Source organism: Pseudomonas chlororaphis subsp. chlororaphis (assembly GCF_003945765.1).
In the GTDB taxonomy this organism is placed as follows: Bacteria; Pseudomonadota; Gammaproteobacteria; order Pseudomonadales; family Pseudomonadaceae; genus Aquipseudomonas; species Aquipseudomonas chlororaphis.
Map to the genome: position 1 here is coordinate 6,149,271 of NZ_CP027712.1, position 115,343 is coordinate 6,264,613.

The window sequence follows — 115,343 nt, forward strand, 5'->3', positions numbered from 1 at the left end:
CGATTCCCCGAGGAACATGGCTTCGCCAGCCCATTGGATGCGTGCCTTCATCGCCAAGACTCCACTGCTAAAAAAGGGTCGCCAGCTTAGCACAGGGGCCCGGGATGGCAGCGCTTTGCCTGTTCAGGTGCCACACTCAGTTCTGATAGGAAAATTCTTAATTACCCAAAGGAAGCGTCTGTTAAGCTGGCGCCAAATCACTGGCGCATTGCCAGCTATCGGCGATCCAGCTTGACCGCCCCATAAAAAATCAAATCACACCGTGCTGTCTTTTCGGGATACAACCATGGTTGCTCTTGCCCCTACACCCAAGATCAAGAACCTCGACAAGCTGTTGATGCATTGCCAGCGCCGCCGCTATCAGGCCAAGAGCAACATCATCTGCGCCGGCGATCAGTCGGACACGCTGTTCTTCATCGTCAAAGGCTCGGTCACCATCCTGATCGAAGATGACGACGGTCGGGAAATGATCATCGCCTACCTCAATGCCGGGGACTTTTTCGGCGAGCTGGGCCTGTTCGAACAAGCCGGGCATGAGCAGCAACGCAGCGCCTGGGTACGGGCCAAGGTCGAATGTGAAGTCGCGGAGATCAGCTATGCAAAATTCCGTGAGCTGTCTCAACAGGACCCGGACATTCTGTACGTGCTCAGCGGCCAGATCGCCCAACGCCTGCGCAACACCACCCGCAAAGTCGGCGACCTGGCGTTCTTCGATGTCACCGGGCGAGTGGCCCGCTGCCTGCTCGAACTGTGCAAGCAGCCAGATGCCATGACCCATCCGGACGGCATGCAGATCAAGGTGACTCGCCAAGAAATCGGGCGGATCGTCGGCTGCTCAAGGGAGATGGTCGGCCGGGTGCTCAAGGACCTCGAAGAACGCAACCTGGTCCATGTCAAAGGCAAGACCATGGTGGTGTTCGGCACCCGTTAGAGCGGCAGGAACTGCGCCAACGTCTGCCGGTACAGGGCATCCAGGCGCTCGATGGCATTCGGCGCGGCGAATGCCTCATGCAAGGCGATATGGCTTTCGGCGCGGCAACGCTGCTCCAGGCCACAGGCCTGGTTGAAACGATTGACCGCCGCCACCATGGTTTCCCGCTCGTCATCCAGCAACAGCGCGCCATGCACCAACCCAACCGGACGCGTCCCACCCTTGCTCTGGCGCCAACGCTGGGCGGTGCCGACCATCTTGCGCCCGTTGAGATTGACGTTGAACCGGCCATCGCAGAAAGCGCCCTCGACTTCACCCAGGGAGGGCTCGCCTCCCAGCTCGGAAAGCAGGTCGCAGATCGGCTGGCACAAACGGCGATAGCCGGTTTCGATCCGATTCTGATCACCCTCGCTGCGAGGCGGCGCATAAACCAGCGCGATATTGACCGTCGCCGCCGATTGCGGCACCGGCTCCCCACCGGTTTCTCGCAGCAACACCGGCCAGCCACTAGCGGCCAGCGCGTCGCAGGCCTGATCGAACCCCGGCAAACGGCTCAAGCGTCGCGGCATCACCAGCGCTCTGTCGCTCGGCTGCCAGAACAACAGGCCGTACTCCTGGTCGCCGCTGCATACCTGGGCGAGCAGATCCTGTTCGGCCTGCAGGCCGGCTTCGACGGTCAGGGAAAGGGGCTGGGTCATGGCAGTCAAGGTCCTTTGCGATAGGTATAAAAAAGCCGGCGGCGCCGGCTTCTTCATCAACTCAGGTTCAGTCCAGGGTCGAGCCGCTCACCGGCACGCCACGTTCCGGGAAGAACAGGCGTTGCAGTTCCAGACCTGGGCTCTCGGCCCGCATAAAGGCCTCGCCCACCAGGAAGGAGTAAACGTCGCTGATTTCCATCAGCTCGACATCGGCCCGGTTGAGGATACCGCTCTCGGTGATCACCAGACGATCGCGCGGAATCTGCGGCAACAGATCGAGGGTGGTCTCCAGATTGACCTCGAAGGTGTGCAGGTTACGGTTGTTGATGCCCACTAGCGGCGTGTCGAGGGTTTTCAGGGCACGCTCCAGCTCATCGCCATCATGCACTTCGACCAGCACATCGAGACCCACGCCTTTGGCCACGGCAGCCAGTTCAGCCATCCTGGCATCATCCAGCGCGGCCACGATCAGCAGCACGCAGTCGGCCCCCAATGCGCGGGCTTCGACGATCTGGTACGGATCGATCATGAAGTCCTTGCGAATCACCGGCAACGAACAGGCGGCACGCGCCTGTTGCAGATAGGCATCGGCGCCCTGGAAATAATCGATATCGGTGAGTACCGACAGGCAGGTCGCGCCGCCCTTCTCATAGCTCTTGGCGATCTCTGCCGGCACGAAATGCTCGCGGATCACGCCTTTGCTCGGCGAGGCTTTCTTGATTTCGGCGATCACCGCCGGCTGCTTGAGCTTGGCCTGGTCGAGCAGCGCCTTGGCAAAGCCGCGCGGCGCATCCGCGACACGGGCCTGGCCTTCAAGTTCGGCCAGGCTTACTCGTGCGCTACGCTCAGCCACTTCCTCGACCTTGCGGGCGAGGATTTTTTCCAGAACCGTCGGCACACTCATCCTTCATTCTCCTGCTTGAATACCGCGGTAAAGGCACCCAACTCCTCAAGCTTCTCGCGAGCCAGCCCGGTGTGCAAAGCGTCATGGGCCAGGGCCACGCCCTCTTTCAGGCTGCTGGCATGGTCCGCCGCATAGAGCGCGGCACCGGCATTGAGCACGATCATCTCCGCCGCTTTCTGCCCGTGCTCGGTCTTGCGCCGCCCCAGGGCATCGCGAATCAGCTCGAGCGATGCCGCCGGGCTTTCGACCACCAGGCCGAACAGGCTCTGGCTCTTCATGCCGAGGTCTTCGGGTTGCACCCAATACTCAGTGATCTGGTCGTCCTTCAGCTCAGCGACGAAGGTCGGCGCGGCGAGGCTGAACTCATCCAGGCCATCCTGAGAGTGCACCACCAGCACGTGCTTGCTGCCCAGGCGTTGCAAAACCTCGGCCAACGGCCGGCACAACGCCTGAGTGAACACACCCACCACCTGATGTTTAACGCCGGCCGGATTCGTAAGCGGGCCAAGCATGTTGAACAGGGTGCGCAGGCCGAGATCGCGACGCGGGCCAGCGGCGTACTTCATGGCACCGTGATGGGACTGGGCGAACATGAAACCGATACCGACGTTGTCGATACAGCGGGCGACCTGTACCGGCGTCAGGTTCAGGTAGATACCGGCGGATTCGAGCAGGTCGGCACTGCCGCTTTTCCCGGACACCGCGCGGTTGCCGTGCTTGGCCACCGTGCAACCGGCTGCGGCGACTACAAAGGAAGAAGCTGTGGACACGTTGAAAATGTTCGCACCATCACCGCCGGTGCCGACCACATCGACCACACCGTCGAGGGTTTTCAGCTCGACCTTGTCCGCCAGCTCGCGCATGACCGAAACAGCGCCGACGATTTCGTCGATGCTTTCGCTTTTCATACGCATGGCCATCATGAAGGCGCCAATCTGTGCATCGGTGCACTGGCCGGTCATGATTTCACGCATGACCTGACGCATTTCATCGGTGCTCAGATCGAGATGGCCGACGATACGGCTCAGGGCAGTCTTGATATCCATGGAAAGTCCTTAGCGCGTGCCGCCGCTCTGTTTGAGGAAGTTGGCGAACAGCTCGTGGCCCTGCTCGGTGAGAATAGACTCGGGGTGAAACTGCACACCCTCGATGTTCAGCGTCTTGTGGCGCAGCCCCATGATCTCGTCGACGGAGCCGTCTTCCAGTTGGGTCCAGGCAGTCAGCTCGAGGCAGTCCGGCAACGTATCGTGCTTGACCACCAGGGAATGGTAACGGGTCACGGTCAACGGATGGTTCAGACCGGCGAATACGCCCTTGTCCTGGTGAAATACCGGGCTAGTCTTACCGTGCATCACCTGCCGCGCGCGCACCACGTCGCCGCCAAAGGCCTGGCCAATGGACTGGTGGCCCAGGCAGACACCCAGGATCGGCAGCTTGCCGGCGAAATGCTTGATCGTTTCGATGGACACACCGGCTTCGGTCGGCGTGCAAGGACCGGGCGACACGACGATCCGCTCAGGGTTGAGCGCTTCGATTTCAGCCACGGTCAGTTCGTCGTTGCGCACCACCTTGACCTCGGCACCCAGCTCGCCAAGGTATTGCACAACGTTATAGGTAAAGGAGTCGTAGTTATCGATCATCAGCAACATGGGGATTACAACCTCTTGAATTCACTGACTTTTAATACAGCCTTCAGTGGATTGCCCGCTGGCAGGCCCGCCGGAGGTTGCAATCACTCAACCAGCACAAGCGGAGTCGAACAGGGGTAAAGAAGGCAAAACGGTACAGGTCCGGCCGGGCCGGCAGAGAAAAGTTAGGCGCGCCAACGCCAACGGGCGTGTGCCTTAACAACTCGCATCAAGAGTTTGCTGACGATCAACACGGGGAAGGTCTCATTCATACGTTCAGGCACAGTAACTTAGCTGAGCAGAGGGTGCAATATGGCGGGGCCCGCGCCCGGACAAACAAGCGATATGGCTTATCGCCATAGCTGAAACGCAAAAGTTTTTGGTACTGTCGTTTCGTTCTCTACAACAATAAATAAAACGGACTTGCTCATGATCAAAAAGACGTTGTTCGTACCACTCGCCGGCAGTCTTTTGTCCCTGGCCTGCGCTCAAGCGATCGCAGCCCCCTCCCCCTATTCCAGCTTTATCGTGTTCGGCGACAGCCTCAGCGATGCCGGGCAATTCGCCGATCCCGGCGGTCCCGCGGGCGCGACCCAGCGCTTTACCAACCGTACCGGCCCGGTCTACCTGGATGGTAGCGGGGAAGTCCGCTCCGCCAACTCGACGCAATTGCTGGGGGCCAAACTGGGCTTCTCGGACAACCAGCTCGCCGCGTCGACCTCGGCCACCCGCGCCAGCGAAGGCCTGCCTGACGGCAACAACTGGGCGGTTGGCGGTTATCGCACCGACCAGATTCTCGATTCGATTACCACCACCTCGACCGCCGGCAGCCGTAGCCGCCCCGGCTATCTGGTAGCCAACGATTTCCGCGCCGACCCGAATGCCCTCTATTACCTGTCGGGCGGCGGCAACGACTTCCTCCAGGGCCGCGTCACCAGCCTTGACCAGGCCAACGCCGCGGCCGGCCGCCTGGTCGATAGCGTGCAGACCCTGCAGCAGGCCGGCGCCCGCTACATCATGGTCTGGCTGTTGCCGGATATCGGCCTGACCCCGGCAATCAACGGCAGCCCGTTGCAAGGGTTCACTTCCCAGCTCAGCGCCCAATTCAATACCGAACTGGTCCGACAGCTGCAGACGGTCGATGCCGAAGTCATTCCCCTCAATATTCCCGTGCTGTTGAAGGAAAGCTTCGCCAACCCGGCACAGTTCGGCCTGGCCACCGACCAGAACCTCACCGCCACCTGCTTCAGTGGCAATGGCTGCACGGAAAACGCCCGCTATGGCATTCACAGCGCCACGCCGGACCCGAGCAAGCTGATCTACAACGACTCGGTCCACCCCACCGAAGCCGGCCAACGGCTGATCGCCGATTACGCTTACTCCTTGCTGGCGGCGCCCTGGGAAATAACCCTGCTCCCGGAAATGGCCCAGGGCACCCTGCGCGCGCATCAAGATGAGCTGCGTAATCAATGGCAGGCCGACTGGGAAAACTGGCAGGGCGTGGGTCAATGGCGGGCGATTGTCGCCGCGGGCGGCCAGCACCAGGACTTCGACAGCCAGCGCAGCGGCGCCAGTGCCGACGGCAACGGCTTCAACCTGAACATCGGCGGCAGCTACCGGCTCGACGAGGCCTGGCGAGTCGGCGTGCTGGCCGGCGCCTATCGGCAGAAGCTCGAAGCGGGCAGCAACGACTCGGACTACAAGCTCAACACCTACCTGGGCACCGCCTTCGTCCAGTACCAGCAAAACCGCTGGTGGGCCGACGCGGCAGCCACCGCCGGGCACCTGGACTACGACAACCTCAAGCGCAAATTCGACCTGGGGCCCAATGAGCGCGGGGAAAAAGGCGACACCAGCGGCGATGTCCTGGCCTTCAGCGCTCGCCTGGGCTACGACATCGCGCAGCAGGCCAGCAGCCCGTGGCACCTGTCGCCGTTCATCAGCGCCGACTACGCGCGGGTCAAGGTCGACGGCTACTCCGAGGACGGCAACGACTCCACCGCGCTGACCTTCGATGACCAGAAACGCACGTCGCGGCGCCTGGGCGTCGGTCTGCAGGGCAAGTACCAGATCACCCGGCAAACCCAGGTGTTCGGCGAAATCGCCCACGAAAAGGAATACGAGGACGATACCCAGAAGCTGACCATGGCCCTCAACAGTCTGCCGGATAACCGCTACACCCTGGAAGGCTATACCCCGCAGACCAACCTCAACCGCCTGAACCTCGGGGTCAGCCACAAGCTCACCCAGGACCTGGCCTTGCGCGCCAGCTACAACATCCGCAAGGACGATGACTTCACCCAGCAAGGCATCAACGTCGGGGTCAGCCTCGACTTCTAAACCGCAGGCCATAAAAAACGCTGCCCCCGTGAGGAGGCAGCGTTTTTTTATGGCTCGTTGTCCGACTCAGCTATCGGGCGCCTGCTCAGCCAAGGCCACCGCGCGGAACATCGCGCGACGCTTGTTCAGGGTTTCTTCCCATTCCAGCGCCGGCACCGAGTCGGCGACGATACCGCCACCGGCCTGCACATGCAGCTCGCCGTCCTTGATCACCGCCGTACGAATGGCGATGGCGGTGTCCATGTTGCCGTTCCAGGCGAAATAACCCACCGCCCCGCCATACACACCACGCTTGACCGGCTCCAGCTCGTCGATGATTTCCATCGCGCGGATCTTCGGCGCGCCGGACAAGGTGCCCGCTGGCAGAATCGCCCGCAGCGCGTCCATCGCGGTCAGTCCAGCCTTCAACTGGCCAGTGACGTTGGAAACGATGTGCATCACGTTGGAATAACGCTCGATCACCATCTTCTCGGTGAGCTTCACCGAACCGATCTCGGAGACCCGCCCGGTGTCGTTGCGCCCCAGGTCGATCAGCATCAGGTGTTCGGCGATTTCCTTGTCATCGGACAACAGGTCCTTCTCCAGCGCCAGATCCGCCTCTTCGCTGGCGCCGCGTGGACGGGTGCCGGCGATCGGGCGAACGGTGATCAGGTTGTCTTCGACCCGCACCAGCACTTCCGGCGAACTGCCGACCACATGGAAATCGCCGAAGTTGAAGAAGTACATGTAAGGCGTCGGATTGAAGCAACGCAGGGCGCGATACAGATCGATCGGCGCCGCCTTGAAATCGATGGACATGCGCTGCGACGGCACCACCTGCATGCAGTCGCCCGCCAGGATGTACTCCTTGATGGTATCGACGGCACGCTCGTAGTCACCCTGGGTGAAGCTGGAGCGGAACACCGGGTCGGCCGCCTGCTGCTTGCTGAAGTCCAGGCCAGGACGCGGGGTGATGGGCTGGCGCAGCTTCTCCAGCAACGCTTGCAGGCGTGCCTGGCCTTGCTCGAAGGCATCGTCCCGGGACGGGTCGGCGAGGACGATGGCGTGCATCTTGCCGGCGAGGTTATCGAACACCACCACGGCGTCGGAGACCATCAGCAGAATATCCGGCACACCGATCGGATCCGGGTTCGGACATTTGCCCAGGCGCTTCTCCACATAACGCACACAGTCGTAACCGAAGTAGCCGACCAGGCCACCGTTGAAACGCGGCAAGCCAGCGATGGTCGGCACCTGATAGCGCGCCTTGAACTCTTCGACGAACGCCAGCGGATCGGCCACGTCATGGCTTTCGGTCTCGACGCCATCGACGGTGATGCTGACATGATGGTCATGCACCCGCAGCACGGTGCGGCAGGGCAAGCCGATGATCGAATAACGGCCCCACTTCTCGCCGCCCTGCACCGACTCCAGCAGGTAGGAGTTGGGCTGGTCGGCCAGTTTCAGGTAGATCGACAGCGGCGTGTCGAAGTCGGCCAGGGTTTCGCAGGCAAGCGGGATGCGGTTGTAGCCGGCAGCGGCCAAACGCAGGAATTCTTCGCGGATCATGAGGTGCCTCGTGGCTTGAGGTTCTAACAGTCAGGTATGCAAACGCGCCGGAAGACCGGCCAGGAACAAGTCAGGCGCGCCAACGCCAACGGGCCAGAGCCTTGATGACTTTCATCCAGAGTTTGCGAGTGACCACCACGATGGCGTTTCCAGGAGGGGATTGAACAGCGTCGGGCAACGTTATCTCAGCGGCCGGATCCAGGCAACCGGGAATTAGCTGGCGCAGATCGTCGATCACCAGGGCCGGCATTTCCTCGGCAATCGGCCGTCCGTGGTTGTAGCCATAGCTCAATGCCACGCACTTCACACCCGCGGCTTTCGCCGCCTGCACGTCGCTGCGCGAGTCGCCGACGAACAGCGATTGCGAGGCCGGGATACTGGCCATTTTCATGACGAAGAACAGCGCTGCCGGGTCGGGTTTCTTCTGCGGCAGGGTATCGCCACCGATGATCCAGCGGAAATAACGGCCGATCTTCATCTGATCCAGCAAGGGCGCGACGAAACGCTCCGGCTTGTTGGTGATCAGCGCCATTTCCACACCCTGCTTGTGCAGCCATTTGAGGGTGTCGCGCACGCCTGGGTAGACCACGGTCAGTTCGTGGCCATCCTCATAGGCATTGTTGAACAGCTCCAGCCCGCGCTCAGCCTCGACATCGTCGACGCCCTGCGCCGCGATGTCGTTGGCCAGGGCCCGGCGCACCAGCATCTGCACGCCGTTGCCGACCCACTCGCGCACCGCCTCGATACCGGCGGGCGGGCGCCCCAGTTTGAGCAGCATGTCGTCCACGGCCGCCGCGAGGTCGGGAACCGAATCGACCAGGGTGCCATCCAGGTCGAACATCACCAGCCGCGGCAGACGCCCCGGGAACAGCTGCTCGAAACCGCTCATGGACGGGCCAGCGCCAGTTCGGCGCGCATCTTCTCGATCACGTCCCGGTAGTTCGGCGCATTGAAGATCGCCGAGCCCGCGACGAAGGTATCGGCGCCCGCGGCAGCGATTTCACGGATGTTGTGCACATTCACCCCGCCGTCGATTTCCAGGCGGATATCGCGACCGGAAGCGTCGATCAGGGCACGGGCCTCACGCAGCTTGTCGAGGGTACCCGGAATGAACTTCTGGCCGCCGAAACCCGGGTTGACGCTCATCAGCAGGACCATGTCGACCTTGTCCATGACGTACTTGAGCACGTCCAGCGGGGTGGCCGGATTGAACACCAGGCCAGCCTTGCAGCCGCCTTCGCGGATCATCTGCAGGGAACGGTCGACGTGCAGCGTGGCTTCCGGATGGAAGGTGATGTAAGTCGCACCGGCCTCGATGAAGTCGCCGATGATGCGATCTACCGGGCTCACCATCAGGTGGGCGTCGATCGGCGCGGTGATGCCGTACTTACGCAGGGCAGCGCAGACCATCGGACCGATGGTCAGGTTGGGCACGTAATGGTTGTCCATGACATCGAAGTGCACGATATCGGCGCCAGCGGCGAGAACATTGTCCACTTCCTCGCCCAGGCGGGCGAAATCGGCGGAGAGGATCGACGGAGCAATTGCGAAGGGCTGCATGACGCACCTTTTTGAGCAGAATCACGGTGGCGCGCATTGTATACCTCATGCTTTGGCGCGCGCACCGTGACCGCGATGATCAGTAAGCCGCGCGATAGATCTTCTCTATATCGCCCGGGCTCAGTTTGCGCGGGTTGTTGCGCATCAGGCGCTCGATCCCCGCGGCCTCCACCGCCATGGACGGAATGGCCTCCTCCGGCACCCCGAAGCTGCGCAGCCCCGAGGGAATCTCCACCGCGGCGCAGAGCTGGGTCATGGCCTCGACCGCCTTGTCGGCCGCCTCGGCCACGCTCAGATGAGCGGTCTTCACCCCCATGGCCTCGGCGATATCCTGCATGCGCTCGACACAGGCCATCTTGTTCCAGGTCATGACGTACGGCAGCAGCAAGGCATTGCTGACGCCATGGGCGATGTTGAAGCGCCCGCCCAGTGGATAAGCCAGCGCGTGCACCGCGCCGACCCCGGCGTTGCCGAAGGCCATGCCGGCCATCAGGCTGGCGGTGGCCATGTCTTCGCGGGCCTGCAAGTGGGCAGGATTGGCGTACGCCTTGGGCAGCGCCTGGGCGATCAGCTTGATGGCGCCAATGGCCAGGGAGTCGGTGATGGGCGAGGCGTTGAGCGACAGGTAGGACTCGATGGCATGCACCAGGGCATCGACACCGCTGGCGGCAGTCACACTGCGCGGGCAGGTCAGGGTCATCTGCGGGCTGACCAGCGCCACATCCGGCAACAGGTAATCGCTGACAATGCCCTTTTTCAGCTGCGCGACCTTGTCCGAGAGAATCGCCACATTGGTGACTTCGGAGCCAGTGCCGGCCGTGGTGGGAATGGCAATCAGCGGCGGCCCCTTGCGCGGTACCTGGTCGATCCCGAACAGGTCTTCCAGCGCCCCGTGATAACCGGCGTAGGCCGCGACGCTTTTGGCGATATCGATGGCGCTGCCGCCGCCCAGGCCGATCAGCCCGTCGTGCCCGCCCTCGCGGTAAACCTGCATGCAATCTTCGACGATGGCAATTTCCGGGTCGGGCAGCACCCGGTCGAAAATCTCGTAATCCCGCCCCCCCAGTTGTGCCAGTGCCAGCTCCACGGTACCGGACTTGACCAGCGCGGCATCAGTGACGATCAGCGGGTTATCGATATCCAGGCGGCTCAGTTCGGTGGACAGTTGCTCGATGGCGGCAGAACCGGTGAGCAGTTTGTGGGCGATTTTGAAAGAGGAAAGACTCATGTGCGCGGCCTCTTATATAAGGGAGAAGCTGGCACAAGAGTAGCTGGGGATTCGGGGTTGTCTGCCATTCAGCCAATGAATGGCGTAACGGATCGCTCCCACGGCCGGTACGGGAGCGATCTGTCCGTGGCGATCAGACCGGTGCTGTACGCAGTTTTTCGCTGCGGCCACGCAGCCATTCCAGGGTCAGCAGCAGGATCACCGAGAAGGCGATCAGCAGTGTCGCCGCGGCGGCGATGGTCGGGCTGAGGTTTTCGCGGATACCGCTGAACATCTGCCGGGGCAAGGTGGCTTGCTCGGGACCGGCGAGGAACAGCGTGACCACCACTTCATCGAACGAGGTGGCAAAGGCGAACAGCGCGCCGCTGATCACCCCCGGCGCGATCAACGGCAGGGTCACCCGGCGGAACGCTGTCAGCGGCGAAGCGCCAAGGCTGGCCGCGGCCCGCACCAGGTTCTGGTTGAAGCCCTGCAAGGTGGCCGAGACCGTGATGATCACGAACGGCACGCCTAGTACAGCGTGGACGATGATCAGCGAGAAGAAGCTGTTGCCCATGCCCAGGGGCGCGAAGAACAGGTAGCTGGCCACGCCGATGATCACCACCGGCACCACCATCGGCGAAATCACCAGCGCCATCACCAGCGCCTTGCCGGGGAAGTCGCCGCGGGTCAGGCCGATCGCCGCCAGCGTGCCGAAAACCATCGCCAGCACCGTGGCCGCCGGGGCGACGATGATGCTGTTCTTCAGGGCGCGCATCCATTCCGCCGAGCCGAAGAAGTCGTGATACCACTGCAGCGAGAAGCCTTGCAGCGGGTACACCAGGAAGCTGCCCGAGTTGAACGACAGCGGAATGATCACCAGCACCGGCAGGATCAGGAACAACAGGATCACGCCGCAGAGAATCCGCAAGCTGTAGAACCAGACCCGCTCGACGGGCGACATGTAAGGGCTCAGCATTTCGATTCTCTCCTTAGCTCAGGCGCAGGCGACTGGCGCCCACCAGCCAGCTGTAAATCAGATACAGCACGATGGTCGCCAACAGCAGCAGGCCGCCCAGCGCGGTCGCCATGCCCCAGTTGATGCTGGTGTTGGTGTAGAAGGCGACGAAGTAGCTGACCATCTGGTCGTTCGGGCTGCCCAGCAACGCCGGGGTGATGTAGTAGCCGATGGCGAGGATGAACACCAGCAGGCAACCGGCGCCGACGCCGGCATAGGTCTGCGGGAAATACACCCGCCAGAAGCTGGCGAACGGGTGGCAGCCGAGGGAAATCGCCGCACGCATATAGGTCGGCGAGATGCCTTTCATCACGCTGTAGATCGGCAGGATCATGAACGGCAGCAAGATGTGCACCATGGAGATGTAGACCCCGGTGCGGTTGAACACCAGTTCCAGCGGCTTGTCGATCACGCCCATGGCCATCAGCGCGCTGTTGATCAGGCCGCCCGATTGCAGCAGCACGATCCACGCCGCCACACGCACCAGGATCGAAGTCCAGAACGGCAGCAGCACCAGAATCATCAGCAGGTTGCTCTGGCGCGCCGGCAGGTTGGCCAGCAGGTAAGCCAGGGGATAGGCCAGCACCAGGCAGATACCGGTAATCACCAGGCCCATCCAGAAAGTCCGGGCGAAGATATCCAGGTAGATGGCCTGGTCAGGGGTCGCCGGGGCGATCTCCCCCAGGTCGTCGATCCGATGGTCGACGGCGGCCAACAGGTAGAACGGCGTCAGGTTGCTGGTGTTGCGGCGTACCGCCTGCCAGTAGGCCGGGTCGCCCCAACGCTCGTCGATGGCCTCCAGCGCTTCTTTATAGGAAGCCGGTTCCTCCTTGAACGGCAGGGCCCGGGCGGTTTTGGTCAGCAGGCTGCGATAGCCGGCCAACTCCATGTTCAGTCGCTTGGACAGATCGCCCAGGGTTTGCTGCTTGCGCGCTTCGGCCAAATCCTCGCTCAGCGCCTTGTACACCGGCTCGGCCGGCAGGCCGCGTCCGTCCCAACCGGCCACGGCGACCACAGTGCGCGGCATGCCTTCGACCACTTCCGGGTTACCGACGCTCTTGTACAGCAGCGCGGCGATAGGCACGAGAAACACCAGCAGCAGGAACAGCACCAGCGGCGCGATCAACGCTTGCGCTTTCCAGCGGTTGACCCGCTCGGCACGCGCCAGGCGCTGCTTGAGGCTGGGGCTGGTGACCTCGTTCAGGGGAACGCTAATGGCCATGACGAACTCCGCAAATCTTTAAACGGTAACGGCGTCACCCGCGGGTGACGCCGCCCATGCATGACGCCTTACTTGGCCGCCCACGAGTTGAAACGCTGTTCCAGTTGCTCACCGTTGTCAGCCCAGAAGCTGACGTCGATCTGCACCTGGTTGGCGATGTTTTCCGGGGTGGTCGGCATGTCTTTCAGGATGTCCTTGGCCAGCAGCGGAACCGCCTGGGTATTGGCCGGACCGTAGGCGATGTTTTCCGAGTAGGTCTTCTGCTGCTGCGGCTGCACCGAGAAGGCGATGAATTTCTTCGCCGCTTCGGCTCGGGTCTTGTCCAGGCCTTTCGGAATGGCCCAGGCATCGAAGTCGTAGATACCGCCGTTCCACACGACTTTCAGGTTGCTTTCCTTCTGTACCGCGGCGATCCGGCCGTTGTAGGCCGAGCTCATGACCACGTCACCGGAAGCCAGGTACTGCGGCGGCTGGGCGCCGGCTTCCCACCACTGGATGCTCGGCTTGAGTTCATCGAGCTTCTTGAAGGCACGATCCTGGCCGTCCTTGCCGGCCAGCACCTTGTACACATCCTTGGGCGCGACGCCGTCGGCCATCAGGGCGAATTCCAGGGTGTACTTGGCGCCCTTGCGCAGGCCGCGCTTGCCCGGGAATTTCTTGGTGTCCCAGAAATCCGCCCAGCTGGTCGGCGCGGTCTTCAGCTTGTCGGCGTTATAGGCCAGGACGGTCGACCAGACGAAGAAACCCACGCCACAAGGCTGGATCGCGCCCTTGACGTAGTCCTCGGGCTTGCCGAACAGCTCGGGGTCGAGCTGCTCGAACATGTCTTCGTCACAACCGCGGGACAGTTCCGGCGACTCGACTTCCACCAGGTCCCAGGACACGCTCTTGGTGTCGACCATGGCTTTGACCTTGGCCATCTCACCGTTGTATTCGCCAGCGACGATCTTGCCGTTGCCCGCGGCTTCCCACGGGGCATAGAAGGCCTTGACCTGGGCCGCCTTGTTCGCCCCGCCAAAGGACACCACGGTCAGGTCCGGGCCCGCCGCCATCGCGTGCGATGCGCCCATCAGGCCCAATGTCAAAGCGGTGAATTTCAGGGATCTCAACATTTATTGTTCTCTCCACGTGCAGGGTTGGTGAAGCAAGGGGGCGATCAATGCGCCTCTAGAAGTGGGTCGAGCGCGCGAACGTGCTCGACCTGCCAGCCAAGCGGAACCACATCGCCCACCGCCAGCTCCGGATCGAGCTCGGCAATCGGCTGTTTCACGAAGAAGTCGGTCTTGCCACAGACTTCCAGGCGAACCCGGACGTGGTCGCCCAGATAGATGAATTCCGCCACCCTCCCTGAGAAGCGGTTGACACAGCTTTCGCTGGAGCCGTTGAGGCTCACGCGCTCCGGACGAATCGACAGGGTCACCGGCTCGCCGGTCTTGCCGACGTTGACCGCCAGCGCCTCGACCTTCTCGCCGCGCCCCAGCTCGACCACGCAGCGGTCACCGCTGTGGCTGTGCAGGCGGCCGTTGAGGCGGTTGTTCTCGCCGATGAAGTTGGCGACGAAGGTGTTCTTCGGCTCTTCGTAAAGGGTCCGAGGCGGGGCGATCTGCTGGATTTCGCCCTGGTGGAACACCGCGACCCGGTCGGACATGGTCAGGGCTTCGCCCTGGTCGTGGGTCACGTAGACCACGGTCACGCCGAGACGTTGGTGCAGGTGCTTGATTTCCATCTGCATGTGTTCGCGCAGCTGTTTATCCAGCGCGCCGAGGGGTTCGTCCATCAGCACCAGCTGCGGCTCGAACACCAGCGCCCGGGCCAGGGCCACCCGCTGCTGCTGGCCACCGGACAGTTGCGCCGGATAACGCTGGGCGAAGGACTCGAGCTGGACCATGCTCAGCACGCGTTTGACCCGCTCGCTGATATCGGTCTTGCTCAGGCCGCGCACCGACAGCGGGAACGCCAGGTTCTCGGCCACGGTCATGTGCGGGAACAACGCATAGTTCTGGAACACCATGCCGATATCGCGCTTGTGCGGCGGCACGTTGTTGATCGACCGCCCGGCCAGCTGGATCTCCCCGGCGGTCGGGGTCTCAAAGCCGGCCAGCATCATCAGGCTGGTGGTCTTGCCGGAGCCGGATGGCCCGAGCAGGGTAAGGAACTCGCCTTTGCGAATGTCCAGGTTGAGGTCTTTGACGATCAGGTTTTCGCCGTCGTAGCTCTTTTGCACACCACGGAAACTGACCAGTACATCACTCGTCCCAGCGCTTGAATCGACCTCGCTCATACCCACACCTTTTGTTTTTTGACGGCTGTGGACTAAGCCTAGTGGAGGCCACAAGCCGCGCAAATCGGGGGGTATGAGAGATTGGCCTCAGCCGGATGGAAGGTTCCGTGTAGGAATCCCCCTACAAGGATGGCGCGATTGGACAAGTCCCGGCACAAGCCCGGCGAGGATCATGGCCATAAGCCGGTTTTCGTGTCGCAAATGGGTACGTGTAGCCGCTGCCGCAGGCTGCGGCTACAGATCCATTCAGAGCAGCTTGTGCTCCATCGCGTACTTCACCAACTCGGCCAGGGAGGTGATGTTGAGCTTCTGCATCAGACGCGCCTTGTGGGTACTGATGGTCTTGCTGCTCAAGGCCAGCTGTTGGGCGATATCGTTGACGTTGGCACCCTGGGCCAGCCGTTCGAACACGGAAAACTCGCGCTCCGACAGCAGGGAATGCAAGGGCCGGGTGTCCGTCAGGCCGACTTCGAAGACCATCCGGTCGGCCAGCTCCGGGTCGATATAACGCCCGCCCGCCGCCACCTTGCGGATCGCCGTCAGCAGCAGCGCCGGGTCGCTGTCCTTGGTGGCATAACCGGCCGCTCCCACCTTCAGCGCCCGGGCCGCCATCTGCGCTTCGTCGTGCATCGACAGCACCAGGATCGCCGGCGGATTGTTCAGCGCGCGGATCCGCGGGATCGCCTCCAGGCCGTTGACGCCAGGCATGGAAATATCCAACAGCACCACCTCGCAAGGCACATGGCGCAGGGTTTCCAATAGCTGCTCGCCATTGCTCGCCTCCCCCACCACCGTCAGGTCCTTGGCCAGACCAATCAACTGCTTGATGCCTTCGCGAACGATGGTGTGGTCTTCGGCTACCAGTACACGGATCACAGCTCGTACCTCTTCTTATTGGTAATGATCTCTGCAGCAGTGAGTCTGCTCGCGCCTACAGGTCCAGCGGCACAGTCACGCTCAGGGTGGTGCCCTCGCCCAGCTGACTGTCCAGGGTCAGGCTACCGCCCATGATCAGCACCCGCTCGCGCATGCCCACCAGGCCGAAGGACGTCGGCCGCCCGGTCTCGACCACAAAACCCTGGCCATCGTCGCTGATGGTCATGCACAGCTGGTCGTGTTCGAGACTCAGCGTCAGTTCGACAGTATGCGCCTGTGCATGGCGCATCACGTTGGTCAGCGCCTCCTGAAGGATGCGGAACAGACCGATGGCCTTGGCGTCGCTGAGCACCGGCAGATTGTCGGGCACCTGCACCAGGCAAGGAATCTGCGTGCGCGCCTCGAAACGCCGCGCCTGCCACTCGATGGCCGAGGCGATGCCGGCATCGAGAATCGGCGGGCGCAAGGCCGTGGCCACATCGCGCACCAACTGGAACAACTGGGCGATCAGGCGCTTCATGCTGTTCAGGCGTTCGTGCAGCCCCGGATCGAGCTGCGCGTAGGCCAGCTCGCACATCGAGGTCTCCAGCTTGAGCACCGTGAGCATCTGCCCCAACTCGTCGTGCACTTCCCGGGCGATGCGGGCCTTTTCCTCTTCGCGCACGCTTTCCAGGTGCGCCGACAGCTCACGCAGTTGTTCGCGCGAACTGGCCAGCTCCAGTTCGATGCGCTTGCTTTCGCTGATGTCCCAGACGATGCCGTCCCAGACATAGGCGCCGTCCTCAAGCTGGCGGGTGATGGCCTTGATTTCCGCCCAGCGCTGTTCGCCCTGGCGGGTCAGGATCCGCCCCTGCCAGGACCAGTCGCTGTCGGTGTCCAGGGCATGGTCCTGGGTCTGGTGATAGCTGGCCCGATCCTCTGGGTGCACCAGGCTGCGCAGCCCTATGTCGCGGTGGCTGAGGGTCGCCGGGGAATAACCCACCAGGCTCTCGCTGCCTTCGCTGATGTAGGCGAAATCGATCTGCCCGGTCACCGGTGCCCGTTCCAGGCGGAACACCAGCCCCGGCACATTGGCGGCGATCCCCTGCAATCGCGCCTCGCTTTCCTGCAGGGCGGCCAGGGCGCGACGACGCTCAGTGACGTCTGTAAGGTAAACCACCAGGTACTCGCCATCGCGAAAACGCAGAAAGCTCAGCGACACATCGGCCGGCAGGATGCTGCCGTCGGCGCGGACACACTGGGTCTCGAAGCTGGGCGGCGCGTCCTCGCTGGCCCGGGCGCGCTTCCACAGGCCAAGCCAGCGGTCCATGTGCAGGTTGGGTTCGAAATCGCTCAACGGCCTGTCGACCACCGCCCCCGGCGCATAGCCCAGCATGCTTTCGGCCGCGCGGTTGGCGTAGCGCACATGGCTGTCCCAGTTGACCCACAGAATGCCCACCGTGCTCTGGTCGATGGAAAACTGGGTCAGGCGCAAGGCTTCTTCACTGGCCTCGCGCCGGGCCAGGTCCTCGCGGGTGGTCAACAGCCGCTGTTCGAGCGTCTGTTGCTGGCGGCGCTGCCAGATAACGATGGCCATGCTCGCCAACAGCAGCACGGCCAACAGCAGGCTGAGGTTCTGCCAGAAACCGCGGGACTCGCTCAGCCGCGGATATTTGGGCTGCAGCCAGCGATTGTGCAGCTGCTCCAGGTCCTTGGCGGCGATACCGTGCAAGGCGCGTTGCACGATGTCCGCCAGCTCGGGCCAATCGCGCCGGGTCGCCACCCGCAACAGTTGCGGCAGGCCGATATCACCCACCACCGCCAGGCCGGCGAACTCCGGCTCCGCCGACAAACGACTGAGCTGTGCTTCATCGATCACCGCATAACGCGCCTGCTGGCTGAGCAGCAATTGCAGGGCCTGGCGCTCCAGGGGCACACCCTGCAGATTGAGGTTGGAATAGGTCGCCCGCAGGTAGTCCGCCACCGCACTGGGCATGCGCACCGCCACGCGGGTCTGGCTGTCGAGCTTTTCCAGCTCCACCGCGCCGGCGCCCTTCTGCTCGCCGACCACCAGTTGCGGCACGCGCATATAGGGGTCGGAAAACTGCCAGAGCCGCAGGCCGGCCGGGGTCTGGCTCAGGCCCGGGGCCATATCCACTTCACCGGTACGCACTGCCGCCTCCAGTTGCGCCTGATCGGCAAAGTTGCGCCAGCTCAGCTCGACCTTCATCGCCTGGGCCAGCCACTGCATCAGTTCGATATTGGCGCCGGACAAGCGTTGCAGCCGTCGGTCGTACTGGGCATAGGGAGCCTGGAGCACCACGCCGACCCGTAATTCCCGGTGCTGCTCCAGCCACTGCTGTTGTGCGGGGCTCCACTGCGCCTGGGCGATATGTGGCGCAGGCACCGCCCGGGCCATCAAGGGAAGGCATATACAGCCGATAACCAACAGGCAGCGAAAACGCATCATCTGAAGTCTCACACACTGACAAATACTGACCAACCCATTAGGCTGCCGGGATTACTTCTGGCCTGGAATAACCGATGTCCCTTGTCCACCGCACGGCACTGCCCGCATTGTGCCTGTCGCTGATCCTGCCTTGTGCCTTTTCGGTCGAGGCCGCCGATCCGCAAGCCGCCCCGGCAGAACAGCCTGCCGCGGAAAAGCCGGCCGAACGCCAGCCGCTCCTTGAGCGTAGCCAGGAAGATGCAGCGGCCCTCGAACGGGTCCTGCCATCCAGCGAACAACAGTCACTGCAAGCCGGCAGCGAGAGCTTTCTGGCCCTGTGGAAACCCGCCAACACCAGCGACCCCAAAGGCGCGGTGATTATCATCCCTGGCGCTGGCGAAACCGCTGACTGGCCTCAGGCAATCGGCCCTTTGCGCAACAGATTGCCGGATGCCGACTGGAGCAGCCTGAGCCTGACCTTGCCCGACCTGCAGAGCGATGCGGCGCAACCGCGCATCGTCGAGGCCGAACCTGCGCCCGCGACCGCCGACACTAGCAGCAAAGATGCCGCCACGGCAGCGCCCAAACCGATCGAACAGGCCGCCGGTGGCGAAGCCGAGATCGCCGATCGCGCGGTGGTGGAGAGTAGCGAAGAACAGGCCAAGGCCGACGCCGAGCGGATTTTTGCCCGTATCGACGCCGCGGTGACCTACGCCCAGCAGCAGAACGCCCGCAGCATTGTGTTGCTGGGTCATGGCAGCGGCGCCTACTGGGCCACGCGCTACCTGAGCGAAAAACAACCGCCGGAGATTCAAAAGCTGGTGCTGGTGGCTGCCCAGACCCCGTCCATCGGCAAACCCGGACTGGCGGAACTGACGCCGACCCTGAAGCTGGCGACCGCCGATTTTTTCTACAAGGACAACGCGCAGGCTCGCAAGAACGCCCTGGAACGCCTGCAGGCGAGCAAGCGCCTGAAGAACGCCAACTTCACCCAGGTCTCGCTCAACGCCCTGCCGGGCAACAGCACGGCTGAAAACGAGCAGCTGTTCAGACGCGTACGCGGCTGGCTGAGCCCGCAACCCGCGCAAGACTGAATCCCGCCGCGTCCGGTCCCGCTCCTGTTTTGGGCAAGGTGCGGGGCCGGGCGTGGGGCAGTTCCCTCTAGCGAATCTCTCTAACGAGCCTCTCTAACGAAAGTCCCGACGCTCGCGGATCAGTGCGTAAGCGCTGTGCAGTTCGCGAGTTTTCTCCGTGGCTTCACGCACCTGCAAGGGGCTTGCGCCGCTGCCGGCAATCTTGTCCGGGTGATGGCGACTGAGCAGGCGCCGGTAGGCGCGCTTGATCTGCGACGGCTCGCTGGTCGCCGAGACACCGAGCAGGCGCAACGCGTCCTGATAGGTGCCACTGCTGTTGGCCAACGGCTTTTTGCTCGGCTCGTAGTCCGCCGCCAACGCCTGCACCTGCTGCACAGTCCAGCCCAGCCACTTGCCCCAAAGCTGGATCAGCTCGCGCTCGGAGGGGCTGGCCCGGCCATCGGCCCAGACCATCCGCCAGCAAGCGCGCAACACACCCTCGGCAGCATGAGGCTGCGTCGCCAGGCGTCGCAGGTAGCCCCGTAGCCGATCGTTACCCGACTTGCCCCGATTGAACGCGGCAATGGCGCGGCGCTGTGCAGCTTCGCTCATGTCCAGCGAACGCATTTCCAAACGCGCCTGCTGGATATGCCCATCGACCACCCGGCCATCGCTTTTCGCCAGCCGCCCCAAGAGCACGAACAGCAGTTCATCGTTACGCAGCGCCGGTCGACCGCCCAGCCGCTCACGCACCTGGGCCCAGCTATGCAACTGCAAACGCCGGTCCAGCGCCTGTCCCAGCAACGCTCCCAGCATGGCCCCCGGGATACTGGCTATGGCAAAGCCAGCCCCGGCTCCGATCAGAGTCCCTGGCCACAACATATCAACGACTCGCTTCTAACAAGGTTTCGACTTCCGCCAGACGCTCATGGGTGCCGACATCGACCCAGTGTCCCTGCAAACGCTCGCCACTGACCTGTCCATCGGCCATGGCCTTGCGCAACAGGGGCGCCAGCTTGAACGCGCCCGGTGTGCAGCCTTGGAACAGGTCCGGGTGCAACACCGCGATGCCGCTGTAGGTCAGGGTCTGCGCGCCCGGCTCGGCGTCCCGCACCCGGGCATCGCTGAGGATGAAATCCCCGGCGGTATGGTGAGCCGGGTTATCCACCAGCACCAGGTGCGCCAACGCATCCAGCGGACGGTTCAACGAGCGGAAATCGTAATCGGTCCAGACATCGCCATTGACCACCACAAAGGGCTCGTCGCCCAGCAAGGGCAAGGCGCGGAAAATACCGCCGCCGGTTTCCAGCGGCTCGCCCTCCGGCGAATAGCGGATGCTCAGGCCGAAGCGCGAGCCATCGCCCAGATGATCTTCGATCTGCTGCCCCAGCCAGGCATGGTTGATGACGACTTCGGTAAAGCCCGCCCGGGCCAGTGCTCGCAGGTGGTACTCGATCAGCGGCACACCGGCGGCGCGGATCAATGGCTTGGGCGTGGTCAGGGTCAAGGGGCGCATCCGTTCGCCCTTGCCCGCAGCCAGAATCATTGCCTTCATACACAGGCTCCGACCGGTTGACGCAGGCTGGCCAACAGTTCACCCAACTCCGCCAGCTCTGGCCGACGAGCCAGGACGGCCTCTATATAAGCGAAGAAACGCGGCACGTCGCCCAGGTAACGGGGCTTGCCGTCGCGGTGGCAGATCCGCGCGAAGATCCCGATCACCTTGAGATGGCGTTGCACGCCCATCAGGTCGCTGGCGCGCAGGAAATCCTCGAAATCGGGTTGTACCGCGATCCCGAGCCGGGACGCTTGCTGCCAGTAGTCCTCCAGCCAACCACGCACCCGCGCTTCGGGCCAGCTGAGAAAAGCATCCTTGAACAGACAGGTGACGTCATAGGTCACCGGGCCGTAGACCGCGTCCTGGAAATCCAGCACGCCCGGATTGGGCTCGCTGAGCATCAGGTTGCGCGGCATATAGTCACGATGCACCAGCACCTTGGGCTGGGCCAGGGCGCTTTCGATCAACAGCTCACTGACCCGCTGCCATTGGCCGCGCTGGCGCTCATTCAGCTCGACGCCCAGCTCGCGCCCCACGTACCACTCGGGGAACAGTTCCAGTTCACGGCGCAGCAAAGCGACGTCATAACTGGGCAACGGCGCATCCATCGGCAACTGCTGGAAAGCCAGCAAGGTTTGCAGCGCATCCTTGAACAGAGTGTCGGCATTTTCGCCGTCGATCACGTCCAGATAGGTTTTGTTGCCCAGGTCATTGAGCAAAAGAAAGCCGCGCGGCAAATCTTCTGCATAAATTTTCGGCACATTGGTTGCGGATTTTGCCAACAGATGGGCGATATCCACGAAGGGTTTGCAGTTTTCCTGGGGCGGCGGAGCATCCATCACAACAAAGCTGCGGCCTTCGCCTTCCCAGCGAAAATAACGCCGGAAACTCGCGTCGCTACTGGCCGCGGTCAATGTAGCCGGGGGCACGGGGCCCCATCCGTTGGAGGTATAAACAATCGACAACTGCTCATCGAGCCAAACTTTCAGGTGTTGCAAGCGTACATCTTGGTCAGGCATTGCAAGGGTCTCCGACGGCGCTAGCCGTCAAGCGGGTCATGCTTTATTATCCAGCATCTTTTTCAGACCATCGAGAGGCGTGCGGCCCACACCGCGGGCAGATGGCACGCAGGAAGCCCGGACTAATAAGATGGCATTGAAATCCCCCGCGTTTCGTAAAAAATTTCCGTTGTTGGTTACTGGCAGTCTGCTGGCCCTGCAACCCCTAGCCACTTCGTTCGTGGTCGCCGCAGAACAGTATGACTGCTCAGTCTCTGCTTCGGGTGGCTGGGACTGCGCGCCGAAAACCAGCGCCGCTCAACTGCCTCCGCGCCCCGTGCATGACGCGAGTGCGGTCAGCTCGAGCACCGCGGCGTCGGCCGAAGGCGGCGAAACCAGCGAAGACACCGGCGCCAAGCCGATGCTGGTTACCGAGTCCAAGGGCCGCGGCCTGAAGTCCCGCAGCGAAGACTACAGTCACCTCGACTGGGTTCCGCGCGAGAAGCTCACCGCCGCCCAGCTGGCCGAGACCGGTCCTTACTGTGCTGGTGCTTATATCGAACCGATTCGTCCTGGCATGAATGACAAGACGAATAAAAGTGACGCCCCGACCTTTATCGGCGCCAAGGCTTCGCGTTACCAGCAGGAGCAGCAGATCGCGACCCTGGCCGGTGATGTGGTCATGCGCCAGGGCAGCATGCAGGTCGAGGCCGACGAGGCCAACCTGTACCAGGCCGAGAACCGCGGTGAGCTGAGCGGCAACGTCCGCTTGCGCGACAACGGCGCCCTGCTGGTCGGCGATCACGCCGACGTGCAGCTGGATACCGGCGAAGCCAAGGTCGACAACGCCGAATACGTGATGCACAAATCGCGCATCCGCGGTAACGCGCTGTACGCCAAGCGTGCCGAGAACGCGATCATCCGCCTCAAGGATGGTACCTACACCACGTGCGAACCGAGCAGCAACGCCTGGCAGCTCAAGGGCAACAACATCACCCTGAATCCGGCGACCGGCTTCGGCACAGCGACCAACGTGACATTGCGCGTCAAGGACATTCCGGTCCTGTACACGCCATACATCTATTTCCCGATCGACGACCGTCGCCAGTCCGGCTTCCTGCCGCCGACCATCGGCAGCGGCAGCGATACCGGCTTCATGCTGGTCACCCCGTACTACTTCAACCTGGCACCGAACTACGACGCCACGTTGTACCCGCGCTACATGAGCAAGCGTGGCCTGTTGATGGAAGGCGAATTCCGTTACCTGACCAAGTCCAGCGAAGGTCAGTTCGGCGCGGCGTACCTCAACGACGAAAACGATGACCGCAAACTGCAGTCGGACTACGAAAAAACCCGCTACATGTACAACTGGCAGCACAAGGGCGGGCTCGATTCGCGCCTGATGACCGAGGTCGACTACACCAAGATCAGCGATCCGTACTACTTCCAGGATCTGCAGACTGACCAGATCGGCGTGGAAAGCCGTGACTACATTAACCAGCAGGGTGCTGTGACCTACCGCGGCGATACCTACACCGCGCGCCTCAATGCCCAGGCTTATGAGCTGGCCACGGTTTCCAACATCACGCCTTACAACCGTCTGCCGCAAATCACCTTGAATGGCTTCTTGCCGCAGCATCCGGGCGGGTTGGACTTCAAGTACGAAACCGAGATTGTTCGCTTTGATCGCGACCTGCAGAACGGTACGTTCTTTGATGAGAATGGTGTCGGTGCACCGCGACTCGACCGCAACATTCAAGGTCTGGCACGTGCCAATGGTAATCGCCTGAACCTTGCACCGTCTGTGAGCCTTCCGCTTAACTGGACCTATGGCTTCCTGAAGCCGTCTCTCAAGTATCAATACACCCAGTACGATCTGGATCTGGACAGTATCGGCAAGAGCCAGGTTGCTGCACAGACCGCGGAACAGAATCGCCTGAACGGTACTTACAGCAGCAATCAGAACCGTGGTGTGCCTATCGCCAGTATCGACAGCGGCCTGTACTTCGACCGCAACACCCAATGGTTCGGCAAGAACTATCGTCAGACCCTGGAACCACGCCTGTACTATCTCTATGTACCGGAGAAAGACCAGAGCGACATCCCGGTATTCGATACCAGCGAGTCTACGTTCAACTACTCGTCGCTGTTCCGTGATAATCGTTTCACCGGCTCCGACCGTGTAGGCGACGAGAACAAATTGTCCCTCGGCGTCACCAACCGCTGGATCGAAGAGAACGGCTTTGAACGTCAACGCATCAGCATCGGTCAGGCCTTGTACTTCAAGGACCGCGAAGTCCAGTTGCCAGGTATCGATGCGAAAACCCGCGACGACGCGCACTCCAATGTTTCGCCTTATGCACTGGAATACGAGTACCGCTGGAACCGCGACTGGCGTACCACTGCCGACTACAACTGGGATCCGGACAGCCACAGCCCACGCTCCGGTAGCGCGATGTTCCACTACCAGCCGGAAGACAACCCGAACAAGGTCATCAACGCCGGTTATCGTTATCGCAACGACCTGGTTCGTTACGACCAGTCTACGGGTAAATGGTCGGTGGGTGGCGGTGACTACGGCACTCCAGGACAACCTGGCTATGTGAAGGACTACTACAAGATCAAGCAGCATGACTTCTCGGTGATCTGGCCGATCGTGCCGCAATGGAACCTGATCAGCCGCTGGCAGTACGACTACAACCGCAACCGTACCCTCGATGCCTTCGGTGGTTTCGAATACGACAACTGCTGCTGGAAACTGCGTCTGATCAACCGTTACTGGGTCAAGTATGACGAAACCAGTCAAGACGCCCCGCAGAACGAGAAAGGCGACCATGGCATCTTCCTTCAAATCGTCCTGAAAGGACTCGGCGGCCTGACCGGCGCCAAGGTAGAGAGCTTCCTCGACAAAGGCATTCAAGGTTACCGTGAACGTGAAGACCAAGCTTTCTGATTGTCTGCGCCCGCTGATGCTGGGCGCGCTGTTCCTGGGTACCGCGGCGAGCGCCGCGGTACAACCCATCGACAAAGTGGTGGCCATCGTCGATAACGACGTGGTCATGCAGAGCCAGCTGGACCAACGGGTTCACGAAGTTCAGCAAACCATCGCCAAGCGCGGCGGCGGCATGCCACCCGCCGAGGTCCTGAACCAGCAGGTACTGGAACGCCTGATCGTCGAAAACCTGCAACTGCAGATCGGCGAGCGCTCCGGCATCCGCATTACCGATGAAGAGCTGAACCAGGCCGTCGGCACCATCGCCCAACGCAACAACATGACGCCCGATCAGTTCCGCGCCGCCCTGGCTCGTGATGGCCTGTCCTATCAGGACGCCCGTGAGCAGATTCGCCGCGAGATGATCATCAGCCGTGTGCGTCAGCGCCGTGTCGCCGAACGCATTCAGGTCTCCGAGCAGGAAGTGAAGAACTTCCTCGCCTCCGACCTGGGCAAGATGCAACTGTCCGAAGAGTTGCACCTGGCCAATATCCTGATTCCAACCCCGGAAAGCGCCAACTCCGAAGCGATTCAGAGCGCCGCGCGCCAGGCCATGGAAATCTACCAGCAGCTCAAACAAGGCGCCGACTTCGCTCAGCTGGCCATCGCCCGTTCCGGCAGCGACAACGCCCTGGAAGGTGGTGACATGGGCTGGCGTAAAGCCGCTCAACTGCCCCCTCCGTTCGACCGCGAACTGAGCTCCATGGCAGTGGGCGATATCACCCAGCCAGCTCGTACTCCAGGCGGCTTCATCATCCTGAAGCTGTTGGAAAAACGCGGCGGCGGCAATCAGATACGTGACGAAGTGCATGTCCGTCATATCCTGATCAAGCCAAGTGAAATTCGCAGCGAAGAAGAAACCAAGCGCCTGGCCCAGAAGCTCTACGAGCGCATCGAAGCCGGCGAAGACTTTGCCGAACTGGCGAAAAGCTACTCGGAAGATCCAGGTTCCGCCCTCAACGGTGGCGACCTCAGCTGGATCGACCCGAACGCCCTGGTTCCCGAGTTCCGCGACGTGATGGCCAAGACCCCGCAAGGTCAGCTGTCCAAGCCGTTCCAGAGCCCATATGGCTGGCACGTACTGGAAGTCCTTGGCCGCCGCGCCACCGACAGCACCAGCCAGGCCCGCGAACAGCAAGCGATGACCGTACTGCGCAACCGCAAATACGACGAAGAGCTGCAAACCTGGCTGCGCCAGATTCGCGACGAAGCCTACGTCGAGATCAAACTTCCTGGCGCCGACCAGGCGGCACAGTGAAACCCAAGCGTTTCGCGCTCACCCCCGGCGAGCCAGCCGGCATAGGTCCCGACCTGTGCCTGTTGCTCGCTTCGCAACAACAGCCATACCCCCTGATCGCCATCACCAGCCGCGACCTGCTTACCGAGCGGGCCGCGCAGCTGGGTGTGGCCGTCAGCCTGATTGCGGTCGATCCCGACAATTGGCCAAACCAGCCGGCCGCCGCCGGTAGCCTCTACGTCTGGGACACCCCGCTGGCGGCCAAGGTCGTTACTGGTCAGCTGGACAAGGCCAACGCCGCGTTCGTTCTGGAAACCCTGACTCGGGCCGGCCAAGGCTGCCTGGACGGGCATTTCGACGGCATGATTACCGCCCCGGTGCACAAGGGTGTGATCAACGAATCCGGCATCGCCTTTTCCGGCCATACCGAGTTTCTCGCCGACCTGACACACACCGAACAAGTGGTGATGATGCTGGCCACCCATGGCCTGCGCGTGGCACTGGTGACCACTCACCTGCCCCTGCGGGACATCGCCGATACCATTACCCCGGAGCGCCTGGAGCGGGTTACGCGCATTCTGCATGCGGACCTGCGCAACAAATTTGGCATCGCCCAGCCACGCATCCTGGTCTGCGGGCTCAACCCGCATGCCGGCGAAGGCGGACATCTGGGCCATGAAGAAATCGATATCATCGAACCCACCCTGGAGCGTCTGCGCAACGAAGGCATGGACCTGCGCGGCCCCCTGCCCGCCGACACTCTGTTTACCCCCAAATATCTGGAGCACTGCGACGCAGTGCTGGCGATGTACCATGACCAGGGGCTGCCCGTGCTGAAATACAAAGGCTTCGGCGCCGCGGTCAACGTGACGCTGGGCTTGCCGATCATCCGCACCTCGGTCGACCACGGCACCGCCCTGGATCTGGCCGGCAGCGGCAAGATCGATACCGGCAGCCTGAAAGTCGCCCTGGAAACCGCCTACCAGATGGCCGAGACCCGTTTATGACCGAGCAATACCAACACCGGGCGCGCAAGCGCTTCGGCCAGAACTTCCTGCATGACGCCGGCGTGATCGACCGCATCCTGCGCTCCATCAATGCCAAGTCCGGCGACCGCATGCTGGAAATCGGCCCGGGCCAGGGCGCCCTGACCGAGGGCCTGCTCAACAGCGGTGCCCAGCTGGATGTAGTCGAGCTGGACAAGGACCTAGTGCCGATCCTCAACCAGCAGTTTGCTGGCCGGGACAATTTCAGCCTGCACCAGGGCGATGCCCTGAAGTTCGACTTCAACAGCCTGAATGCCGCGCCCGGCAGCCTGCGGGTGGTTGGCAACCTGCCCTACAACATCTCCACCCCGCTGATCTTTCACCTGCTGCAGAACGCCGGACTGATCCGCGACATGCACTTCATGCTGCAGAAAGAAGTGGTCGAGCGCCTCGCTGCGGGCCCTGGCGGTGGTGACTGGGGGCGTCTGTCGATCATGGTCCAGTACCACTGCCGCGTGGAGCATCTGTTCAACGTCGGTCCTGGCGCGTTCAATCCGCCACCGAAAGTCGACTCGGCGATCGTCCGCCTGGTGCCACACACCGTGCTGCCGCATCCGGCCAAGGATCATCGCCTGTTGGAGCGCATCGTCCGCGAAGCCTTCAACCAGCGTCGCAAGACCCTGCGCAATACCCTCAAGGCCCTGCTTTCCAGCGCCGAGATCGAAGCCGCCGGCGTCGATGGCAGCCTGCGTCCGGAGCAACTGGACCTGGCAGCCTTCGTTCGCCTGGCTGACAAGCTCAGTGAACAAGCCGCGGACACCGCCAGCGCCAGCTGACACGCCACCAGCGTTATCGGGTAAGACGCCAGGCTCCATGTCTGGTTTACTACCCGATACTTGGCCTAGACTGACCTCCATCAGCTTTGTCCCGCGTCCCGCTTCGTTTTAAGGCCCCTTGCATGTCCGATCCCCGTTATCAGATCGACGTCAGCGTCGTCACCCGCTTTCTCGCAGAACAGTCGCAACCCGAGCAGAACCGCTTTGCCTTCGCCTACACCATCACCGTACAAAACAATGGCCTGCTGCCCGCCAAATTGCTCTCGCGGCACTGGGTGATCACCGATGGCGACGGGCACGTCGAGGAAGTTCGCGGTGCCGGCGTCGTCGGCCAGCAACCGCTGATCGCCGTGGGCAAAAGCCACACTTACAGCAGCGGCACGGTCATGACCACACGCGTCGGCAATATGCAGGGCAGCTATCAGATGCTCGCTGAAGACGGCAAACACTTCGACGCCATCATCGCCCCCTTCCGCCTGGCCGTGCCCGGAGCCCTGCACTGATGACGACTTACGCCGTCGGTGACCTGCAAGGCTGCCTGGGACCTTTGCAGTGCCTGCTTGAAAAGGTCGCTTTCGACCCGACCAAGGATCGCCTGTGGCTGGTCGGCGATCTGGTCAACCGCGGCCCACAGTCGCTGGAAACCCTGCGCTTTCTTTATGCCATGCGCGACTCCCTGGTGTGCGTGCTGGGCAATCACGACCTGCACCTGCTGGCCGTCTGGCGCAATATCGAGCGCCTGAAGAAAGCCGACACCCTGCGCGAGATCCTCAACGCGCCGGATTGCGAGGAGTTGCTCCAGTGGCTGCGCCAGCAAAAGCTGATGCACTATGACGAACAGCGCAACGTCGCCCTGGTGCACGCGGGGATACCGCCACAGTGGTCGCTGAAAAAAGCCCTCAAGTGCGCCACCGAAGTCGAAGAGGCGCTGCGGGACGACAACCGCTTCGAGCCCTATCTGGACGGTATGTACGGCAACGACCCGACAAAATGGGACAGCGAACTCAAAGGCGTGACCCGCCTGCGGGTGATCACCAACTATTTCACCCGCATGCGTTTCTGCACCAGCGATGGCAAGCTCGACCTCAAGGGTAAGGAAGGGCCGGACACCGCCCCACCGGGGTACGCCCCATGGTTCGAGCACAAGGAACGCAAGACCCGGGACGTGAAAATCATCTTCGGTCACTGGGCCGCCCTCGAAGGCAACTGCAACCAGCCCGGCGTCGTCGCCCTGGACACTGGCTGCGTCTGGGGCGGCGCCCTGACCTTGCTGAACGTCGACACCGGCCAACGCCTCGAGTGCGAGTGCGACGCCCACGGCCACATCAAGCCCCAGGCCAATCAACCTTCCCCTGAACCCACGCCAATCACCGCCAAGCGCTAGACGGCGCTTGCCACCAGGCCCAGGAGCCCGCCATGAGCGAATTCAAACGTATCCCCCCAGAACAGGCCCAGGCACTGCGCGAGCAAGGCGCCGTGGTGGTCGATATCCGCGACCCGCAGACCTTTGCCCTGAACCACATCAGCGGCTCCCTGCACCTGGATAACCACTCCATCTCCGACTTCATCCGCAACGCCGATCTCGACGCCCCACTGGTGGTCGTCTGCTATCACGGCAACTCCAGCCAAAGCGCGGCGGCCTACCTGATCAGCCAGGGCTTCTCCGACGTCTACAGCCTGGACGGTGGCTTCGAACTGTGGCGAACCACCTACCCTGCGGAAATTGCCCAAGGCAACGCCGAATAATTTTTTCTGTGCTCCAGCCCGCGTCATTCGCGGGCTGGCGCCGCGACCGACGAACGGTCACTTGAACAAATTACGTATTCCACCTTTATCTCCCCGATTCCGAACTATCCTTAGCCTCAGGCCATCCAATCAGGGGAGAGCCGGTACACCGGCGTGCGGGTCATCGGTACTAGCTTTCAAGGTCGATAGCTTTGAAAGTGTTCTGGGGGGTAAACATCAGCCGGATTCCCGGCTGCATGCCAGCACTTGACTGACTGATCCGGCGTCGGCTCCACGTATCGAGCGAGGTGACGTCATGAGTATTTTTAGCCACTTCCAACAACGCTTCGAATCCACACGCCAGGAAGAGTTCTCGCTACAGGAGTACCTGGAGCTCTGCAAAAAGGACCGTAGCGCCTACGCATCGGCCGCTGAACGCCTGCTTCTGGCTATCGGCGAACCGGAGCTGCTGGACACGTCGACCAATTCGAGACTGTCACGGATCTTCTCCAACAAAGTGATCCGTCGCTATCCGGCCTTTGAAGACTTCCATGGAATGGAAGAATGCATCGACCAGATCGTCTCCTACTTCCGCCATGCCGCTCAGGGCCTGGAAGAGAAGAAACAGATCCTCTACCTCCTCGGCCCCGTCGGTGGCGGTAAATCATCCCTGGCCGAGAAACTCAAACAACTGATCGAGAAGGTGCCCTTCTACGCCATCAAGGGCTCTCCGGTATTCGAGTCGCCTCTTGGGTTGTTCAACGCCACGGAAGATGGCGCGATCCTCGAAGAAGACTTCGGTATCCCACGGCGCTACCTGAACACCATCATGTCGCCCTGGGCCACCAAGCGCCTGTCCGAGTTCGGTGGCGACATCAGCCAGTTCCGGGTGGTCAAGCTCTATCCTTCGATCCTCAATCAGATCGCCGTCGCCAAGACTGAACCTGGAGACGAGAACAACCAGGACATTTCCGCACTGGTGGGCAAGGTCGATATTCGCAAGCTGGAAGAATTCCCGCAGAACGACGCCGACGCCTATAGCTATTCGGGCGCACTGTGCCGGGCCAACCAGGGCCTGATGGAGTTCGTCGAAATGTTCAAGGCACCGATCAAGGTGCTGCACCCATTGCTGACGGCCACCCAGGAAGGCAACTACAACAGTACCGAGGGTCTGGGCGCGATCCCCTTCACCGGCATCCTGCTGGCTCACTCCAACGAATCGGAATGGCACACCTTCCGTAACAACAAGAACAACGAAGCCTTCATCGACCGGATCTATATCGTCAAAGTCCCGTACTGCCTGCGGGTCAGCGACGAAGTCAAAATCTACGACAAGCTGCTGTTCAACAGCTCCCTGTCCAAGGCGCATTGCGCTCCCGACACCCTGAAAATGCTCGCTCAGTTCACCGTGCTCTCGCGCCTCAAAGAGCCGGAGAACTCGAACATCTACTCGAAAATGCGCGTCTACGACGGCGAGAACCTCAAGGACACCGATCCGAAAGCCAAGTCGATCCAGGAATACCGCGACGCCGCCGGCGTGGATGAAGGCATGAACGGTCTGTCGACCCGCTTCGCCTTCAAGATCCTGTCGAAAGTCTTCAACTTCGATCCCCACGAGATCGCGGCCAACCCAGTGCACCTGCTCTACGTGCTCGAACAACAGATCGAACAGGAGCAATTCCAGGCGGAAACCCGCGAACGCTATCTGCGCTTCCTGAAGGAATACCTGGCTCCGCGATACATCGAGTTCATCGGCAAGGAAATCCAGACGGCGTACCTGGAGTCCTACAGTGAATACGGCCAGAACATCTTCGACCGCTATGTGCTGTATGCGGACTTCTGGATTCAGGATCAGGAATACCGCGATCCGGAAACCGGCGAGATCCTCAATCGGGTCGCGCTCAACGAAGAGCTGGAGAAAATCGAGAAACCGGCCGGCATCAGCAATCCAAAGGACTTCCGCAACGAAATCGTCAATTTCGTATTGCGGGCCCGAGCCAACAACAACGGCAAGAACCCGACCTGGCTCAGCTACGAAAAACTGCGGGTGGTCATCGAGAAGAAAATGTTCTCCAACACCGAGGACCTGCTCCCGGTCATCAGCTTCAATGCCAAGGCCAGCAAAGAGGATCAACAGAAACACAACGACTTTGTTACCCGAATGGTCGAGCGCGGCTACACCGACAAACAGGTACGACTGCTGTCCGAGTGGTATCTGCGGGTCAGAAAATCGCAGTAACCCGCCGGTTGCACCGGTTGTCGTTAGCCAGGAGCCTGTCTTAGCGATTTCTGCTACACAGGCTTCAGGAAGCGCGTTTGAACGTTCGCAGCGAGGCTCGGGCAGAGGACCGGCGGCAAGACACCTTGCCGCCCCCTCCCCCCGCCCGGGCCGCTTGCGAGCTTCAAGACCGCTTCTAAGGAGCAGTCATGAGTTATGTGATCGACCGACGTCTCAATGGCAAGAACAAGAGCACGGTAAACCGTCAGCGGTTTCTGCGGCGTTATCGTGACCACATCAAGAAGGCCGTCGAAGAAGCGGTCAGCCGCCGTTCCATCACTGACATGGAGCATGGCGAACAAATCAGCATTCCAGGCCGGGATATCGATGAACCGGTGCTCCATCATGGGCGCGGCGGCAAACAGACCGTGGTGCACCCGGGAAACAAGGAGTTCACGGCCGGCGAGCACATCGCACGCCCTCAAGGCGGTGGTGGCGGAGGTGGCCGGGGCAAGGCCGGCAATTCCGGCGAAGGCATGGACGAGTTCGTTTTCCAGATTACCCAGGAAGAATTCCTCGAGTTCATGTTCGAAGACCTGGAGTTGCCGAACCTGGTCAAACGCAACCTGAGCGGGACCGACACCTTCAAGACCGTCCGGGCCGGGATCAGCAACGAAGGCAATCCCTCGCGCATCAACATCATTCGGACCCTGCGCTCGGCCCATGCCCGGCGCATTGCCCTGTCCGGCAGCAGCCGGGCAAAACTACGCGAAGTCAAAGAGGAACTTGAACGCCTGAAACGCGAAGAACCCGACAACTTCGGCGATATTCAGGAAATGGAAGCGGAAATCGAGCGTCTCAGCGCCCGTATCCATCGGGTGCCATTCCTCGACACCTTCGACCTCAAGTACAATCTGCTGGTCAAACAGCCCAACCCCAGCTCCAAGGCCGTGATGTTTTGCCTGATGGACGTTTCCGGCTCCATGACCCAGGCCACCAAGGATATCGCCAAGCGCTTCTTCATCCTTTTGTACCTGTTTCTCAAGCGTAACTACGACAAGATCGACGTAGTGTTCATCCGCCACCACACCAGTGCGCGTGAAGTGGATGAGGAGGAGTTCTTCTACTCCCGGGAAACCGGCGGCACCATCGTCTCCAGCGCCTTGAAGCTGATGCAGGAGATCATGGCCGAGCGTTATCCGAGCAACGAGTGGAACATCTATGCCGCCCAGGCTTCCGACGGCGATAACTGGAACGACGACTCGCCGATCTGCCGTGACATCCTGATCAACCAGATCATGCCCTTCGTGCAGTACTACACTTACGTGGAGATTACCCCGCGCGAACATCAGGCCCTGTGGTTCGAATACGAGCGCATCGCCGAAGCCTTTTCCGATACTTTCGCCCAGCAGCAACTGGTCTCGGCCGGAGATATCTATCCGGTCTTCCGTGAACTCTTCCAGCGCAGGTTAGTGACATGACCGCCAGAGAGCAGAAACGCCAGCCTATTTCCACCGGTTCGGAATGGACGTTCGAGCTGATCCAGGCCTACGACCGCGAAATCAGCCGTATCGCGGCGCGTTACGCCCTGGATACCTATCCCAACCAGATCGAAGTGATCACCGCCGAGCAGATGATGGACGCGTACGCCTCTGTCGGCATGCCCCTGGGTTATCACCACTGGTCCTATGGCAAGCACTTCCTTAGCACCGAAAAGTCCTACAGCCGCGGCCAGATGGGGCTGGCCTACGAGATCGTGATCAACTCGGACCCATGCATTGCCTACCTGATGGAAGAAAACACCATCTGCATGCAGGCACTGGTGGTGGCCCATGCCTGCTATGGCCATAACAGCTTCTTCAAGGGCAACTATCTGTTCCGCACCTGGACGGATGCCAGTTCGATCATCGATTACCTGGTGTTCGCCAAGCAGTACATCATGCAGTGCGAAGAGCGCCACGGCATCGATGCCGTGGAGGACCTGCTGGACTCCTGCCATGCCCTGATGAACTACGGGGTGGACCGCTACAAACGTCCTTATCCGATTTCCGCGGAAGAAGAACGACGCCGGCAAAAGGACCGGGAAGAACACCTGCAGAAACAGATCAACGACCTGTGGCGCACCATTCCCAAAGGCACGGACAAGTTCAGCGACAAGGACAACGCGCGCTTCCCCGCCGAGCCGCAGGAAAACATCCTGTACTTCATCGAGAAACACGCGCCGCTGCTGGAACCATGGCAGCGGGAAATCGTGCGGATCGTGCGCAAGATCGCCCAGTACTTCTACCCGCAACGCCAGACCCAGGTGATGAACGAAGGCTGGGCAACGTTCTGGCACTACACCCTGATGAACGACCTGTATGACGAAGGCCTGGTGACCGATGGCTTCATGATGGAGTTCCTCGCCTCCCACACCAGCGTGGTCTTCCAGCCTGGCTTCGACAGCCCTTACTACAACGGCATCAACCCCTACACCCTCGGTTTCGCCATGTACCGCGATATCCGGCGCATCTGCGAAGAACCGACCGAGGAAGACCGTCGCTGGTTCCCGGAACTGGCCGGGACCGACTGGCTTTCCAGCATCAAGTTCGCCATGAGCAGCTTCAAGGACGAGAGTTTCATCCTGCAGTACCTGTCGCCCAAGGTGATCCGCGATCTCAAGCTGTTCAGCATCCTGGACGACGACCAGAAAGACGACTTGCTGGTACCGGCCATTCATGACGAAAGCGGCTATCGAGTCATCCGCGAAACCCTTGCGGCCCAGTACAACCTGGGTAACCGCGAGCCCAACGTGCAGATCTGGAGCATCGATAGACGGGGCGACCGCTCGCTGACCCTGCGCCACCAACAGCACGACCGCAAACCACTGGGAGACTCCACCGACGAGGTCCTCAAGCACCTGCACCGGCTATGGGGGTTCGACATCCATCTGGAAACCCTGCAGGGCGACCAAGTGATGAAAACCCATCACGTACCACCAAGAAACGATCACAACGAAGGGGACTACGGCCGCCTGGACCTGGCTGTCATCCACCTCTGAGCGCATGACAAACCTCCGAAAGCTCGGCGCAAGGGTTATTCTGTCGGGCTAACGGAGGTTTTTTATGCAGATTTACAAGGTCGGCGGTGCGGTACGCGATCGCCTGCTGGGCAAACCGGTAACCGACATCGACTGGGTGGTAGTCGGTGCCACGGCCGAAGAAATGCTCGCCAACGGCTTTCGCCCGGTGGGCTCGGACTTTCCGGTCTTTCTTCACCCCAAGAGCGGCGAGGAATATGCCCTGGCCCGCACCGAACGCAAAAGCGGTCGTGGTTATGGCGGCTTCACCTTTCACGCCAGCCCCGAGGTCACCCTCGAAGAAGACCTGATCCGCCGCGACCTGACAATCAATGCCATGGCTGAAGACGACCACGGCGTGCTGACGGATCCATATCACGGCCAGCAGGACCTGGAAAACCGCCTGCTTCGCCACGTTTCCCCCGCATTCGCCGAAGATCCGCTGCGTGTCCTGCGTGTTGCCCGCTTTGCTGCTCGCTACGCTGGGCTCGGTTTCCGGGTGGCGCCTGACACCCTAGAATTGATGCGCCAGCTCAGCGAATCAGGCGAACTGGAAGCCCTGACGCCGGAGCGCAGCTGGAAGGAAATTTCCCGCGCACTGATGGAAGATCACCCCCAAGTGTTCATCCGGGTGCTGCGCGACTGTGGAGCGCTCAAAGTCCTGCTGCCCGAAGTGGAGGCGCTGTTTGGCGTTCCGCAACCCGCCGCCCATCACCCGGAGATCGACAGCGGTGTGCACACACTGAGCGTTCTCGAGCAGGCGGCACTGCATAATCAGCCATTGAGCGTGCGCTGGGCGTGCCTGTTGCACGACTTGGGCAAGGGGCTGACACCGCAAAGTGAATGGCCACAGCACATCGCACACGAGCACAAGGGCCTGAAGCTGATCAAGTGCGTCAACGAACGCTTCAAGGCGCCGCGCGACTGCCAGGAACTGGCGCTGCTGGTGGGTCAGTACCACACCCATGGCCATCGCGCCCTCGAACTGAAACCTTCGACATTGGCGCAGCTGCTGCAAAGCTTTGACGTGTACCGTCGGCCGCAGCGGTTCGAGGAGTTTATCGCCGCCTGTGAAATGGATGCCCGCGGTCGTCTCGGACTGGAGGAGCGCGCCTATCCCCAGGCGGATTATTTGCGCGGCGCGGCCACCGCAGCACGAACGGTAGCGGTACAGCCGCTGCTGGAGCAGGGATTCAAGGGGCCGGAGTTGGGAGAGGCGCTGAAACGGGAGCGACTGAAGGCGCTGAAAGCCTACAAGGAACAGCACCCGCGGTAAGAAACATCACGAGCTAGCTCCGTTGTAGGAGCTAGCTTGCTCGCAAGCCGATAGCAATCAGCCAGAACTATCCCAACTCCGGCGGCGTCAGCTGCCTGCCCCGCCACTCAAAGGCCACGGGCGCCAGCACCTGGTCGATTTGGGCTTCGCGCCAGAGGGTGGCGAAGTCCTGTCCGGCCAGCGGATGAACCCTTTCTGGTGCCATCAGCGACAAGGGCCAGAGCACAAAGGCATTCTTCAGAATCTCGGCGCGCGGCAGGATCAAGCCGTCGAAATTGCCCACCAGGTCGCCGTACAGCAGCACATCGATATCCAGCGGCAGGCCCTTGCGGTCTGGGGCATAACGACCGTTATCCGCTTCGATGAACTTCAACCGGCGGTCCAGTTCCATCAGCGGCAGATCGGTAAAGGCCGAAACCACCAGATTGAAGAAAGGCCCGCTCTTGATCCCGACCGGCTGGCTTTCGAACACTGCCGAGCAGCGCATGTCCTGCAGGAAGCCCGCCAGGGCATCGAGCCCGGCCAGCAGATGGGTTTCGCGCTCGATATTGCTGCCGAGCCCAAGAAATACCTGAGTTAGCGACATCCGCGCTCGATCTCCACGCCCACACCTTTGGCGGCCGCAACAGCACCGGGTTTGGTCAGCTTGAGGTGCAACCAGGGAATATGAAACTCACTCATCAGGACTTCAGCCAGACGCTCGGCAAAGGTTTCCACCAGCTGGAATTGCGCCTGTTCAGCAAATGCCTGGATCCGCGAAGACACGCTGGCGTAGTCGAGCGCCAGGGTCAGGTCGTCACCAGCCGCGGCCGGGCGGTTATCCCAGGCGAAGCTCAGGTCAAGGCGCAGGCACTGTCGGATGCCTCGCTCCCAGTCGTAGGCACCGATCACCGTGTCGACTTCCAGACCCTCGATAAACACTCTGTCCAAGCACTCTTCTCCGCAGCACGACAAGGGCGCAATGCGCCGTTAGAATCAGGGCGTCCTCGCCCGGAATAGTTAGCATGTTTTGGTTACTGGCGATCTTCGCCTACCTGCTCGGCTCGCTGTCCTTCGCCATCTTGCTCAGCCGCCTGACCGGTAAACCCGATCCGCGAATGAGTGGCTCGGGCAATGCCGGCGCCACCAATATGTTGCGCCTGGCCGGCAAGAAACTTGCGGTACTGACCTTGCTCGGCGATCTGCTCAAAGGGCTGTTGCCCGTGCTGATCGCCAGTCTCGCAGGCCTTTCGCTCCAACAACAGGCCTGGGTCGGGCTCTACGCCGTACTGGGCCATCTGTTTCCGGTGTACTTTCGCTTTCGCGGCGGCAAGGGTGTCGCCACCGCCGCCGGGATGCTGCTGGGGCTATATCCGCCAGCGGCGCTCCTGGCCATTGCCGCCTGGCTCCTGACCTTCTACCTGACCCGCACCAGCTCGCTGGCGGCCTTGATTGCCACGCCCCTGACCCTGCCATTGCTGGCCTGGCAGGCGCCGGCGGCGCTACTGCCGATGAGCGTCCTCACACTGCTCATCGTCTGGCGCCACCGCGGCAATCTACGCGACCTGTTTGCTGGGCGCGAACGGCATTTCTGAATCCTGAAGATGAGCCGGGCTCAGGTCGGGAAATTACCGACTCACAACGGCGACAACTGCTCCATTGGCCAACGCGCCTGCACACTGATCGCCAGGCTCTCCTGCTGACCGGCCTGCAAACGCTGGCAACCGGCAAACGCGATCATCGCGCCGTTATCGGTACAGAACTCAGGACGGGCGTAAAACACATTCCCCTTCATCTCGCCGAGCATTTTTTCCAGCGACGCGCGCAGAGCCTTGTTGGCGCTCACGCCACCTGCAATTACCAGACGCTTGAGTCCGGCCTGCTTCAAGGCTCGCTTGCATTTGATGGTCAGAGTTTCCACCACCGCCTGCTGGAAGGCGAGCGAGATGTCGCAACGGGTTTGTTCGCCGTCGTCCCCAGCGCTGACACATTGCTGCCAGGTATTCAGGGCGAAGGTTTTCAAGCCACTGAAACTGAAATCCAGCCCTGGACGATCGGTCATCGGCCGCGGGAAAACAAAGCGCCCGGCCACGCCTTGGGCGGCCAGGCGAGCAATTTCCGGACCGCCCGGATAATTCAGGCCGATCATCTTCGCCGTCTTGTCGAAGGCTTCACCGGCAGCATCATCCAGGGTTTCACCCATCAGTTCGTATTGGCCGATGCCATCGACCCGTACCAGCTGCGTATGACCACCGGAAACCAACAAAGCGACGAACGGAAATTCCGGCGGTTGTTCTTCCAGCATAGGGGCCAGCAAGTGCCCTTCCATGTGGTGCACACCCAGCGCCGGGATACCCCAGGCGAAGGCCAGCGCCTGGGCACAGGAAGCGCCCACCAGAAGGGCTCCGACCAGGCCCGGGCCAGCGGTATAGGCAATGGCGTCGATTTCGGTCGGCACACAGTCCGCCTCGGCCAGAACTTGGCGAATCAGCGGCAGCATGCGCTTGACATGGTCGCGAGAGGCCAGCTCCGGCACCACGCCACCATAGGCCCGATGCAGGTCGATCTGACTGAACAGCGCATCGGCCAGCAGGCCCCGCTCGCTGTCGTAAAGCGCGACGCCGGTTTCGTCGCAGGAAGTTTCTAATCCCAGTACTAGCATGGGTTTGCGCCTTGTAGAGGCTAAATTCGAAGGCGCGCATAATAGTCGCCACTCCCTCAGCCGACCAGCGGTTTTCGATCAGAGGCTTTGCATTCCGAGCGATGAGGGGTTAACATCCGCAACCCTTAAAAACCGACGACCTCAGCCGCGATTTTTGCGACGAGAACGTTGACCCCGGTAATGAATGAAGGTAGCTCTGGATGCCAGCCGTCAAAGTTAAAGAGAACGAACCCTTCGACGTAGCTCTGCGTCGTTTCAAGCGCTCCTGCGAAAAAGCCGGTGTTCTGGCTGAAGTTCGTAGCCGCGAATTTTACGAGAAGCCGACTTCCGAGCGTAAGCGCAAAGCAGCTGCTGCTGTTAAGCGTCACGCCAAGAAAGTTCAGCGCGAACAGCGCCGCGCCGTACGTCTGTACTAATACACAGACGTTCGCTGCAAGCTTCTGCCAAGCCCGGCCCTCAGCCGGGCTAATGGCATTTGCGGACAACGCTTGATGCTTCACCGTCAACGCCGCGCATGCGACCGAGACAATCCGCTTCACCACGTCAGACCTGGCTTCCTGCCAGCGGTGCACGTCTCTTCTGACGAGCCTTCCAAGGCTACTGACGAGCACACTTTATTCTGATTCCTCAACAGACTCAGCCCAAGGCGCCCTTCTCCAGCGCCCGCTTATGAGCCATCCGAGACCTGTCGGACTCAGAGCAATATCTTCAAATAGTCGAAGACTGATTGAAACTAACGTCAGTGGACTTTCGGCAGATACACTTCCCGATAGCGATCAAGCCGACGACAGATGGTCGAACGCGCAGCCGTTGCGTCTCGAACAACCCACTTTCGAAGCCTTCGCATTGGTCCAATTCTTTCGCGCAGTGATGACGAGAACGCCATGGCCGGGCTGATTCCCCAGAGCTTTATTGACGACCTTCTGAACCGCACCGACATCGTCGATGTTGTCAGCTCGCGCCTGCAGATGAAAAAGGCCGGCAAGAACTACACCGCCTGCTGCCCGTTCCACAAGGAAAAGACCCCCTCCTTCAGCGTCAGCCCCGACAAGCAGTTTTACTACTGCTTCGGCTGTGGCGCGGGCGGCAACGCCCTCGGTTTCATCATGGACCACGACAACCTGGACTTCCCCCAGGCAGTCGAGGAACTGGCCAAAGCCGCCGGCATGGAGATCCCGCGCGAGGAAAGCGGCCGCTCGCACAAGCCCCGGCAGCCAACCGACTCGCCGCTCTACCCGCTGCTGAGCGCCGCCGCCGATTACTATCGCCAGGCCCTGAAAAGCCATCCGGCCCGCAAGGCCGCGGTCGACTACCTCAAGGGGCGCGGCCTGACCGGCGAGATCGCCCGCGACTTCGGCCTCGGTTTTGCACCGCCCGGCTGGGACAACCTGTTCAAGCACCTGAGCAGCGACACCCTGCAGCAGAAAGCCATGATCGACGCCGGCCTGCTGATCGAAAATGCCGAAACCGGCAAACGCTACGATCGCTTTCGCGACCGGGTGATGTTTCCGATCCGCGACAGCCGCGGCCGGATCATCGCCTTTGGTGGCCGGGTACTGGGCGACGACAAACCGAAGTACCTGAACTCGCCGGAAACGCCGGTTTTTCACAAGGGGCAGGAGCTTTACGGCCTGTTCGAAGCCCGCAAGAACAACCGCAACCTCGACGAAATCATCGTCGTCGAAGGCTACATGGACGTGATTGCCCTCGCCCAACAAGGCCTGCGTAACGCCGTTGCGACCCTGGGTACCGCCACCAGCGAAGAACACCTCAAGCGCCTGTTCCGTATCGTGCCCAGCGTCCTGTTCTGTTTCGACGGCGACCAGGCCGGGCGCAAGGCCGCCTGGCGCGCGCTGGAGGCGACCCTGTCCAGCCTGCAGGACGGTCGCCGGGCGCGTTTTCTGTTTCTTCCCGAAGGGGAAGATCCGGATACCCTGGTCCGCTCCGAAGGCACCGACGCCTTTCGCGCACGCATCAATCAACACGCTCAACCGCTGGCCGACTACTTCTTCCAGCAACTGACGGACGAAGCCGATCCACGCTCGCTCGAGGGCAAGGCCCACCTGGCCACCCTGGCTGCACCGTTGATCGACAAGGTCCCCGGAGCCAACCTGCGGACCCTGATGCGCCAGCGCCTCAGTGAAATTACCGGCCTCAACAACGAGACCGTCAACCAGTTGGTGCACAGCGCCCCACAAGAAGCGCCGCCGGCGTACGACGCCGGCATCGATTACGACGCCATGCCGGACTATGCCGACTACCACGAGCCGCAAGAAGCCTATGTGCCGCAGCAGGAATGGACGCCGAAGAAAAGCGGTGCCGGCGGCAAGAAGTGGGAGAACAAGCCGTGGGACAAAAAGGGCAAGCGTAATGGCGATCGCGATCAACCACGTGCCCCGCGCGTTCCGGCCGCCGTCGAACCTCCTACACTGTCAGCCCTTCGAACATTGCTGCATCACCCGCAACTGGCCGAGAAAGTTGAAGACGCCGGGCATTTCGCCGCCGACGACAACACCAATACCCAGTTGCTGGTCGCCCTGATCGAAGCCGTGCAGAAAAATCCTAAGCTACGCTCTATTCATCAACTGATGGCGCGTTGGCACGGCACGGAGCAAGGCCGCCTGATCAAGGCGCTGGCAGAAAAGGAATGGTTGATTGAGGGCGATAACCTTGAACAACAGTTTTTCGACACCATTAAAAGCTTGTCCGCTCGCCAAAGTGAGCGTGCTTTGGAACAACTTCTCAGGAAATCGCGTCAAAGCGAATTGAGTGGCGAAGAAAAAATTCAGCTACTTGAGCTTTTAAAACGCAATGTTCCCGCATCAAACCCGACCTCAACTGGCGCGTGAGGTCATAGCTCGGGTATAATCCTCGGCTTGTTTTTTGCCCGCCAAGACCTTCAGTGGATAGGGTGTTATGTCCGGAAAAGCGCAACAGCAGTCTCGCCTCAAAGAGTTGATCAGCCGTGGTCGTGAGCAGGGTTACCTGACTTACGCGGAGGTCAACGACCACCTGCCGGAGGATATTTCAGATCCGGAACAGGTGGAAGACATCATCCGCATGATCAACGACATGGGGATCAACGTATTCGAGAGTGCTCCGGATGCGGATGCCCTTTTGTTGGCCGAAGCCGATACCGACGAAGCAGCAGCTGAAGAAGCCGCCGCAGCGTTGGCGGCAGTGGAAACCGACATTGGTCGCACTACCGACCCAGTGCGTATGTACATGCGCGAAATGGGTACGGTAGAGCTGCTCACACGTGAAGGCGAAATCGAAATCGCCAAGCGTATCGAAGAGGGCATCCGTGAAGTGATGGGCGCGATCGCGCACTTCCCTGGCACGGTTGAGCACATCCTCTCCGAATACACTCGCGTCACCACCGAAGGTGGTCGCCTGTCCGACGTCCTGAGCGGTTACATCGACCCGGACGACGGCATCGCGCCGCCTGCCGCCGAAGTACCACCGCCTGTCGATGCCAAGGCCGCGAAAGCGGACGACGACACCGACGACGATGACGCCGAAGCCAGTGACGACGAAGAAGAAGCCGAAAGCGGTCCGGATCCGGTCATCGCAGCCCAGCGCTTTGGCGCCGTTGCCGACCAGATGGAAATCACCCGCAAGGCGCTGAAAAAGCACGGTCGTGAACACAAGCAAGCCCTGGCTGAAATGCTGGCCCTGGCTGAACTGTTCATGCCGATCAAACTGGTTCCGAAGCAATTCGAAGGCCTGGTTGAACGCGTTCGTAGCGCCCTGGATCGCCTGCGTCAGCAAGAGCGCGCGATCATGCAGCTCTGTGTTCGTGATGCTCGCATGCCACGCGCCGACTTCCTGCGCCAGTTCCCTGGCAATGAAGTGGACGAAAGCTGGTCCGACGCACTGGCCAAAGGCAAGGCCAAGTACGCCGAAGCCATCGGTCGCCTGCAGCCGGACATCATTCGTTGCCAGCAGAAGCTGACCGCGCTCGAGACCGAGACCGGCCTGACGATCGCCGAGATCAAGGACATCAACCGTCGCATGTCGATCGGCGAGGCCAAGGCCCGTCGCGCGAAGAAAGAGATGGTCGAAGCCAACTTGCGTCTGGTGATCTCCATCGCCAAGAAGTACACCAACCGTGGCCTGCAGTTCCTCGACCTGATCCAGGAAGGCAACATCGGCTTGATGAAAGCGGTAGACAAGTTCGAATACCGTCGCGGCTACAAGTTCTCGACTTATGCCACCTGGTGGATCCGTCAGGCGATCACTCGCTCGATCGCCGACCAGGCCCGCACCATCCGTATTCCGGTGCACATGATCGAGACGATCAACAAGCTCAACCGTATTTCCCGGCAGATGCTGCAGGAAATGGGCCGCGAACCGACCCCGGAAGAGCTGGGCGAACGCATGGAAATGCCTGAGGACAAGATCCGCAAGGTATTGAAGATCGCTAAAGAGCCGATCTCCATGGAAACCCCGATCGGTGATGACGAAGACTCCCATCTGGGCGACTTCATCGAAGACTCGACCATGCAGTCGCCAATCGATGTCGCTACCGTTGAGAGCCTCAAGGAAGCGACTCGCGAAGTACTCTCCGGCCTCACTGCCCGTGAAGCCAAGGTACTGCGCATGCGCTTCGGTATCGACATGAATACCGACCATACCCTCGAGGAAGTCGGTAAGCAGTTCGACGTTACCCGTGAGCGGATTCGCCAGATCGAAGCCAAGGCGCTGCGCAAGCTGCGCCACCCGACGAGAAGCGAGCACCTGCGCTCCTTCCTCGACGAGTAATACCAAGACCCCCAGCCCTGCTGGGGGTCTTGTTTTGTGCAGTTTAAAACTCCCCGCGCTTCACTCCCTCCGGATTGCCCGTCTACACTCGAAACATTCCCCGTGTCATAACGAGACCGTTATGCCCAGACTGCCGACCGTGCTGGTGCTGTCGCTGCTCGCCTGGACCGCAACGGCTGGCGCACTGACGCTCACCGATGAAGAACGTGGCTGGCTTTCCGCCCATCCGGAATTGCGCCTGGGCGTCGACGCTTCGTGGCCGCCCTTCGAATATCGCGATGAGGAAGGGCGCTACCAGGGCCTGGCGGCGGACTATATCCATCTGATCCAGGATCGCCTGGCGATCACGCTCAAGCCGATAGAACCCGCCAGCTGGAGCGAAGTGCTCGAAGCCGCGAAAAAGGGCAAGCTGGACCTGCTGCCAGGCATCATGTCGACCCCGGAGCGGCAAAACTATCTGGCCTTCACCCGTCCGTACCTCGACTTCCCCATCGTGATCCTGGCCCATAAAGGCGGCGCGCAACCTCGCAAGCTCCAGGACCTGTACGGCCTGAAGATCGCCGTCGTGGAGAATTACGCCCCCCATGAACTGCTGCGCACCCACCATCCCGACCTGAACTTGGTCGCCCTGCCCAATGTGAGTTCGGCCTTGCAAGCGCTGGCCCTCAATCAGGTCGATGCCGTGGTCGGCGACCTGGCTTCCAGTGTCTGGAGCCTGCGGCAGTTGAAGCTCGACGGGCTCTATGTCAGTGGCGAGACGCCCTACCGCTATCAGCTGGCCATGGGCGTCCCCCGCGACAGCAAGATACTGGTAAGCATTCTCGACAAGGTGCTGGCTGACATAAGCCCGGCGGAGGTCAACGAGATCCAGCAGCGCTGGGTGGGCAATGTGCTCGACCACCGTTCGTTCTGGTCGGACCTGCTGTTCTATGGCCTGCCAGGGCTGCTCCTGCTGTTTGCCATTCTGGCGGCAGTGATCCGCATCAATCGCCGGCTGAGCTCCGAGATCGCAAGGCGCGTGGCCCTGGAACAGGAGCTGCGCAGCAGCGAATACCATTACCGCGGCCTGGTCGAAAGCCTGTCGGCAATCGCCTGGGAAGCGCGTATCAGCGACTTCACCTACAGCTACGTGTCGCCCCATGCCGAGCAATTGCTGGGTTATCCCCTTTCGCACTGGCTGATTCCCGGGTTCTGGAGAAACATCATCCACCCCGCCGACCTGACGCGCGCCCAGCACTTCTGCGACCACGAAGTCCTGGCCGGGCGCGATCACAGCCTGGATTACCGAGTGATCACCGCTGATGGCCGCTGCCTGTGGGTTCGCGACATCGTCAGCCTGATCGAGCATGGGCATGAACCGATCATGCGCGGCTTGATGATCGACATCAGCGAGACAAAACGCACCGAAGAGGCCCTGCAGCTCTCGGAACAGAAATTCGCCTCGGTCTTCCAACAGTGCCCGGACATCCTGGTCATTGCCCGCCTGTCGGATGGCTGCCTGCTGGAGGTCAACGAAGCGTTCGAGGAACAGATCGGCCTGAGTGCCGAGCAAGTCATCGGCCAAACGGCCACCGAGCTGAATATCTGGGGTATTCAGGGCGTCGGCCCTGGGCTGCTGCAACGCTTGCAGGCCGGCAGTATCCGTAACCTGGAAATGCCCTTTCGGCGCAGCAACGGCCAGCTGTTCACCGGGCTGATCTCCGCCGAACCCTTCGACCTCGACACTACGCCCGCCCTGGTCGTGGTGGTTCGCGATATCAGCCAGTTGAAGGAAACCCAACAGCAGCTGCAAACCTCAGAAGAGAAGTTCGCCAAGGCTTTTCACGCCTCGCCGGACGGCCTGCTGCTAAGCCGCCAGCGCGACGGCTTGCTGATAGAGGTCAACGAAGGTTTCAGTCGTATCACCGGCTTCAATAGCGCCATGTCCGTCGACCGTTCCACGCTGGAGCTGGGCATCTGGGTCAACCTCAACGAGCGCCGGCAGATGCTCGACCTGATGCAGCGGGATGGCTTCGTGCGCGACTTCAGCTGCCATATTCGCCGCAATGACGGTCAGATCCGCCTCTGCGAGCTCTCGAGCCGGCCGCTGCCGATCGGCGACGAAGACTGCATGCTGACCATCGCCCGCGACATCACCGAGCGCCACCTGATGCAGGAGAAGCTGCAACAGGCCGCCACCGTGTTCGAGAGCACCGCTGAAGGCGTACTGATCACCGACACCCAGCAGCACATCAGCGCGGTCAATCGGGCATTCACCGAAATCACCGGCTACAGCGAAACCGAGGCCCTGGGCCACACTCCGCGCCTGCTGGCTTCCGGCCTGCATGACAGCGCCTTTTACGCCGCCATGTGGCACCAACTGACCGCCGAAGGTCATTGGCAAGGGGAAATCTGCAATCGGCGCAAAAATGGCGAGCTGTACCCCAGCTGGCTGACCATCAGCGCGGTGCGTAACAAAGACCGGTTCATCACCCACTTCGTCGCGGTATTCGCCGATATCTCCAGCCTCAAGCACGCCCAGGCCAAGCTCGATTACCAGGCGCACCACGATCCGCTGACCGGCCTGCCGAACCGTACCCTGTTCGAAAGCCGCCTGCTGACTGCCCTCAACAACCAGCAGGAGAATGGTGGACAGGGCGCCGTGCTGTTTCTCGACCTGGACCGCTTCAAGCACATCAACGACAGCCTCGGCCACCCGGTCGGCGACCTGCTGCTCAAGGGCATTGCCGTGCGCCTGAAAGAACAACTGCGGGATATCGACACCGTGGCCCGCCTGGGTGGCGACGAGTTCATCATCCTGCTACCCGGGCTGCAGCAGCCCAGCGATGCCGACCACATCGCCAACAAGCTGCTGAACTGCTTCACCGCGCCGTTCCAGGCCGGCGAGCACGAGTTTTTCATCAGTGCCAGCATCGGTACCAGCCTCTACCCCAAGGACGGTTGCGACGTGGCCACCCTGGTCAAGAATGCCGACGCCGCCATGTACCGCTCCAAGGCCAAGGGCCGCAACCGGGTCGAAAGCTATACCCGCGACCTGACCGCCCAGGCCAGCGAGCGCGTGGCCCTGGAACATGAATTGCGGCGGGCCATCGAACGCAACGAGCTGTATCTCTACTACCAACCCAAGATCAGGCTGGGCGACCAGGAGCTGGTGGGCGCCGAAGCCCTGATTCGCTGGCATCACCCGACCTTCGGCGATGTCCCGCCCGAACACTTCATCCCCCTGGCCGAAGAGAACGGCATGATCCTGCAGATCGGCGACTGGGTGCTGGAACACGCCTGCCAACAGCTGCGCAAGTGGAACGAGCGCTACGACAGCTTCGGCCCGCTCTCGGTCAACCTCGCCGGCGCCCAGTTGCGCCAGCCGAACCTGCTGGGGCGGATTGAACAACTGCTGAAAGACAACCGCCTCAAACCCGGCTTCCTGCAACTGGAAATTACCGAGAACTTCATCATGAGCCAGGCCGAGGAAGCCCTGGCGGTCCTGCACCAGCTCAAGCGCCTGGGCGTCCAGCTGGCCATCGACGATTTCGGTACCGGCTACTCGTCCCTGAGCTACCTCAAGCGCCTGCCGCTGGATTTCCTGAAAATCGATCAATCTTTCGTCCGTGGCCTGCCCGACGACCCCCACGATGTGGCGATCGTACGGGCCATCATCGCCCTGGGCCGCAGCATGCAATTCACCGTGATCGCCGAAGGCGTGGAAACCCATGACCAGCAGGTATTCCTCGGGAACGAAGGCTGCGAACAGATCCAGGGCTACGTCATCAGCCTGCCGCTGAGCGCCGACGAATTCGCTGCGACCTTTCTACGCCTTCCCGTTTCGGATTTTTCGGATAGCACAGCCGAGAAACCGTCGCTATAATCCGCGGCCTACTGAGGGCCTATAGCTCAGTCGGTTAGAGCAGAGGACTCATAATCCTTTGGTCCACGGTTCGAGTCCGTGTGGGCCCACCATCTTTGAAAGCCGCGCATTGCGCGGCTTTCGCGTATTCAACGCGCTGCAAATCCCTCCATTCGGCCGCCAGGCCAGCAAAACGCCCGATCGTTTTTTCCAAGAAATCAGCCCTACCGCACAACTATTAAAAACCGCGGCGGTCATAACCGTTCGGAAGTCGTGCATGGCCTTTGTTTGGTCCTAGACTGCACTTCTATCAATGGGGGAGAGCCTGTCCTTTCCCCGGCGTGATGCACCACTTAAGCCACCCCATAATAATCAGAGTGGCCTGATGATTCGGACACAACACATGGAAGTAGTATCTACGGCGCCTTCGCCTGGCCGGGCAACGGGGTTTGCACGTTGCCGAAATATTCAGCAAGGCCCTGTTTTCATCATTGCATCCGGTAGTTCGGCAAAGGACTTCCCTATCGAAGCCTTCTCGAACATCCCGATGATCACCATGAACGGGGCCATCTCGATGTTCCGCGGGACCGGCATACAGCCCTTTTTTTATGCCTGCACCGACACCAGCTTCTCCCTCCAGCAACCCGAGCTCTTCACCCAGGCAATGGCTGTCAGTCAGCGCGTGGCGCTCTGGGAAGAACATGCCCGCACGATTCCAATCCAGCCTCGCGGCGAGCTGTTTCTGCTGAAGAAGGCGCCACGACAGACCTGGATGCAGCGATTACTCAGGAGCAACCGCGATCTGGTTCGCCCTCCCCTGCTCTGGGGCAACAGGAGCCGGACCATCGGTTTCAGCAAGAACCTTGAACTGGGTTTCTTCGACGCCCGCACGGTGGCTTATCTGGCGCTGCAACTCGCCTATCACGCCGGCTTCAATACGGCGATCCTGGTGGGCGTCGACCTGAATCCTGCCCAAGGGCGTTTTTATGAAACGCCAGATACCTTCAAGTCGCCCTGCGGCTTGGACCAGCACCTGCAATCACGGATCCTGCCGTCCTTGAAGCTGATGTCGGACAAGGTCATGGGCAAGGATTTCTCGGTCTACAACCTGTCCCCCACGTCGAGCATCCCTACTTCGATCATTCCCAAGATCAGTCTCGACGAACTCGACAAGCTGGTTAATCGCTGAGCATTCCATGCTCGGACGGATTGTATTCGCCCACAAAAAAACCGCGCCTTGCGCGGTTTTTCTGTAAGGCCAGGATCAGCCGTTATTCGGGCAATGCATAAGCGATCACATAGTCCCCACGGTCCGGCGACTGACGCGCGCCGCCCGCGGTCAGCAGGATGTACTGCCGGCCGGTCTTGGGCGAAACGTAGGTCATCGGCCCCGACTGGCTGCCCACCGGCAGGCGGGCTTTCCAGATTTCGTTGCCGTTGCCGGTATCGAAGGCGCGCAGGTAGAAATCCTGGGTGCCGGCGAAGAACAACAGGCCGGACTGGGTCGCCAGGGATGCACCCAGGGTCGGCATGCCGATCGGGATTGGCATGTGCATGCGAATACCCAGGGGACCGGTGTCTTGCACGGTACCGACCGGCACCTGCCACACCAACTTCCTGGTTTTCAGGTCGATGGCCGACAGGGTGCCGAACGGTGGCTTCTGGCACGGAATACCGGCAGGCGAGAGGAAACGCTGGCGCATCGCCCCAAACGGCGTGCCGTCCTGGGGTACTACGCCCATTTCGATACCGCTGGCCCCGGCCGCGATCTGCGCCCGCGGGATCATGTAGTTGGCCAGGCCCAGGCGCATGTCGTTGACGAACATATAGTTGCTGTTCGGGTCCACCGACACGCTGCCCCAGTTCATGCCGCCCAGGGAGCCCGGGAACTGCAAGGCATGATCCAGGCCCGGCGGGGTGTAGACACCTTCATGGCGCATGCCCTTGAACTGGATACGGCACATCAACTGGTCAAATGGCGTGGCACCCCACATGTCCGACTCGGTCAGGGTCTGGTTGCCGATCGACGGCATCTCCACCGAGAACGGCTGGGTTGGCGAGTAGCGTTCGCCCGGCATATTGCCCTGCGGCACCGGACGCTCTTCCACCCGGGCGATAGGCACGCCGGTTTCGCGGTTGAGCAGGAAGATCTCACCCTGCTTGGTGACCTGCGCCAGCGCCGGCTGCACCCCGCCCTTGTCGTCCGGCACGTCGTACAGCAGCGGCTGCGCCGGCAGGTCGAAGTCCCACAGGTCATGGTGAGTGGTCTGGAAGTGCCAGCGCACCTGACCGGTCTTCACGTCCAGGGCGACGATGGACGAACTCCACTTGTCGTCGAACTCCGTGCGCTGGCCGGCGAAGAAGTCTGGCGTGGCGTTGCCGGTCGGCAGGTAGACCAGACCGAGCTTGGCATCATAGGACATGGCCGACCAGACGTTCGGCGTACCGCGGGTGTAGGTCTCGCCTGCCGGCGGACGCTTGGTGGTGTTCGGGTTGCCCGGATCCCAGGCCCAGACCAGTTCGCCGCTGCGCACGTCAAAGGCGCGGACCACGCCCGGCGGCTCGCCGATGGAATAGTTGTCCGCCACCCGGCCGCCGACGATGACCACATTGCCGGCCACCAGCGGGGTCGAAGTCTGCTGGTAGTAGCCAGGCTTCACTTCGCCCATGTCGGTTTTCAGGTCGACCGTGCCTTTGTCGCCAAAGTCTTCGCACGGCTTGCCGGTTTGCGCGTTGATCGCGATCAGGCGCGCATCGCCGGTCGGCAGGAACAAACGCTTGGTGCAGGTGGCCGGAGCGACCGAGGGTTCAGCAGCAGGCTCGACGGAAGCATCGAAATAACCCAGGCCACGGCACCGCTGCCAGTTAGGCGCCGAGCCTTGCGGATCGAACTTCCAGCGTTCGGCGCCGGTGTCGGCGTCCAGGGCGAACACCTTGCCGTAGGCGGTGCAGGTATAGACCGTGTCACCGATCTGCAGCGGTGTGTTCTGGTCTTCGGCGCCCGCGCCGGTGCTTTGCGGAATATCGCCGGTGCGAAAAGTCCAGGCCACCTGCAACTGGTCGATGTTGCCCTTGTTGATCTGGTCCAGCGCGGCAAAACGATTGCCGGCGGTGGTGTTGCCCCAATGGGCCCAGTCTTTCTGCTCGGTACCTGGAGCCACAGGCTTGATCGCCGGCTCGCTGCTGGCCTTGACCACGTGGGTCGGCACAAACATGTAGGCCAGGGTCGCCACGACACCAATGCCCAGCACGCCGGCCAGGCCATAAGCGCCACGCCCGGCGGTCGCGCCCGAAGCACGCACCAGGGTCGGGTAGATCAGCGCCACCACCAGGCCGATAACGGCGAAGGTCAGCACCCGCGAAACCAGCGGCCAGTACTCCAGCCCGGCATCCCAGACCGCCCAGATCGCCGTGAGCACCAGCGCCCCCCCATACAGCCAGGCGCCAAGCGGGTTACGCCGGGCGATCAGCAGCCCGGAAACGATCATCGCCAGGCCCATCAGCAGGAAGAACCAGCTGCCGCCCAGACTGACCAGGTACCCGCCCCCGCCGGCCAGCCCCAGGCCGATCAATGTGATCAGCAAACCCAGCGCCCCCAGCAGCCATTTGCTGCCGGTGGCAGCCCCAGAATTATTCATGTCGGAAATTTCTCCCATTCTTTACGTGGCGCAAGAATGTACTAACCAGTTACTTATGACAACTTGTCGCAGGCAATTCGTGGCAAAAAATGTCATCCGCGCTGTTGAGCCTGGCCGTCACTACAGGGCCGGCAGCCAATACAACTGACGCCATGCCGCAAGCATCGCCTGGAGCGAGCCTGTAACATGCTCGGCCACCGTTGCCCGCGCCGGAGTTCACCTTGTCTGACAGCCGCCCTCCCGTCCTCGACGAAATCGACCGCCAACTGATCGCGGCCCTGCAGATCAATGCCCGCGAAAGCGTGGCCATGCTCGCCCGCCAGTTGGGGATCGCCCGTACCACCGTGACCTCGCGCCTGGCGCGGCTGGAAAAGGCGCGGGTGATTACCGGTTATGGCGTGCGCCTGGGTCAGCGGGTCATCGATGGCGGCTTGCAGGCCTACGTCGGGATCAAGGTGCAGCCGCGTTCCGGCAAGGAGGTCCTGCGGCGCCTGAGCGCCATGGCCCAGGTCCAGCAGCTCTGCGCGGTCAGTGGGGAATTCGACTATGTCGCCTGGCTGCGCACCGATTCGCCGGAACAGCTGGACCAGTTGCTTGACCAGATCGGCAGCGTCGACGGTGTGGAAAAGACCACCACCTCGATCATCCTCAGCAGCAAGATCGACCGTGGGCAGCCCGTCTGAAGGGCCTACCCTCGCTGCGACATGCGCAACTCGTCAATCTGCAAAGATAAATCGTCATATTGATTGCTCATCATCCAAAACGACGACATTTTGCGTCTTATTAACGTACGCAACGCTCCCTAGAATGGCTGCCATCTTTTCCTATACTCAGCGCTCTGCTCGAGTCGCCAGCAAGGTCAGCCATGAACAAGAACAATCGCCATCCTGCAGACGGTAAGAAACCCATCACCATTTTCGGCCCGGACTTCCCGTTCGCCTTCGACGACTGGATCGAGCACCCCGCCGGCCTGGGCAGCATCCCCGAAGCCAACCATGGCGCCGAAGTGGCGATTGTCGGTGCCGGTATCGCCGGGCTGGTGGCGGCCTACGAGCTGATGAAGCTGGGCCTCAAGCCCGTGGTGTACGAAGCCTCGAAAATGGGCGGCCGGCTGCGCTCCCAGGCGTTCGAAGGCGCCGAAGGGATCATCGCCGAACTGGGTGGCATGCGCTTTCCGGTGTCCTCCACGGCCTTCTATCACTACGTCGACAAGCTGGGTCTGGAGACCAAACCCTTTCCCAACCCGCTGACCCCGGCTTCCGGCAGCACGGTGATCGACCTCGAAGGCCAGACTCACTACGCGCAGAAGCTTGCCGACCTGCCGGCGCTGTTCCAGGAAGTGGCCGACGCCTGGGCCGATGCCCTGGAAGACGGTTCGCGCTTCGGCGAAATCCAGCAGGCCATTCGCGACCGCGACGTGCCACGCCTCAAGGAACTGTGGAACACCCTGGTGCCGCTGTGGGACGACCGCACCTTCTATGACTTCGTCGCCACCTCGAAGGCCTTCGCCAAGCTGTCGTTCCATCACCGCGAAGTGTTCGGCCAGGTCGGTTTCGGCACCGGCGGCTGGGATTCGGACTTCCCCAATTCGATGCTGGAAATCTTCCGTGTGGTGATGACCAACTGCGACGATCACCAGCACCTGGTGGTCGGCGGTGTCGAGCAGGTGCCACTGGGCATCTGGCGCCATGTGCCGGAGCGCTGCGCCCACTGGCCGCAAGGCACCAGCCTCAGCTCGCTGCACCATGGCGCTCCGCGTCCCGGGGTGAAACGCATCGCCCGGGCCGCCGATGGCCGCTTCAGCGTCACCGACAACTGGGGCGATACCCGCGAATACGCAGCAGTGCTGACCACCTGCCAGAGCTGGCTGCTGACCACCCAGATCGAATGCGAAGAGTCGCTGTTCTCGCAGAAGATGTGGATGGCCCTGGACCGCACCCGCTACATGCAATCGTCGAAGACCTTCGTCATGGTCGACCGGCCGTTCTGGAAAGACAAAGACCCGGAAACCGGTCGCGACCTGATGAGCATGACCCTCACCGATCGCCTGACTCGCGGCACCTACCTGTTCGATAACGGCGACGACAAGCCGGGGGTCATCTGCCTGTCCTATTCGTGGATGAGCGACGCCCTGAAGATGCTGCCGCACCCGGTGGAAAAACGGGTCAAGCTGGCCCTCGATGCCCTGAAGAAAATCTACCCGAAAGTCGATATCGCCGGGCGCATCATCGGCGATCCGATCACTGTGTCCTGGGAGGCCGATCCACACTTCCTCGGCGCGTTCAAGGGCGCGCTGCCCGGCCACTACCGCTATAACCAGCGCATGTACGCGCACTTCATGCAGGACGACCTGCCCGCCGAGCAGCGCGGTATCTTCATCGCCGGCGACGATGTGTCCTGGACTCCGGCCTGGGTCGAGGGCGCGGTACAGACCTCGCTCAACGCGGTCTGGGGCATCATGAAGCACTTCGGCGGGCAGACCCACGCCGAGAACCCGGGACCGGGCGACATGTTCCACGAAATCGGCCCCATCGCCCTGGCCGACTGAACCCGTAGCCGCTGCCGCAGGCTGCGATCGAGCGCAACGCTCGTGGCCTTTGAGCAGCCCGCGGCAACGGCTACAGTGACAGTCCAGCGCACAGAGGAGTCATCGCCATGCGTGTAGCGCTTTATCAATGTGCCCCACAACCGCTGGATGTCGCCGGCAACCTGCAACGCCTGCAGAAAGTCGCCGTGGAAGCTTCCGGCGCCGACCTGCTGGTGCTGCCGGAGATGTTCTTGAGCGGCTACAACATCGGTGTCGAGGCGGTGGGCGCCCTGGCCGAAGCCCAGGATGGCCCGTCGGCGCAATACATCGCCAATGTCGCCCAGTCGGCGGGCATCGCGATTCTGTATGGCTACCCGGAGCGCGCCGACGACGGCCAGATCTACAACGCCGTGCAACTGATCGACCGCAACGGCCAACGCCTGTGCAACTACCGCAAGACCCACCTGTTCGGCGATCTCGACCGCTCGATGTTCAGCGCAGGTCCAGACGATTTCCCCCTGGTGGAACTCAATGGCTGGAAGCTCGGTTTCCTGATCTGCTACGACATCGAGTTCCCGGAGAACGCCAGGCGCCTGGCGCTGGCCGGGGCCGAGCTGATTCTGGTGCCCACCGCCAACATGCTGCCCTACGACTTCATCGCCGATGTCACTGTGCGTTCGCGCGCCTTCGAAAACCAATGTTATGTGGCCTACGCCAACTACTGCGGCCACGAAGACGAGATCCACTACTGTGGCCAGAGCAGCATCGCCGCCCCCGACGGCCAGCGGATTGCCCTCGCCGGGCTGGACGAAGCCCTGATAACCGGCACGCTGGACCGCCAGTTGATGCTCGATTCCCGCGCCGCCAACCGCTACTTCCATGACCGTCGCCCGGAGCTTTACGACGACCTGAACAAGCGCTGATCCGGGGTTATCCGCTAGCATGGGCGCTTCACTGTTCTGGAAGTGCTCATGCCCGCGCTGAACCACCCTCTGCCTCATCGGGAAACCCTGGCCAACGGCCTGCGGGTTTCACTGCACCACGTCCCTCGATTGAAACGCTGCGCGGCGACCCTGCGGGTCTCGGCCGGCAGTCACGACGTACCGCTGGCCTGGCCCGGGCTGGCGCACTTTCTCGAACACCTGCTGTTTCTCGGCACCGAGCGTTTTCCCGCGCAACAGGGCTTGATGGCCTATGTGCAACGCCACGGCGGCCAGGTGAACGCCAGCACCGGCGAACGCCACACCGACTTCTTCTTCGAACTGCCCCCCGTGGATTTCACTGGCGGGCTAGAGCGCCTGGCCGACATGCTCACCCACCCGCGCATGAGCCAGGAAGACCAGTTGCGCGAGCGCGAGGTGCTGCACGCGGAGTTCATCGCCTGGTCGCGGGATGCCGCGGCGCAACGGCAATTGGCCTTGCTCGACGGCCTGTCCGCGGAGCATCCCCTGCGGGCGTTCCACGCCGGCAATCGCTACAGCCTCAACGTGCCGCGCCCGGCGTTTCAACAGGCGTTGCAGGCCTTCTATCAGGCTCACTACCACAGCGGGCAAATGTCCCTGAGCCTGGCCGGCCCCCAATCCCTGGAAGAGCTGAAAGCCCTGGCCCAGGTTTTTGGCGCCATCCTCGTCGTCGGTAAAGCGCAACCGCAAGCAGCCCCGGTGCCCTTGCTGACATCTGCACAGCAGCATTATCAGCAGCTCGACGGGCGCCACCTGAACCTGCTGTTCGCCTGCGAGCAACTGCCCACGGCCGCCCGCGAAGCGCTGGATTTTCTCTGCACCTGGCTGGCCTGCGGCAAATCCGGCGGGCTGCTGGCCATGCTCAAGGAGCGCAAGCTGGTCGAAGGGTTGAAGGCCGCGCCGCTGTATCAGTTTGCCGGCCAGGCGCTGCTGCATATCCAGTTCGACTTGACCGAGCAAGGCGCCCAACAGCCGGAGCAGGTGAGTGAGTTGCTCTTCGATTGGCTGGCGTTTTTCAGCAGCCAGGACGACTGGCCGGCATTGCGCGACGAATACGCCCTGCTGCAACAGCGCCAACACCAGGTCGCCAGCGCACTGGCGTTGGCAAGACTGAATAACGAGCAGTTGGAACCGCAGCTGTCCGACCGCGGTGTCACGGCCCTCAAAGCCCTGTTGTCGCAACTTCAAGCCCCGTCGGCAGCCAGCGGCATCGGCTGGCAACTGCCTGCGCCCAATCCGTTCCTGCGCAGCTCGGCGCCAACCGCCCGGGCCGGCCTGATTCGCGGGCAAACCAGCGCCCACCGCGGCTTGCGCACCTTCGCCCAGGACCGCTTGCGACAGCGTCGCGAATCCTCGGCGATGACCTTCAGCCAAACCATCGCCGACAACGCTGGCGAGGCCGCCCTGTACTTGCGCTGGCGCCTGCAAAGCGTGTTGCCGCAGGAACTGCGCAGCCGCTTGCAAAACCACCTGCGCAACCTGCGGGACGACGGACTTCAGGCGGGCGTCGAGCTGTCCCTCGGTGTCTCGGGCAACCAGTGCTTGCTGACGCTGAAGGGGCTTCCCGAACCGATGCCGGCCATGCTCCAGCAGGCTCTGCTGGAACTGAGCGAACCCGGCGCGGCGTTCTGGCAGATGCCCCCGGCGACTCCCACGCCGCTGTTGCCGATCCGCCAATTGCTCCAGGAACTGCCCGAGCGCTGCCTGGACATACCCGCCTGCGAGGAACCGCATCCACTGGATGAACAAGGCTGGCAAACGCTGTGGGAAGGCGCCCACTGGGATGGCCTGGCCATCGGCCTGGCCCATGCCCAAAGCGCAATCGGCGCAGCATTGAGCAAAGCCCCAGGCACCGCCGACAGCCAGCTGTCAGCGCCACCCTCGATAGCCGCGCAGCAGCACTGGCATGAGGTCGCAACCGGCTCCGGCGAGCAGGCCCTGCTGCTGTTTTGCCCGGCACCGGACACCACCCTTCAGCAGGAAGCCAGCTGGCGGCTGCTGGGGCAGCTTGGCCAGATGCCGTTCTATCAGCGCCTGCGGGTCGAGCTGCAACTGGGCTATGCGGTGTTCAGCGGTGTGCGACAGATCAACGGCCAGACCGGCCTGCTGTTCGGCGTGCAGTCGCCCAGCGCCCCTCTGAGCGAGATCCTCGAGCATATCCGGGCGTTCCTGGCGCAGTTGCCCGAGTTGATCGAGGCACTGGATGACACCTCCCTGGACGACTTGAAAGCTAACCTGGCCGCCCAGTTCGATGCCCGTGCATTGCCCGTGGCACACCTGGCCGAGCTGCTCTGGCAGGGTCGACTGGCCGGCCATCCGTCGGATTACCTGGAGCAATTGCAACAGGAAATCATGGCGGCGCCCCGGCCACAGCTGTTGCTCGCGGCCGAACAGTTACAGCAGGCGCAAGGCGGCTGGCTCTGCCTGGCCAGCGGTGCCTGCCCGGGCGCCCCCTGGCAAGCGGGAAAATGATCGTTACCCTGGCTGCAACGAGCTTTCTTCAACAATTGCAGTCATTCCCCGGGGGGAATTTAGTAAGATAGCCCCCTAAGCATCTGAACATCTCCGGTTGGAGGTGGACTATATGTATAGATCTCAACCGTCCCACCCACCTGAAGGAGCACCTCTATGTCCTGGTCCAAACCGGCTTACACCGACCTGCGTATCGGCTTTGAAGTCACCATGTACTTCGCCAGCCGTTGATTGCTCGCGCAGTGCAACGCCTCGGCTCGCCGGGGCGTTTTTATTTTCAGCCTTAACCTGATGGAGCGGCCATGTTTGTCCAGATTCTAGGTTCCGCCGCCGGTGGCGGTTTTCCGCAGTGGAACTGCAACTGCGCGAACTGCGCGGGCTTTCGCGACGGCAGCCTGCGGGCAAAGGCTCGCACCCAATCGTCGATCGCCATTTCCGATGACGGCGTGAACTGGGTCCTGTGCAACGCCTCGCCGGACATCCGCGCCCAGCTCCAGGGCTTCGCCCCGATGCAACCGGGCCGCGCCCTGCGCGACACCGGGATCAGCGCAATCATCCTGATGGACAGCCAGATCGACCACACCACCGGCCTGCTCAGCCTGCGCGAAGGCTGCCCGCATCAGGTCTGGTGCACCGACATGGTCCATGAAGACCTCAGCAGCGGTTTCCCGCTGTTCACCATGCTCACCCACTGGAACGGCGGGCTGGACTGGAACCGCATCGAACTCGACCGGAGTTTCACCATCCCGGCCTGCCCGAACCTGCGCTTCAGCCCGCTGCCGCTGCGCAGCGCCGCGCCGCCCTATTCGCCCCATCGCTTCGATCCGCATCCGGGCGATAACATCGGCCTGATCGTCGAAGACCTGCGCACCGGCGGCAAGCTGTTCTACGCCCCGGGGCTGGGCAAGGTCGACGCGGCGCTGCTGGAAATCATGAGCGGCAGCGACTGCCTGCTGGTGGACGGCACCCTGTGGGAAGACGACGAGATGCAGCGTCGCGGCGTCGGCACCCGGACCGGGCGGGAAATGGGCCACCTGGCGCAGAACGGCCCTGGCGGCATGCTGGAAGTGCTGGAACAGTTGCCAGAGCAGCGCAAGATTCTTATCCACATCAACAACACCAACCCGATCCTCGACGAGGATTCCGCCGAACGCGCGGAGCTGGCGCGGCGTAACGTTGAAGTGGCTTACGACGGCATGAGTATCGAGCTGTAACCACAGGAGCTATCGCGGGCAAGCCGCGCGCCTACGGACAGCGCTACCTGTAGGAGCGAGGCTTGCCCGCGATGAGGCCCGATGAGGCAACACTATCCACGGTTGTTCCCCGGAGAACCGCAATGACTGACACAGCAATGTCCCCCGCCGAATTCGAGCAAGCCCTTCGGGCCAAGGGCGCCTATTACCACATCCACCACCCATATCATGTGGCGATGTACCAGGGCCGGGCGACCCGCGAGCAGATCCAGGGCTGGGTTGCCAACCGCTTCTACTACCAGGTGAACATCCCGCTCAAGGACGCGGCGATTCTCGCCAACTGTCCGGATCGGGAAATTCGTCGCGAGTGGATTCAGCGCCTGCTGGACCACGATGGCGCCCCCGGCGAAGACGGTGGCATCGAGGCCTGGTTGCGCCTGGGGCAAGCGGTCGGTCTCGACCCGGACCAGCTGCGCTCGCAAGAGCTGGTGCTGCCGGGCGTGCGTTTCGCCGTCGACGCCTACGTCAACTTCGCCCGCCGCGCCAGCTGGCAGGAGGCCGCCAGCAGCTCGCTGACCGAGCTGTTCGCGCCGCAGATCCACCAGTCGCGTCTCGACAGCTGGCCCCAGCATTACCCGTGGATCGACCCGGCCGGCTATGAATACTTCCGCACCCGCCTGGGCCAGGCGCGGCGCGATGTCGAGCACGGGCTGGCGATCACACTGCAGCACTACACCACTCGCGCCGGCCAGGAGCGCATGCTGGAAATTCTCCAGTTCAAACTGGACATCCTTTGGAGCATGCTCGACGCCATGAGCATGGCCTATGAACTCAATCGCCCGCCGTATCACAGCGTCACCACAGAACGGGTCTGGCATAAAGGAATCACCCTATGAGCTTCGATCGCAGCAAGACCCCGACCTGGCGCCCCGGCTACCGCTTCCAGTACGAACCGGCGCAGAAGGGCCATGTACTGCTCTACCCTGAAGGCATGATCAAGCTCAACGAGAGCGCCGCGCTGATCGGTGGGTTGATCGACGGCGAACGGGATGTCGCGGCGATCATCCAGACGCTGCAAGTCCAGTTCCCCGACGTGCCCGAACTCGGTGACGACATCGAGCAATTCATGGAGGTCGCCCGTGCACAGCACTGGATCGAACTTGGCTGATTCGCCAGCGCCGATACCGCCCAAGCCGGAAGTCGGCCTGCCGCTGTGGCTGCTGGCCGAGCTGACCTACCGATGCCCGCTGCAATGCCCGTACTGCTCCAACCCGCTGGATTTCGCCGAGCAGGGCAAGGAGCTGAGCACCGAGCAGTGGCTCAAGGTGTTTCGCGAAGCCCGGGAGATGGGCGCCGCGCAGCTGGGCTTTTCCGGTGGCGAACCGCTGGTGCGCCAGGACCTTGCCGAGCTGATCGGCGAGGCGCGCAAGCTGGGTTTCTACACCAACCTGATCACCTCCGGCATCGGCCTGACCGAGCAGAAGATCAGCGACTTCAAGAAGGCCGGGCTCGATCATATCCAGATCAGTTTCCAGGCCAGCGACGAGCAGGTGAACAACCTGTTGGCCGGCTCGAAGAAAGCCTTCGCCCAGAAGCTGGAAATGGCCCGGGCGGTGAAAGCCCACGGCTACCCGATGGTGCTGAACTTCGTCACCCATCGGCACAACATCGATCGGATCGACCGCATCATCGAGCTGTGCATCGCCCTGGAAGCCGACTTTGTCGAGCTCGCCACCTGCCAGTTCTACGGCTGGGCCCAGCTCAATCGCGTCGGCCTGCTGCCGACCAAGGAACAACTGGTACGCGCCGAACGCATCACCAACGAATACCGCGCCAGGCTGGAAGCCGAAGGGCATCCGTGCAAACTGATTTTCGTCACCCCGGACTACTACGAGGAACGCCCGAAAGCCTGCATGAACGGCTGGGGCAGCATTTTCCTCACGGTCACGCCGGACGGCACCGCCCTGCCCTGCCACGGTGCCCGGCAGTTGCCCGTGCAGTTCCCCAATGTGCGTGACCACAGCATGCAGCACATCTGGTATGACTCCTTCGGCTTCAACCGCTTCCGTGGTTATGACTGGATGCCCGAGCCCTGCCGCTCCTGCGATGAAAAGGAAAAGGACTTCGGTGGCTGCCGCTGCCAGGCCTTCATGCTCACGGGCGATGCCAGCAATGCCGACCCGGTGTGCAGCAAGTCGCACCATCACGGCGTGATCCTCAAGGCCCGCGAAGAAGCCGAGCACGCCACTCAGACCATCGAACAACTGGCCTTCCGTAATGAACGAAACTCGCGCCTCATCGCCAAGGGCTGAATCCTTCAGCGCCGCCAAAGCCGTCGCCGCCGGCATCGATTTCGCCGAGCTGCGGCTCGGCGCCAACGGCCTGTTCTGGAACGAATACCGCCCCGAAGACGCCGCCTGCCGGATCTGGCACTGGCGCGACAACCAGGCCCGCTGCCTGACGCCACAAGGTTTCAGCGTGCGCAGCCGGGTCTATGAATACGGCGGCGGCGCCTTTTGCCTGAGCAATGACGGGCTGGTGTTCGTCAACGAGGCGGACCAGCAGCTCTACCGACAATCCCTGCAAGGCGAAGCGCCGGTAGCCCTGACCTGCGGCGAGTGCCGTTATGGCGACCTGCAGTTCGCCGCCGGCCAGGTGCTGGCAGTGGAAGAGCACAACAACCGGCATTGCCTGGTGGCCATCGACTCCGGTAGCGGAAAACGCCAGCTGCTGGCCGAAGGGGCGGACTTCTACGCGGCGCCCACCTTGAGCCCGGACGGCCAGCGCCTGGCATGGATCGAATGGGATCGGCCGCATCAGCCCTGGACCTCGACCCGCCTGATGGTCGCCGAGCGCCTGGCCAACGGCCGCTGGGATGACCCTCGGTGCCTGGCCGGCGATGGCGAGGAAGAGTCGCTGCAACAACCATGTTTCGATGAAGCCGGGCGGCTGTACTGCCTGACCGACCGCGCCGGCTTCTGGCAACCCTGGGGTGAAACCCCAAGCGGCCTGCAAGCGCTGCCCTGCGCCGCCGCCGATCACGCCCCGGCACCCTGGCAATTGGGCTGCTGCACCTGGCTGCCGCTGGGCGGCGACAGCTGGCTGGGTACCTGGACGCAAGCCGGTTTTGGCCGCTTGGGGCTGCGCCTGGCGGAGGGTGAGCAACAGGACTTCAGCGGCGACTACAGCCGCTTCCGCAACCTGGCGCTGGATGAACGGTTTATCTACTGCATCGCGGCGTCGCCTGTGAGTCCGTCCGCGGTGATCGCCATTGACCGCCAATCGCAGCAGGTCAAGGTCCTGGCTGGCGGCGTGGCGCCCCTGCTGCCCGAGCAGATCAGCCGTCCGCAAACCCTGCGTTACCCCAGCGGCCAGGGCGAGGCCCACGGCTTTTTCTACCCGGCCATGAGCGATGACGACCGGCCGCCGCTGGTGGTGTTCATCCACGGCGGCCCCACCTCGGCCTGTTATCCGATACTCGACCCGCGTATCCAGTACTGGGCGCAACGGGGGTTCGCCGTGGCCGACCTGAACTATCGCGGCAGCACCGGCTATGGCCGCGAGTACCGGCAAGCCCTGCACTTGAGCTGGGGCGAAGTGGATGTGGAGGACGCCTGCGCAGTGGTCGCGTATCTGGCCCGACAAGGCCTGATCGATGGCGACCGGGCGTTCATCCGCGGTGGCAGCGCCGGCGGCTACACCACCCTTTGCGCCCTGGCCTTCGCCGATGTATTCCGTGCCGGCGCCAGCCTGTATGGCGTCAGCGACCCCGTGGCCCTGGCGCGAGACACCCACAAGTTCGAAGGCGACTACCTTGACTGGCTGATCGGCGACCCCGAACAGGATGCCGAACGCTACAAGGCCCGCACCCCGCTGTTGCATGCCGGCAATATCCGCGTGCCAGTGGTTTTCTTCCAGGGTGAACTCGACGCCGTGGTAGTGCCCCAGCAGACCCGGGACATGCTCAAGGCGTTACAGGACAACGGCATTACGGCCCAAGCGCACTATTACCCGGACGAGCGCCACGGTTTTCGCAAGGCCGCCAATCAGGCGCACGCCCTGGAACAGGAATGGCTGTTTTATCGGCAGGTAATGGAACAGACGGACGCACCGGAATAATCGCCGCCCAAGGGGGGACAAGCCCGCTCCTCTGCGGAGCGGGCGCCAGGCTCAGCGCTTGGCGATGATGTACACCGCATGCACGATCCCCGGGATGTAGCCGCACAGGGTCAGCAGGATATTCAGCCAGAACGCACCGCCAAACCCCACTTGCAGGAACACACCCAATGGCGGTAACAGAATGGCGATGATGATGCGGATAAAGTCCATGGGGCAGCTCCTGATAGCAATCGACTCGTACGAGCCTCACCGCTAATCGACCCATGGCGTTCGGCAGGGTTCAATCGATTCTGGCCAAGGGCCAGTTTTTATCCCCAGGCCGGGCGGTGTTTCAGTGCCGGCTCACGCCAGTATTTCAAGGCCGTGCTTCTGCACGATGCTCAGCAGCTTCAACGCCATGCCGCTCGGGTGCTTCTCGCCAGACTCCCACTGCTTCACCGTGGACGCGCTGGTGTTCAGGTAGCGGGCAAAGACCGGCTGGCTGACGTTACTACGCTCGCGCAGCAGCTTGATCTGCTCCGCAGGAATATTCGCCGGTACTGGCGCGATACACGCCTCATCGAACTGGCGCATGGTGGTTTTGCCGATGGCGCCGATGGCGTGCAGGGCACTGGCCGACTCGTGTATCGATTCAAGGGCTTCAGTCTTGAATGGCTTGCTCATGTCTGATCTCCACAAACGCTTTCATCTCGAGTAACTGCTGGACCTGCCAGCCATCCAGCCCTTCGTAGGCCTTGGCCAGCGCGCGGAATGCCTGCAGCTCCTGGTGGCTGATATTGCTCTGGTCCTGCTTGGCGAACAGGAATTGGAACACCCAGTAGCGCCGCCCCCTGGCCAGGACGATCGAACGATGGCGGTTGGCGTTCAGGCGTTTTTTCCAGACCCCGCCACCCAGGTCATCAGCCTGGCCTTTGCATAACTCGCTGAATGCGGCCAGCAACTGGTCGTCATGGATCAAGGCTTTTTTAGCCGCAACAGCAAAACCTTTGGTTTTGAACAACCTTATTGTCATGGCTTCCCTTCCCAAAAACATACCACTCAGTGGTATATGTATTCAACCCAGGCTGCCCGGTGGTCTTGCGCCCCAGCAGCCCCCCACCGTCCTGGTGGATGAGCCTAAGGAACCTTGCCTGGATGATGGCCTTCAAGGCCTGATGGCAGTTTTGCAAAAGCCCGAGACAAAAAAACGCCCCGTGCGAAAGATCGGACACGGGGCGATGCGTTATACCGCGAGACGGTTCGGGAATTTCTGTCAGTGCAAGATCGGGAGTGGCGGGACCAGGCCAGGCTTCAAACCACCAGCCCCTTGCGGCATTGCAGCTGCGCGGTGCGTACTCGCGAAAAGGCCCGCGCCAGACGCAGCAGCATTTCGTCGATGTTGGCCTTGCTCACCGTCAACGCCGGGGTAAAGCGCAGGCAGTCCGGTTGGGTTGCGGCCAGCAACAGACCTTCGTAGCGGGCCGCCTTGACCACGGCCTCGGCCGAGTCGTCGGCCAGGCTCAGCCCCCAGAACAATCCCTGCCCACGCAGTTCTCCCTGGGCATAACGATTCGCCAGGCGGGCCAGCCCTTCGCGCAAGTACTGGCCGTTGTCCCGTACATGCTCGAGAAAGCTGTTGTCCAGTACGCTATCGAGCACCGCCAGGCCCGCGGCGGTCATCAGTGCATTGCCATGATGGGTGCCGTTCAGCTCACCCACCTCGAAGCAACAGGCCTTGCCACGCGCCAGCAAGGCCGCCAAGGGCACGCCACCACCGAGACCTTTGCCCAGGGCCACGATGTCGGCGCGCACGCCATAGAGTTGTTCGGCCAGCAAGGTGCCGCAGCGGCCGATGCCGGTTTGCACTTCATCCAGGATCAGCAGGATGCCCAGCTCGCGGCACAGGCGCTCGACCCCCTTGAGGTAATGCTCGGTCGCCGGAATCACCCCGGCCTCGCCCTGGATCGGCTCGAGCATGATCGCCACGGTCTGCGCGTCCACCGCGGCATGCAAGGCTGGCAGGTCATTGAAGGGAACATGACTGAAACCCGACAGCTGTGGCTCGAAACGATTGGCGATATGGGGGCTTGCCGACGCCGACATTGCCGCGAAGCCGCGACCATGACAGCTGCCGCTGGCAGTGATGATCTTCGCGGCCCCACCGCGGTGCAGCTGGCCCCATTTGCGGGCCAGCTTGATCGCCGCCTCGCAGGCTTCGCTGCCACTGCTCAGCAGATAGGCCTGGTCGCTGCCGGTGCTGCGGCACAAGCGCTCGCTGAGGTTGAGCATGCCACGGTTGTAAAAGCCCGGGCCGGGGTTGATCAGCGACTGGGCCTGGGCCGTCAGCGCCTTGACCAGCACCGACGGGCTATGGCCAAGGCTGTTGGCGGCGTTGCCCTGGACGAAGTCGAGATAGGCGCGGTCATCGCTGTCCCACAGCCATGAGCCCTGGCCACGTACAAACACTGGGTGGGGTCGCTGGACGCTGGGCATCAGGCACTCACTGGAAAGGTTGTCGCTCATCAGCGACAGGCAGGGCTCGGCCGCCAGATCATCAAGGCTCGGCTGAGGGCGGCGCAGGCTGAACAGATTCATGCGCTCAACCCCTGCAGCGGCAGGCCCAGCAGGCGCGCGGACCAATCCTCGATCAGGCCGGTGCGCATGCGCTTGATCGCGATGTCGCGCCAACGCGACGCCAGTGCCGGACAGTCCACCAGTTTCTTCAAGCCCGCATGCTCCAGAGGCTCTCGATAAAAACAACGCAGGGCCCAGGCCACGGTCAACCCTGGGTAACTGCGCTGGATCAGCTCGAAGGGCTGATCGGCACTGACGAAGCCGGGCTTGAGCACCCGGTAGAACCAGCCGCAGCGACCATTGTTTTGCGCCTGTTGCGGCAGGTCGGGGATGCCCCAGCGGTGGCTCAGGCGATAACAGGGCGAACGCGGCTGGCTGACCTGCAGCAGCGCGCCGCCCCAGCGGAACATATCGCCGAGGCAGACCTGTTCCTCGGTCAGGCCGTGGGTAGACAGGTTTTCGCCAAAGGCCGGGGCACACCAGTCGATCTGTGGATAACGTTTGCGCCAGTAGCTGTAGTGTTCGGCGGGGTAATGGTGCAGCGCCCGCTCCGGGCCGGTATGAAAGCGCGGGTCGCCGTGTTCGTCGCTGCCCAGGCCCTGCGGCCATAACCAGAGTCGGCTTGCAACCGGACGTTTGTCCGTATCACTGATCAAACCCTGTCCGAGGTTTTTTGCCTTGCCTATGTAAACACCATCCACGTAAACGGTATTCATCTCGCCTTCTGGCCCTGTAAGCCCTGTGAATAGGGGTTAGACTAGGCCTCTGCGGCCTATCGGGCCATTTCGATTTTCCAGCTTTTTCGATAAGCAGAACTTATGGATTTTAAACAACTGCGTTATTTCGTCGCGGTGTATGAAGAAGGTCACGTGGGACGAGCCGCCGAGCGCCTGTCGATCTCCCAACCCGCGCTCTCGCAACAGATCCGTCAGCTGGAACAGAACCTCGATGTCAGCCTGTTTGAGCGCAGCAGCAAGCGCCTGTTGCCGACCCTGGCAGCCCATACCCTGTACAACCATGCCCTGCCCTTGCTCGACGGCATACAACGGGCTCGTGAAGCCCTGGGCAACTTCAAGGGCCACGCCCTGCGCACGCTGGCGATCGGCGTACTGCAAACCGTGCACAGCAGCCTGGTGCCGCAAATGCTTGAGCGGGTGCGCAAGGCCCAGCCACATCTGGTGGTGCAGATCTACGAACTGACCGGCCTGGAAATCGAACGGCGCCTGCTCAATGGCTCATTGGATATCGGCATCAGTTATCTGCCGCCGCGCCAGCCAGGGTTGCATGGCGTGCAGCTCTACGAAGACGAGTTGACCCTGGTGATTCCTGCCGAACATCCCCTGCGCGAATTCAAGAAGGTCTCCATGAGCCAGGCCGCGGAGCTGCCCATGCTGTTGTTGGGCGAGGAGTTCCAGATACGCCAGATCTGGCAGGCGCAACTGGCCAACCTCGGACGCCGGCCGCAAGTGCAGGCGGAGCTGAACAATATGGCGGGGATTCTCGACAGCTTGCCCAACACCCGCCTGGCGACGGTCTTGCCGGGGCGTTCGCGGCAGACCCACAGCCATACGGACCTGCTATGGAAACCGCTGAGCGAACCAAGGGTGCCGTTGAAAGTGGGGCTGGTATGTCGTGATGTGCAGCGTCAGCAGGCAACCCTGGAATTGCTGCGAACCTTGCTGGAAGAAGAGATGAGCGGCCCGGATGGGCGGATGACAGGCCCGGCGACGCTGGAAGGGCTGGGTTGAAGCAGCGCAGGTAAAAAACGCGGACAAAAGAAAACCCCGCCGAAGCGGGGCTTTGCAGACTGTTTCCCTGACATCCTTTTCACTCCACCATCCTGGCGGAATCCTACGTGTCCGTGTTATTGCTTTGCGCTTCCTGCGCGACGTCCATGTGAAGTAGATTAGCTCTGGATCCAATCTGCCGATATGGGTGATTAGCAGCACGTCATGTAAGAGAATGCTTACATGACGTGGCCATGCTCAGAACTGCGCCGCATCCAGCAGGAACAGTGACTCACTACCCGCCTTCACCGATGCGCTCAGCGAGTGAATACGCGGCAGCAGACGGGCGAAGTAGAAGCGCGCGGTACCCAGCTTGCTGGCGTAGAAATCGTCTTGCGACTCCTTGCCCAGGGCGGCTTTTGCCATCAACGCCCACATGTAGGCGTACGCCGTGTATCCGAATGCTTGCAGGTATTCGACCGAGGCCGCGCCGATTTCGTTCGGATTGGTCTTGGCCCGATCCAGCAGCCAGGCAGTCAGTTCGTCCAGGTTATCCAGTGCGTCGTTCAACGGCTTGGTGAACTCGACCAGATCGGCGCTGGCGGTCGCGGTGAAATGGCGAATCTCGTCAGCGAACAGCTTGTAGAACGCCCCGCCGCTGCCAACGATCTTGCGCCCGACCAGGTCCAGCGCCTGGATGCCGTTGGTGCCTTCATAGATCTGCGTAATGCGCACATCGCGCACCAGCTGCTCCTGGCCCCATTCACGGATGTAGCCGTGGCCGCCGAAAACCTGCTGGCCGTGAATCGTGGTTTCCAACCCCAGGTCGGTGAGGAAGGCCTTGGCCACCGGCGTCAGCAGGGCCACCAGATCTTCCGCGCGCTTACGCACCAGCGCATCTTCGCTGAACTTGGCGGTATCCAGTTGCATCGCCACATAGGTGGAGAACGCGCGGCCGCCTTCGTTCGCGGCTTTCATGGTCAGCAGCATGCGGCGCACGTCGGGGTGCACGATGATCGGGTCAGCGACCTTGTCCTTGGCTTGCGGGCCGGTCGGCGAACGGCTTTGCAGGCGATCGCGGGCGTATTCCACGGCGTTCTGATAGGAACGCTCGCCCGAGGCCAGGCCTTGGATACCGACGCCCAGACGCTCGTAGTTCATCATGGTGAACATTGCCGCCAGGCCCTTGTTCGGCTCACCGACGATGTAACCGACGGCTTCGTCAAAGTTCATCACGCAGGTCGCCGAGGCCTGGATACCCATCTTGTGTTCGATCGAACCACAGTTGGCCGGGTTGCGCGCGCCCAGGCTGCCGTCGGTGTTGACCAGGAACTTCGGCACCAGGAACAACGAAATGCCCTTCGGCCCCGCCGGTGCGTCCGGTAGCTTGGCCAGCACCAGGTGGATGATGTTCTCGGTCAGGTCGTGCTCACCGCCGGTAATGAAGATCTTGGTGCCGCTGACCTTGTAGGAGCCGTCGGCCTGCGGCTCGGCCTTGGTGCGAATGATGCCCAGGTCGGTACCGGCATGCGGCTCGGTGAGGCACATGGAGCCGGCCCAGACGCCTGCATACATGTTCGGCAGGTAGGCCGCCTTCAATTCTTCGCTGGCGTGGGCATTGATCGACAGGCAGGCGCCCGCGGTCAGCATCGGGTACAGACCAAACGACAGGCTGGCCGAGTTGACCATTTCCTCGACCTGGGCCGATACCGCCTTGGGCATGCCCATGCCGCCGTAGGCTGGATCGCCGCCGACGCCAACCCAGCCGCCTTCGGCGTAAGTCTGATAGGCCTGTGGAAAACCTGCTGGCGTGGTCACCGCGCCGTCGCTCCAGTGACAACCCTCTTCGTCAGCGCCGCGGCTCAGCGGGGCGATACTTTTGCCGGTGACTTTGCCGGCTTCCTCAAGAATCGCTTCGACGGTTTCAGCGTCGACGGTGTCGGCCAGAGCAGGCAGTTCGGCCCAGAGTTTGGCGACCTCGAAAACTTCATTGAGGACGAAGCGCATATCGCGCAGGGGCGCTTTGTAGTCAGCCATGGCAAACCTCGCAAGATCTAAACAAGTGGACCCGAACGGCCCCAGTTACGAAAGCTCGAGTGTACCCGAACAACTTTTGCGACACATAGGGTCAACTCATGACTTTAATGTAATTTTTAGTCACCAAAAATCACGAGCAAACTCACTCCCGCAAATATCTGCAGGAGCAGGCTTGCCCGCAATGGACGATTACATGAAAACCTAGAGCGCAAACAGCTCCGCCGGCAACTTCATCAGGCAGTCACTGCCCGCCTCGATCGCCGCCAGATGGGCCGCGGTACGCGGCAGCAAGCGCTTGAAGTAGAACTCGCAGGTCGCCAGCTTGGCCTGGCAATAATCGGCATCCTCTTCACCGGCGTCGAGCCGGGCCTGGGCCACCAGCGCCATGCGCAGCCACAGGTAGGCGAGGATGATGTAACCGCTGTACATCAGGTAATCCAGCGCCGCGGCGCCGACTTCGTCGGGGTTCTTCATCGCCGCCATCCCGACCTTGGTGGTCAGCGCGCCCCACTGCCGGTTGAGCCCGTCGAGTTGCGTCACATAACCCTTGAGTTGTGGATGCTCGGCATTGGCCGCGCAGAATTTGTGGACGATCTTGGTGAAGCCCATCAGCAACTTGCCCTGGCTGCCGAGCACCTTGCGTCCCAGCAGGTCCAGGGCCTGGATGCCGTTGGTGCCTTCATAGATCGGGGCGATGCGGCAGTCGCGCACCAGTTGCTCCATGCCCCATTCGCGAATGAAGCCATGCCCGCCAAACACCTGCATGCCGTGGTTGGTCACCTCCAGCCCGGTTTCAGTCATGAAGGCCTTGCAGATCGGTGTCAGGAAAGCCAGCAGGTTCTCGGCATCCTGGCGCTGGGTCTCGTCGGCGGCCAGGTGCGCCACATCCAGCAACTGCGCGGTGAAATAGGCCAGGGCGCGATTACCTTCGTTGAAGGCCTTCATGGTCAGCAGCATGCGCCGCACATCGGGGTGGACAATGATCGGGTCGGCGGCCTTGTCCGGCGCCTTCGGCCCGGTCAGGGAGCGCATCTGCAGACGGTCGTTGGCGTACTTGATTGCGCCCTGGAAGCTTGCCTCGCCCAGGCACAGCCCCTGCATCCCGGTACCGAGGCGCGCATGGTTCATCATGGTGAACATGCAATTCAGGCCCTTGTTGGCCTCACCGATCAGGAATCCCTTGGCGCCATCGAAGTTGAGCACGCAGGTGGCCGAAGCCTTGATGCCCATCTTGTGTTCGATGGAACCGCAGCTCACACCATTGCGCTCACCCGCCTCGCCATCGGCGTTGGGCAAAAACTTGGGCACGATAAACAGCGAAATGCCCTTGGTACCGGCCGGCGCATCCGGCAGCTTGGCCAGCACCAGGTGGATGATGTTTTCACTCATGTCGTGCTCGCCGGCAGAAATGAAGATCTTGCTGCCGGAGACCGCATAGCTGCCGTCGGCCTGGGGCACGGCGCGGGTCTTGATGATGCCCAGGTCGGTGCCGCAATGGGCTTCGGTCAGGCACATGGTGCCAGTCCATTGGCCAGCGGTGAGCTTGCTCAGGTAGGTCTGCTTCTGCTCTTCGCTGCCGTGGGCGTGAATCGCCGACATGGCGCCGTGGGTCAGGCCCGGGTACATGCCCCAGGAAGTGTTGCTGGAGCCGACCATTTCGCTGATCACCAGCCCCAGCGAATGCGGCAGGCCCTGGCCACCATAGTTCGGGTCCGCCGCCAGGCCGTGCCAGCCGCCTTCTACATACTGGGCGAAAGCCTGCTTGAAGCCTTTTGGCGTGGTGACCACGCCATTGTCGAAATGGCAGCCCTCTTCATCGCCCGGGCGGTTCAACGGCGCCAGCACGTTTTCACAGAACTTCGCCCCTTCTTCGAGGATCGCGGCCACCATGTCCGGGCTGGCATCGCTGGCCCCCAGGGCGGCGTAGCTGGCGTGAAAGTCGAAGACGTGGTCGATCAAAAAGCGCATGTCGCGCAGGGGAGCTTTGTACTCGGGCATGGTCGTTTCTCCGGCAGCAGATCAATCCAACCTACTGCCGCTCATCCGACCTGCCAATCACAGTCCAGACGCTGAATGCGCCGCTATCACTCAACCCGCAGCGGTGTCCATGCGCACCGCGCCACGGCGGTTCTGACCGAAGGCCATGACGCAGTTACGCCCCGCGCCCTTGGCGCTGTACAGAGCCTGGTCGGCAGACTTGAGCACCTCCTCAGGCGAGCGGTGCTCCATCTGCCGCTCGGCGACGCCGATACTGACGGTCACCGATACGCTGGACGCCGCGGCCGCACCCCGGCGCTGACGACCCTGCTGGTCGTCCTGGGGCCGGTTCTCCTGATTGCGCAACTGGATGTTGTAGTTGGCGATGGTCTCGCGAATGACCTCCAGGTGCGGCATGCACTCCTCGAGGGTCTTGCCGGCGAACACCACCGCAAACTCTTCGCCGCCATAACGGTAGGCACGACCGCCGCCACTGACTTTCGACAGTTTGCTGGCCACCAGGCGCAGCACCTGGTCGCCCACATCGTGGCCGTGGGTGTCGTTGAATTTCTTGAAGTGGTCGACATCGCTCATCGCCAGCACATAGTTGCGCCCCAGGCGCTGCATGCGCTCGTTCAAGGCGCGGCGCCCCGGCAATCCGGTCAGCTCGTCGCGGAAAGCCATCTGGTACGCCTCATGGGCAACGGCCGCGGCGATCATCAGCATCACCTGGCTGCACATGATGTTCAGAGTGAACGGCAGGATGAAGGTCTTGGGCAGCATCCAGAACAGCCCCAGCAGCCCCACCAACTGCGCCGCATGCAGCGGACGTGGATTGCGCCAGTACTGGATCGCAAGCAACAGGAAGGCGGCGATAAACACCGGGTACGACAACTGGATCAGGCTCATCCAGGCGCCGTGCAGGGCCGGCCAACGGATTTCCGCCAGCCAGGCCAGCAGCGCCTGGGGATAACTCTGCTCCAGGCCCAGCGCCACGCTGCCAAAGGCGAGCAATACGGCAAACCGCGCCACCATGTCCTGGAACAGGTGGGTACGCTCCTGCCAGGCCGCAAACAGGCCGAACAGCAGCGGCAGCAGCAAGCAGACCAAGTGGAACACCACGGCCGCATCCTCGCGGACCTTGCCGTTGTCACGGTAATAGTCGGTCTGGGTATCGAGCAGGAAATAGGCGATGTACACCGTGACCATCAGGAACAGTTCACGCTGGCGCCGGTACACCGCGCAATAAGCGCCGCCGAGCAACAGCACCAGGGTCGGCAAGACGTTGAACAGCGAGGTGAAGAAAACGTTGAGATCCTTGACGTAGGCAGCCGCGAGCCCCGCAAGCAAAAGTAACAATGACGGTAGAAAATGGCTGAAACGTACAGCAGAAGAACGCGGCAAGGTAAAGCTCCGACGCGGTTAAACAGTAGATGGCACTATGCCTTCACCTGGCATGGTTAAACAGCACAAATGTGATGTATGTCACATTGCCACTTCTGTAACGGCAGGGACCGGCTTCTTCTTAACGTTTTAGTCGGATTATTTTCAGATTCATCCCGCGCACAAAAAAGCCGCTTCTCCCGAAGGAGAAGCGGCCTCTGAAGAGATGCCGGTAGGGCTTAGTAAGCCAGGCCGAAATCTTCCTCTTTCATGTCCATCAGGTTGTTGGCACCCGACAGCATCGCCGCAACGTGAGTGCGGGTACGCGGCAGGATGCGCTGGAAGTAGAAGCGCGCGGTCTGCAGCTTGGCGGTGTAGAACGCCTCTTCGGTGGTGCCGGCAGCCAGCTTCTCGGCAGCCAGGCGTGCCATGTCGGCCCAGAAGTAAGCCAGGCAGGCATAACCGGAATACATCAGGTAATCCACGGACGCAGCACCGACTTCTTCACGGTCTTTCATGGCCGCCATACCGACCTTCATGGTCAGCTCGCCCCATTCCTTGTTCAGTGCAGCCAGCGGTGCGACGAACTCTTTGACCGACTCGTTGCCTTCGTTGCTCTGGCAGAACTTGTGGACGATCTTGGTGAAGCCTTTCAGAGCCTCGCCTTGAGTCATCAGCACTTTACGGCCCAGCAAGTCCAGCGCCTGGATACCGGTGGTGCCTTCGTACAGCATGGAAATGCGGCTGTCGCGAACGTTCTGCTCCATGCCCCACTCGGCGATGAAACCGTGGCCACCGTAGATCTGCACGCCGTGGTTGGCGGATTCGAAACCGACTTCGGTCATGAAGGCCTTGGCGATCGGAGTCATGAAGGCCAGCAGTGCGTCGGCTTTCTTCTTCTCTTCTTCGTCCACGCCGTACTTGACGATGTCGACCTGCTTGGCGGTGAAGTAGACCATGGCCCGGTTGCCTTCGGCGAAAGCCTTCATGGTCAACAGCATGCGACGTACGTCAGGGTGCACGATGATCGGGTCGGCGGCCTTGTCCGGCGCTTTCGGGCCAGTCAGGGAACGCATTTGCAGACGATCGCGAGCGTATTTCAGGCCGCCCTGGAAACCGATCTCGGCGTGGGCCAGGCCTTGCAGCGCGGTACCCAGGCGAGCGGTGTTCATGAAGGTGAACATGCAGTTCAGGCCTTTGTTCGCCGGGCCGATCAGGAAACCGGTGGCCGCGTCGAAGTTCATCACGCAGGTGGCGTTACCGTGGATACCCATCTTGTGTTCCAGGGAACCGCAGCTCACGGCGTTGCGCTGGCCGACAGTGCCATCGGCGTTCGGCAGGAACTTCGGCACGATGAACAGCGAGATGCCTTTGGTGCCAGCCGGTGCATCCGGCAGGCGGGCCAGAACGATATGGACGATGTTGTCGGCCATGTCGTGTTCACCGGCCGAGATGAAGATCTTGGTGCCGGTAACTTTGTAGGAACCGTCGGCCTGAGGTTCGGCCTTGGTGCGCAGCATGCCCAGGTCGGTGCCGCAGTGCGGTTCGGTCAGGCACATAGTGCCGGTCCACTCACCGGATACCAGCTTGGTCAGGTAAGCCTCTTGCTGCTCAGGCGTGCCATGTTCGGAGATGGTGTTCATCGCGCCATGGGACAGGCCTGGGTACATGCCCCAAGACCAGTTGGCTTCGCCGACCATTTCGCTGACAGCCAGGCCCAGGGACTCCGGCAGGCCTTGACCACCATGCTCGACATCGTGAGCCAGGCTTGGCCAGCCGCCTTCGACAAATTGCTTGTAGGCCTCTTTGAAGCCAGTCGGGGTCTTAACGCCGGACTCGCTCCAGGTGCAGCCTTCCTGGTCACCCACACGGTTCAGAGGGGCCAGTACCTGCTCACAAAACTTCGCGCCTTCCTCGAGGATGGCGTCAACCATGTCTGGAGTAGCGTCCTGGCAAGCCGGCAGGCTCTGATAGTGCGCTTCATAGCCGAGCAGCTCGTCACGAACGAAGCGAATATCACGCAAGGGGGCCTTGTAGTCAGGCATAGCGATAAACCTCTGCTGATGTAACCGGGAATGAACGACCGCGTTGATTTATTGTGGCGGTCAAACAGTTGTTTGAAACATACGTTTACGCCCAAACCTTGTCAAGCGCCACGCAAACACCGTTCGTCATCGATCCTCTGCAGGCCTTGCACGCAAAGGCCCACAGCGAATGCCGTGAAATATTCGGGAGCTGAATAGAGTGTAGGAGCTGGCAGGCCAGCAAGACGGAAGATGGGGCTTTGCAGAGAGTTCTTGCGCGGGTCACCCTGCCCGCAAAAATGGGCAGGGCTACCGAAGGAGGGTCAAGCGTAGGTGTCGATCAGCGTACCGAGCACTTCATCGGCGGCCTTGGCGACTTTCACACCCAGCTCCGCCTGAACTTTGCCCATGGCCATCTCGACCATGTTGCTGGCCAAGTCCGATTGCTGGCTGCGATCGACGGATCGCAGGCGCTCGACTTGTACCTCAGAGGATTGGCTGGCGACAGAGCGTTCGATGGTCGTATTGGCGATCTGACTGGCGGCCTGATCGACACGATTCTGCCCGGTCTGCACGGTATTCAAGCCGGCGTAGAAAGCGGTATTCCCGGAAATTTCCATGGGAGAATTCGACCCTGCAAGGAATGAACAGCGGCTATTGAACCAGACGCGTCAGAAAAAGACCCGTCAAAAACACTAATGGCACAGTGCCTTACCATAGGCAAAATCTAGTCAAGCAGGTCCAGTTGCAGATACTCGGCCACCGCTTCGGCGCTGATCGCCTTCAATCTCGGGACCCGCCCCAGACAAGGCGCGGGCAGGCGCTCCGCCAGCGTGGCGAGGTTCTCCTCGAGCCGCGAGGTCTTCGGCTCGATGATATTGGCCACCCAACCGGCCAGCTGTAATCCGTCCTGGGCAATCGCCTCGGCCGTCAGCAGCGCATGGTTGATACAGCCCAGGCGCACGCCCACCACCAGGATCACCGGCAGATCCAGGGCCATGGCCAGGTCGGACAGGTTGTCCTGATCGGCGAGCGGCACACGCCAGCCGCCGGCCCCTTCGATCAGGGTGAAATCGGCACCCTTGGCCAGCACCTGGCGCATGGGCGCCAGCAAGGCCTGCACAGTCAACGCCACGCCAGCCTCGCGGGCCGCCAGATGGGGAGCGATGGCTGGTTCAAAGGCCAGTGGATTGACCTCGTCGTAGGTCAGCGGCAATGAACATTCAGCCAACAGAGCCAAGGCATCGGCGTTACGCAGCCCCTTGGGGGTCAGCTCGCAGCCCGAAGCCACCGGTTTCCCTGCCGCGGTGCTCAGCCCCGAGAGCCGCGCGGCATGCAGCAAGCCAGCGGCGACGGTGGTCTTGCCAACATCGGTGTCTGTTCCGGTAACGAAATAGGCTTGGCTCATAGCGGCTTCTCCAATACGGCGTAGACCACCTGGTAGGTCGCGGGCAATCCCTGCGCTTGACGGAACTGTTCGTAGGCGTCGATCAGGCCCTTGATCCGCGCCCGCCCTGTCAGCCCGCCGGGCCGTCCAGGGTTGAGGTTGTGCGCCCCCAGGGCCTTCAACTCATGGGTCAGACTGCGCACATCCGGGTAGTGCAGCACATGAGGACGGGTGTCCAGGCTCAGCACCCGCAAGCCGCTTGCCGCACACAGCTGTTGATACGTGCTGAACTCACGAAAGCGATTGACATGCACCATGCCGTCGACCTGACGCCAACTGTCGCGCAATTCGTACAGCGTACCGACGCACAGGCTGGCGAACGCCAGCACGCCGCCCGGCTTCAGCACCCGATGCGCCTCGCTGAGAACCGAACGGAAATCCGCGCACCACTGCACCGCCAGGCTGGAGAAAATCAGTTCGCAACTCTGCCCCTGCAACGGCAAACGCTCGGCATCGCCGGCAATGAAATACCGCGCCCCGCCCAACGGCCGGGCGTGCTCGAGCATGCCTTCGGCGATGTCCAGCGCCAGCCCTTCGCTGGCCTGGAAACGCTCGCCCAACAGGCGGCTGAAATAACCGGTGCCACAGCCCATGTCCAGCCAGCGGCCGGGCTCGCGGTCTTGCGGCAGGCGGCCCAGCAACTCGTTACCGACGTCGCGCTGCAGTTGCGCCACGCTGTCATAACTGGACGCCGCGCGGGAAAAGGAAGCCGCCACCTGGCGCTTGTCGGGCAAGCTGCCGGGGGGCTTGGGAAGGGACAGATCAGTCATCACCGGACTCATGCAAAAAAGCCTGGATCGCCCCCGCCACACCGTGGGGATCCTCCAGAAGAAACGCGTGGCTGGCCTGCTCAATCAGGCCAACTTCGACATCGGGCAACAACGCCAGCAATTCACCTGCGGCTTCGGCCGGCACCAGGCCGTCAAGCCCGGCGAACAGATGCAACTGCGGCCCACGAAACGCCTGCAAGGCATGGCGGGTATCCAGCTGCGCCAGCAACTCCAGGCCAGCCATCAACACCGTGCCCGAGGTATGCGGCGCACCGCCCGACAGCAAGCGCGACAGGCCGCGCGGATCTTCGGCGCCCTGGGCGCACAACAAACTGAAGCGTTTGAGGGTGGTGCGTGGGTCGGCGTTACAGCCGGCCAGAAACCCGTCGAAGGTCTCCTCCGGCATTGCGCTTGCCCACTCGGCATGCGCCACGAAACTGGGGTTGCTGGCCAGGGTCAGTAGACCGCAGCAGCGCTCGCCACGACGCGCCGCCAGCTCGGAAGCCAGCATGCCACCCAGTGACCAGCCACCAAGCCAGGCGTTGTCCGGCACGCTGGCGTCCAGTTCGTCGAGCCACTCATTCAGGTCGCTGGACTCCAGCTCCGGCAACGGCTCGATCTCGACCCGCAGGTGTTCGTCCAGCCCCTGCAGAGCCGCCGCCAAGGGTTCGAGCGGCGATACACCGAGCCCCCAACCGGGCAGCAGAATCAGTCGATCACGCATGGCTTGGCTCCGGTCCCAGTTCGCTAAAACAATCCGCCAGTGCATTCAACAATAGCTGGACCTGAGTCTCACTATGGGCGGCGGACAGGGTCACCCGCAAGCGGGCGCTCCCCGCGGGCACGGTAGGCGGACGAATCGCGGTGACCATCAGGCCGCGCTCGCGCAGCATCTGCGACAGGCGAATCGCCCGCGCGCTGTCGCCGATCAGGATCGGCTGGATCGGCGTAAAGCTGTCCATCAGGGTCAGCCCGATCTGCTCGGCGCCCTGGCGGAACTGGCGGATCAGGGTATTCAGGTGCTCACGTCGCCAGTGTTCGCTGCGCAGCAACTCCAGGCTTTTCAGGGTGGCGCAGGCCAGGGCCGGCGGCTGGCTGGTGGTATAGATGTAGGGACGGGCGAACTGGATCAGGCTTTCGATCATTTCCTCGCTACCGGCGACAAAGGCACCGGCGGTGCCGAACGCCTTGCCGAGGGTGCCCACCAGGACCGGCACCTCTTCCTGGCTCAAGCCGAAGTGCTCGACGATCCCTGCGCCGTTGGCCCCCAGCGGCCCGAAGCCATGGGCGTCGTCGACCATCAGCCAGGCGCCCTTGGCCCGGGTTTCGCGAGCCAGCGCCGGCAGGTCGGCCAGGTCGCCGTCCATGCTGAACACACCATCGGTGACCACCAGGGTATTGCCGGTGGCCTTCTCCAGGCGCTTGGCCAGGCTCTCGGCATCGTTGTGCAGGTAACGGTTGAAGCGCGCGCCGGAGAGCAGGCCGGCATCCAGCAATGACGCGTGGTTGAGGCGGTCTTCCAGCACCGTGTCGCCCTGCCCCACCAGCGCGGTGACCGCGCCGAGATTGGCCATGTAACCGGTGGTGAACAGCAATGCCCGCGGGCGACCGGTGAACTCGGCCAGGGCTTCTTCCAACTGATGGTGGGGCGTGCTGTGGCCAATCACCAGGTGCGAGGCGCCACCGCCCACGCCCCAGCGGGACGCACCGGCGCGCCAGGCTTCGATCACTTGCGGGTGATTGGCCAGGCCCAGGTAATCGTTGTTGCAGAACGCCAGCAACGGCTGGCCGTCGACCACCACTTGCGGCCCTTGCGGGCTTTCCAGCAGTGGGCGCTGACGATAGAGATTTTCGGCACGACGGGCAGCGAGACGCGCGCGGAGATCGAAAGACATGCAGGCCTCGCAGGCAAGAAAAGAAACATCATCCTTGTAGGAGCGGTGCTTGCCCGCGATCCAGACACCTCTGTGTCCCTGGCTTACGCGGTGAACCATTCGCGGGCAAGCCTCGCTCCTACAGAGGCAGCAGATCAGACGGCGGCGTTGTAGAACTGCTCGCTGCTCTTCTGCTCCACCAGCGCCTGCTCGATGGCGGCCTGGTGCACCTCGTCGGCATGCTCTTCGCGGGCTTCCGGCTGGATGCCCAGGCGCGCGAACAGTTGCATGTCCTTGTCGGCCTGCGGGTTGGCGGTGGTCAGCAGTTTCTCGCCGTAGAAAATCGAGTTGGCGCCGGCGAAGAACGCCAGGGCCTGCATCTGCTCGTTCATCGCTTCGCGGCCGGCGGACAGGCGCACATGGGATTTCGGCATCAGGATACGAGCCACGGCGAGCATGCGGATGAAGTCGAACGGATCGACGTCCTCGGAGTTTTCCAGAGGCGTGCCAGCCACTTTCACCAGCATGTTGATCGGTACCGACTCCGGGTGCTCCGGCAGGTTGGCCAACTGGATCAGCAGGCCGGCGCGGTCATCGAGGGATTCGCCCATGCCGAGGATGCCGCCGGAGCAGATCTTCATCCCGGCATCGCGCACGTAGGCCAGGGTCTGCAGGCGCTCGCTGTAGGTGCGGGTGGTGATGATGCTGCCGTAGAACTCCGGCGAGGTATCGAGGTTGTGGTTGTAGTAGTCCAGGCCGGCCTTGGCCAGCGCTTCGGTCTGGTCCTGGTCCAGGCGACCGAGAGTCATGCAGGTTTCCAGGCCCATGGCCTTCACGCCCTTGACCATTTCCAGCACGTACGGCATGTCTTTGGCCGACGGGTGTTTCCAGGCCGCGCCCATGCAGAAACGGGTCGAACCTATGGCCTTGGCGCGCGCGGCCTCTTCGAGGACCTTCTGCACTTCCATCAGTTTTTCTTTTTCCAGGCCGGTGTTGTAGTGACCGGACTGCGGACAATATTTGCAATCTTCCGGGCAGGCGCCGGTCTTGATCGACAACAGGGTAGAAACCTGGACGCGGTTGGCGTCGAAATGCGCGCGGTGCACCGTCTGCGCCTGGAACAGCAAGTCATTGAACGGCTGGACGAAGAGGGCTTTGACTTCAGCCAAAGTCCAGTCATGACGCAGATTGGCGGTGGTGCTGGCGCTCATGGGCGATTCCTTGATTATGCTTGGCAAGCGGCTGCGGGAAGGCAATACCCACAGCCGCGACACGGATGTTGGGCATATTTAAGGAAGCGCCATGCAGTGTCAACCACATTACCAAGGACCGGTTTACATCTGGTTAAAAAACAAACAAACCTGTTTGCTCTGCGACGAGCCGACCGACACGCCCCAAGCCATTTGTACCGCCTGCGAAACCGAACTGCCGTGGCTCGGCGATCATTGCCAGGTGTGCGCCCTGCCCCTGCCCGCGGCCGGCCTGACCTGCGGCCAGTGCCTCAAGCGACCGCCCGCCTTCGCCCAGGTGGTGGCGCCTTGGCGTTATGGCTTTCCGGTCGACAGCCTGGTCAGCCGTTTCAAGCACAACGGCAAATGGCCCTTTGGCCGTCTTTTGGCCGAACTTCTCGCGCAATCGCTGCAACATCGCTTTGCCGAGGACCTGGCGCAACCCGACGCCCTGCTGCCGGTGCCCCTGGCCCGCAAGCGCCTGCGCCAGCGCGGCTATAACCAGGCGGCGATGCTCGCGCGCTGGCTGGGCGAGATCCTGCAAATCCCCTGTGACGAAACCTCGTTGCAGCGCACCCAGGACACGCCATCGCAGCAGGGTCTGGATGCCAGGGCGCGGCACCGCAACCTGCACCACGCCTTCGCCCTGCTGCCCGAGGCGGCGGTCCATGGCCGGCACCTGGCGCTGGTGGACGACGTGCTCACCACCGGCGCGACCGCCCACGCCCTGGCGCGGCTGCTGCTCAAGGCCGGGGCGCGGCGGGTAGACGTCTATTGCCTGGCACGCACGCCAAAACCCGGCGAGCCCGACTGAACTTGACTCTCGGCCCTCAAGCCGCAAACTCCCTTTCCATTCCCAGCGTTCAAAGCGTTCAGCCATGCCCTTGCCCACCTTGTTGACCCAGCACATCGCCCGTCGCCCGCAGCGCATTGCCCTGCTGCAGCACATCGCCGAACAGGGCTCGATCACCCGTGCCGCGAAAAGCGCCGGCCTGAGTTACAAGGCGGCCTGGGACGCCATCGACGAGTTGAACAACCTGGCGCAAAAGCCCCTGGTCGAACGCAGTGTCGGCGGCAAAGGCGGCGGTGGCGCCAGGCTCTCCGTCGAAGGCGAACGGGTGCTGCGCCTCTACCAACGCTTGCAGGCCTTGCAGGCCCAGGTGCTGGAAGCCGCCGAAGACGCCGCCGACCTCGATCTGCTGGGGCGCCTGATGCTCCGCACCAGCGCCCGCAACCAGCTGCATGGCACGGTGCTGGCGATCGAAGCGCAGGGGCGCAACGATCTGATACGACTGGCGCTCGCAGAAGACCTGGCGATCCAGGCGCAGATCACCCATGACAGCACCCTGCACCTGGAACTGGAGCCCGGCACAGGCGTCGTGGCGTTGATCAAGGCCGGCTGGCTGGAATTGCTGGCCATCGATCAACCCGCAACACCCGGACACAATTGTCTGCAGGGCACCCTGGAAGCGATCCTCGACGCCGAAGACGGCCCCAGCGAAATCAGAATCGCCCTGCCCAGCGGCCAGACGCTCTGTGCCCTGGCCGAACCGCTGCACCTGCGACACCTTGGCTTGAGCGCCGGCCAGCCGGTACGGGTGCAGTTCTCGCCGTCCAACGTGCTGCTCGGCACGCCGCTCTAGGTTTCTATCGCCGCGCAATGCTTGCGGCGCTGCAACATGTTCGTCATCGACGCTGATTAAGGTGGCTGCAAAACCCTGCAGGAAGCCTGTGATGAGCCTATTAGAAGAAGACCAACCTACCGACCTCGAAAAGATGGTCGGCCTCAGCCGCCGTAGTTTCATCAGCGCCGGCGCCCTGTGCGGCGCGGCCATGTTCCTCGGTGGCAACCTGCTGAGCCGCAGCGTGCTGGCTGCCAGCGTCAGCGCCGGTTCCAGCAAGCTGCTGGGCTTTGAAGGCATTGCCGCCGCCACCAGCGACACCATCACCCTGCCGCCGGGCTACAAGTCTTCGGTGCTGATCAGCTGGGGCCAGCCCCTGCAGAAGAATGGCCCGGCGTTCGACCCGAGTGGCAATGGCACCGCCGCGGCCCAGGAGGTCCAGTTCGGTGACAACAACGACGGCATGAGCCTGTTCGCCTTCCCGGACGACAAGAATCGCGCACTGATGGCGATCAACAACGAATACACCAACTACCGCTACCTCTACCCCCACGGCGGCATGCCGCAGTCGGCGGAAGACGTGCGCAAGGCCCTGGCCAGCGAAGGCGTGTCGGTGATCGAAGTGCAGCGCCGCAGCGGCCAATGGCAGTTCGTCCAGGGCTCGCGCTACAACCGGCGCATCCACGGCAACGCGCCGATTCGCCTGAGCGGCCCGGCCGCCGGCCACGCGCTGATGAAAACCAGCGCCGACAAGAGCGGCCGCAAAGTCCTCGGCACCTTCCAGAACTGCGCCAACGGCAAGACGCCATGGGGCACCTACCTGACCTGTGAAGAGAACTTCACCGACTGCTTCGGCAGCAGCAACGCCCAGCAGACCTTCGATGCCGCGCAGAAACGCTATGGCGCCTCGGCGAGCAGCCGCGACATCAACTGGCATCAGTTCGACCCGCGCTTCGACCTGGCGAAAAACCCCAACGAACTCAACCGTCACGGCTGGGTCGTGGAGATCGACCCGTTCGACCCGCAGTCCAAACCGATCAAGCGCACCGCCCTGGGCCGCTTCAAACATGAAAACGCCGCCCTGGCCGAAACCCGCGACGGACGCGCCGTGGTCTACATGGGCGACGACGAGCGTGGCGAGTTCATCTACAAGTTCGTCAGCCGCGACCGCATCAACCACCGCAACCCCAAGGCCAACCGCGACCTGCTGGACCACGGCACCCTGTACGTGGCGATCTTCGACAATGGCGACGGCAACCCGGACCACCCGAAAGGCAAGGGCAAATGGGTCGAGCTGAGCCATGGCAAGAACGGCATCGACGCCAGCAGCGGTTTCGCCGACCAGGCCGAAGTGCTGATCCACGCCCGCCTCGCGGCCAGCGTGGTCAAGGCCACCCGCATGGACCGCCCGGAATGGATCGTGGTCAGCCCGAAGGACGGCCAGGTCTACTGCACCTTGACCAACAACTCCAAACGTGGCGAAGACGGCCAGCCAGTGGGCGGCCCGAACCCGCGGGAGAAAAACGTCTACGGGCAGATCCTGCGCTGGCAGACCGCCCGTGGCGACCACGGCTCGATGGACTTCACCTGGGATCTGTTCGTGGTCGCCGGCAACCCGGCCGTGCATGCCGGCCAGCCCAAAGGCGGTTCGTCGAACATCACCCCGCAGAACATGTTCAACAGCCCAGACGGCCTGGGTTTCGACAAGGCCGGCCGGTTGTGGATCCTCACCGACGGCGACTCCAGCAACACTGGCGACTTCGCCGGCATGGGCAACAATCAGATGCTCTGCGCCGACCCGGACACCGGTGAAATCCGTCGCTTCATGGTCGGGCCGGTGGGCTGCGAAGTCACTGGCATCACCTTCTCGCCGGATCAGCGGAGCCTGTTCGTGGGCATCCAGCACCCGGGCGAGAACGGCGGTTCGACCTTCCCCGAGCACCTGCCCAACGGCAAGCCGCGTTCCTCGGTGATGGTGATCACCCGGGAAGACGGCGGTATCGTCGGCGCCTGATAGACTGCTTCGCGGGCAAGCCTTGCTCCTACAGATCCGTGTAGGGGCGAGCTTGCCCGCGATAGCGCCCTCACAGTCACCACCTGTCATCCTTCGTGCGCTACCATGCTTGGCCGGACGCAGCAGCCTGCTGCGCGCAGGAGTCAGCATGTCTCACCCGTTCGAAACCCTTACCCCTGATCTAGTCCTCGATGCCGTCGAAAGCATCGGTTTTCTCAGCGACGCCCGTGTCCTGGCACTCAACAGTTACGAAAACCGTGTCTACCAGGTCGGCATCGAAGACAGCGAGCCGCTGATCGCCAAGTTCTACCGCCCGCAGCGCTGGACCAACGAGGCGATCCTCGAAGAACACCGCTTCACCTTCGAACTCGCCGAGTGCGAAGTGCCGGTGGTGGCGCCGCTGATTCACCAGGGCGAAAGCCTGTTCGAACATGAAGGCTTCCGCTTTACCCTGTTCCCACGCCGTGGCGGCCGGGCGCCGGAACCCGGCAACCTCGACCAGCTGTATCGCCTGGGGCAATTGCTCGGCCGCCTGCATGCGGTCGGCGCCACCCGCCCGTTCGAGCATCGCGAAGCGCTGGGAGTGAAGAACTTCGGCCACGATTCGCTGACCACTCTGCTGGAAGGCGACTTCGTGCCCAAGAGCCTGCTGCCGGCCTACGAGTCGGTGGCCCGCGACCTGCTCAAGCGAGTGGAAGAGGTCTACCAGGCCACGCCGCACCAGAACATCCGTATGCACGGCGACTGCCATCCCGGCAACATGATGTGCCGCGACGAGGTGTTCCATATCGTCGACCTCGACGACTGCCGCATGGGCCCGGCGGTGCAGGACCTGTGGATGATGCTCGCCGGCGATCGCCAGGAATGCCTGGGGCAGCTGTCGGAACTGATGGATGGCTACAGCGAGTTCCACGACTTCGACCCGCGCGAACTGGCATTGATCGAACCGCTGCGCGCCCTGCGCCTGATGCACTACAGCGCCTGGCTGGCCCGGCGCTGGGACGACCCGGCCTTCCCACGCAGCTTCCCCTGGTTCGGCAGCGAGCGTTATTGGGGCGACCAGGTGCTGGCGTTGCGCGAACAGCTTTCGGCGCTCAACGAAGAACCGCTGAAGCTGTTCTGACCCCAAGCCCTGATCCAACCTGTAGGAGCGACGCTTGCCCGCGATCAACACACCGCGCTGCACCAGACCTGCCGCGACGAGGCTATCGCGGGCAAGCCTCGCCCCCACAGACCCCGGATTGATCACAAAAGCCGGCAACCAGGATGACGCCGACAAAGACACGGCCTGACAAACCTCCTTACAATCCCCCTCTTTGTTAGCTGCCTAAGCAAGGATTCTGCATGCAAGCCGCCAACCCGCGTCGCGGGTACATCCTGGGCCTGAGTGCCTACATCATCTGGGGCCTGTTCCCGATCTACTTCAAAGCCATCGCCAACGTGCCCGCCGTGGAAATCATCATCCACCGAGTGCTCTGGTCCGCGCTGTTCGGCGCGCTGCTGCTGATGGTCTGGAAGCATCCCGGCTGGTGGCGCGAGTTGCGGGACAACCCCAGGCGCCTGGCGATCCTGGCCCTGAGCGGCACCCTGATCGCGGCCAACTGGCTGACCTATGTCTGGTCGGTGAACAACGGGCGCATGCTCGAAGCCAGCCTGGGTTACTACATCAACCCGCTGGTGAACGTGCTGCTGGGCATGCTGATCCTCGGTGAGCGGCTGCGGCGCATGCAGTGGCTCGCGGTGGGCCTGGCGGCGGTGGGCGTGGCGCAGCAAGTGTGGCAGGTCGGCAGCCTGCCCTGGGTTTCCCTGGTGCTGGCGCTGACCTTCGGTTTCTACGGGCTGATCCGCAAGCAGGCACCGGTCAAGGCGCTACCGGGGCTGGTGGTGGAAACCTGGATGCTGGTGCCGATCGCCCTCGCCTGGCTCTTGCTCAACCCCACCGCCTCCAGTGCCCAGGCAGCCTTCTGGACCAGCTCCGAAGCCTGGTGGCTGGTGGCGGCCGGTCCCGTCACCCTGGTGCCGCTGGTGTGCTTCAACGCCGCCGCCCGTCACCTGCCCTACACCACCCTGGGCTTCTTGCAGTACCTGGCGCCGACCCTGGTGCTGCTGCAGGCGGTACTGCTGTTCGGCGAACACCTGTCGTCGAGCACCCTGGTGGCGTTCATGTTTATCTGGGCCGGCCTGGCGGTGTACAGCGTGGATGCCTGGTTGAGCCTGCGCAAACGCAGCTGATCAATAAACGTACAAAGCTCTGCAGGCCACGGTTGGCGTGGCCTGCATCTATCCTTCCCAAGGTTATCCACAGCGTGATCCCCGCCGTTTGTGCACAAGCCCTTGAAACTGCTGGTTTTTTGATCAGACTCCGCAAAGCCTTGGCTGGCTTGGGCTGGCGCCAGGTCTCTACAGGTTATCCACAGGCGCATGCACGCTAAAACTGGATAACCCGCCCTTTCAGGTTCACACCTCGCTGCGCAGCACCAACTCCACCATCAAATCATCCGCCAGGGTTTCCAGGCGCGACTGCAAAACGTCGAGGGACAAAGTCAGCGGCACCGCCAGGATCGCTTCGGCGTGGAACAGCGGCTCGCTGCTCATGGGGGCCGGGCGCACTTCGGTCACCAGCCGCTCCAGGTTCACCCCCTGCTCGCTCAACAGGCGGGTGATGTCGCGCACAATGCCCGGCCGGTCGTTGCCCACCAGTTCCATGGCGATCGGCTTCCAGGTGCAGGACTGTTCGATACCGCTTTCGGCGATCAGCACCCGAATGCCCTGGGCCGCCAAGCCTTGCAGCGCGTCCACCAGCTCGTCATAGGCTTCGGCCGGCACGCCGACCCGCAGGATGCCGGCGAACTGCCCGGCCATCCGCGACATGCGGCTCTCCAGCCAGTTGCCGCCGTGCGCGGCGATGCATTGGGCGATGCGCTCGACCTGTCCGGGCTTGTCCGGGGCGAATACGGTGAGTACGAGGTGGTCCATGGCGCAACCCTCTGTCAGGACTTTTGTTGTAGAAGGTCAAGTATAGGCAAGCCGCAGGGTCGCCGCGGTCCAGCAGGAGCGACGCCTGCTTGCGACAAGAATCACCCGGCCGGCATCGTTGGGACTGTCAGGATGCCATCGCGAGCAAGCTTCGCGCCTACAAGGAAAAAAGGGGCTTGAGACAAATCGTGTACATGTTTTTAGAATTCTATGGAACAATCCGCAAGTTTTTTGAGAACATCCCGTTCCCCAGCGTGACCGTGCCGCGAACTTGAGTCGCGGAACGACGTATTTAGTCTAATTTTCACAACCGCAATTCATCATGTAGTATGCCGCAGCGCGCACTACATAACGTTGGATCGATGTCTGCCAAGGCGCAGTCGCAACCCTGAAAGCCCTGTCAGCAAGGCTCCGAGCCGTTGATTGGAACCATCCCAGCCGCCCGCGATGGCATGTACTGGTAGAGGGGTTTGTGGTTTAAATGGCCAGAGGCTTCATTGTCAATTTGAAGAGCTGAAAAGCGAAATAGCTGAGCAGAGTGAGGCAAGCAATGACTGAACACGTTCAAGTCGGTGGCCTGCAGGTCGCCAAAGTCCTGTTCGACTTCGTGAACAACGAAGCCATTCCCGGTACCGGCCTCACCGCCGACACGTTCTGGGCCGGCGCCGACAAGGTCATCCACGACCTGGCGCCGAAGAACAAAGCCCTACTCGCCAAACGCGACGATTTCCAGGCGCGTATCGATGCCTGGCACCAATCTCGTGCCGGCCAGGCCCACGACGCCGTGGCCTACAAAGCCTTCCTGCAAGACATCGGTTATCTGCTGCCAGAAGCGGCGGACTTCCAGGCCACGACGCAAAACGTCGATGACGAGATCGCCCGCATGGCCGGTCCGCAGCTGGTGGTCCCGGTGATGAATGCCCGCTTCGCCCTCAACGCCTCCAACGCCCGCTGGGGCTCGCTGTACGACGCTCTCTATGGCACCGACGCCATCAGCGAAGCCGACGGCGCGGAAAAAGGCAAAGGCTACAACAAGGTGCGCGGCGACAAAGTCATCGCCTTCGCCCGCGCCTTCCTCGACGAAGCCGCGCCATTGGCCGCCGGCTCCCATGTCGACTCCACCGGCTACAAGATCGTCGACGGCAAGCTGGTGGTCGCCCTCAAGGGTGGCAGCAACAGCGGCCTGCGCGACGACGCCCAGCTGATCGGCTACCACGGCGATGCCGCGGCCCCGACCGCGGTGCTGCTGAAACACAACGGCCTGCATTTCGAAATCCAGATCGACGCCAGCAGCCCGGTCGGCCAGACCGACGCCGCCGGCGTAAAAGACGTGCTGATGGAAGCCGCCCTGACCACCATCATGGACTGCGAAGACTCGGTCGCCGCCGTCGACGCCGACGACAAGGTGGTGATCTACCGCAACTGGCTCGGCCTGATGAAGGGCGACCTGGCCGAAGAAGTGGCCAAGGGCGGCAAGACCTTCACCCGCACCATGAACGCCGACCGCGAATACACCGCGCCCAACGGCGGCAGCGTGAAGCTGCACGGCCGTTCGCTGCTGTTCGTGCGTAACGTGGGTCACCTGATGACCATCGACGCGATCCTCGACAGCCAAGGCAACGAAGTGCCGGAAGGCATCCTCGATGGCCTGGTCACCAGCCTCGCGGCGATCCACAACCTCAACGGCAACACCTCGCGCACCAACAGCCGCACCGGCTCGGTGTACATCGTGAAGCCGAAGATGCACGGCCCGGAAGAAGCCGCGTTCACCAACGAGTTGTTCGGGCGCATCGAAGACGTGCTGGAACTGCCGCGCAACACCCTGAAAGTCGGGATCATGGACGAGGAGCGCCGCACCACGGTCAACCTCAAGGCCTGCATCAAGGCCGCCAGCGAGCGCGTGGTATTCATCAACACCGGCTTCCTCGACCGTACCGGCGACGAAATCCACACCTCCATGGAAGCCGGCGCCGTGGTGCGCAAGGCCGAGATGAAGGCCGCCAAGTGGATCGGCGCCTACGAGAACTGGAACGTCGATATCGGCCTGAGCACCGGTCTGCAAGGTCGTGCGCAGATCGGTAAAGGCATGTGGGCCATGCCGGACCTGATGGCCGCCATGCTCGAACAGAAAATCGCCCACCCGCTGGCCGGCGCCAACACTGCCTGGGTGCCCTCGCCCACCGCCGCGGCCCTGCACGCCCTGCACTACCACAAGGTCGACGTGTTCGCCCGCCAGGCCGAGTTGGCCAAGCGCGCCCGCGCCTCGGTGGACGACATCCTGACCATCCCGCTGGCCAGCAACACCAACTGGTCGGCCGAAGAGATCAAGAACGAACTGGACAACAACGCCCAGGGCATTCTCGGTTACGTGGTGCGCTGGATCGACCAGGGCGTCGGCTGCTCCAAGGTGCCGGACATCAACGATGTCGGCCTGATGGAAGACCGCGCCACCCTGCGTATTTCCAGCCAGCACATCGCCAACTGGCTGCGCCATGGCGTCGTCACCCAAGCCCAGGTCATGGAAAGCCTCAAGCGCATGGCGCCCGTGGTGGACCGGCAGAACGCCGGCGACACCCTGTACCGTCCGCTGGCACCGAACTTCGACAGCAACATCGCCTTCCAGGCGGCGGTCGAACTGGTGATCGAAGGCACCAAGCAACCGAACGGCTACACCGAGCCGGTGCTGCACCGTCGTCGTCGCGAGTTCAAGGCCCGCAACGGCCTGTGATCCTGCGTTGACGCGATAAAAGAAAAAGCCCTGGTCGCGAGACCAGGGCTTTTGTGTTTCTGCCGGGGAATCTTATCGCGAGCACGCTCGCTCCTACAGGGGACACCCTGCTCCTAGCGCACCACTCCCAGCTCATGCTTGACCAGCGCCAGCAGCTTGCCGGTGTCGATCGGCTTGAGCAGGAAGTCCACCACGCTCAGGTGCATGGCCGCGATGGCGTCACGCACATCGGCATCCCCGGAAATGATAATGATCGGCAACGCCGCCCGCTCCGATTCGCGCACCTGGCGTATCAGGTCCAGGCCGTTGCAGGGGGCCATGCGCAGGTCGGTGATCAGCAGTCCGATCGATTTGTTCGAGTTCAACAGTTCCAGTGCTGCCTTGCCACTGGCTGCGGTCATGCAGCGAATGCCATCCAGTCCGAGAATCTCCGACAGCAACTCACGGGCATCCTTGTCATCATCGGCGATCAACACGCGCTGGGGCGGCAGATCGGGCTCGAGCATCACGGCGTTCAACGCCTCGCGCTCGGCATCACTCAAAATATCGTGGTCGGACATGGCTTTCTCTACATATTCAAATCGATCCCCTAGCACAGTGGTCAGACATCGCTAAGCAGGCCTCCAATGTGCACTTCGTCGGATTTTTTTCCAAGAGGCCGGATAAGTACTTTTTTCACAGTTTTGACACCTGCTTGAAGCGAATTAACAGGTGCAGAGCCGCTACCTAGACTTACGTCCAATGGGCACCTGGCAGCGTGGGACCGACCATGACCGAAGACCCGACCACGACAAATCCAAAAAGACTGCGGTAATGGTTATGAGTAAAGCGGATGCCTTCACCCAGGCAGGGAAAACCGCGGTGTTGCAGAACATCCACGGCACGATGCAGTTTCTCCAGCGGTTCCCCCCCTTCAATCAGATGGAAAACGCTCACCTGGCGTACCTGGTCGAGCAATGCCAACTGCGTTTCTACGGCCCCGGCGAAAGCATCATCAAACCCGCCGACGGACCGGTCGAACACTTCTATATCGTCAAGCAGGGCCGGGTGGTCGGCGAGCGCCAGCACGCCCTCAAGGGCGGTACCGAAACCACCTTCGAGATCACCACAGGCGAGTGTTTCCCCCTCGCCGCGCTGCTGGGCGAGCGCGCCACCCGCACCGAACACCTGGCGGCCGAGGACACCTTCTGCCTGCAACTGAACAAGCCGGCCTTCATCAAGCTGTTCGCCCTTTGCGCGGTGTTTCGCGATTTCGCCCTGCGCGGCGTCAGCAGCCTGCTGGACCAGGTCAACCAGCAGGTCCAGCAAAAAGCCGTGGAAACCCTCGGCACCCAATACTCCCTCAACACCCGGCTGGGCGAACTGGCGATGCGCCACCCAGTGACCTGCAGCCCGTCCACCCCACTGCGCGAAGCCGTGAGCCTGATGCACGAACAGCAAGTCGGCAGCATCGTGGTGGTGGATGAACACAAGGCGCCGCTCGGCATCTTTACCCTGCGCGACCTGCGCCAGGTGGTGGCCGACGGCACCAGCGACTTCAACCAGAGCATCGAACGGCACATGACCCAGGCACCGTTCGCCCTCTCGCCGGACCACAGCGCCTTCGACGCCGCCATCGCCATGACCGAACGACACATCGCCCACGTCTGCCTGGTCAAAGAGCAGCGCCTGTGCGGCGTGGTTTCCGAGCGCGACCTGTTTTCCCTGCAACGGGTCGATCTGGTGCACCTGGCGCGGACCATCCGCAACGCGCCACGGATCGACAACCTGGTGGCGATTCGCGGCGAGATCGGCCAACTGGTGGAGCGCATGTTGGCCCACGGCGCGTCCTCGACCCAGATCACCCACATCATCACCCTGCTCAACGACCACACCGTGTGCCGGGTCATCGAACTGACCCTGGCCGACAAGGGCGACCCGGGCGTGCCGTTCAGCTGGCTGTGTTTCGGCAGCGAAGGCCGGCGCGAGCAAACCCTGCACACCGACCAGGACAACGGCATCCTGTTCGAAGCGCGCGACGCGGCCCATGCGGCAGAGACTCGCGGCAAGCTGCTGCCCCTGGCGCAACAGATCAACCAGAGCCTGGCGCTGTGCGGCTTCACCCTGTGCAAGGGCAACATCATGGCTGGCAACCCCGAGCTGTGCCTGTCCCGCGCCGAATGGGCACGGCGCTTCGCCGCCTTCATTCGCGAGGCCACGCCGGAGAACCTGCTGGGTTCGAGCATCTATTTCGACCTGCGGGTGGTCTGGGGCGACGAGCAAGGCTGTGCGCAACTGCGCCGCGGCATCCTCGACCAGGTCGGCGACAACCGCCTGTTCCAGCGCATGATGGCCGAGAACGCGCTGCGCCAGCGCCCGCCGGTGGGGCGTTTTCGCGAGTTCGTCCTGGCCAGGAAAAATGGCGAAAAAGCCACCCTCGACCTCAAGGTCCAGGGCCTCACCCCCTTCGTCGACGGTGCGCGCCTGCTGGCCCTGGCCAATGGCATCGATGCCAACAACACCCTGGAGCGCCTGCGCCAGCTGGTAGCCAGGGAAGTCATCGAAACCCTCGACGGCGCCGCGTATGAAGAGGCTTATCACTTCATCCAGCAGACCCGCATGCAACAGCACCAATTGCAGACCCGGCAGAACCTGCCCTACTCCAACCGCGTCGACCCGGACAGCCTCAACCACCTGGACCGTCGGATCCTGCGCGAGTCGCTGCGCCAGGCCCAGCGCCTGCAAAGCAGCCTGGCGCTGAGGTATCAGCTATGAGCCTGTTCGCCTGGTTGCGCCCGGCCAGCGCGGCACTCAGCGCCGAACAGCAACAACGCCGCGAGGGCCTGCCCGTCGCCCCGGCGCTGGGCGAATGCAGCCTGCGCGAACAGCGCTGGGTGGTGCTGGACCTGGAAACCAGCGGGCTCAACCTCAATCGCGACCAGGTGCTGTCCATTGGCGCGGTGGTGATAGAAGACGGCGCCATCGACTTCAGCCAACAGTTCGAGCGCACCTTGCAGCGTACCGATCACAAGCTCAGCCCCAGCGTGCTGATTCACGGTCTTGGCCCTAGCGCGATCGCCGCCGGCAGCGACCCGGTGGAAGCCTTGCTGGATTTCATGGCGTTCGTCGGCGACAGCCCGCTGCTGGCCTTCCATGCGCCGTTCGACCAGCACATGCTCGGCCGGGCGCTGAAGGACAGCCTGGGTTATCGCCTGCAGCATCCGTTCCTCGACGTCGCCGAAATGGCCCCGCTGCTCTGCCCCCAGGCGCATATCCGCGAAGCCGGGCTGGATGACTGGATGGGCTACTTCAAGCTGCACGCCGGCGAACGCCACCATGCCGCCGCCGACGCCCTGGCCACCGCCGAGCTGGCGCTGATCCTGTTCAGCCGCGCCCGCCAGCAGCAGATCCACAGCCCGCTGAACCTGCAACAGCGGCTCAGCCAATGGAAACGTCGGCAGCAGAGCCACTCCTTCTGACCCTGTAGCCGCTGCCGAGCCCTGCGAGGCTGCGATCGAGCGCATAGCGGTCGCCGGCCGGGGGCAACGCGCTCTGCCAGACACACTGCAAGCCCAGGCTTTGCGGCAACTGCGTTGCCGGTCGCAGCCTCGCGTTGCTCGGCAGCGGCTACAGGTATCGACCCGCAAATATTGGCTGCGCCCCCGCCGACCGGCGCCCATTGCGCGGCTCTTTGCGCCCTGCCACAATCGCGAATAATTCTCGTTAGTTTCAACTTCTCGATTGGGATACCCAGGTGCCGTCAGCCCAAAGCCCCCACAGTGACCTCGTTGGTGCGTTGTATCGCGACCATCGCGGCTGGCTGCTGGCCTGGCTGCGGCGCAACGTGGCCTGCCCACAACGGGCCGAGGACCTGAGCCAGGACACCTTCGTCCGCCTGCTGGGCCGCGACGAACTGAAAGCCCCACGCGAGCCGCGGGCGTTCCTGGTGGCCATCGCCAAGGGCCTGCTGTTCGACTACTTCCGCCGCGCCGCGCTGGAGCAGGCCTACCTCACCGAACTGATGCTGATCCCGGAAGAGGAACAACCCTCACCGGAAGAACAGCAATCGATCCTCGAAGACCTCAAGGCCATCGACCGCCTGCTGGGCAAGCTGTCGAGCAAGGCCCGCGCCGCTTTCCTCTATAACCGCCTCGACGGCCTCGGCCACGCCGAAATCGCCGAACGCCTCGGCGTGTCCGTGCCGCGGGTCAGGCAGTACCTGGGCCAGGGCATTCGCCAGTGCTACGTCGCCCTGTACGGTGAGCCGGCATGAGCCCGCTCAACGCCAAACCGGTGTCCGCCCGGGTGCTGGACGCGGCGATTGCCTGGCAGTTGTCGCTGGATTCCGGCGAGGGCAATCCGATGGCCCGCGAAGAATTCGCCAAATGGCACGCCGCCGATGAAGAACACGCCCGCGCCTGGCGCCAGCTGGGCATGCTCGACCAGCGTTTCAGCGTCGCCAGCGGCCCGGCCCGCAGCGCCCTGCTGCAATCGCGGGACGGCCTCCGCCGTCGTATGCGCAAGCTCGGCAGTGGGCTGGCCAGCGTCGCCCTGCTGCTGGGCCTGGCCTTGTTCGCCGGCGAACGTTACGGCCAGTTGGATTACTGGCTCGCCGACCAGCGCACCGCCACCGGCGAGCAGCGCACCCTGCGCCTGGCCGACGGCACCGTGATCAACCTCAATACCCACAGCGCCGTGGATGTGCGTTTCGACGAAAAGCAGCGGCGCATCGTGTTGCAGGAAGGCGAGATCCTGGTCGAGACCGGCCACAACGACGCCCGGCCCTTTATCGTCGAAACCCGCGAAGGCCATATGCGCGCGCTGGGCACGCGGTTCCTGGTCAAGCGCGAGGAACAGGGCACGCGCCTGAGCGTGCTGCAATCGGCCGTGGCCGCGCGGCCGGAATCCAGCCAGGACGAGCAGATCCTCAAGGAAGGCCAGCAGGTGCTGATACGCCGCGACGGCCTCGGCCCGCTGCTGGCCCTGAACCCCGGCGCCGACGCCTGGACCCGCGGCATGCTGGTGGTGGACAACGCGCGCCTGGCGGACCTGGTCAGCGAGCTGGGGCGCTATCGCCGCGGCCATCTGGGGGTGGCCGACGAGGTGGCCGACCTGCGCATCACCGGCAGCTTCCCGCTGCACGACACCGACCTGGCCCTGAGCGCGCTGCTGCCGACGCTGCCCGTGGCCATCGAGCGGCATACGCCCTGGTGGGTGACGTTGGTGGCGCGGGCCGAGAACAAGGCCAAGCCCTAGGCGGCACGATTTTTATCGCGAGCAAGCTCGCTCCTACAGGAACGGCGGCGCCCTGTAGGAGCGAGCTTGCTCGCGAAAACTCCAACTGACGCCGCCTGCCCCAACCTGAGATATCCCTCTTATTTTCGTGATTCGAAATTATTTTCAGTCCGCCCTATCACTTTTTGAATCTCGTCCGGCACATAGGCAATTGAGAAATGTTTCCATCCAGGAGCCGCCGTATGTCCCGCTCGCTAGACACCCTGTTGCGCCCCAGCCTGTTGGCCGTGGCGATTGCCCTTTGCGTCCCGCTGGCCAGCACCCCGCTGATCGCCGCCGAACAGGCGTCCAGCGTGCGCGCCTACAACCTGCCGGCCGCGCCCCTGGCCAGCACCCTGAACCAGATCGCCAGCCAGGCGGGCCTGGCCCTGAGCCTCAACCCGAGCCTGGCCGCCGGCAAGACCTCGGCCCCGGTCAAGGGCCAGTTCGACGCCGCCGGCGCCCTGCGCGAGGCCCTGCGCGGCACCGGCCTGCAACTGGAACAAAGCAGCGCCGGCACCTACAGCCTGGTGGCGATTCCCGACGGTGTGGTGGCCCTGCCGGAAACCAGCATTACCGGCCAGCAGGCTTATGAGAGTGCCTGGGGGCCGGTGGACGGTTACCTCGCCACGCGCACCGCCGCCGGCACCAAGACCGACACCTCGCTGGTCGAAGCGCCGCGTTCGATTTCCGTCGCGACCCGCCAGCAGATGGAAGACCGCAACGTGCAGAATCTGGACGATGCCGTGCGTTACATGCCCGGCATCGTTTCCGCCAGCTACGGCAGCGACACCCGTTATGACTGGATGCGCGTGCGCGGCTTCGAGCCCACCCAGTTCCTCGACGGCCTGCCACTGCCCCGCGGCGTGTATGCCAACCCGAAAGCCGAAACCTGGAACCTCGATCGCCTGGCCCTGCTCCGCGGCCCGGCCTCGTCGGTCTACGGCCAGACCCCGCCGGGCGGCCTGCTGGACATGGTCAGCCGGCGTCCCAGCGCGGAATCGAGCAATGCCATTCAGCTGCAGTACGGCAGCGACAACTACCGCCAGATCAACTTCGCCAGCACCGGCAAAATCGACGATGAAGGCCAGTTCCTCTACGGCCTCAGCGGCGTGGTGCGGGATGCCGGTACGCAGGTCGATCACATCGACAACAAGCGCTACAACATCGCCCCCAGCCTGACCTGGAACATCGACACCGATACCAAGCTGACCCTGCTCTCGCAGTTCACCCGTGACGATACCGGGGCGACCAGCCAGTTCATGCCGATCCAGGGCACCAAGATCAAGTCGCCACTGGGCGACGTCTCCCATCACAAGAACCTCGGCGACCCGGACTACGAGTTCTACGACCGTACCTACTACGCCCTGGGCTATGCCTTCGAGCACCGTTTCAACGATGTCTGGCAGTTCCGCCAGAACCTGCGCTACACCAAATCGGAGCTGTCCTTCCAGCAACTGACCGTGGGCTCCTACGCCTACTCCCCGGCTGACGCGGCAGGCAATATCAGCCGTACCTCGACCAACGTGGACGAGGACATCAGCCAGTTCGCGGTCGACAACAACTTCCAGGCCGACTTCGCCACCGGCGACATCACCCACACCGTGCTGATCGGCCTGGATCACCAACGGACCGACACTTCCTACCTGTCGATTTACGGCGACGGCGGGACCACCAACATCTTCAATCCGGTTTATGGCCAGCCGATCGTGCGCCCGGCACGCTCCAGCGCTTACTACGACTACAACCAGAAAACCGTACAGACCGGCCTCTACGTGCAGGACCAGATGGCCCTGGACAAATGGCGCCTGACCCTGGGCGGTCGTGAAGACTGGGTGCACCAGGGCACCACGTACTTCAACAAGAACGACGTGACCAACACCGACCGCAGCAAGAACTTCAGTGGCAACGCGGCACTGAGCTATGTGTTCGACTCGGGCCTGGTGCCGTACCTGTCCTACGCCGAATCCTTCCAGCCCGCCAGCAACGCCAGCGTCTCCCCCACCGAGTCGTATAAACCCACGGAAGGCAAGCAATGGGAGCTGGGCATCAAGTACCAGCCGCCGGGCTCCAACACCCTGCTGAGTGCGGCGGTCTACGACCTGACCCAGAAAAACGTGCTGGTAACCAGCATCGGTGCCGGTGGCGAGTCGGTCACCAACCAGACCGGCGAAGTGAAGGTCAAAGGCCTGGAACTGGAAGCCGTGTCCGACGTGACCGACAACCTCAAGGTCATCGCCGCCTACACCCTGGCCAAGTCCGAGGTGCAAAAAGGCATCTATAAAGGCAACCGCCTGCAACTGATGCCCAACCAGCAAGCCTCCCTGTGGACTGACTACACCTGGCACAGCGGTGTGCTCGACGGTTTCGGCATTGGCGCCGGTGCCCGCTATACCGGCAACACCTACGGCGACCAGGCCAATACCTGGCTGGGCAAGGCCAATGCCTACACAGTGTTCGATGCCGCCGTGCATTACGACCTGGGCCGCCTGGACAGCAGCCTCAAAGGCGCGTCGCTGAAACTCAACGCCACCAACCTGTTCGACAAGGATTACCTGTCCACCTGCGATGGTTCCTACTGCTATTTCGGCGATCAGCGTAGCGTGGTCGCCAGTGCCACCTATCAGTGGTAATCGGCTGAGTTAACAACCAGGCCGTCCTGCAAGGACGGCTTTGCTGTGTCTGAAGGCTAAGAAATGAAAAGCAAAACCATCCGCCGCTGGTCCTTTATCCACACCTGGACCAGCCTGATCTGCACGGTATTCCTGCTGATGCTGGCCCTGACCGGCCTGCCGCTGATCTTTCACCACGAGATCGATCACCTGCTGGGCGACGCGCCGCAGCTGCGGGAAATGCCCGCCGACACCCCGCAGCTGGACCTGCAGCAGCTGGTGCGCGCCGCCGAGGCCCATCGACCGGGCGAGGTCATGCAGTACTTCGGTTGGGACGAGGAAGACCCCAACGGCGTGCTCACCATCATGGCCAGGACCGCCGGCACCGAGCCCAACTCGTCCCACACCTTCATGCTCGACGCGCGCACCGGCGAAGCCGTGGAAACGCCCTCGGCCAATGGCGGGCTGATGATGTTCATGCTGCGCCTGCACGTGGACCTGTTCGCCGGCCTGCCGGGCAAGCTGCTGCTGGCGTTCATGGGGCTGCTGTTCGTGCTGGCGATCGTCTCCGGCGTGGTGCTGTACCTGCCGTTCATGCGCCGGCTGGAATTCGCCACGGTGCGCCAGGACAAGTCCACCCGCCTGCGCTGGCTGGACCTGCATAACCTGATCGGCGTGGTGACCCTGACCTGGGCCCTCGTGGTCGGCGTCACCGGGGTGATCAGCGCCTGCGCCGACCTGCTGATCGCCGCCTGGCGCAACGACAGCCTCAGCGCGATGATCGAGCCTTACCGCGAGGCCCCGCCACTGACCCGACTGGCCCCGGCCAGCCGCCTGCTGGAGATCGCCAAGGAGGTGGCGCCGGGTATGCAGCCGGACTTCATCGCCTTCCCCGGCACACGTTTTTCCAGCGAGCATCACTACGCGGTGTTCATGAAAGGCAGCACCCACCTGACCTCGCACCTGCTGACGCCGGTGCTGATCGACGCCAGCACCCTGGAGGTCACCGCGGTGGCCGAACGTCCCTGGTACATGGACGCCATGGGCATGTCGCAACCGCTGCACTTCGGCGACTACGGCGGCCTGCCGATGAAGATCCTCTGGGCGACCCTGGATGTGCTGACCATCATTGTCCTGGGCAGCGGGGTTTACCTGTGGCTGGTGCGGCGCCGCGCGGCCCGGCCGGCATTAGGCGAACCCGCCGCGGTGGCGCCATGAAGCCGCGGCAATCGAATTTCTGGAAGGTCTTCGGCGCGCCGTTGTTCATTGCCGTGCTCTGTGCCGCGGGGCTGTTCTCCGCGCTGCTCGGCGACGGCATCTGGGACGCCCTGAGCTGGCTCAGCCTGGGCGCTCCGGCCCTGATCGCCCTGCGGGGTCTGTTCAACCGCCCGCCACCGGCCTGACCCCGGCGGCGGGGAAACCGCGCCACAGGTACAGCGCCAGCCCCAGGCCGATCGGCAGCACCGGGATGAATACGCGGTTTTCCTGCTGCGCCTCGGCGGCCACCAGTACGCAAAACAGCGCCAGCCCCAGCAGCGGTACGTAGCTCGCCGCCAGGCCCCAGCGCCAGGGCCGGGTCACCGGGCCGGGGCCCCGCAGGCTCAGCAGGGCACAGCCCAAAGCCGGCAAGGCCAGCGCCGGCAGCGCCCAGTACCAGGCCATGTAGGCGAACGCCATGATCAGCTCCGGCTCACCCTCGCCGTGGCGGCGAAACTCATACTGCAAGGCCAGGTACACCGCCAGCGCGCCCGACAGCGTCAGGACCAGGCTGTACAACCCGTGCCGAAAATAACACCTGCGCATTCATCACTCCTTGTCTGTCCTGCATGCCGCCCCTGTGGCCGGGGCCAGAGGCTGCGTTAAGATCTCCGGGGCGGCGAGCCTGCGCTCCACTTCCACCTTCGAGGAATATTCATGTCCACCCCCAGCATGACGCTGTTCCACAACCCGGCATCACCTTATGTGCGCAAAGTCATGGTGCTGCTGCACGAGACCGGCCAGCTGGACCGCGTGGCCCTGCAAGCCAGCCAGTTGACCCCGGTGAACCCGGACACCGCCCTCAACCAGGACAACCCGCTGGGCAAGATTCCCGCCCTGCGCCTGGCCGACGGCAACGTGCTGTACGACAGCCGGGTGATCCTCGACTACCTCGACCAGCAGCATGTCGGCAACCCGCTGATCCCCCGTGAAGGCTCGGCCCGCTGGCGGCGCCTGACCCTGGCGGCGCTGGCCGACGGGATCCTCGATGCCTCGGTGCTGATCCGTTACGAACTGGCCCTGCGCGCCCCCGAGAAACACTGGGAGCAGTGGCTCGACGGCCAGCGCGACAAGATCCGCCGCGCCCTGGCCGTGCTCGAGGCCGATGCGATCGCCGAACTGGCCAGCCACTTCGACGTCGCTTCCATCGGCGTCGCCTGTGCCCTGGGTTACCTCGATTTCCGCCACCCCGACCTGCGGTGGCGCGACGCCCAGCCCCAACTGGCGGCCTGGTACGCCGAGGTCAGTCGACGCCCTTCGATGCTGGCGACCCAGCCGCCGGTTTGAAGGCCCCGGACGCGGTCATCACCTGAAGTACGGTGGTGGCCGGGCCGGCCCTATCGTGAGCAAGCTCGCTACATGGGACACCGCGAAACCTGTAGGCGCGAGCTTGCTCGCGATGGCCGCCCCACGGAGCTTCAGGCAGCAACCCGACTATCCATGCCAGCAAGGCTTCCGCTGCCTGCTGGTCCTCGCGCAACCCCAACGACCTACTCATGGGCCACCTGCGCCTCGAACGTCAGCGGCTGGGCCGGTTTGGCCTGGCCTACGCCGTACCAGTCGAGTTTGCGGGTCAGCACCATGAACACCCCCAGCAGGCCGAACAGCAGCAGCGAACCCATCAGCAGCGCGTAATCCTCGGCGCTGAGCAAGCCGTACAACAGGCCATACAAAGCGGCCAGGCCGGCGGCGAAACTCAGGCCGTGGCCCAGGCTGCGCAACACATGGCTGACGTAGAAGCCGATCAGCGCCACACAGGCACCGGCCGACAGCAGGTAGGCCAGGGCGAAGCCGATGTGCTCCGACAGCGACAGCAGCAACAGATAGAAGAACGCCAGGGCCACGCCCACCAGGGCGTATTGCACCGGGTGCACCGCCAGGCTCTTGAGCACCTCGAAGAGGAAGAAGCCGGCAAAGGTCAGGGCAATGAACAACAGCGCGTATTTGATCGCCCGGTCGCTCTTGAGGTACTGGTCCACCGGGTCGATGAAACTCACGCCGAAGGAGCGGTTCTTGAACTCCTTGCACTGCCCACTGGCCAGGCAATTGATCAACGCGCTTTCCAGGTTGGTGGAGAAGAACGAGGTCTGCCAGTTGGCGGCGAAGCCCAGGTCGGAAATCTCACGCTGGGCCGGCAGGTAGTTGCCGATAAAGCTCGGATGAGGCCAGTCGGCACGCAGGCGCACCTTGCTGGTCTTGCCCACCGGCAGCACCTGCAACTGACCGGTGCCTTGCAGTTGCAGATCGAAGGCGAAGTCCAGGTCGGTGCTGCGCTTGCCGTCCAGCAGCGGCAGGTTGACGTGTACGCCCTCCCCAAGCCAGTCAATCCGGCTGCCGGGCGCGAACGGCAGGTTCTGTCCATTCAGTTCGAGGGCCAGCGCCTGTTCGATGCCGCGAATGTCGCTGATGCCCACGGCGAGAAACGGCTGCTCGAATTTGTAGTCGACGAAGTCTTCCTTGATCCCCAATTGCTCGGGCAGCGCAAACTGGCCGCTGATGCGGTTGTTGGCATGGAACAGCCGGGCCTGGTAGATGCCCCGGGCACGCAGTTCGGTCCGTACCTGGCCATCGAGTTCGAAGTGCTCCGGCAGGAAATACAGCTGCCCGCGCTCTTCTCCCAGCTCCTGGTAACGCTTGTTGGTCTTCTCGTTGGTTTTCCAGGTGCGCACCACCTTGCGATAAGGCACCACCAGCAGCGGGCCGCTCAGTTGCTGGCTGTAGCTGGAGCTGCGGGCGATATCGGTCAGCACACCGTCGCGCAGCTCCTGGCGCTCCTGGATCAGCCCGTCGATCATCAACAGCGGGACCAGCAGCCCCAGGATCAAAAGGGCGATAGCCCCAAGCTTTATGGTCAGATTGCGATTCATGGGTTCTCTCCCTGTTCGAATGAGGGAGAGTCTGGGCAGCCCATGTGGGGGTTTTATGGGGGCTGTGTGGAGACTGTGTGGAGATTGCCCCATAGAGATGGGGTGGCTGGCAGATCTGGCGGCCGCTTCGCGCCCGATCGCAGGCTGCGCCAGCGGCTACAGGATGCACGGAGTCTGTGTAGCCGCTGCCGAAGGCTGCGATCGGTCTGCGAAGCAGCCGCAAAACGGTACACGCAGGGAATCAGGCCGGGAACTGCAAGGTCACTTCAACGCCGCCTTCCACATTGCCGATCCGCATCTGGCCGCCATGCAGTTGCACCACCTCTTCGACGAAGTTCAGCCCCAGGCCGGTGCTTTTGCGCCCGCTGTCAGGCCGTGGCAGGGAGTAGAAACGTTCGGTCAAGCGCGCCAGGGCGTAGTCCGGGATGGGCTCGGCCTGGTTGAACAGGCTCAACCGCAGTTGGTCGCCCACCCGGCTGGCGCTCAAGCGCAGCACGCCACCGGCGGGGGTGAAGTCCAGGGCGTTTTCCAGCAGGTTGCCCAGGGCCTGGCGCAACAGGAACGCTTCTCCCGACAGCTTCAGCCCCGGGTCGATACGCTGCTCGACCTGCAGGCCCTTGCCCTCGATCCGTGCCTTCTGGCTGTCCAGCACCTGGTTCGCCAGGTCCGCCAGCGGCACCGCTTCCCGCTCTTCCAGGCCATGACGCTGCTCGACCAGCGCCAGGTTCAGCAAACGCTCGATCAAGTGCTGCATGCGCGCGCTTTCGCTGTCGATGTTGCTGACGAAACGTGCGCGCTGTTCGTCGGGCATCTCGCTCTGCAACAGCTCCGCCGCCCCGCGAATCGCCGCCAGCGGGCTTTTCAGTTCGTGGGTCAGGGTGTGCACATAACGCTCGACATAGGCCTTGCCCTCCAGTTGGGTGCGCATGTCCTCCACTGCCGTGGCCAGCTGTTCCAGTTCGCCGCCGCGATAGTGCGGCAGCTCGGCACGACGGCCTTCGCTGACCGCCTGGGCATAACCGGTCAGGCGGCGCAGGGCAGCGCTCAGCCACCAGGACAGCAAGGCGCCGAACAGCAGGCCCAGGCCGATCAGGCCGGCGCCGTACCACAGCAGGCGGCGCTCGGTGCGGTCGACATAGGGTTGCAGGGAACTGTTGGGCTTGGCCACGGTGACCACGCCGATGATCCGGCCGTTGTCGCGAATCGGCGCGCCGACATGCATCACCGAGGAGTTCGGGTCATCGGCCACGCTGCGCGAGGAGCGTGCGCCGTATTGGCCGCGCAGGGTCAGGTACACGTCGTTCCAGCGCGAATAGTCCTGGCCGACCGCCAGGCCGCTGGAGTCCAGCACCACCTTGCCCTGGGCGTCGGTGACGTAGATGCGGTGGTTGACCTGGTTCTTCGGCAGGCCCCAGATGGTCGCCGCCGGCTGCCGCTCGCCATAGGCCTTGAGCAATTGCGGCCAACGGTTCTCGCTGAGGGTGCCGGCCTTGAAGTCATCGCGCAGGATTTCCGCCAGCAGGTTGGCGGTGTCCACCAGGGTTTCCTCGGTGGACTGGCGCACGCCCGGGCGGATTTCTTCCATCACCGTGCTGAGGACGAAATAACCGGTCAGGCCGACGAACAGGACGTAGACCAGGAAAATCCGGATTCCCAACGGCATCAGCTGTCCCCCGGGCTGTAGCTGTAGCCCAGGCCGCGATGGGTCTGGATCGGCTCGGCATCGGCCGCCACCAGGCGCAGCTTGGCCCGCAAGCTCTTGATATGGCTGTCGATGCTGCGCTCGTAGCCGGCATCCGCCGCCACCCCCAGGGCATCGAGCAACTGCTCGCGGCTGAACACGCGCTCGGGTTGTTCCAGCAGGCAATGCAGCAGGCGGAATTCATGACGGGTCAGGCTGAGCAGCTGGCCGCGGTAGCTGATCTGGAACTTGTCGGTATCGACCTGGAACGGCGAGGCCGGCGCCTCGACCACCGCCCGCGGCGCCATGCGCTTGAGGATGGCCTTGACCCTCGCGGCGACCTCGCGCGGGCTGAAGGGCTTGACCACGTAATCGTCGGCGCCGATTTCCAGGCCCACCACCCGGTCGATTTCACCGTCCCGGGCACTGAGGAACATCACCGGCACCTCGCTGAAGCGCCGCAGTTGCTTGCAGGTTTCGAAGCCGCTGATGTCCGGCAGGCCGATGTCGAGAATCAGCAGGTCCGCCGGTGTATGGCGCTGATAGTCCAGCGCCGCCTGCCCGAGATTCAGCCAGGTGGTGCTGAAACCTTCACCCTGCAGGGCAAAAATCAGCGTATCGGCAATCGCCGCTTCGTCTTCGACAATCAGGATATGAGGCATGGCATCCAAGCACGGGAGGTAAGTGCCAGAACGGTGCCGGATGCCTCATGCGCCGTCAATCAGGTCTGATCAGCAGTCGGGCTTGTCCGCGGTGTAACGCCGGGCCGGGTTCACGGCGGCGCCGAACTCGCGCAGGGCCTTGGCGCCGATCAGCAGCGGGTAGTTGAAGCTGCTGCGGTCGGTCAGGTTGACCTCGACGGTACGCTTGACGTTACCCAGGCACATTTCCAGGTCGACCACCGGACGCTTGGCCACCTGGGCCTCTTCCTTGTCTTCGTCTTCATCGGCGCGGCTCTTGATCTTGCTGATCCGCGCCACCTTGTGTTCGTAGACCTTGCCGTCGGCATCCTTGGTCGCCAGGCGGAAACGTACCCACTCCTCGCCATCACGGGTGAAGGTCTCGATGTCCTTAGCCGACAGCGAGGCGGTCAGGGCGCCGGTGTCCATCTTGGCCTTGAGGGTTTCGCCGATTTCCGGCAGTTGAATGTATTCGTAGCGCCCGTAGAGGGTCGGCTCGGCGGCCATGACCGGCAGCGCCAGCAGGGACAGGAGTGCAAGGACGGATTTCACGTGAGCAGGTTCCTTGGAAAGTGGGCAGCAGGATTTTAGACCGTGGCCGGGCAATTGGTTCGGCCCGCGAGAAAACCCGCAGCCGCCACGATCGGCGAAATTGACCGCCAGCATATCCCGGTATACGTGAAACATTCGTCAGCACATCAGGATTTGGCCTGCCCGGCGAAGGTGCTTATCATGGCGCGCCCAAAGGCTTTCAAGAGTTCCTTATGCGCCGCCTGCTCACCGGCTGTTTCGTCACCCTGCTGCTGTTGCTCAACACCCTGGTCCTGTTCGGGCCGCTGATGGTGTTCGCCCTGCTCAAGCTGGTCCTGCCAGGGCGCCTGCGCGACCGTGCGTCGAAGGCGGTGATGTGGATTGCCGAAACCTGGGCCGAAATCGACAAGCTGATCTTCGCCCTGTGCATTCCCACCCAATGGGATATCCGCGGCGGTGACGAGCTGCGGGGCGACACTTCTTATCTGGTGATCAGCAACCACCAGTCCTGGGTCGACATCCCGGCGCTGATCCAGACCCTCAACCGCCGTACTCCCTTCTTCAAGTTCTTCCTGAAGAAAGAGCTGATCTGGGTGCCCTTCCTCGGCCTCGCCTGGTGGGCCCTGGACTACCCCTTCATGAAGCGCTACAGCAAGGCGTTCCTGGTCAGGAACCCGGAGCTGCAAGGCAAGGACCTGGAAATCACCAAGGCCGCCTGCGAGCTGTTCAAGCGCCAGCCGGTCACGGTGGTCAACTACCTGGAAGGCACCCGCTTCACGCCGGCCAAGCGTGAGCAGCAGCAATCCCCTTTCAAGCAGTTGCTCAAACCGAAGGCCGGCGGCGTGGCCTTCGTGCTGGCGGCCATGGGCGAACAGCTCGACGCCATTCTCGATGTGACGGTGGTCTATCCGCAGCAGAAGATTCCCGGTTTCTGGGACCTGATCAGCGGCAACGTGCCGCGGGTGATCGTCGATATCCAGACCCGTGAGCTGGACCCGGCGTTGTGGCAGGGGGATTACGAAAACGATCCGGCGTTTCGCCAGACCGTCCAGAACTGGGTCAACCAGCTCTGGACCAAAAAGGACCAGCGCATCGACGCCTTGCGCGCCGAGCGCCGTTGATCAGCTGCCGCTGCCGACACCCCAGATCCCGCCCAGGCTGTTGAGCAGCGAACCGCCCACGCCCTGCTGACCCAGGTATTGCAGGAGCACCGGGGCGAACTGGCCGATCATGCCACTGTCCATGCCCAGGGCGCTGAACGCGCTGTTCAGGTCATTGGTGTTCTGCACGTTACCCAGCGCGCTCTCCAGACCGGCGGTCTTGCTGCCACCGCTCTGCCCGAGCAGGCCACTCAAGGCGCCCAGGCTGCCCAGCGCGTTGCCGCCCGAGAGTTTGTCCAGCCCCGGAACGCTTTTGCTCAGTTGCGAGTAGTCGGTGCTGCTCAGCTGGTTCTTCGCCAGGCCCAGCATCGCACCGGTACCGCCGATGGCCTGCTCCGGCGTGACATCCAGCTGCGAAAGGGCACTGAGCAGATTGGCGGTCTGCGAGGTTGGAGCGGCAGCGGCGGCCTTGTCGCCACCCTGCATGCTGGACACCGCATTGGCGGCATCGCTCAGGCTGAAGCCTGCGGCAAAGACCGGGCTGGCTCCCAGGGTCAGCAACGTAGCCAGTGCAACACTGCGGGAAATTTTCATCGAGACAACCTCTTGAACCAGAAAGACACCGTGACAACGGCGGGAAAACTGCGGATTTGACCGGGAAAACCGGAGCAATGTTCCGCATCGGCCCATCCATATTTAGCCGGCCCGGATATACCCGGAACCTCGCAGACGGGCAACCGTTATTCCAACGCCGATATCTGTAGCCGCTGCCGCAGGCTGCGATACCAAGAGCGACGCCCGCTTCGCGGTCGATCGCAGCCTGCGGCAGCGGCTACAGGGTGCATGGTCGGGTTTTGCTCGATCCAGGCATAAAAAAGGGCGACCCGAGGGTCGCCCTTTTTACTGCGCCAAAGCCTTAGGCCGCGCTGAACAGCTTGTGCGGGTCGATGACGAATTTCTTCGGCACGCCGGCATCGAACTCGCCGTAGCCACGCGGGGCGTCGTCCAGGCTGATGACCTGCACGCCGACCACTTCGGCGATGTTGATGCGGTCCCACATGATGGCTTGCATCAGTTGGCGGTTGTACTTCATCACCGGGGTCTGGCCGGTGTGGAAGCTGTGGGACTTGGCCCAGCCGAGGCCGAAGCGGATGCTCAGGCTGCCCATCTTGGCCGCGGCATCCACAGCGCCCGGGTCTTCGGTGACGTAGAGGCCGGGAATACCGATCTTGCCGGCAACCCGCACCACGCCCATCAACGAGTTGAGCACCGTGGCCGGCGCTTCGTGCTGGGCACCGGCATGGCCATGGCCGCGAGCCTCGAAGCCCACCGCGTCGACCGCGCAATCCACTTCCGGCTCGCCGAGCAGCGCGGCGATCTGTTCGTGCAATGGAGTATCCTTGGACAGGTCGGCGATTTCAAAACCCTGGGCCTTGGCGTGGGCCAGGCGCACCGGGTTGACGTCGCCAACGATCACCACCGCCGCGCCCAGCAGACGGGCGGACGCAGCCGCGGCCAGGCCTACCGGGCCGGCACCGGCGATGTAGACGCTGCTGCCCGGGCCAACGCCGGCCGTCACCGCGCCGTGATAGCCGGTCGGCAGGATGTCGGACAGGCAGGTCAGGTCGCGGATCTTCTCCATGGCCTTGTCGCGGTCCGGCAGCTTCAGCAGGTTGAAGTCGGCGTACGGCACCAGCACGTATTCGGCCTGGCCACCGGTCCAGTCGCCCATGTCGACGTAGCCGTAGGCACCGCCGGCGCGGGCCGGGTTGACGGTCAGGCAGACCCCGGTGTGTTGCTCCTTGCAGGAACGGCAGCGCCCGCAAGCCACGTTGAACGGCACCGAGACCAGGTCGCCGAGCTTCAGGTTCTCGACGTCGCTGCCCTTCTCCACCACCTCGCCGGTGATTTCGTGACCCAGGACCAGGCCGACCTGGGCAGTGGTACGGCCGCGCACCATGTGCTGGTCCGAACCGCAGATATTGGTGGATACCACGCGCAGGATGACGCCGTGCTCAATCTTCCTGCCGCGCGGGTCCTGCATTTTGGGATAGTCGATTTTCTGTACTTCGACCTTGCCATTGCCGAGATACACGACACCACGATTACCAGACATGCTTTCACCTCGCTGTTGTTTTTATGAAACCGCGTTGCCGGAAAAAAGGCAGCGCGTAGAGTGCTCGGGTACAGATGCTGTTTCGTTCTTCAAAATCGCTTCGCTGTAGCCGCTGCCGCAGGCTGCGATAAGTCCGGGCCACGTTGGTCGAAGGGCCTTCCAGGGCCCTCAAGAGCGGCGCCCCCTACGGGGTCGATCGCAGCCTTCGGCAGCGGCTACAGGTCATAGAACCACCGTCCGGTTGGCGTTGAGGAACACCCGCCGTTCGATGTGATAACCCACGGCCCGCGCCAGGGTCAGGCCTTCGATATCGCGCCCCTTGGCAATCAGGTCCTCGGGGTAATGACTGTGGTCCACCACTTCCACGCCCTGGGCGATGATCGGGCCCTCGTCCAGGTCGTTGTTGATGTAGTGCGCGGTGGCGCCCACCAGTTTCACGCCCTTGTTGTAGGCCTGGTGATAAGGCTTGGCGCCCTTGAAACCGGGCAGCAGGGAGTGGTGGATGTTGATCGCCTTGCCATCGAGCTTGCGGCACAGCTCCGGCGACAGCACTTGCATGTAGCGCGCAAGGATCACCAGTTCGGCGCCGGAGTCCTCGATCACCTGCCACACCTGGCGCTCCTGGGACGGCTTGTCGTTGGGGTCCAGGGGGAAGTGGTAGTACGGGATCTGGTGCCAGTCGGCCAGGGGCTTGAGGTCCGGGTGGTTGGACACCACCGCCACCACGTCCATCGCCAGTTGGCCGATGCGCTGGCGGTAGAGCAGGTCGTTGAGGCAGTGATCGGCCTTGGAGACCATGATCACCACTTTCGGCCGATGCTGCGGCGGGGTCAGTTCGACGTTCATGTCGAAAGCCCGGGCGCGCTCGGCCAGACCGTCGCGCAGGCCCTGCTCGTTGAAATTCTCGGGCTGGCGGAATTCCACGCGAATGAAAAAACGCGCCGAAAGCCGGTCATCGAAAGAATGGTGCTCGGTGACGTAGCAGCCCTGCTCGAACAGAAAGCGGGTCACCGCGTCCACCGTGCCGAGCACGCTGGGGCAGTCGGCGGTGAGAATCCAGGTATCGGGTGCGCGGCTCATGCGGGGTGACTCCTGTTCGTAAGTACACTTCTGTAGCCGCTGCCGCAGGCTGCGATAAGTCCGGGCCACGTTGGTCGAAGGACCTTCCAGCGCCCTCAAGAGCGACGCCCCCTGCGGGGTCGATCGCAGCCTGCGGCAGCGGCTACAGGGATTTGTGTTACGCCTGGACGCTGAGGCCGTATTCGGCGGCGGAATCCTGCAGCCACAACCACCAGTAATCGGAGAAGCTGCGGCGGATCACCAGTTCCCAGGTGTCTTCGCCCATGCGGCGGATCACCAGTTGCGACTTGGCGAACACAGTGCCGACGGCCTTGCCCACCGGGAAGTTGTTGGGGTGCACGTCGTAGCTGGTGGACTTCATCAGCACTTGGCGCACGTTCGGGCCGGACAGTTCGAGAATCTGCTGGCCGCCACTGACGTTGACGATCTGGATGTGCAGGTCGCCCAGCGCTTCGCGCAGTTTTTTCTCGGCGGCGAATTCTTCACCGCTCGGCACCACCAGCAACCACTCGTCCGGCCCCATCCACTGCAGGCTGGTCTCGCCCTTGGCGACCACGGTCAGGGCCACTGGCAGCTCCAGGCCCAGGGCCTTGTGCACGCCGGCAGCGAAGGCCGGGTCATGAGCGTCGCCACGGAGGGTCAGGTGGCCGAGGAGTTTCTTCTCGCGCAGGGTCACGCCTGCGTTCTTGCGGCCCTTGCCCACCAGGCTGGCGAGGTCGGCATGGTGCAGCGACGACTCGGCTTTGGCGCCAGTGGTCGGGCGCTGTTGGTAAACGTTGACTGCGGTCATAGAGCACCTGTCTTGAATTCTGTTGTGCGAAACCACCGATCCCGTAGCCGCTGCCGAAGGCTGCGACAGGCCGGGGTCGCGCCCGACTCGAAGAACCTTCCTGCGCCCTCGAAAGCGGCGCCTGCTTCGCAGTCGTACGCAGCCTGCGGCAGCGGCTACATGGATCTTTGTTAAACGTTCTGGCGATCGCCTTTCGGATCGAAGAACACCGAAGAAACGATTTCCGCCTCGATCACCGTGCCGTCGGCCAATGGCGCGAACACCCGTTCGCCCATCCGCTTCAGGCCGCCCTTGACCACACCCATGGCAAACGAATAGCCCAGGGAGTTGTGGGCATAGCTGGAGGTCACGTGACCGACCATGCTCATCGGGATCGCCTGCTTGGTGTTGAACACCAGTTGCGCGCCTTCCGGCAGCCACTGGTTCGGGTCGATCGGTTTCAGGCCCACCAGTTGCTTGCGCTGGTCGCGCACGCAGTCTTCGCGGTTCATGCCACGCCAGCCGATCCACGAGAACGGCTTGGTGCGACCGACACACCAGCCCATGTTCAAGTCGTCCGGAGTCATCGAGCCGTCGGTGTCCTGGCCGACGATGATGAAGCCCTTCTCAGCCCGCAATACGTGCATGGTTTCGGTGCCGTACGGGGTCAGGTTGTACTTCTTGCCGGCCTCGACGATCTGCTCCAGCACGCCCATGGCGTAGTCGGCCTGGACGTTGACTTCGTACGACAGCTCGCCGGTGAAGGAAATGCGGAACACCCGCGCCGGCACACCGCCCACCAGGCCTTCTTTCCAGGTCATGAACGGGAAGCCGTCCTTGTCCAGGTCGATGTCGGTGACTTCGCTGAGCAGCTTGCGGCTGTTCGGCCCGGACAGGGTCATGGTCGCCCAGTGGTCGGTGACCGAGGTGAAGTACACCTTGAGGTCCGGCCATTCGGTCTGCTGATAGATCTCCAGCCATTGCAGGACGCGCGCGGCGCCGCCCGTGGTGGTGGTCATGATGAAGTGGTTTTCGCCGACGCAGGCAGTCACGCCGTCGTCGAAGACCATGCCGTCTTCCTTGCACATCAGGCCGTAGCGCGCCTTGCCCACGTCGAGCTTGGTCCAGGCGTTGGTGTAGATGCGGTTGAGGAACTCACGGGCGTCCGGGCCCTGGATATCGATCTTGCCCAGGGTCGAGGCGTCGAGCAGGCCGACGCTGTCGCGCACCGCCTTGCACTCGCGCTTGACCGCGGCATGCAGGTCTTCGCCATTCTTCGGGAAGTACCAGGGGCGCTTCCACTGGCCGACGTCCTCGAACTCGGCGCCGTTCTTCACGTGCCACGCATGCAGCGCGGTGAAACGCACCGGCTCGAAGATGTGCCCGCAGTGACGACCGGCCACCGCGCCGAAAGTCACCGGCGTGTAGTTCGGACGGAACATGGTGGTGCCCATCTGCGGGATGCTCACGTTCAGCGAACGGGCCGCGATGGCCAGGCCGTTGACGTTGCCGAGCTTGCCCTGGTCGGTACCGAAGCCCAGTGCGGTGTAGCGCTTGACGTGCTCGACCGACTCGAAGCCCTCGCGGGTCGCCAGTTCGATGGCGGCGGCGGTGACGTCGTTCTGCAGGTCGACGAATTGCTTGGGTGCCCGCGCGGTGCCTTTCTCATGGGGCACCTGGAACAGCGCCAGGGTCGGTTCTTCCAGACGACTCAGGGCCTTGGGCAGTACCGCTTCCACGGCCTTGAAACCCGCTTCGCTGGCGGCGCGCACGCCCCCTTCGAAACCGTCGGCCAGGGAATCGCCGAGGCTGTAGACGCCGTTGATGCCACCGACGCACACGCGTTTCTGCGGTGCTTCGCCCGGTACGAAACCGAGGATGTCTTCACGCCAGATCGGCTTGCCGCCCAGGTGCGAAGCCAGGTGCACCACCGGGCTGTAGCCGCCGGAGCTGGCAATCAGGTCGCAGTCCAGCCACTCGCCTGGGCTGGTGACCTTGTGGGCCTTGACGTCGATCGCCGCGACGCGGGCGCCGGTCACATGCTTGCTGCCACGGGCTTCGATCACCGCACTGGAAGTGAGGATGCGAATGCCCTTGGCGCGGGCTTCTTCCACCAGCGCGCCGCGTGGGTTGTGACGGGCATCGGCGATGGCCACCACTTGCAGGCTGGCATCGAGCCAGTCCAGGGCCACACGGTAGGCGTGGTCGTTGTTGGTGCTCAGCACCAGCTTCTTGCCCGGTGCCACGCCGTAGCGGCGCACGTAGACCGAGACCGCGCCGGCCAGCATGTTGCCCGGCACGTCGTTGTTGCCGTAGACCAGCGGACGCTCGCAGGCGCCGGTGGCCAGCACCACGCGCTTGGCACGCACCCGGTGGATGCGCTGGCGCACCTGGCCGATTGGCGCGCGGTCGCCGAGGTGGTCGGTCAGGCGCTCGTGAATGGTCAGGAAGTTATGGTCGTGGTAGCCGTTCACGGTAGCCCGTGGCAGCAGGGTCACGTCCGGCAGCGACTTCAGCTCGGCGACCACGGTGGCGATCCACTCGGCCGCCGGCTTGCCGTCCAGGCTTTCGCGGCTGTCCAGCAGGCTGCCGCCGAATTCTTCCTGCTCGTCGGCGAGGATCACCCGCGCACCGCTGCGCGCAGCCGCCAGGGCCGCGGCCAGGCCGGCGGGGCCGGCACCGACGATCAGCACGTCGCAGTGCTGGTTCATGTAGTCGTAGGTGTCCGGATCGTTCTCGGTCGGCGAGCGACCCAGGCCCGCGGCCTTGCGGATGTACTTCTCGTAGGTCATCCAGAACGATTGCGGGTACATGAAGGTTTTGTAGTAGAAGCCCGGTGGCATCAGCTTGCCGCCGACCTTGCCGAGAATCCCCATCATGTCGTTGTTGACGCTCGGCCAGCCGTTGGTGCTGGTGGCGACCAGGCCCTGGTACAGCGCCTGTTGGGTGGCGCGCACGTTGGGGATCTGGGTGGCTTCGGTGGCGCCGATCTGCAGCACCGCGTTCGGCTCTTCGGCACCGGCGGCGAAGATCCCGCGCGGCCGGGAATACTTGAAGCTGCGACCGATGATGTCCACGCCGTTGGCCAGCAGGGCGGCGGCCAGGGTGTCGCCTTCGAAGCCTTTGTAGGTCTGGCCGTTGAAGGTGAAGCTGAGGACTTTGTTGCGGTCGATGCGTCCGCCGTTGGACAGGCGATTGGACTGGCTCATACCTTCTCTCCCAGAGCCTGCGTGGCCGCTTTCGGGCTATCGGTCTTGTCGGTGAATTGCGGCTTGGTACCGATCTTGTAGGTTTCGAGAATCTCGTAGGTCACGGTGTCGCGGGTGGCGTTGAAGTACTGACGGCAGCCGGCAGCATGGATCCACAGCTCGTGGTGCAGGCCGCGAGGGTTGTCGCGGAAGAACATGTAGTCGCCCCACTCCTCGTCGGTGCAGTTGTTCGGGTCCAGTGGACGCGGGATATGCGCCTGGCCGGACGAATGGAATTCCTCTTCGGAGCGCAGTTCGCCGCAGTGAGGACAGAAGATGTGCAACATAGGGATTTCTCCTGTTAGTGGGCGACAGCTGCAGCGCCGTGTTCGTCGATCAGCGCACCGTTGTGGAAACGGTCGATGGAGAAAGGTGCGGCCAGCGGGTGCATTTCACCCTTGGCCAGGCTCGCGGCGAATACGTTGCCCGAGCCAGGTGTTGCCTTGAAGCCACCGGTACCCCAACCGCAGTTGAAGAACATGTTCGGCACCGGGGTCTTGGAGATGATCGGGCAGGCGTCCGGGGTGGTGTCGACGATGCCGCCCCATTGGCGGTTCATGCGCACCCGCGAAAGGATCGGGAACATCTCGACGATGGCCTGGATGGTGTGCTCGATCACCGGGTACGAACCGCGCTGGCCGTAGCCGACCCAGCCGTCGATACCGGCGCCGATCACCAGGTCGCCCTTGTCGGACTGGCTGATGTAACCGTGCACCGCGTTGGACATGATCACGCTGTCGATGATCGGCTTGATCGGCTCGGACACCAGCGCTTGCAGCGGGTGCGATTCGATCGGCAGGCGAAAGCCGGCGAGCTTGGCCATGTGCCCGGAGTTACCGGCGGTGACCACGCCGACGCGCTTGGCGCCGATGAAGCCCTTGTTGGTTTCCACGCCGATGCACACACCGTTTTCCTTGCGGAAGCCGATCACTTCGGTCTGCTGGATCAGGTCCACGCCCAGGGCGTCGGCGGCGCGGGCGAAGCCCCAGGCCACGGCGTCGTGACGGGCCACGCCGCCACGGCGCTGGACGGTAGCGCCCAGCACCGGGTAGCGAGTGTTCTTGGAGCAGTCCAGGTACGGAATCTCGTCCGCCACCTGCTTGGCGTTGAGCAGCTCGCCGTCCACGCCGTTGAGGCGGTTGGCGCTGACCCGACGCTCGGAATCACGGATGTCCTGCAGGGTGTGGCACAGGTTGTAGACGCCGCGCTGGGAGAACATCACGTTGTAGTTGAGGTCCTGGGACAGGCCTTCCCACAGTTTCATCGCGTGTTCGTACAGGTGCGCCGACTCGTCCCACAAGTAGTTGGAACGCACGATGGTGGTGTTGCGCGCGGTGTTACCGCCGCCCAGCCAGCCTTTCTCGACCACGGCGACGTTGGTGATGCCGTGCTCCTTGGCCAGGTAGTAGGCGGTCGCCAGGCCATGCCCGCCACCGCCGACGATGACCACGTCGTAGACCTTTTTCGGGGTCGGCGTGCGCCACATGCGCTGCCAGTTTTCATGGTGGCTGAGGGAGTGCTTGAAGAGGCCGAAGCCCGAGTAGCGTTGCATAGTCATTTACTCCAAAACCGCACTCAGCGATAAACCGGGAAGTCCGCGCACAGGGCCGATACCTGACGAGCGACATTGGCCTCGACATCGGCATCGCCGAGGTGGTCGAGGATGTCGCAGATCCAGCCGGCCAGCTCCACGCACTGGGTAACCTTGAAGCCGCGGGTGGTCACCGCCGGGGTGCCGATACGCAGGCCGGAGGTCACGAACGGCGACTGTGGATCGTTCGGCACGGCGTTCTTGTTCACGGTGATGTGGGCGCGACCCAGGGCGGCGTCCGCCTCCTTGCCGGTGAGGCCCTGACGGATCAGGCTGACCAGGAACAGGTGGTTGTCGGTGCCGCCGGACACTACATCGTAGCCGCGTTTGATAAATACGCCGGCCATGGCCTGGGCGTTGTCGATCACTTGCTGCTGGTAGGCCTTGAAGCCAGGCTCCAGCGCTTCCTTGAAGCACACTGCCTTGCCGGCGATCACGTGCATCAGCGGGCCGCCCTGGGCGCCCGGGAAGACCGCGGCGTTGAGCTTCTTCTCGATTTCTTCGTTGGCCTTGGCCAGGATCAGGCCGCCCCGCGGACCGCGCAGGGTCTTGTGGGTGGTGGTGGTGACCACGTCGGCGTAAGGCAGCGGGTTCGGGTACAGGCCAGCGGCGACCAGGCCGGCAACGTGGGCCATGTCGACGAACAGCAGCGCGCCGACCTTATCGGCGATCTGGCGGAAGCGCGGGAAGTCGAGGGTCTTGGAGTAGGCCGAGAAGCCGGCGACGATCATCTTCGGCTTGCACTCGACGGCCAGGCGCTCGACTTCGTCGTAGTCGATCAGTCCGGTGTTGGTGTCGATGCCGTACTGCACGGCGTTGTACAGCTTGCCCGAGGACGACACCTTGGCGCCGTGGGTCAGGTGGCCGCCATGGGCCAGGCTCATGCCCAGGATGGTGTCGCCGGCTTGCAGCAGGGCCAGGTACACGGCGCTGTTGGCCGAGGAACCGGAGTGCGGCTGGACGTTGGCGTAGTCGGCGCCGAACAGTTGCTTGGCGCGCTCGATGGCTAGGGCCTCGACCTTGTCCACGTGCTCGCAGCCGCCGTAGTAGCGCTTGCCCGGATAACCTTCGGCGTACTTGTTGGTCAGGCCGCTGCCTTGCGCTTGCATCACGCGCTTGCTGGTGTAGTTCTCCGACGCGATCAGCTCGATGTGATCTTCCTGACGTTGCTCCTCGGCATTCATGGCCGCCAGCAGTGCATCGTCATAACCCTGGATTTGGTCTTGCTTGCTGAACATCGCGTCTCTCCCAGCGGCGGCGGTGCGCCTTTCGTCTCGGTGAGGCACGTACCCTGCGGTAGTGCCCTTTGGATGCGATGGTATGACCGGCGCTGACCGGCCAAATGCCTATGGACGCCACGCAAAGGTGCGTTTACGACATAGCCTGGCGCAGAGAGACAAATGCTTGCGGGCGCCGCGCGCCGAAGGCTCTATGTCGGT

At 62.7% G+C, this 115,343-nt stretch carries 98 protein-coding genes and 1 tRNA gene (1 of these 99 only partly in view); 47 read left to right on the forward strand and 52 right to left on the reverse strand.

Features of this window, described 5'->3' with window-relative positions; genetic code table 11:
- Positions 1 to 51, reverse strand: partial view of an OsmC family protein gene (locus C4K27_RS28055; RefSeq protein ID WP_009045862.1) — the start only. Its footprint begins 372 nt before the window's first position; only the first 51 of its 423 coding nucleotides appear in the window; it begins with the start codon at positions 49 to 51; the stop codon falls past the left edge of the window.
- 235 nt (positions 52 to 286) lie between these two features.
- Here C4K27_RS28055 and crp point away from each other — a divergent pair, with 235 nt between their 5' ends.
- Positions 287 to 931, forward strand: a complete 645-nt coding sequence (crp, locus tag C4K27_RS28060) for a cAMP-activated global transcriptional regulator CRP (RefSeq protein WP_007930174.1) — start codon at positions 287 to 289, stop codon at positions 929 to 931.
- Here crp and C4K27_RS28065 read toward each other — a convergent pair.
- From C4K27_RS28065 to C4K27_RS28080, 4 genes are all read right to left on the reverse strand, one after another.
- Positions 928 to 1,629 carry a lipoate--protein ligase family protein gene (locus C4K27_RS28065; protein WP_053262864.1) on the reverse strand — a complete coding sequence of 234 codons (702 nt, stop codon included), beginning with the start codon at positions 1,627 to 1,629 and terminating at the stop codon, positions 928 to 930. The genes crp and C4K27_RS28065 overlap by 4 nt on opposite strands.
- Before the next feature lie 67 nt (positions 1,630 to 1,696).
- Positions 1,697 to 2,533, reverse strand: coding sequence for an indole-3-glycerol phosphate synthase TrpC (gene trpC, locus C4K27_RS28070; RefSeq protein ID WP_009045864.1), 837 nt, complete (start codon positions 2,531 to 2,533; stop codon positions 1,697 to 1,699).
- Positions 2,530 to 3,579 (reverse strand): anthranilate phosphoribosyltransferase, encoded by a 1,050-nt coding sequence (gene trpD / locus C4K27_RS28075; RefSeq protein WP_007930171.1) that lies wholly within the window; start codon positions 3,577 to 3,579, stop codon positions 2,530 to 2,532. Before trpD ends, trpC begins: the two co-directional genes overlap by 4 nt.
- 9 nt (positions 3,580 to 3,588) lie before the next feature.
- Positions 3,589 to 4,182, reverse strand: a complete 594-nt coding sequence (locus C4K27_RS28080) for an aminodeoxychorismate/anthranilate synthase component II (protein ID WP_053262865.1) — start codon at positions 4,180 to 4,182, stop codon at positions 3,589 to 3,591.
- Positions 4,183 to 4,590: 408 nt separating this feature from the next.
- Here C4K27_RS28080 and estP point away from each other — a divergent pair, with 408 nt between their 5' ends.
- Complete coding sequence (estP, locus tag C4K27_RS28085) at positions 4,591 to 6,501, forward strand: esterase EstP (RefSeq protein ID WP_125738116.1); 1,911 nt, start codon at positions 4,591 to 4,593, stop codon at positions 6,499 to 6,501.
- Positions 6,502 to 6,567: 66 nt separating this feature from the next.
- Here the strand turns inward: estP and trpE are convergent, their stop codons facing one another.
- The 10 genes from trpE to C4K27_RS28135 all read right to left on the reverse strand — a co-directional run bounded on the left by trpE (position 6,568) and on the right by C4K27_RS28135 (position 18,662).
- On the reverse strand, positions 6,568 to 8,049 hold the full coding sequence (trpE, locus tag C4K27_RS28090) for an anthranilate synthase component I (RefSeq protein ID WP_053262866.1): 1,482 nt from the start codon (positions 8,047 to 8,049) through the stop codon (positions 6,568 to 6,570).
- 70 nt (positions 8,050 to 8,119) lie between these two features.
- Positions 8,120 to 8,938 (reverse strand): phosphoglycolate phosphatase, encoded by an 819-nt coding sequence (locus tag C4K27_RS28095; protein ID WP_007926157.1) that lies wholly within the window; start codon positions 8,936 to 8,938, stop codon positions 8,120 to 8,122.
- Positions 8,935 to 9,609, reverse strand: coding sequence for a ribulose-phosphate 3-epimerase (rpe, locus tag C4K27_RS28100; RefSeq protein ID WP_007926156.1), 675 nt, complete (start codon positions 9,607 to 9,609; stop codon positions 8,935 to 8,937). The genes C4K27_RS28095 and rpe overlap by 4 nt, the downstream gene beginning before the upstream one ends.
- A 79-nt stretch (positions 9,610 to 9,688) precedes the next feature.
- On the reverse strand, positions 9,689 to 10,837 hold the full coding sequence (locus C4K27_RS28105) for an iron-containing alcohol dehydrogenase (protein WP_053262867.1): 1,149 nt from the start codon (positions 10,835 to 10,837) through the stop codon (positions 9,689 to 9,691).
- 133 nt (positions 10,838 to 10,970) lie between these two features.
- Positions 10,971 to 11,795: an ABC transporter permease gene (locus tag C4K27_RS28110; RefSeq protein ID WP_007926154.1), complete on the reverse strand. Its 825-nt coding sequence runs from the start codon at positions 11,793 to 11,795 to the stop codon at positions 10,971 to 10,973.
- A gap of 13 nt (positions 11,796 to 11,808) precedes the next feature.
- Positions 11,809 to 13,056 carry an ABC transporter permease gene (locus C4K27_RS28115; RefSeq protein ID WP_007926153.1) on the reverse strand — a complete coding sequence of 416 codons (1,248 nt, stop codon included), beginning with the start codon at positions 13,054 to 13,056 and terminating at the stop codon, positions 11,809 to 11,811.
- Positions 13,057 to 13,124: 68 nt separating this feature from the next.
- Positions 13,125 to 14,168, reverse strand: a complete 1,044-nt coding sequence (locus C4K27_RS28120) for an ABC transporter substrate-binding protein (protein WP_009045873.1) — start codon at positions 14,166 to 14,168, stop codon at positions 13,125 to 13,127.
- 44 nt (positions 14,169 to 14,212) lie between these two features.
- On the reverse strand, positions 14,213 to 15,337 hold the full coding sequence (locus C4K27_RS28125) for an ABC transporter ATP-binding protein (RefSeq protein WP_053262868.1): 1,125 nt from the start codon (positions 15,335 to 15,337) through the stop codon (positions 14,213 to 14,215).
- A 246-nt stretch (positions 15,338 to 15,583) separates the two neighbouring features.
- Entirely contained in the window at positions 15,584 to 16,213 is a 630-nt protein-coding gene (locus tag C4K27_RS28130; protein ID WP_007926150.1) for a response regulator, read from the reverse strand.
- Positions 16,214 to 16,268: 55 nt separating this feature from the next.
- Positions 16,269 to 18,662: a PAS domain-containing sensor histidine kinase gene (locus C4K27_RS28135; protein ID WP_053262869.1), complete on the reverse strand. Its 2,394-nt coding sequence runs from the start codon at positions 18,660 to 18,662 to the stop codon at positions 16,269 to 16,271.
- Between the two features lie 74 nt (positions 18,663 to 18,736).
- Between C4K27_RS28135 and C4K27_RS28140 the strand changes: the two genes are divergently transcribed.
- Entirely contained in the window at positions 18,737 to 19,735 is a 999-nt protein-coding gene (locus tag C4K27_RS28140) for an alpha/beta hydrolase family protein (protein ID WP_053262870.1), read from the forward strand.
- A gap of 93 nt (positions 19,736 to 19,828) precedes the next feature.
- Here the strand turns inward: C4K27_RS28140 and C4K27_RS28145 are convergent, their stop codons facing one another.
- The 3 genes from C4K27_RS28145 to C4K27_RS28155 are packed head-to-tail and all read right to left on the reverse strand — an operon-like array spanning position 19,829 to position 22,291.
- Positions 19,829 to 20,596: a TerB family tellurite resistance protein gene (locus C4K27_RS28145; protein WP_053262871.1), complete on the reverse strand. Its 768-nt coding sequence runs from the start codon at positions 20,594 to 20,596 to the stop codon at positions 19,829 to 19,831.
- Between the two features lies 1 nt (position 20,597).
- Positions 20,598 to 21,269 carry an N-acetylmuramate alpha-1-phosphate uridylyltransferase MurU gene (gene murU, locus C4K27_RS28150; protein WP_053262872.1) on the reverse strand — a complete coding sequence of 224 codons (672 nt, stop codon included), beginning with the start codon at positions 21,267 to 21,269 and terminating at the stop codon, positions 20,598 to 20,600.
- Positions 21,266 to 22,291, reverse strand: a complete 1,026-nt coding sequence (locus C4K27_RS28155; RefSeq protein ID WP_053262873.1) for an aminoglycoside phosphotransferase family protein — start codon at positions 22,289 to 22,291, stop codon at positions 21,266 to 21,268. Before C4K27_RS28155 ends, murU begins: the two co-directional genes overlap by 4 nt.
- A gap of 130 nt (positions 22,292 to 22,421) precedes the next feature.
- Here C4K27_RS28155 and C4K27_RS28160 point away from each other — a divergent pair, with 130 nt between their 5' ends.
- The 11 genes from C4K27_RS28160 to C4K27_RS28210 all read left to right on the forward strand — a co-directional run bounded on the left by C4K27_RS28160 (position 22,422) and on the right by C4K27_RS28210 (position 36,598).
- Positions 22,422 to 25,223 (forward strand): LPS-assembly protein LptD, encoded by a 2,802-nt coding sequence (locus tag C4K27_RS28160; protein ID WP_053262874.1) that lies wholly within the window; start codon positions 22,422 to 22,424, stop codon positions 25,221 to 25,223.
- A complete protein-coding gene (surA, locus tag C4K27_RS28165; protein WP_139811776.1) occupies positions 25,204 to 26,520 on the forward strand; it encodes a peptidylprolyl isomerase SurA in 1,317 nt (438 codons plus the stop codon). Before C4K27_RS28160 ends, surA begins: the two co-directional genes overlap by 20 nt.
- Positions 26,517 to 27,506, forward strand: coding sequence for a 4-hydroxythreonine-4-phosphate dehydrogenase PdxA (gene pdxA / locus C4K27_RS28170; RefSeq protein WP_053262876.1), 990 nt, complete (start codon positions 26,517 to 26,519; stop codon positions 27,504 to 27,506). The genes surA and pdxA overlap by 4 nt, the downstream gene beginning before the upstream one ends.
- Positions 27,503 to 28,321, forward strand: a complete 819-nt coding sequence (gene rsmA, locus C4K27_RS28175) for a 16S rRNA (adenine(1518)-N(6)/adenine(1519)-N(6))-dimethyltransferase RsmA (protein ID WP_053262877.1) — start codon at positions 27,503 to 27,505, stop codon at positions 28,319 to 28,321. The genes pdxA and rsmA overlap by 4 nt, the downstream gene beginning before the upstream one ends.
- Positions 28,322 to 28,443: 122 nt before the next feature.
- A complete protein-coding gene (gene apaG / locus C4K27_RS28180; RefSeq protein WP_007926128.1) occupies positions 28,444 to 28,824 on the forward strand; it encodes a Co2+/Mg2+ efflux facilitator ApaG/CorD in 381 nt (126 codons plus the stop codon).
- Positions 28,824 to 29,705 (forward strand): symmetrical bis(5'-nucleosyl)-tetraphosphatase, encoded by an 882-nt coding sequence (locus C4K27_RS28185; RefSeq protein ID WP_053262878.1) that lies wholly within the window; start codon positions 28,824 to 28,826, stop codon positions 29,703 to 29,705. The genes apaG and C4K27_RS28185 overlap by 1 nt, the downstream gene beginning before the upstream one ends.
- A gap of 32 nt (positions 29,706 to 29,737) precedes the next feature.
- Positions 29,738 to 30,067: a thiosulfate sulfurtransferase GlpE gene (gene glpE, locus C4K27_RS28190; protein ID WP_009051163.1), complete on the forward strand. Its 330-nt coding sequence runs from the start codon at positions 29,738 to 29,740 to the stop codon at positions 30,065 to 30,067.
- A gap of 295 nt (positions 30,068 to 30,362) precedes the next feature.
- Positions 30,363 to 32,285 (forward strand): PrkA family serine protein kinase, encoded by a 1,923-nt coding sequence (locus C4K27_RS28195; RefSeq protein ID WP_007926124.1) that lies wholly within the window; start codon positions 30,363 to 30,365, stop codon positions 32,283 to 32,285.
- A gap of 188 nt (positions 32,286 to 32,473) precedes the next feature.
- Positions 32,474 to 33,745 (forward strand): YeaH/YhbH family protein, encoded by a 1,272-nt coding sequence (locus C4K27_RS28200; RefSeq protein ID WP_007926123.1) that lies wholly within the window; start codon positions 32,474 to 32,476, stop codon positions 33,743 to 33,745.
- Entirely contained in the window at positions 33,742 to 35,304 is a 1,563-nt protein-coding gene (locus tag C4K27_RS28205; RefSeq protein WP_053262879.1) for a SpoVR family protein, read from the forward strand. The genes C4K27_RS28200 and C4K27_RS28205 overlap by 4 nt, the downstream gene beginning before the upstream one ends.
- 64 nt (positions 35,305 to 35,368) lie before the next feature.
- On the forward strand, positions 35,369 to 36,598 hold the full coding sequence (locus C4K27_RS28210) for a multifunctional CCA addition/repair protein (RefSeq protein ID WP_053262880.1): 1,230 nt from the start codon (positions 35,369 to 35,371) through the stop codon (positions 36,596 to 36,598).
- Positions 36,599 to 36,665: 67 nt separating this feature from the next.
- On the opposite strand, the gene folK is transcribed toward C4K27_RS28210, so the two are convergent.
- Together folK and folB are read right to left on the reverse strand one after the other, a co-directional pair.
- On the reverse strand, positions 36,666 to 37,184 hold the full coding sequence (gene folK, locus C4K27_RS28215) for a 2-amino-4-hydroxy-6-hydroxymethyldihydropteridine diphosphokinase (protein WP_007926120.1): 519 nt from the start codon (positions 37,182 to 37,184) through the stop codon (positions 36,666 to 36,668).
- On the reverse strand, positions 37,175 to 37,528 hold the full coding sequence (folB, locus tag C4K27_RS28220) for a dihydroneopterin aldolase (protein ID WP_007926118.1): 354 nt from the start codon (positions 37,526 to 37,528) through the stop codon (positions 37,175 to 37,177). The genes folK and folB overlap by 10 nt, the downstream gene beginning before the upstream one ends.
- Positions 37,529 to 37,602: 74 nt before the next feature.
- On the opposite strand from folB, the gene plsY reads away from it, so the two are divergent.
- Positions 37,603 to 38,172 carry a glycerol-3-phosphate 1-O-acyltransferase PlsY gene (gene plsY / locus C4K27_RS28225; RefSeq protein ID WP_053262881.1) on the forward strand — a complete coding sequence of 190 codons (570 nt, stop codon included), beginning with the start codon at positions 37,603 to 37,605 and terminating at the stop codon, positions 38,170 to 38,172.
- A 41-nt stretch (positions 38,173 to 38,213) separates the two neighbouring features.
- On the opposite strand, the gene tsaD is transcribed toward plsY, so the two are convergent.
- Positions 38,214 to 39,239 (reverse strand): tRNA (adenosine(37)-N6)-threonylcarbamoyltransferase complex transferase subunit TsaD, encoded by a 1,026-nt coding sequence (gene tsaD, locus C4K27_RS28230; RefSeq protein ID WP_009045890.1) that lies wholly within the window; start codon positions 39,237 to 39,239, stop codon positions 38,214 to 38,216.
- A gap of 200 nt (positions 39,240 to 39,439) precedes the next feature.
- Between tsaD and rpsU the strand changes: the two genes are divergently transcribed.
- The 6 genes from rpsU (at position 39,440) to C4K27_RS28260 (ending at position 49,036) form a co-directional block, all read left to right on the forward strand.
- Entirely contained in the window at positions 39,440 to 39,655 is a 216-nt protein-coding gene (gene rpsU, locus C4K27_RS28235; RefSeq protein WP_002551877.1) for a 30S ribosomal protein S21, read from the forward strand.
- Positions 39,656 to 40,123: 468 nt separating this feature from the next.
- On the forward strand, positions 40,124 to 42,088 hold the full coding sequence (dnaG, locus tag C4K27_RS28240; RefSeq protein WP_053262882.1) for a DNA primase: 1,965 nt from the start codon (positions 40,124 to 40,126) through the stop codon (positions 42,086 to 42,088).
- Positions 42,089 to 42,155: 67 nt separating this feature from the next.
- The gene (gene rpoD / locus C4K27_RS28245) at positions 42,156 to 44,003 is read left to right on the forward strand and encodes an RNA polymerase sigma factor RpoD (protein WP_007926106.1); all 1,848 of its coding nucleotides are present in this window, start codon (positions 42,156 to 42,158) and stop codon (positions 44,001 to 44,003) included.
- A 121-nt stretch (positions 44,004 to 44,124) separates the two neighbouring features.
- Entirely contained in the window at positions 44,125 to 47,868 is a 3,744-nt protein-coding gene (locus C4K27_RS28250) for a bifunctional diguanylate cyclase/phosphodiesterase (RefSeq protein WP_053262883.1), read from the forward strand.
- Positions 47,869 to 47,883: 15 nt separating this feature from the next.
- Positions 47,884 to 47,960 (forward strand) — tRNA-Ile (locus C4K27_RS28255).
- A 290-nt stretch (positions 47,961 to 48,250) separates the two neighbouring features.
- Positions 48,251 to 49,036 carry a WaaZ-like lipopolysaccharide core biosynthesis protein gene (locus tag C4K27_RS28260; protein WP_223816106.1) on the forward strand — a complete coding sequence of 262 codons (786 nt, stop codon included), beginning with the start codon at positions 48,251 to 48,253 and terminating at the stop codon, positions 49,034 to 49,036.
- A gap of 82 nt (positions 49,037 to 49,118) precedes the next feature.
- On the opposite strand, the gene C4K27_RS28265 is transcribed toward C4K27_RS28260, so the two are convergent.
- Positions 49,119 to 51,485: a glucose/quinate/shikimate family membrane-bound PQQ-dependent dehydrogenase gene (locus tag C4K27_RS28265; RefSeq protein ID WP_053262885.1), complete on the reverse strand. Its 2,367-nt coding sequence runs from the start codon at positions 51,483 to 51,485 to the stop codon at positions 49,119 to 49,121.
- A gap of 221 nt (positions 51,486 to 51,706) precedes the next feature.
- On the opposite strand from C4K27_RS28265, the gene C4K27_RS28270 reads away from it, so the two are divergent.
- The 10 genes from C4K27_RS28270 (at position 51,707) to C4K27_RS28315 (ending at position 62,758) form a co-directional block, all read left to right on the forward strand.
- A complete protein-coding gene (locus tag C4K27_RS28270; RefSeq protein ID WP_007926099.1) occupies positions 51,707 to 52,168 on the forward strand; it encodes an Lrp/AsnC family transcriptional regulator in 462 nt (153 codons plus the stop codon).
- A 182-nt stretch (positions 52,169 to 52,350) separates the two neighbouring features.
- Positions 52,351 to 54,033 (forward strand): flavin monoamine oxidase family protein, encoded by a 1,683-nt coding sequence (locus C4K27_RS28275; RefSeq protein ID WP_053262886.1) that lies wholly within the window; start codon positions 52,351 to 52,353, stop codon positions 54,031 to 54,033.
- Between the two features lie 107 nt (positions 54,034 to 54,140).
- Positions 54,141 to 54,935: a carbon-nitrogen hydrolase family protein gene (locus C4K27_RS28280; protein WP_007926096.1), complete on the forward strand. Its 795-nt coding sequence runs from the start codon at positions 54,141 to 54,143 to the stop codon at positions 54,933 to 54,935.
- A gap of 48 nt (positions 54,936 to 54,983) precedes the next feature.
- Positions 54,984 to 57,446: a pyrroloquinoline quinone biosynthesis protein PqqF gene (pqqF, locus tag C4K27_RS28285; RefSeq protein ID WP_053262887.1), complete on the forward strand. Its 2,463-nt coding sequence runs from the start codon at positions 54,984 to 54,986 to the stop codon at positions 57,444 to 57,446.
- Between the two features lie 156 nt (positions 57,447 to 57,602).
- Complete coding sequence (gene pqqA, locus C4K27_RS28290) at positions 57,603 to 57,677, forward strand: pyrroloquinoline quinone precursor peptide PqqA (protein WP_009045898.1); 75 nt, start codon at positions 57,603 to 57,605, stop codon at positions 57,675 to 57,677.
- Positions 57,678 to 57,748: 71 nt separating this feature from the next.
- A complete protein-coding gene (gene pqqB / locus C4K27_RS28295; RefSeq protein WP_053262888.1) occupies positions 57,749 to 58,660 on the forward strand; it encodes a pyrroloquinoline quinone biosynthesis protein PqqB in 912 nt (303 codons plus the stop codon).
- Positions 58,661 to 58,782: 122 nt separating this feature from the next.
- Complete coding sequence (pqqC, locus tag C4K27_RS28300) at positions 58,783 to 59,535, forward strand: pyrroloquinoline-quinone synthase PqqC (RefSeq protein ID WP_007926092.1); 753 nt, start codon at positions 58,783 to 58,785, stop codon at positions 59,533 to 59,535.
- Entirely contained in the window at positions 59,532 to 59,807 is a 276-nt protein-coding gene (pqqD, locus tag C4K27_RS28305) for a pyrroloquinoline quinone biosynthesis peptide chaperone PqqD (protein WP_007926090.1), read from the forward strand. The genes pqqC and pqqD overlap by 4 nt, the downstream gene beginning before the upstream one ends.
- Complete coding sequence (gene pqqE, locus C4K27_RS28310; protein ID WP_009045901.1) at positions 59,779 to 60,951, forward strand: pyrroloquinoline quinone biosynthesis protein PqqE; 1,173 nt, start codon at positions 59,779 to 59,781, stop codon at positions 60,949 to 60,951. Before pqqD ends, pqqE begins: the two co-directional genes overlap by 29 nt.
- Complete coding sequence (locus C4K27_RS28315) at positions 60,917 to 62,758, forward strand: S9 family peptidase (protein WP_053262889.1); 1,842 nt, start codon at positions 60,917 to 60,919, stop codon at positions 62,756 to 62,758. Before pqqE ends, C4K27_RS28315 begins: the two co-directional genes overlap by 35 nt.
- Before the next feature lie 51 nt (positions 62,759 to 62,809).
- On the opposite strand, the gene C4K27_RS28320 is transcribed toward C4K27_RS28315, so the two are convergent.
- From C4K27_RS28320 to C4K27_RS28340, 5 genes are all read right to left on the reverse strand, one after another.
- Positions 62,810 to 62,968 carry a YqaE/Pmp3 family membrane protein gene (locus C4K27_RS28320; RefSeq protein ID WP_003228885.1) on the reverse strand — a complete coding sequence of 53 codons (159 nt, stop codon included), beginning with the start codon at positions 62,966 to 62,968 and terminating at the stop codon, positions 62,810 to 62,812.
- A 132-nt stretch (positions 62,969 to 63,100) separates the two neighbouring features.
- On the reverse strand, positions 63,101 to 63,421 hold the full coding sequence (locus tag C4K27_RS28325; RefSeq protein ID WP_007926083.1) for a helix-turn-helix domain-containing protein: 321 nt from the start codon (positions 63,419 to 63,421) through the stop codon (positions 63,101 to 63,103).
- Positions 63,399 to 63,770 carry a type II toxin-antitoxin system RelE/ParE family toxin gene (locus C4K27_RS28330; RefSeq protein ID WP_053262890.1) on the reverse strand — a complete coding sequence of 124 codons (372 nt, stop codon included), beginning with the start codon at positions 63,768 to 63,770 and terminating at the stop codon, positions 63,399 to 63,401. Before C4K27_RS28330 ends, C4K27_RS28325 begins: the two co-directional genes overlap by 23 nt.
- Positions 63,771 to 64,048: 278 nt before the next feature.
- Entirely contained in the window at positions 64,049 to 65,332 is a 1,284-nt protein-coding gene (locus C4K27_RS28335) for an aspartate aminotransferase family protein (RefSeq protein WP_053262891.1), read from the reverse strand.
- Positions 65,329 to 66,027: an MOSC domain-containing protein gene (locus C4K27_RS28340; protein ID WP_053262892.1), complete on the reverse strand. Its 699-nt coding sequence runs from the start codon at positions 66,025 to 66,027 to the stop codon at positions 65,329 to 65,331. The genes C4K27_RS28335 and C4K27_RS28340 overlap by 4 nt, the downstream gene beginning before the upstream one ends.
- 102 nt (positions 66,028 to 66,129) lie before the next feature.
- On the opposite strand from C4K27_RS28340, the gene C4K27_RS28345 reads away from it, so the two are divergent.
- On the forward strand, positions 66,130 to 67,059 hold the full coding sequence (locus C4K27_RS28345) for a LysR family transcriptional regulator (RefSeq protein ID WP_053262893.1): 930 nt from the start codon (positions 66,130 to 66,132) through the stop codon (positions 67,057 to 67,059).
- Positions 67,060 to 67,296: 237 nt separating this feature from the next.
- On the opposite strand, the gene C4K27_RS28350 is transcribed toward C4K27_RS28345, so the two are convergent.
- The 10 genes from C4K27_RS28350 to bioB form a co-directional block, all read right to left on the reverse strand.
- Complete coding sequence (locus tag C4K27_RS28350) at positions 67,297 to 69,075, reverse strand: acyl-CoA dehydrogenase C-terminal domain-containing protein (protein WP_053262894.1); 1,779 nt, start codon at positions 69,073 to 69,075, stop codon at positions 67,297 to 67,299.
- Between the two features lie 201 nt (positions 69,076 to 69,276).
- Positions 69,277 to 71,073: an acyl-CoA dehydrogenase C-terminal domain-containing protein gene (locus tag C4K27_RS28355; RefSeq protein WP_053262895.1), complete on the reverse strand. Its 1,797-nt coding sequence runs from the start codon at positions 71,071 to 71,073 to the stop codon at positions 69,277 to 69,279.
- A 90-nt stretch (positions 71,074 to 71,163) separates the two neighbouring features.
- Positions 71,164 to 72,456: a GGDEF domain-containing protein gene (locus C4K27_RS28360; RefSeq protein ID WP_009045908.1), complete on the reverse strand. Its 1,293-nt coding sequence runs from the start codon at positions 72,454 to 72,456 to the stop codon at positions 71,164 to 71,166.
- Positions 72,457 to 72,674: 218 nt separating this feature from the next.
- The gene (locus C4K27_RS28365) at positions 72,675 to 74,480 is read right to left on the reverse strand and encodes a phenylacyl-CoA dehydrogenase (RefSeq protein ID WP_053262896.1); all 1,806 of its coding nucleotides are present in this window, start codon (positions 74,478 to 74,480) and stop codon (positions 72,675 to 72,677) included.
- A gap of 302 nt (positions 74,481 to 74,782) precedes the next feature.
- Positions 74,783 to 75,079 (reverse strand): hypothetical protein, encoded by a 297-nt coding sequence (locus tag C4K27_RS28370; RefSeq protein WP_053262897.1) that lies wholly within the window; start codon positions 75,077 to 75,079, stop codon positions 74,783 to 74,785.
- Positions 75,080 to 75,186: 107 nt separating this feature from the next.
- On the reverse strand, positions 75,187 to 75,867 hold the full coding sequence (gene bioD / locus C4K27_RS28375) for a dethiobiotin synthase (protein WP_009045911.1): 681 nt from the start codon (positions 75,865 to 75,867) through the stop codon (positions 75,187 to 75,189).
- The gene (gene bioC / locus C4K27_RS28380; protein ID WP_053262898.1) at positions 75,864 to 76,676 is read right to left on the reverse strand and encodes a malonyl-ACP O-methyltransferase BioC; all 813 of its coding nucleotides are present in this window, start codon (positions 76,674 to 76,676) and stop codon (positions 75,864 to 75,866) included. Before bioC ends, bioD begins: the two co-directional genes overlap by 4 nt.
- Positions 76,669 to 77,400, reverse strand: coding sequence for an alpha/beta fold hydrolase (locus tag C4K27_RS28385; RefSeq protein ID WP_053262899.1), 732 nt, complete (start codon positions 77,398 to 77,400; stop codon positions 76,669 to 76,671). Before C4K27_RS28385 ends, bioC begins: the two co-directional genes overlap by 8 nt.
- Positions 77,393 to 78,571 (reverse strand): 8-amino-7-oxononanoate synthase, encoded by a 1,179-nt coding sequence (bioF, locus tag C4K27_RS28390; protein ID WP_053262900.1) that lies wholly within the window; start codon positions 78,569 to 78,571, stop codon positions 77,393 to 77,395. The genes C4K27_RS28385 and bioF overlap by 8 nt, the downstream gene beginning before the upstream one ends.
- 134 nt (positions 78,572 to 78,705) lie before the next feature.
- On the reverse strand, positions 78,706 to 79,761 hold the full coding sequence (bioB, locus tag C4K27_RS28395) for a biotin synthase BioB (RefSeq protein ID WP_007926062.1): 1,056 nt from the start codon (positions 79,759 to 79,761) through the stop codon (positions 78,706 to 78,708).
- 91 nt (positions 79,762 to 79,852) lie between these two features.
- Between bioB and C4K27_RS28400 the strand changes: the two genes are divergently transcribed.
- The 5 genes from C4K27_RS28400 to rarD all read left to right on the forward strand — a co-directional run bounded on the left by C4K27_RS28400 (position 79,853) and on the right by rarD (position 85,647).
- Complete coding sequence (locus tag C4K27_RS28400; RefSeq protein WP_053262901.1) at positions 79,853 to 80,593, forward strand: ComFC family protein; 741 nt, start codon at positions 79,853 to 79,855, stop codon at positions 80,591 to 80,593.
- A gap of 64 nt (positions 80,594 to 80,657) precedes the next feature.
- Positions 80,658 to 81,422: a TOBE domain-containing protein gene (locus C4K27_RS28405; protein ID WP_053262902.1), complete on the forward strand. Its 765-nt coding sequence runs from the start codon at positions 80,658 to 80,660 to the stop codon at positions 81,420 to 81,422.
- A gap of 91 nt (positions 81,423 to 81,513) precedes the next feature.
- Positions 81,514 to 83,415 (forward strand): PhoX family protein, encoded by a 1,902-nt coding sequence (locus C4K27_RS28410; RefSeq protein ID WP_053262903.1) that lies wholly within the window; start codon positions 81,514 to 81,516, stop codon positions 83,413 to 83,415.
- Between the two features lie 148 nt (positions 83,416 to 83,563).
- Positions 83,564 to 84,538, forward strand: coding sequence for a serine/threonine protein kinase (locus C4K27_RS28415; protein ID WP_007926057.1), 975 nt, complete (start codon positions 83,564 to 83,566; stop codon positions 84,536 to 84,538).
- 221 nt (positions 84,539 to 84,759) lie between these two features.
- Positions 84,760 to 85,647, forward strand: coding sequence for an EamA family transporter RarD (rarD, locus tag C4K27_RS28420; RefSeq protein WP_053262904.1), 888 nt, complete (start codon positions 84,760 to 84,762; stop codon positions 85,645 to 85,647).
- Positions 85,648 to 85,872: 225 nt separating this feature from the next.
- Here rarD and C4K27_RS28425 read toward each other — a convergent pair whose 3' ends face one another.
- Complete coding sequence (locus C4K27_RS28425) at positions 85,873 to 86,391, reverse strand: glycine cleavage system transcriptional repressor (protein ID WP_007926052.1); 519 nt, start codon at positions 86,389 to 86,391, stop codon at positions 85,873 to 85,875.
- A 550-nt stretch (positions 86,392 to 86,941) separates the two neighbouring features.
- On the opposite strand from C4K27_RS28425, the gene C4K27_RS28430 reads away from it, so the two are divergent.
- Positions 86,942 to 89,119, forward strand: a complete 2,178-nt coding sequence (locus tag C4K27_RS28430; RefSeq protein WP_009045921.1) for a malate synthase G — start codon at positions 86,942 to 86,944, stop codon at positions 89,117 to 89,119.
- A gap of 113 nt (positions 89,120 to 89,232) precedes the next feature.
- Here C4K27_RS28430 and C4K27_RS28435 read toward each other — a convergent pair whose 3' ends face one another.
- Entirely contained in the window at positions 89,233 to 89,679 is a 447-nt protein-coding gene (locus tag C4K27_RS28435) for a response regulator (RefSeq protein ID WP_009045922.1), read from the reverse strand.
- A gap of 253 nt (positions 89,680 to 89,932) precedes the next feature.
- On the opposite strand from C4K27_RS28435, the gene C4K27_RS28440 reads away from it, so the two are divergent.
- The 7 genes from C4K27_RS28440 (at position 89,933) to C4K27_RS28470 (ending at position 98,387) form a co-directional block, all read left to right on the forward strand.
- Entirely contained in the window at positions 89,933 to 91,873 is a 1,941-nt protein-coding gene (locus tag C4K27_RS28440; protein ID WP_053262905.1) for a putative nucleotidyltransferase substrate binding domain-containing protein, read from the forward strand.
- The gene (locus C4K27_RS28445; protein ID WP_053262906.1) at positions 91,870 to 92,577 is read left to right on the forward strand and encodes a 3'-5' exonuclease; all 708 of its coding nucleotides are present in this window, start codon (positions 91,870 to 91,872) and stop codon (positions 92,575 to 92,577) included. The genes C4K27_RS28440 and C4K27_RS28445 overlap by 4 nt, the downstream gene beginning before the upstream one ends.
- A gap of 275 nt (positions 92,578 to 92,852) precedes the next feature.
- Positions 92,853 to 93,371 carry an RNA polymerase sigma factor gene (locus tag C4K27_RS28450; protein WP_053262907.1) on the forward strand — a complete coding sequence of 173 codons (519 nt, stop codon included), beginning with the start codon at positions 92,853 to 92,855 and terminating at the stop codon, positions 93,369 to 93,371.
- A complete protein-coding gene (locus C4K27_RS28455) occupies positions 93,368 to 94,354 on the forward strand; it encodes a FecR domain-containing protein (RefSeq protein WP_053262908.1) in 987 nt (328 codons plus the stop codon). Before C4K27_RS28450 ends, C4K27_RS28455 begins: the two co-directional genes overlap by 4 nt.
- Before the next feature lie 221 nt (positions 94,355 to 94,575).
- The gene (locus C4K27_RS28460) at positions 94,576 to 97,005 is read left to right on the forward strand and encodes a TonB-dependent siderophore receptor (RefSeq protein ID WP_053262909.1); all 2,430 of its coding nucleotides are present in this window, start codon (positions 94,576 to 94,578) and stop codon (positions 97,003 to 97,005) included.
- Between the two features lie 63 nt (positions 97,006 to 97,068).
- Positions 97,069 to 98,202 carry a PepSY-associated TM helix domain-containing protein gene (locus tag C4K27_RS28465; RefSeq protein WP_053262910.1) on the forward strand — a complete coding sequence of 378 codons (1,134 nt, stop codon included), beginning with the start codon at positions 97,069 to 97,071 and terminating at the stop codon, positions 98,200 to 98,202.
- Positions 98,199 to 98,387, forward strand: coding sequence for a hypothetical protein (locus tag C4K27_RS28470; RefSeq protein ID WP_053262911.1), 189 nt, complete (start codon positions 98,199 to 98,201; stop codon positions 98,385 to 98,387). The genes C4K27_RS28465 and C4K27_RS28470 overlap by 4 nt, the downstream gene beginning before the upstream one ends.
- On the opposite strand, the gene C4K27_RS28475 is transcribed toward C4K27_RS28470, so the two are convergent.
- Positions 98,365 to 98,787: a hypothetical protein gene (locus C4K27_RS28475; protein ID WP_053262912.1), complete on the reverse strand. Its 423-nt coding sequence runs from the start codon at positions 98,785 to 98,787 to the stop codon at positions 98,365 to 98,367. The genes C4K27_RS28470 and C4K27_RS28475 overlap by 23 nt on opposite strands.
- A 111-nt stretch (positions 98,788 to 98,898) precedes the next feature.
- On the opposite strand from C4K27_RS28475, the gene C4K27_RS28480 reads away from it, so the two are divergent.
- Positions 98,899 to 99,528: a glutathione S-transferase gene (locus tag C4K27_RS28480; protein ID WP_007926031.1), complete on the forward strand. Its 630-nt coding sequence runs from the start codon at positions 98,899 to 98,901 to the stop codon at positions 99,526 to 99,528.
- A gap of 203 nt (positions 99,529 to 99,731) precedes the next feature.
- On the opposite strand, the gene creD is transcribed toward C4K27_RS28480, so the two are convergent.
- The 4 genes from creD to rloA2 all read right to left on the reverse strand — a co-directional run bounded on the left by creD (position 99,732) and on the right by rloA2 (position 104,021).
- Positions 99,732 to 101,108: a cell envelope integrity protein CreD gene (gene creD, locus C4K27_RS28485; protein WP_053262913.1), complete on the reverse strand. Its 1,377-nt coding sequence runs from the start codon at positions 101,106 to 101,108 to the stop codon at positions 99,732 to 99,734.
- A gap of 241 nt (positions 101,109 to 101,349) precedes the next feature.
- Positions 101,350 to 102,771, reverse strand: coding sequence for a two-component system sensor histidine kinase CreC (gene creC, locus C4K27_RS28490; RefSeq protein ID WP_053262914.1), 1,422 nt, complete (start codon positions 102,769 to 102,771; stop codon positions 101,350 to 101,352).
- A complete protein-coding gene (gene creB, locus C4K27_RS28495) occupies positions 102,771 to 103,451 on the reverse strand; it encodes a two-component system response regulator CreB (protein WP_053262915.1) in 681 nt (226 codons plus the stop codon). Before creB ends, creC begins: the two co-directional genes overlap by 1 nt.
- Positions 103,452 to 103,520: 69 nt before the next feature.
- Complete coding sequence (rloA2, locus tag C4K27_RS28500; RefSeq protein ID WP_038575213.1) at positions 103,521 to 104,021, reverse strand: retropepsin-like aspartic peptidase RloA2; 501 nt, start codon at positions 104,019 to 104,021, stop codon at positions 103,521 to 103,523.
- A gap of 212 nt (positions 104,022 to 104,233) precedes the next feature.
- Between rloA2 and C4K27_RS28505 the strand changes: the two genes are divergently transcribed.
- Positions 104,234 to 105,121, forward strand: coding sequence for a 1-acylglycerol-3-phosphate O-acyltransferase, YihG family (locus C4K27_RS28505; protein WP_053262916.1), 888 nt, complete (start codon positions 104,234 to 104,236; stop codon positions 105,119 to 105,121).
- On the opposite strand, the gene C4K27_RS28510 is transcribed toward C4K27_RS28505, so the two are convergent.
- From C4K27_RS28510 to glyA, 8 genes are all read right to left on the reverse strand, one after another.
- Positions 105,122 to 105,694: a DUF2780 domain-containing protein gene (locus C4K27_RS28510; protein ID WP_053262917.1), complete on the reverse strand. Its 573-nt coding sequence runs from the start codon at positions 105,692 to 105,694 to the stop codon at positions 105,122 to 105,124.
- Between the two features lie 322 nt (positions 105,695 to 106,016).
- The gene (fdhA, locus tag C4K27_RS28515) at positions 106,017 to 107,216 is read right to left on the reverse strand and encodes a formaldehyde dehydrogenase, glutathione-independent (RefSeq protein WP_053262918.1); all 1,200 of its coding nucleotides are present in this window, start codon (positions 107,214 to 107,216) and stop codon (positions 106,017 to 106,019) included.
- 222 nt (positions 107,217 to 107,438) lie between these two features.
- Positions 107,439 to 108,296: a formyltetrahydrofolate deformylase gene (purU, locus tag C4K27_RS28520; protein WP_007926386.1), complete on the reverse strand. Its 858-nt coding sequence runs from the start codon at positions 108,294 to 108,296 to the stop codon at positions 107,439 to 107,441.
- A 157-nt stretch (positions 108,297 to 108,453) separates the two neighbouring features.
- Complete coding sequence (locus C4K27_RS28525) at positions 108,454 to 109,086, reverse strand: sarcosine oxidase subunit gamma (RefSeq protein WP_053262919.1); 633 nt, start codon at positions 109,084 to 109,086, stop codon at positions 108,454 to 108,456.
- Between the two features lie 170 nt (positions 109,087 to 109,256).
- Positions 109,257 to 112,274, reverse strand: coding sequence for a sarcosine oxidase subunit alpha (locus tag C4K27_RS28530; RefSeq protein ID WP_053262920.1), 3,018 nt, complete (start codon positions 112,272 to 112,274; stop codon positions 109,257 to 109,259).
- The gene (locus tag C4K27_RS28535; RefSeq protein ID WP_007926380.1) at positions 112,271 to 112,600 is read right to left on the reverse strand and encodes a sarcosine oxidase subunit delta; all 330 of its coding nucleotides are present in this window, start codon (positions 112,598 to 112,600) and stop codon (positions 112,271 to 112,273) included. Before C4K27_RS28535 ends, C4K27_RS28530 begins: the two co-directional genes overlap by 4 nt.
- A 14-nt stretch (positions 112,601 to 112,614) precedes the next feature.
- On the reverse strand, positions 112,615 to 113,865 hold the full coding sequence (locus C4K27_RS28540; protein WP_007926378.1) for a sarcosine oxidase subunit beta family protein: 1,251 nt from the start codon (positions 113,863 to 113,865) through the stop codon (positions 112,615 to 112,617).
- A 23-nt stretch (positions 113,866 to 113,888) separates the two neighbouring features.
- Positions 113,889 to 115,142 (reverse strand): serine hydroxymethyltransferase, encoded by a 1,254-nt coding sequence (gene glyA / locus C4K27_RS28545; protein ID WP_007926375.1) that lies wholly within the window; start codon positions 115,140 to 115,142, stop codon positions 113,889 to 113,891.
- Positions 115,143 to 115,343 lie beyond the last annotated feature (201 nt).

Bases quoted from the DNA above. Each gene is read 5' to 3' on its own strand.
- crp (WP_007930174.1), top strand. From the start codon at position 287: ATGGTTGCTCTTGCCCCTACACCCAAGATCAAGAACCTCGACAAGCTG.
- C4K27_RS28405 (WP_053262902.1), top strand. From the start codon at position 80,658: ATGCCCTTGCCCACCTTGTTGACCCAGCACATCGCCCGTCGCCCGCAG.
- C4K27_RS28530 (WP_053262920.1), bottom strand. From the start codon at position 112,274: ATGAGCCAGTCCAATCGCCTGTCCAACGGCGGACGCATCGACCGCAAC.
- tsaD (WP_009045890.1), bottom strand. From the start codon at position 39,239: ATGCTAGTACTGGGATTAGAAACTTCCTGCGACGAAACCGGCGTCGCG.
- C4K27_RS28205 (WP_053262879.1), top strand. From the start codon at position 33,742: ATGACCGCCAGAGAGCAGAAACGCCAGCCTATTTCCACCGGTTCGGAA.
- C4K27_RS28265 (WP_053262885.1), bottom strand. From the start codon at position 51,485: ATGAATAATTCTGGGGCTGCCACCGGCAGCAAATGGCTGCTGGGGGCG.
- creB (WP_053262915.1), bottom strand. From the start codon at position 103,451: ATGCCTCATATCCTGATTGTCGAAGACGAAGCGGCGATTGCCGATACG.
- C4K27_RS28185 (WP_053262878.1), top strand. From the start codon at position 28,824: ATGACGACTTACGCCGTCGGTGACCTGCAAGGCTGCCTGGGACCTTTG.
- rarD (WP_053262904.1), top strand. From the start codon at position 84,760: ATGCAAGCCGCCAACCCGCGTCGCGGGTACATCCTGGGCCTGAGTGCC.
- C4K27_RS28335 (WP_053262891.1), bottom strand. From the start codon at position 65,332: ATGAATCTGTTCAGCCTGCGCCGCCCTCAGCCGAGCCTTGATGATCTG.
- rsmA (WP_053262877.1), top strand. From the start codon at position 27,503: ATGACCGAGCAATACCAACACCGGGCGCGCAAGCGCTTCGGCCAGAAC.
- C4K27_RS28365 (WP_053262896.1), bottom strand. From the start codon at position 74,480: ATGCCTGACTACAAGGCCCCCTTGCGTGATATTCGCTTCGTTCGTGAC.
- plsY (WP_053262881.1), top strand. From the start codon at position 37,603: ATGTTTTGGTTACTGGCGATCTTCGCCTACCTGCTCGGCTCGCTGTCC.
- purU (WP_007926386.1), bottom strand. From the start codon at position 108,296: ATGAGCCGCGCACCCGATACCTGGATTCTCACCGCCGACTGCCCCAGC.
- fdhA (WP_053262918.1), bottom strand. From the start codon at position 107,216: ATGTCTGGTAATCGTGGTGTCGTGTATCTCGGCAATGGCAAGGTCGAA.
- rpsU (WP_002551877.1), top strand. From the start codon at position 39,440: ATGCCAGCCGTCAAAGTTAAAGAGAACGAACCCTTCGACGTAGCTCTG.
- C4K27_RS28410 (WP_053262903.1), top strand. From the start codon at position 81,514: ATGAGCCTATTAGAAGAAGACCAACCTACCGACCTCGAAAAGATGGTC.
- glyA (WP_007926375.1), bottom strand. From the start codon at position 115,142: ATGTTCAGCAAGCAAGACCAAATCCAGGGTTATGACGATGCACTGCTG.
- apaG (WP_007926128.1), top strand. From the start codon at position 28,444: ATGTCCGATCCCCGTTATCAGATCGACGTCAGCGTCGTCACCCGCTTT.
- C4K27_RS28480 (WP_007926031.1), top strand. From the start codon at position 98,899: ATGTCCACCCCCAGCATGACGCTGTTCCACAACCCGGCATCACCTTAT.
- C4K27_RS28455 (WP_053262908.1), top strand. From the start codon at position 93,368: ATGAGCCCGCTCAACGCCAAACCGGTGTCCGCCCGGGTGCTGGACGCG.
- trpC (WP_009045864.1), bottom strand. From the start codon at position 2,533: ATGAGTGTGCCGACGGTTCTGGAAAAAATCCTCGCCCGCAAGGTCGAG.
- C4K27_RS28065 (WP_053262864.1), bottom strand. From the start codon at position 1,629: ATGACCCAGCCCCTTTCCCTGACCGTCGAAGCCGGCCTGCAGGCCGAA.
- pqqB (WP_053262888.1), top strand. From the start codon at position 57,749: ATGTTTGTCCAGATTCTAGGTTCCGCCGCCGGTGGCGGTTTTCCGCAG.
- C4K27_RS28510 (WP_053262917.1), bottom strand. From the start codon at position 105,694: ATGAAAATTTCCCGCAGTGTTGCACTGGCTACGTTGCTGACCCTGGGA.
- pqqD (WP_007926090.1), top strand. From the start codon at position 59,532: ATGAGCTTCGATCGCAGCAAGACCCCGACCTGGCGCCCCGGCTACCGC.
- C4K27_RS28460 (WP_053262909.1), top strand. From the start codon at position 94,576: ATGTCCCGCTCGCTAGACACCCTGTTGCGCCCCAGCCTGTTGGCCGTG.
- C4K27_RS28160 (WP_053262874.1), top strand. From the start codon at position 22,422: ATGGCATTGAAATCCCCCGCGTTTCGTAAAAAATTTCCGTTGTTGGTT.
- bioF (WP_053262900.1), bottom strand. From the start codon at position 78,571: ATGTCTTTCGATCTCCGCGCGCGTCTCGCTGCCCGTCGTGCCGAAAAT.
- bioD (WP_009045911.1), bottom strand. From the start codon at position 75,867: ATGAGCCAAGCCTATTTCGTTACCGGAACAGACACCGATGTTGGCAAG.
- C4K27_RS28110 (WP_007926154.1), bottom strand. From the start codon at position 11,795: ATGCTGAGCCCTTACATGTCGCCCGTCGAGCGGGTCTGGTTCTACAGC.
- estP (WP_125738116.1), top strand. From the start codon at position 4,591: ATGATCAAAAAGACGTTGTTCGTACCACTCGCCGGCAGTCTTTTGTCC.
- C4K27_RS28095 (WP_007926157.1), bottom strand. From the start codon at position 8,938: ATGAGCGGTTTCGAGCAGCTGTTCCCGGGGCGTCTGCCGCGGCTGGTG.
- C4K27_RS28425 (WP_007926052.1), bottom strand. From the start codon at position 86,391: ATGGACCACCTCGTACTCACCGTATTCGCCCCGGACAAGCCCGGACAG.
- C4K27_RS28315 (WP_053262889.1), top strand. From the start codon at position 60,917: ATGAACGAAACTCGCGCCTCATCGCCAAGGGCTGAATCCTTCAGCGCC.
- C4K27_RS28400 (WP_053262901.1), top strand. From the start codon at position 79,853: ATGCAGTGTCAACCACATTACCAAGGACCGGTTTACATCTGGTTAAAA.
- C4K27_RS28465 (WP_053262910.1), top strand. From the start codon at position 97,069: ATGAAAAGCAAAACCATCCGCCGCTGGTCCTTTATCCACACCTGGACC.
- C4K27_RS28195 (WP_007926124.1), top strand. From the start codon at position 30,363: ATGAGTATTTTTAGCCACTTCCAACAACGCTTCGAATCCACACGCCAG.
- C4K27_RS28260 (WP_223816106.1), top strand. From the start codon at position 48,251: ATGGAAGTAGTATCTACGGCGCCTTCGCCTGGCCGGGCAACGGGGTTT.
- C4K27_RS28280 (WP_007926096.1), top strand. From the start codon at position 54,141: ATGCGTGTAGCGCTTTATCAATGTGCCCCACAACCGCTGGATGTCGCC.
- C4K27_RS28115 (WP_007926153.1), bottom strand. From the start codon at position 13,056: ATGGCCATTAGCGTTCCCCTGAACGAGGTCACCAGCCCCAGCCTCAAG.
- C4K27_RS28105 (WP_053262867.1), bottom strand. From the start codon at position 10,837: ATGAGTCTTTCCTCTTTCAAAATCGCCCACAAACTGCTCACCGGTTCT.
- pqqC (WP_007926092.1), top strand. From the start codon at position 58,783: ATGACTGACACAGCAATGTCCCCCGCCGAATTCGAGCAAGCCCTTCGG.
- C4K27_RS28275 (WP_053262886.1), top strand. From the start codon at position 52,351: ATGAACAAGAACAATCGCCATCCTGCAGACGGTAAGAAACCCATCACC.
- C4K27_RS28200 (WP_007926123.1), top strand. From the start codon at position 32,474: ATGAGTTATGTGATCGACCGACGTCTCAATGGCAAGAACAAGAGCACG.
- C4K27_RS28320 (WP_003228885.1), bottom strand. From the start codon at position 62,968: ATGGACTTTATCCGCATCATCATCGCCATTCTGTTACCGCCATTGGGT.
- C4K27_RS28440 (WP_053262905.1), top strand. From the start codon at position 89,933: ATGGTTATGAGTAAAGCGGATGCCTTCACCCAGGCAGGGAAAACCGCG.
- creD (WP_053262913.1), bottom strand. From the start codon at position 101,108: ATGAATCGCAATCTGACCATAAAGCTTGGGGCTATCGCCCTTTTGATC.
- C4K27_RS28340 (WP_053262892.1), bottom strand. From the start codon at position 66,027: ATGAATACCGTTTACGTGGATGGTGTTTACATAGGCAAGGCAAAAAAC.
- C4K27_RS28525 (WP_053262919.1), bottom strand. From the start codon at position 109,086: ATGACCGCAGTCAACGTTTACCAACAGCGCCCGACCACTGGCGCCAAA.
- C4K27_RS28250 (WP_053262883.1), top strand. From the start codon at position 44,125: ATGCCCAGACTGCCGACCGTGCTGGTGCTGTCGCTGCTCGCCTGGACC.
- C4K27_RS28345 (WP_053262893.1), top strand. From the start codon at position 66,130: ATGGATTTTAAACAACTGCGTTATTTCGTCGCGGTGTATGAAGAAGGT.
- C4K27_RS28140 (WP_053262870.1), top strand. From the start codon at position 18,737: ATGTCCCTTGTCCACCGCACGGCACTGCCCGCATTGTGCCTGTCGCTG.
- C4K27_RS28435 (WP_009045922.1), bottom strand. From the start codon at position 89,679: ATGTCCGACCACGATATTTTGAGTGATGCCGAGCGCGAGGCGTTGAAC.
- C4K27_RS28210 (WP_053262880.1), top strand. From the start codon at position 35,369: ATGCAGATTTACAAGGTCGGCGGTGCGGTACGCGATCGCCTGCTGGGC.
- creC (WP_053262914.1), bottom strand. From the start codon at position 102,771: ATGCCGTTGGGAATCCGGATTTTCCTGGTCTACGTCCTGTTCGTCGGC.
- C4K27_RS28540 (WP_007926378.1), bottom strand. From the start codon at position 113,865: ATGCAACGCTACTCGGGCTTCGGCCTCTTCAAGCACTCCCTCAGCCAC.
- C4K27_RS28355 (WP_053262895.1), bottom strand. From the start codon at position 71,073: ATGCCCGAGTACAAAGCTCCCCTGCGCGACATGCGCTTTTTGATCGAC.
- C4K27_RS28430 (WP_009045921.1), top strand. From the start codon at position 86,942: ATGACTGAACACGTTCAAGTCGGTGGCCTGCAGGTCGCCAAAGTCCTG.
- C4K27_RS28470 (WP_053262911.1), top strand. From the start codon at position 98,199: ATGAAGCCGCGGCAATCGAATTTCTGGAAGGTCTTCGGCGCGCCGTTG.
- trpD (WP_007930171.1), bottom strand. From the start codon at position 3,579: ATGGATATCAAGACTGCCCTGAGCCGTATCGTCGGCCATCTCGATCTG.
- dnaG (WP_053262882.1), top strand. From the start codon at position 40,124: ATGGCCGGGCTGATTCCCCAGAGCTTTATTGACGACCTTCTGAACCGC.
- C4K27_RS28135 (WP_053262869.1), bottom strand. From the start codon at position 18,662: ATGATGCGTTTTCGCTGCCTGTTGGTTATCGGCTGTATATGCCTTCCC.
- C4K27_RS28330 (WP_053262890.1), bottom strand. From the start codon at position 63,770: ATGACAATAAGGTTGTTCAAAACCAAAGGTTTTGCTGTTGCGGCTAAA.
- folK (WP_007926120.1), bottom strand. From the start codon at position 37,184: ATGTCGCTAACTCAGGTATTTCTTGGGCTCGGCAGCAATATCGAGCGC.
- C4K27_RS28385 (WP_053262899.1), bottom strand. From the start codon at position 77,400: ATGCGTGATCGACTGATTCTGCTGCCCGGTTGGGGGCTCGGTGTATCG.
- C4K27_RS28155 (WP_053262873.1), bottom strand. From the start codon at position 22,291: ATGCCTGACCAAGATGTACGCTTGCAACACCTGAAAGTTTGGCTCGAT.
- C4K27_RS28120 (WP_009045873.1), bottom strand. From the start codon at position 14,168: ATGTTGAGATCCCTGAAATTCACCGCTTTGACATTGGGCCTGATGGGC.
- murU (WP_053262872.1), bottom strand. From the start codon at position 21,269: ATGAAGGCAATGATTCTGGCTGCGGGCAAGGGCGAACGGATGCGCCCC.
- C4K27_RS28415 (WP_007926057.1), top strand. From the start codon at position 83,564: ATGTCTCACCCGTTCGAAACCCTTACCCCTGATCTAGTCCTCGATGCC.
- C4K27_RS28370 (WP_053262897.1), bottom strand. From the start codon at position 75,079: ATGGAAATTTCCGGGAATACCGCTTTCTACGCCGGCTTGAATACCGTG.
- bioC (WP_053262898.1), bottom strand. From the start codon at position 76,676: ATGACTGATCTGTCCCTTCCCAAGCCCCCCGGCAGCTTGCCCGACAAG.
- C4K27_RS28445 (WP_053262906.1), top strand. From the start codon at position 91,870: ATGAGCCTGTTCGCCTGGTTGCGCCCGGCCAGCGCGGCACTCAGCGCC.
- C4K27_RS28080 (WP_053262865.1), bottom strand. From the start codon at position 4,182: ATGTTGCTGATGATCGATAACTACGACTCCTTTACCTATAACGTTGTG.
- rpoD (WP_007926106.1), top strand. From the start codon at position 42,156: ATGTCCGGAAAAGCGCAACAGCAGTCTCGCCTCAAAGAGTTGATCAGC.
- C4K27_RS28505 (WP_053262916.1), top strand. From the start codon at position 104,234: ATGCGCCGCCTGCTCACCGGCTGTTTCGTCACCCTGCTGCTGTTGCTC.
- glpE (WP_009051163.1), top strand. From the start codon at position 29,738: ATGAGCGAATTCAAACGTATCCCCCCAGAACAGGCCCAGGCACTGCGC.
- pqqF (WP_053262887.1), top strand. From the start codon at position 54,984: ATGCCCGCGCTGAACCACCCTCTGCCTCATCGGGAAACCCTGGCCAAC.
- C4K27_RS28325 (WP_007926083.1), bottom strand. From the start codon at position 63,421: ATGAGCAAGCCATTCAAGACTGAAGCCCTTGAATCGATACACGAGTCG.
- C4K27_RS28145 (WP_053262871.1), bottom strand. From the start codon at position 20,596: ATGTTGTGGCCAGGGACTCTGATCGGAGCCGGGGCTGGCTTTGCCATA.
- C4K27_RS28350 (WP_053262894.1), bottom strand. From the start codon at position 69,075: ATGGCTGACTACAAAGCGCCCCTGCGCGATATGCGCTTCGTCCTCAAT.
- C4K27_RS28475 (WP_053262912.1), bottom strand. From the start codon at position 98,787: ATGCGCAGGTGTTATTTTCGGCACGGGTTGTACAGCCTGGTCCTGACG.
- rpe (WP_007926156.1), bottom strand. From the start codon at position 9,609: ATGCAGCCCTTCGCAATTGCTCCGTCGATCCTCTCCGCCGATTTCGCC.
- C4K27_RS28535 (WP_007926380.1), bottom strand. From the start codon at position 112,600: ATGTTGCACATCTTCTGTCCTCACTGCGGCGAACTGCGCTCCGAAGAG.
- trpE (WP_053262866.1), bottom strand. From the start codon at position 8,049: ATGATCCGCGAAGAATTCCTGCGTTTGGCCGCTGCCGGCTACAACCGC.
- bioB (WP_007926062.1), bottom strand. From the start codon at position 79,761: ATGAGCGCCAGCACCACCGCCAATCTGCGTCATGACTGGACTTTGGCT.
- C4K27_RS28125 (WP_053262868.1), bottom strand. From the start codon at position 15,337: ATGAGCGAGGTCGATTCAAGCGCTGGGACGAGTGATGTACTGGTCAGT.